The sequence below is a fragment of the Variovorax sp. PBS-H4 genome (genome assembly GCF_901827205.1).
Lineage (GTDB): Bacteria > Pseudomonadota > Gammaproteobacteria > Burkholderiales > Burkholderiaceae_C > Variovorax.
Map to the genome: position 1 here is coordinate 1,057,804 of NZ_LR594675.1, position 111,714 is coordinate 1,169,517.

Consider the following 111,714-nt stretch of genomic DNA (forward strand, 5'->3'; position numbering starts at 1 on the left):
ACGCGTACGTCTCCGTGAAGCCGATTGCGCTTCGCTTCATGGCTATTTGGCATTCGGTATAGAAGGAGGAGAGTTGACTCAAATTCATCTCTTCGTTCTTCAGCAGCAAAAGAGCGTCGCAGAGCCTGATCGTGATCATCTCCAAGCTCGATTGGTCTGCGCGGAACTGGGTTTCATACCAAGTGCCGACAAGGCCGGCCGCAACCTTGTAGGAAAGCTGAGATTTCTTGAGTGTCATGATGAGCATCTCATGGGACAGTTCCGATTCGCCGTCAGCGAGCAACATCGCAGTCAGCACGCCGAGGAACTCCGCTGCGCCCTCTGTTCCGACGGCCACCAGATCGTCGACGACTTGCTGGATGAGGAACGGCTGCTTCTGCAGCTGCATGGACATGGCCGCGGCGTATTCCAGCTTTTTGTCCCAGGCGGGATTCGACGCCATGAGGTCGAGCGCGCCCCGCACATCGCCGGAAACTGACATGAGCACATCCTCACGGCGCTGCTGCTCTTCCTTGCTTTTCTTCTCCTGCGCCCGTGCGGTGTGTGCCGCCTCAAGCTTGGCATATTCCGCCTTGTCCCTTTCCATTTGATCCGGCATGTTGAAGCTGGCTGCGAGTCGGATGTTGGAGACGCGGGATTTGTCGTAGACGCCTTGGAGCCGTTGCTGAAATTGAGGGAGCAACCCTGCCGTCTCCAGTTCCTCCTTGATGGAGGGCTTGATGTACTTCGGGTTGCCGATGTCGCCGCCGACGACAGTTGCCAAGAGCCCGAGCGCCATCCACTGGGGGATCTCCATGCCCGTCATGTCGCCCACCTGCTCGATGGCTTCGACAAGCCTCTCTACATCGCCAGTGGTTCGGCAAGTTCCAACCGCGGAGTTTGCGAGCCACTTCACGAACTTTGCCGGCACGCCTGAAAGCAGCATCGCCGACAAGAAGCCACAAAAGTCAAATAGCTCGTTTCGTTCTTGCGCGCTCTGGATGAGATGTCCCATCAATCCTGCGACGAACTTCGCCTGCGATGTTGTCGTGCGCTCGCCGCGGCATAGGGTGGCGATCAGCGTTTCAAGATCGAATTGCTGCTCGCCCAGGCTCTTCTCCACATTTGCGAACAGTTCAATGACCTTCGGGTCCTGCAAGAAATCAATGACCTTCGTGTTCTTGAAGGCATCGAATTCCTGCCTTCCGACGAGTGCCTCCGCCTCGGCCAGCGCAAAGTTGATGTCCACCACGAGCAAGGCCAGCGCAGTGTCCACTTGGCCCCTCTCCTCGGCGGTCATCTTCTGGAGCCGCGCAACGGCTGCGGCGAGCTCGAAATTTTTTTCACAGGCCTTGGACACCTTTTCGTTCGCGAGAAGCTTGAGGATCTGGCCGCGCGCGCTTGGCGGGCAGCCCTGGATGAGCAGCAACAATTGCGCGCCGTAGGCCTTGGGGTCACCCTTGATCTTGCTTTTCACCTTGTCGATGAAAAGGTCAAGTTCGCGCTTTGCCGCCTTGCGATCGAAAGCAGGTTGAGCCGAAGGAGGCGTCTCAATTAGCCTGTATTCGTCCGTCCTGGCGAGCGAATCCTTGCTTTTCGCGTCGCAAAGGAGATGGAATTGCTGGGCGGCCTTGACATCCAGCTTGACCAGGAGCTTGAAGGTCGAGACCAGGAAGGCGTCTCGACCGGCCAGCTTTTCGCCAAAACGCATCGTCTTCGCCTGCAGCTCGTTGACCATGTCCACGATGACGCCCTCATCTCGAAGGGCATCGCATGCAGCCTCGTCGAGTTTGAGCGCGTGGAGCAGGTTGATGGTGGTCTTGATCGGGGTCTTGAAGTCCCGCACCGGGTAGCGCTCAGAAAGTTCGGTGCAAAGGTTTTTCAGATGCGGCGGCCAGTTCGACTTCAGCTTGGGAGGGTGGAGGTTATTCACTTTCTTGCCACCGCCCTTGTTGGCCTTTTCGTCGCCTGACGAATCGTCGTCCTCCTTGAGGGGCTTGTGGATTTTGGACCGAGCGAATCGACGCGTCAGGGCTTCCATAGGGTTCTTGAACTCAAGAGTTAGCGGAACCACTTAAGTAACAGCCGGCGACGGATCGTTCCGATCTGCGAGAACGTCGTCCCACAGCGCGAAGCGCCAGCGCAGGTTGTCGACGATCCTCGCGAACTCGACATGCCCCACTCGCTCGTGCCCCACGCTGATCCAAAGTGTGTAGCGCCCACTCGACCGGTCCGCGGCCAGAACCCACCTTCCATCTGTGTCATCGCCGAGCTCCAGCTCTTCGAATGACGATTCATCGACCTGCGGCGGATCTTGAGAGACCAGCTGGGGGCCGGGGTGCGCGAAAAACAGCAACTCGTCTTCCGATTCGCTCAGCTGCACACCGAGCAGATGGATCTCGTCGAGCGGAATGGGGTAGACGTTTGCTTCGTCTGGAAGAGGAGGCTCGTCGAACCTGCCTTCACAGGCAAGGAAGTTCGCGACCAGGCAGTCGAGCGGAAGCGTGTTCATCCGGCTTGAGTAACTCGCACCACATCGGAGTTCCCAGGAGGGAGAGCCCGCCCTGGAAGCCGAACTGAACGGGGTCAGACGCAGACCGCGCCTTGCGGCGGCAGCCTCAGATCACCGGATCCCGCTGCAAGGTTACCGCCGCCCTGCCGGTGGCAAGCTGTCCACCACTGGTACGCCCCACTGCTGCGGTGTTCGGCGAGGAGGTCACCACCGCACCCTGCACCACCCGCAGCGCCCAGTCGCACACCACCTCCATGAAGATCCGCTGCGATTCCATCGAGGTCAGGCTGTGGTCGATCTCGCCGATGAATCGGTACTCGAAGTGCTGCGTGAAGGCCTCCTTCGCAAAGGGGCCGAGCTGGTCGCGCTTGCGGTCGGTCACGTGCATGGTTCCGGTGTAGAACAGCAGCACCGCCACGTTGCGCTCCGCGATCTGTGTCATCGAGCGGCGGAACAGCGCGGCCGTGACCTCCGGCGGATCGGGCTCGAAGATGTGCGGTGCGGCGGCGGCGGCGGCGGCGGCGGAGAACTTGCGCTGCAGCCAGCGCATCGCCTTGCCGATCACCGCCGGGTTGGTCAATGCCAGCGCGCGCCACAGGCTGCGCTCCAGCTGCGCGCGCCGGCCCGGGAAGGCATAGCCGTCGAACATCAGCAGGCCCACGACGCGGGAGTCTGCCACCGCCAGCGACAGGCCATTGGTCGCGCCCGAGCACAGGCCGATCACGATGAAGCGGCGCACGCCCAGCATGGTCTGGATCAGGTTCATGGCCGCCTGCAGGTCGAGCACCGCCTGCGTGAGGAAGTGCTCGGCGCCGCTCGCCGGCCCGCTGTCGCCGAGGCCGGCGAGGTCCATGCGGATGCAGCTGATGCCGCGCGCCGCCATCTCCCTCGCCAGCTTGACGTTGATGCGCCGCGGCCCGATCCGGTGGTTGGCGCCCATGTTGAGCATCAGGCAGGCCACCGGCGCCATCGGCCCTTCGGCCGGTGTGGTGATGATGCCGATCAGCGAGCCATCGGGTCCGAACTGAACGGGTGTCTCTTTGTAGTCACTCATGTATTACCGCCAGCAGTCTTTGCAGCGCCTCCGTGGGAACCATCGCGTTGTTGGGGTGCGGATCGGAGGTCCAGACCAGCGGGTGCTGGAAGGGCGAGATCCGCAGCGGCATGTGGCGCGCCGTCTCCCGGTCTGCCCATTGTCGCGTGGCATGGTCCTCGGCGTCGGCCAGGACCACCGTCTCGTGCAGCGCCGTCAGCTGCAGGCTCGACGGCGAGAGCGCGCGCAGTTGCTTGCGCATCAGCGGCGACACGCCGAAGCCGAAGAGCTCCTCGGTGAAGACATCGGGGTTCTGGGCGAGCTGGCGCCGCCAGGCCAGTTTGGGCACGCAGAAGGAACGCTCCAGCGCATCGACGTGGCTCGCGCGCAAGGTGTCCACGTAGCGCGCGCCGTCCACGATCGGGTCCCACAGGATCAGTCGTGCCGGGTCGCAGCGTCCGCTCTTGGCGGCCATCACTGCCAGGCTCGCGCCCAGCCGTGCGCCGAGCCAGACGATGCGCCTGCTGCCGGTGCGCCGCCGCAGCTCCTCGTGCGCGGCGCAGACATCACGGCGCCAGCCCTCGAGATCGCCGTCGGTGTCCTCGCCAGGCGAGTCGCCGCTGCCGTAATAGTCGAAACGCAGCACCGCCACGCCGGCCCGCGCGAGCCGGTCGGCCAGCACGCGGAACAGCCGGTGCCCGCGCACGGCCTCCTGGCCCAGGGGCATGCAGATCACCACCGCGAGCTTGGCATCGCGCTCGGGTGCGTGGAAAAGCCCGAACAGCTGCCGGGAGGCCGGGCCGAAGAGCATCGGAGTCATGCGTACATCTCGTTGTCGACCAGGGGCCGGCACGCTGCGTGGGCCGGCCCGCAGGCCAGCACGCGGGCCACGGCGCACTGCGCTCCCTGGACATCGTTGAAAGAGGATAGCGCGAGCCGCGCGCAGCCGTCCGCGGCGTCGATCTGCACTTCGCAGGCCTCGGGCGAGATGCCCACCTCGAAGCTGCGCGTGTCGACCGACAGCCCCATGCCGGTGGCCTTGAGGCAGGCCTCCTTGCGGGTCCAGCAGCAGAGGAAGGCGCGGTCGCGGTCCTGTGCAGGCAGCGCGGCCAGCGCGTGCCGCTCGGCCGCGCTGAAGTAGGTCTCGGCCAGGGCCTCGGCGTCGGGCATCGGACGCAGCAGCTCGATGTCCACGCCCACCTCGGCATCGTCGCAGACCGCGATCAGTGCCAGCGACTCGCTGTGGCTGAGATTGAAGCGCAGTCCGCCATGCTCGACCAGGCTGGGCTTGCCGACGGGGCCGAGCGCGAACTCCAGCGCCGAGGCCGGGAAGCCGCATTGCGAGGCGAGCGTCTCGCGCAGCGCGGCGTGGGCGGCGATGAAGCGGTTGCGATCGCGCTTGAACACGAAGCGCCGGGCGCGGTCCCATTCCGCTTCCGAGAGGGCGGCCACGGCCTGCGTCGGCGGGGCGGCGTCCAGATCCACTTGCCAGAGACGGCAGTTCATCGAGGAAGGGAGCTGCAGGGTCGTCATGCCGATTTCCTCAGTTCTTGCGAGCCCAGCCCAGCACCCGCCCGAGCAGCCCGCCGCGCTTCGCCGCGCCGTTGGCAGCAGATGCGGATCCAATCTCGAGCGGCGTGCCCGCCGCGGCGGAGGCGAGCTGCCCCAGGCTTTCGAACACATAGCGCCGCGGCTCCACCCGGAAGCCCATCACCTGTTCAGCCTGCTGCACCACGCGCATGGCCAGCAGCGAATCGCCGCCCAGGTCGAAGAAGTTGTCGTTGGCACGGATGTCGTTGACGTCGATGGTGAGCGCGCTGGCCCAGATCTGCGCCAGCTTGGCCTGCTCGGGCAGGAGCAGCACCGGGTGCGCCTGCGCCGGCCGCGCGGCCACGGTCTCGGCCGCGCTGGGTGCCGGTGCCGAGTCGGCGGCCAGGCGCTGCAGGTAGACGGCGCTTTCCGAGCCCTGCGGCGACGAGAGCGCCGCCAGGGTCGTATCCGGCTGCTGGGCCACCCGGCGCAGCAGCTCGATGTAGCGCTCCTTGAAGGCCTCGCCGGTCTCGCGCCGGTAGATGTCGGCGTTGTAGACCACGGCGCCTTCGAGGCCATGGGGCTTGTCCATCAGCCAGATGCCCAGGTCGTCGGTCGCGCCGCGCTGCGGCAGGTGCATCTGCCGATGCGCGAGGCCGCCGATGTCGCGCGGACGCTCGCGTGCATCCTGGAACGAGAACAGGGCCTGGTAGAGGCCCACGCCCTGGGCCCGCTCCACGAACTCCGGCTCGCTCACCAGGCGCTCGAACGGAATCTGCTGATGGCTCATCACCGAGATCAGCTCCTGCCTGACATAGCGCATGAACTCGCCGAAGCGCAGGGAGGTGTCGACCTGGAAGGACAGCGGCAGCACATTGTTGAAGAAGCCCATCACCGGCTCCAGCTCGGGCGCCTCGCGGCCGCGCACCGGCGTCGCGATGACGATGGCGCGGCTGTCGACGATGCTGCTCATCATCAGGATGTAGACGCCCAGCGTCAGCATGTTGAGCGTGACGTCGTTGCGCTGGCCGATCTCGCGCAAGCGCTCGGTGAGCGCCTTGTCGACGGTGATCCAGTGCGCGCCGCCCTGCCCGCTCATCCCGGCCTTGCGCGGCATGTCGGTGCGCGGCGCCTTCGGCGTCGGCGAGTTGGCGAAGCGGTCCTTCCAGTAGCGCAGCTGCGACTCGAACTCGGGCTCGGTCAGCCACTTCGCATACCAGTCGGCGTAGTCCCCATGGGTCACCGCCAGCGAGGGCAGGCCGTGCGGCTCGCCGCGAACCAGGGCGCCGTAGATGGCCGAGAGCTCGCTCTGCAGCACGTCGAAGGACCAGCCGTCCCAGACCAGGTGGTGCGGCACGAACACGAACGCGTGGTCGTCCTCGGCGATGCGGAACAGCGCCGCGTGGAACATCGGCGCCCGGTGGATGTCGATCGGCCGCTCGGCCAGCTCGTGCATGCGCTCGACCAGCTCGGCCTCGCGCTGGTCAGCCGGCAGCGTGCCCAGGTCGATGACCGGCAGCTCGTAGGGCACCTTGTCCGCGATCAGCGCGGCAGGCGCGCCAGTGGCCGGATCGGGGCCGATGGCGGTGCGCAGCGAAGGCTGGCGCTCGATGATCATCGCGAGCGCGGCCTTGAATTTCTCCACGTCCAGCGGCCCGCCCAGGCGGTGCGCGGAGGGCGCGTTGTAGGTCGGCCGGCCCGGATGCAGCTCCTCGACGAAGCGGATGCGCTCCTGCATCGGCGTGAGCGGGGCACTGCGGCGGTCGGCCACGTGCGCGATCGGCGCGCTGCGCGGCGCGTTGCTGCCGTTCAGCCCTTCGATGGCCGCCGCCAGCCGCTCGGCCGTCGGCGCCTCGAACAGCATGCGCAGCGGCACGGTGAGCTCGAATTCGCGGCTCAGCAGGGTGGTCAGCCGCGCCGCCAGCAGCGAGTGGCCGCCCAGCGAGAAAAAGTCGTCGCGGATGCCCAGGCCCGGCAGGTTCAGCACCCGCTCCATGGTCTGCAGCACGATGCGCTCGCGCTCGTTGTGCGGCGCCAGGCGCTCGCCGGCATCCTGGTGCGTGGCGCTGGGCTTGGGCAGCGCCTTGCGGTCCACCTTGCCGTTGGGCAGCAGCGGGATGGCGTCCAGCGGCACCACGTGCTGCGGCACCATGTACTGGGGCAGGCGGCTGCGCAGATGGCGGTCGAGCCCGGCCAGGTCCACGGCGGTACCCGGCGACACGGCCAGGTAGGCGACCAGACGCACATCGCCCGGCTGGTCCTCGCGCGTGATCACCACGCTGCGCGCGACGCCCTCGACCTCGTTGCAGCGGGCCTCGATCTCGCCCAGCTCGATGCGATAGCCGCGCACCTTCACCTGGAAGTCGAAACGGCCCATGTGCTCCAGCAGGCCATCGTTGCGCCAGCGGCCGCGGTCGCCGCTGCGGTAGATCAGGGTCGGCACGCCGTCGATCGCGGTGGTGACGAAGCGCTCGGCCGTCAGCTCCGGGCGATCGAGGTAGCCCAGGGTCACGCCCAGTCCGCTGATGCAGATCTCGCCCGGCACGCCGATGGGGCAGGGCTGCAGGTTGGCGTCCAGGATCCAGACGCCGGTGTTGGCCATCGGCTTGCCGATGGAGACCCCGCGCGCGGCAATGAGCGGACGCTCCATGCGCCAGACGGTGGACCAGACCGTCGTCTCGGTCGGACCGTAGAGGTTCCACAACTCGCTGGTGCGGTCCATCAGTTCGAGCGAGAGGTCCGCCGGCACCGGCTCGGCGCCGATCCAGGCGCGGAAGCCGCGCGGACCCGACCACTGCGCATCGAGCAGCAGCCGCCACATGCCGGGCGTGGCCTGCAGGATGGTGACGGCCTCGGATTCGAGCAGCGCGCGCAGGCGGTTGCCATCCATCGCGACCTCGCGCTGCACGATCACGATCTCGGCACCCGCGGCCAGCGGCAGCATGACTTCGGGCACCGCCATGTCGAAGGACAGGGTGGTGACGGCGGCCAGCCGGTCCTCGCGGCCGATCCCGGGCTCGCGTTGCATCGACTGCATCAGGTTGGCAACCGCGCGGTGCGGCACGCAAACGCCCTTGGGCTTGCCGGTCGACCCGGAGGTGTAGATCACGTAGGCCGTGTCTTCCGCCTGCGCGTCCTGCGAGCCGGGCGGCAACGCGGTGGCGGGCTGGTCGCGCCAGGCGGCATCGCTATCGAGCAGCAGCACGCGCTCGGCCGCGTCATCGCGCCAGGCCCGGGGGGCGGCGGCGATGGTGGAGGAGGTCAACAGCAGGCCGAGCTTCGCGTCTTCCGCGTAGTAGTCCAGGCGAGCCTGCGGAAAGGCCGGGTCCAGCGGTACGTAGGCCGCGCCGCTCTTGAGCACCGCCAGCAGGGCGACGAACATGTCGAAGCCGCGGTCCAGGCACAGGCCGACGCGTTCGCCGCGGCCCATGCCGCGCGCGCGCAGCGCATGCGCCAGCCGGTTGGAGCGCTCGTCGAGCTCGCGGTAGCTCAGCCGCTGGTTGCCGTCGCGCAGGGCAGGGCGCTCGGGCTGGGTTGCCGCATGCGCCAGGAAGCCGGCGTGCATCAGCGGCGCGCCTTCGAGCGGCGTCGGCGCAGGCTGCAGGGCCGCCAGGGCGCGCGCCTGCGCGTCCGACATCAATGCGAGCCGGCCCACGGGCTGAGAGGGCTGGCGCACCACGTCGCGCAGCAGCTGCTCGTACATGTCGAGCCAACTGCGCACGGTCGCATCGTCGTAGAGGTCGGCGTTGTACTGGGCCTCCATCTGCATGCCGCCCGCGACGGGCGTGATGTTCAGGAACAGCTCGAAGTTTTCGTAGCGGCGGCCAATGGTGCTCTGCTCGACCTTGAGCTCGGGGAAGTTGCCGTCGTTGGGCGCCGCATCGCGGTCCACGTTGAACAGCACGTTCACCAGCGGCAGCCGGCTGGGATCGCGCGGCACCGGCAGCTTCTTGAGCAGCGCGCCGTAGCCGAGAGTCTGGTGCTCGAAGGCGTCGAGCAGGGTGCTGGCGGAGGTGCGCGCCAATTGAGCGAAGGGCGCCTGCGCGTCGACGGCCACCCGGATCGGCAGCAGGTTGACGCAGTGGCCCACCAGCGAGGGCATGTCGCTCGGCATCTGGCCGGCGGCGGCGATGCCGATCACCAGGTCGTCCTGCGCGGTCAGGCGGTGCAGCATGGCCGCGAAGGCGCTGAACATGGTGGCGAACAGGCTGGTGCCGGCACCGGCGCCGAACTTGCGCAGGCCATCGATGACCGGCTGCTCCAGCAGGTGTTCGATGCGGTAGGCGTTGAAGGTGCGCACCGGCGGACGCGGGCGGTCCAGCGGCAGCTCCAGCACCGGCAGGCTGCCGCCGGCGAAGCGGGAGAGCCAGTAGCCGATGTGGGCGTCCATCTCGGCGCTGTTCGCCTCCTGGGCTTCCCAGGCGGCGTAGTCGGAGTACTGGGCCGCCGGGTCCAGCGCCGGGCCGGCGCCGACCTGCTCGGCGTAGAGCGCCCCGAGGTCCTGGCTGATCACGCCCCAGGACCAGCCATCGCAGATGGCGTGGTGCGCACTGAGCACCAGCACATGGTCGATGGACGAAAGCCGGTAGAGCGCGGCGCGGAACAACGGGCCCTGTTCCAGGTTGAATCGCTCGAGCACCACGGCCAGGCCGTCGTCCTCCAGGCGGCGCTTCTGCGCCGCCGGGTCGAGCGTGCTCAGGTCATGCTCCGCGACGACCACCGGGGCCGGCTCGCCGACCAGCATTTGCGTGCCGTCCGGCGAGATCGTGGCGCGCAGCGATTCGTGGCGTCCCACCAGGCGGTCCAGCGCCAGGGAAAGCGCGGCGGTGTCCAGCACGCCCTTCAGGCGCAGGCACATCGACTCGTTGTAGGCGAGCGAGGCTTCCGGGCTCAGGCGATCGCCGAGCCAGACCTCGCGCTGGGCTTCGGTGGTGGGGACGATCCGTTCGATCAGGCTCGAGGCGAAGGGATCGAAGTCTTCGGCGGTGTCTTCGGCGGCGAGAGTGGCGACGGCGCTCATCGGATCACCTCCGCCCGGCGGGCTGCGGTGCGATGAGCATTCGGAATGGCGAGGCGGCTCATGCTTGGTACTTCGTGAATTTGCCCTGGGCTTTCGGGTCCGGCACGAACCAGGCGGGCTGCCCGTCTTTGTCGCGTCCAAGGCGGGCGTTGGGGGTAGGAGGATGCGCCGGATCGAGCGCCATCCGGGGGGCCGCGCGGCGCGGCAGCAGCTCGGCTTCCTGCATCTCGGCGATCGATTCCTTGAAGGCCGACTTGATGGTCGCGATGTCCTGCTGCGAGTGAGCGGTGGTCATGAAGCAGGGGAAGTTGTCCAGGATGTGCACGCCGCGGCTGCGCATCATCGCGAACAGCAGGTCCTGCAGCGGATGGTCTTCCAGCCAGCTCACGCGCCACAGCGACGAGAAATAGCGGATCTCGAGCGGTGCACCCACCTCGCGGCAGAACGCCGTGAGCTCGTCGGCCATCGCGGCGGTGTGCAGGTTGAGCTGCGTCTGCAGCTTGTTGTTGTCCTGCTTGAGGTGTTCAAGCGCGGCCTTGGAGGCCGCGAGCGCGAGCGGATGCCGCACGAAGGTGCCGGCGAAGTAGGTCACGCCCACGGTGGGCACCGAGTCGTCGCCGTACTGCCACGGACCGCCGTCCAGCGCATCCATGTAGGTGCGCTTGCCGGCGATCACGCCGACGGGCATGCCGCCGCCCAGGACCTTGCCGTAGGTGGCGAGGTCGGCGCGGATGCCGAACAGCGCCTGCGCCCCGCCCAGGTCGCAGCGGAAACCGGTGATGACCTCGTCGAAGATCAGGCAGGTCTCGGACTTCTCGGTGATTGCACGCACCTCGCGCAGGAACTCGCGCGGCTGGAAGTCGGGCCGGCGGCTCTGCACCGGCTCGACCAGCACCGCGGCCAGGTCGTCGGCATTGGCGCGGATGAATTCGAGCGCCTCGGGCGTGCCGTAGTCCAGCACGCGCACGTCACCGAACATGCCCTGCAGCACGCCCGGCGCGGCCGACATGCCCTTGGCGCTGCGGCCGGCGCGCACCAGCACCTCGTCGAAGGTGCCGTGGTAGGAGCCGGTGAACAGCACCACCGTGCTGCGGCCGGTCACGGTGCGCGCAATGCGCAGCGCCGCCATCACGGCTTCGGAGCCGGTGTTGCACAGGCCTGCGCGGTCGAAGCCGGTGAGCTCGCACAGCAGGCGGGTCACGTCGGCGGCCAGCGGATGCTGCGGGCCGATCTCGTAGCCCAGGTCGAGCTGCTTCTTGATCGCCTCGTTGATGAAGTCGGGCGTCCAGCCGAAGAGATTCATGCCGAAGCCATTGAGCGTGTCGACGTACTCGTTGCCGTCGATGTCCCACATCCGGGAGCCCTTGGAACGCTCGATCACGATCTGGTAGGTGATCTCCTTGGTCGCGGGCCGGAAGCCATTCACCACGCGCGGGTCGGCCATGTGCGAGCGGTTGTGCTCGGTGAAGGCCTTGCTCTTCTGCGTGCGCTCCACGTAGCGGCGCATGAAGGCGGCCAGCCGCGCCTTCTGGCGCTCGGTCGGCTCCTTGCTTTGCGTGTGGATGCGCGCGATCGCACCGAAGGCTTTCTTGACGTCGTACGTCGGCGCCGGGGCCGGTTCCTCGGCAGCCGGCTCGGGGGTGTTGGACGCCGTGGCCGCGGCGGAGGCCATGGGCGTGGGTTGCTCCACCGCCGGCACCGGCAGCGCAGGGCTGACCGGCACCGTCGGCGCCGCCGACAGCAATGCGAGTTGCTGTTGCATCAATAGCATCTGTTGCGCGATGACCTGCTGCACCAGGCTGCCGCTGGCCTGCGCCGTGGCAGGCAGGGGCTGCAGGACCTGGAGCGCCGGCATTGGCGTCGCCGGCACCGCGGCGACCGCCTGTTGCGGTGCAGCCGCGGCCGGCATCGGCGCCGCGGGCGGCATGGCAGGGGCGGCCTCCGGCGGCAGGGTGGCATCGAGGAATTCGGCCAGCGCGTCGAAGCTGCGATAGCTCTCCATCAGCTGGCGGAAGCTCAGGTTGACCTTGAAGGTCTTCTTGACCTGCAGCGCGGCCTGGGTGAGCGTGAGCGAGTCCAGCCCGATCTCGACGAAGGGCGCGGCGCCGTCGACCTCGGCCATGTCGGTGCCGGAGAGGTTCTCGAACAGCTCGCGCAGGCGGGTGACGAGCGAGGCGCGGCGCGCGGGCGGTTGGGAAATGGCGGCTGCGACGGACATGGGTGTCAACTCCGGAATCGAGAGGGCCTGGGGTGCAGGTTCAGGTGTGAAAGAAGAAGCGGGCACGGGCGCTGCCGGTGCCGACGATGCGATGTCGACCCAGAAGCGCTTGCGCTCGAAGGGGGTGGTGGGCAGGCGCACGCGGTGTTTGCGCGCACGGCGGTCCAGCGGCGAGAGATCGATCTCGGCGCCCTGCGCCCACAGCCGGCCTGCGGCAAGCCGCCAGGCGGCGCATTCGCTCGCGGGCTGGTCGGCCAGCAGCGAGACAGCCGGCGCGGGCTGGGCCTTGCCCGCGTGCTGGCGCACCAGCGTGGCCAGGGTGTTGCGCGGGCCGAGCTCGACGAAGAGGGGATGCGCGAGCTGGGCCAGCACCTCGCGCACGGCGGGCGAGAAGCGCACCGTTTCGCGCAGATGGCGAGCCCAGTAGCGCGGGTCGGTCGCTTCCCCGGCCGTCAGCAGCCGGCCGGTGAGCGTGGAATAGATCGGCAGGCGCGGTGCCGAAAGGCTGAGCTCGCCCACCAGGGCCTCGAAGGGCGCGACGGCGGGCTCCATCATTGCCGAGTGGAAGGCATGGGAGGTCTGCAGCGCCCGGGCGACGATGCCCTTGGCCTCGAGCGTGGCGCGCAGCTGCTCGATGGCGTCGGCTGGCCCGGCGGCGACCGAGACCGCGGGACCGTTGTCCGCGGCCAGCGAAATGCCTTCGGGCAGCAGCGGCAGCAGCTCGGCGGCGGCCATTCGCACCGAGAGCATGATGCCCGCCGGTTGCGCCTGCATCAGCGCGCCGCGGCGCGCGACCAGCCGCGCGGCGTCTTCCAGGCGCATCACGCCGGCCAGCACGGCGGCGGCAAACTCGCCCACGCTGTGGCCGATCATCGCGGCCGGCTGCACGCCAAGCGACATCAACTGCCGGGCCAGCGCGACTTCGAGCGCGAAGGTGGCCGGCTGGGTCACCGAGGTGGGCGAGAGCGCGGCGGGATCTTCGGAGGCGATGCGTGCGCGCAGGTCGAAGTCGAGCACGCCCTCGAAAGCCTGCAGGCACTCGTCGAAGGCGGCGCGGAACACCGGCTCGGCGGCGTGCAGCGCCAGGCCCATGCCCGCGTACTGCGCACCCTGGCCCGGGAACATGAACACCGGCTGCGGCACCCATGCCGGAGCGGCGGCGGCGGCGCGTGCGGGCGAATCGGCGGTGCGCAGCGCGGCCACGGCCTCGTCGAGCGTCGAGGCCACGACGCAGGCGCGCTGGGCGAAGGCCTTGCGGCCGACGCGCAGGGTGTGCGCGACGTCGGCCAGCGGCAGTTCGCGGTGGGCGTCGAGATGATCGGCCAGTTGCGCTGCGGCTGTCGCGAGCGCGGCCGGCGAGCGCGCCGACAGCACCAGCAGCTGCGGGCCGGTGGCCGCATCGGAGGGCTCGCGAGGCGGCGCCTCTTCGACGATCACATGCGCGTTGGTGCCGCCCACGCCGAAGGCGCTGACGCCGGCGCGACGGGGCGCGGCCCCGCGCGGCCAAGGGCGCAACTGGCTGTTGACGCTGAAGGGCGTGGCGTCGAAGTCGATGGCCGGGTTCGGGGCCTCGTAATGAAGGCTGGCCGGGATCGCCTCGCAGTGCAGCGCGAGCGCGGTCTTGATCAGCCCCGCGGCGCCGGCGGCCGTGACCATGTGGCCCACGTTGCTCTTGAGCGAGCCGATGGTGCAGAAGCCTTTGTCGGACGTGTGCGCGGCATAGGCGCGCACCAGGCCTTCGACCTCGATCGGGTCGCCCATCGGCGTGGCGGTGCCGTGCGTCTCGACGTAGGAGATGTTGCGCGCTTCGACGCCGGACTGCGCCAGCGCGGCCTCGATCACCGCGGCCTGGCCGTCCACGCTCGGTGCGGTGAAGCTGGCCTTGGCGCCGCCGTCGTTGTTGACGGCCGCGCCGCGCAGCACGGCGTAGATGGTGTCGCCGTCGGCGATCGCGTCGGACAGGCGCTTGAGCAGCACCACCGTCGCGCCGTCGCTGAAGACCGTGCCCTTGGCCTTGGCATCGAAGCTGCGCGTGTGGCCGTCGGGCGAGAGCATCGAGCCCTCGTTGTAGAGATAGCCGCTCCTTGGCGGGCAGGTGACCGAGGCGCCGCCGGCCAGCGCCATGCGGCACTGCCCGGTGCGCAGCGCGTGGAAGGCCTGGGCCACCGCCACCAGCGAGGTCGAGCAGGCGGTGTGCACGCTGACGGCCGGGCCGGTGAGGTTGAGCTTGTTCGCGACGCGGGTGGTGATGTAGTCCTTCTCGTTGCCCAGCATCACCTGGAACTCGCCGACCATCTCGACCAGGTCGGGCCGCGTGGTCACGTGGCGCTGGAAGTAGCTGGCGTTGTACATGCCGGCGTAGACGCCGACCGGCCCCGGCGCCTGGTCGGGCACGTAGCCGCCGCGCTCCAGGCATTCCCAGCAGATCTCGAGGAAGACGCGCTGCTGCGGGTCCATCAGCTCGGCTTCCTTCGGGTTGATGCCGAAGAAGGCCGCGTCGAAGTTCTCGATGCCCTCGAGCACGCCGCGGGCGCGCACGTACAGCGGGTCGGCGCGCAGCGCGGCACTCACGCCGGCATCGAGCGTCGCGTCGTCGAAGAAGCTGATCGACTCGCGCCCGGCCATCAGGTTGTCCCAGAACTGCTCGACATCGGCGGCGCCGGGGAAGCGGCCGGCCATTGCCACGAGGGCCACGGCTTCGCTGTCCGCGCCGGCTGCCGGCCGGGCCGGCGCGCGTTCGGCAGGGGCCGGCACGGCAGCAGGGGTCTGCGTGGCCTGCAGGTCGGCCGCGAGCGCGGCGGGCGTGGGCTGGCGGAAGAACAGGTTGGTGCTGAGGCGGCGCGTGCTGCCCTGCTGCAGGTCCTTGAGGACGCGCAGCACCAGCAGCGAATCGCCCCCCAGGTCGAAGAAGTTGTCGTCTCGCCCGACCAGGTCGATGCCCAGCGCGCGGGCAAAGGCACTGCAGACCTGGCGCTCGGTCTCGTTGCGGGCTTCCGCATAGGGCTGCGCGAGTTCGGGACGCTGGCGTGCCGGCTCGGGCAGGGCGCGGCGGTCGAGCTTGCCGTTGGTCGTGACGGGCAACTGCGCGAGCCACACGGCGGCCGAAGGAATCATCGGCTCGGGCAGACGCTCGGCCAGGTGCTGGCGCAGCGCATTCCAGGGCAGTTCGGTGCCGCGGGCCACCAGATAGGCGACCAGGCGCAAGCGGCCGGCCGCGTCCTTTTGCGGCACCACCGCGCAGGACTTGAGGGCCGGGTGGGCCAGCAACGCGGTCTCGATCTCGCCGGTCTCGATGCGATGGCCGCGGATCTTCACCTGACCGTCGATGCGGCCGATGTATTCGATGGTGCCATCCGGCAGCCAGCGCACCTGGTCGCCGGTGCGATAGAGGCGCTCGCCGTCGGCAAAGGGATCGGCCACGAAGCGCTCCGCGGTGAGCGCCGGGTTCTGCAGGTAGCCACGCGCCAGGCCGCGCCCGCCGATGCACAGCTCGCCGACCAGGCCGGAGGGCAACAGCGCCATGGAGGGGCTCAGCACCCGCAGCACGGTCTCGTTGATGGGACGGCCGATCGGCACCGAGCGCGCATCGGCCGGCAGGTCGCGCGGAATGCGGTGGGTGGCAGCGAAGGTGGTGCACTCGGTCGGGCCGTAGCCGTTGATCAGCGTGGTGCCCGGCAGGGCTTCGAGCGCGTGCCGCACGTGCGGCACCGACAGCGCCTCGCCGCCCGTCAGCAGCTGCCGCAGGCCGGCGAGCTGCGCCGGGTCGTCGTCGATCACGGCGTTGAACAGGCCCGCGGTCAGCCAGGCGGTCTTGACCTGGTGCCGGGCGATCGTGCGCGCCAGGCCTGCACCGCTGGGCACCTTTTCGTCATGCACCACGCAGATGCCACCGTTGAGGAGCGGGCCCCAGATCTCCAGCGTCGACGCGTCGAAGCCGAGTGGCGCCGCATGCAGCATGGCCTCGCCGGCCGGCAGCTCGACGTAGTTCGCATCGACCACCAGCCGCAGGATCGAGCGATGGCAGATCTCGATGCCCTTGGGCGTGCCGGTGGACCCGGACGTGTACATGACGTAGGCAAGGGATTCGCCATTCGCGGCGGCCGGCGCCAAGGGCGCAAGCGTGGCTTCGGCGCCTGTGCCCTGCTCGTCGATCGCCAGCAGCGGCCGCTCGGCGGGCACCAGCGCCTTGTAGGCCGCCTGAGTCACGACCAGCCTCACATCGGCATGCGCCAGCATGAACGCAATGCGCTCGGCCGGGAAGTCGGGTTGCACCGGCACATAGGCCGCGCCGGCCTTCAGGATGCCGAGCAGCGCCACCACGGCAGCGCTCGAGCGGTCGAGCATCACACCCACGGTATGGCCGGCACGCACGCCGCGCGCCTGCAGGCGGCGGGCCAGCGATTCGGCCTGCAGGTCCAGCTCACGATAACTTTGCGCGCCGGTCTCGCCGATCAGCGCGACGGCGTCGCCGCGCGTGGCGACCTGGCGTTCGAACAGGGCGTGGACGCTCAGCGCCGGGTCGAAAGCGCCGGGCCGGGTGTTCCAGGCTTCGAGCTGTTGCTGCCGGTCCGCGGCAGCCAGGGTGCGGATCTCGCGCAGCCGAGCCTCGGGGTGGTCGAGCAGATCGGCGGCTGCTTCTGCCACGGCGAGCAGCAGGCTGGTCTCGGTCCTGCTGTCCAGCAGCGCGCCGGCCCCGGTCAGCCGCAGCGCTGCCGGCCGGCCGGCGGGTGTGTGGACGCCCAGCTCGAGCGTGGCCGTCCCGGTGGATTCTTGGAGCGTGCCTTCGCGCAGCCAGCGCGCGAAAGCGCTGGACGAGGCCTCTGCAGGAGGGGCGTTCCGGCGCGCGCGGTCCACTTCGGCAACCCACTGCCAGGCGGAGCTGTCCGGATTGCAGTGCAGCGTGAACCGCGCCGAGGCACCGTTGTCCAGCGCCTCGTGGAGCTCTACCGATCGCGTGTCCAGCCAGCGGGATTGCAGCAGGAGCCAGGCCGCAGCGAACAGTGTGTCGGCGAGGTAACCGCCCTGTCGGGCTTCCACCGCCCAGTGCGCCGCCAGCGCGGGTAGAACCTCGAGGCTGGAGGTCTGCCGCGCGGCCTGCGCCGGTTTGCCTGCACGCGGAGCGAACAGGTCGGCGAGCGTCAGCCCGCCGGTCTCGGCCGCGGAGGGGGGAAGAGGTTCGTGTTCCATGAACTGTTGACTTCGCATTGAACAGGCCCTTGCTCTTCGTAACCCCGTGTGTGTGTCGATATCGCGACGTCGGTTCTGCGACACACTATTCGCCCCTGCGACCGGTAATTACAAAGCATTCAAACCGCGCAGCGCCGATAGTGCTCCGGGACGGCGGCCGGCGCCACCGTACGAAAGCCATGCCGGCCGCCTATGCCGTTTGGATGCCCTGCAACACTGGACGCATTTGGTTGCGCTTGGCGTGTCAGCCAGAACCTCAGTCAGACACGATTCTGCCCGCGTTTTTACAAATTGAATACAAAGAGGCTACGGCGACTGCCCCGAAATGGGCAAAAACTCATAGAAAAGTTCTATTTAAAACCCGCCCACCCGGGAATGGGTCAAATCGTCGCTTCGTCCAGCGTGCCCTGGTCGAGGTGCCCTACGTCGCCCCAGCCCACGAGCGAGAAGCCCTGAGGGGTCCAGAGGAGCCGGTTGATGGCGGCATTGCCCAGGTGCCAGGTGCGCGGCGCCTGGAGTTCCTGGCGGGTGGCGGCGCGGTAGAGCACGTCCATGACACCGCCGTGCGCCACCAGAACCACCAATTCGCCGGGATGCCGCTGCGCAAGCTGCCCGGCGATGCCCGTCACCCGCTCCCTGAAGGCCAGCAGTGATTCGCCGCCGCCCTCCGGCGCGAACGCCGGGTCGCGGGTGCGCCAGAGGCGGGCCTGCTCGGGCAGCGAGGCGTCGATGTCGGCAAAGGTGCGGCCCTCGAAGTGGCCGAAGGCCCGCTCGCGAAGCCCGGGCTCGGGCTGCACTGGGATGCCGCGTGGTTGCGCGATCTCGAGGGCGGTCTGCCAGGCACGTGCCAGGTCGCTGGCGTAGATGGCGGCGATCGGCTCATCCGCAAGCGCCTTCCCGACGCGCCGGGCCTGCCAGAGGCCGGTCTCGTTCAGGCCGATGTCGAGCTGGCCCTGAATCCGGGTGTCGACGTTCCAGGCAGTTTCGCCGTGACGCACGGCGATGAGTCGAGTGGCCTCCATCGGGAAGATTCTAGGAGGGGCGGGCCCGGAACCTCAGTTCCTTCCGCTGGGGATCTCGAGGTCCACCCGTCGTTCGCCCGCCGGCGGGTCGGGGAATCCCTGCAGCGCGGCCTGGAACATCGCCGCCAGCCTAGCCGCATGCGCGTCGTCGCGATGCAGGCCAACACCTTCGAAGCGGGTGGCGCAGCCTTCGAGGCCAATGCAAGGGCGAGGATGGCAAGCGTGCGTTTCATGCGGGATCTCCTCGCAGGCGCCGGGCTCCCGTGGAGCCCCGCCGTCAGAGCTGCACGACGCGAAGGGGCGAGGGCGGCGGAAAATCCGGCGGATCGAAGGCCTTGTCACCTTCCTCATCAGCGACGCCGGTCGTCCTCAGACCCTTGAAGTCGAAGGCCGTTCCGTCCAGCAGGTGCGAGTGCACCACGTTCTGCAGCGCGTTGAACATGTTCTCGATGCGCCCGGGGTGCTTGCGCTCCCACTCACGCAGCATCTCGCCCACCTGCTTGCGCTGCAGGTTCTCCTGGCTGCCGCAGAGCGTGCACGGAATGATCGGAAAGGCGCGATGCCGTGCCCAGCGCACCAGGTCCTTTTCAGCCACGTAGGCCAGCGGGCGGATCACGATGTGCCGGCCGTCGTCGCTCACCAGCTTCGGCGGCATCGACTTGAGCTTGCCGGCGAAGAACATGTTGAGGAAGAAGGTCTGCAGCATGTCGTCGCGGTGATGGCCCAGCGCGACCTTGGTGGCGCCCAGTTCGTCGGCCACGCGGTAGAGGATGCCGCGGCGCAGCCGGCTGCACAGGCCGCAGGTGGTCTTGCCCTCGGGAATGACGCGCTTGACGATCGAGTAGGTGTCCTGCTCCTCGATGTGGAAGGGCACGCCCAGCGCCTTCAGGTAGGTGGGCAGCACCTCTTCGGGAAAGCCGGGCTGCTTCTGGTCGAGGTTGACCGCGACGATGTCGAAGTGCACCGGCGCGCGGGCACGCAGCTTGAGCAGGATGTCCAGCAGCGCGTAGCTGTCCTTGCCGCCGGAGACGCACACCATGACCTTGTCGCCCGCCTCGATCATGTTGTAGTCGAAGATGGCGCGGCCGACCTCGCGACACAGCCGCTTTTCCAGCTTGTGGGTCTCGCGCTCGATCCTGAGCGATGTGTCGCGAGGCGACTCGGTTTCGACGTCAGTCCAAAGAGCACTCATGGTGCAACGCTTTCAAATACAGCCAACAAGAAATATTCAGGTGAGGGGGTGGGCGGCTACACGAAGTGAGCCACCCTGGGGGGAGCCATTCACTTGCTCCTGAAAACTTCAACTCCGACTGCCGCGCAGTCGGGATACACGTCGGGCTTCGCGGTGGACACGCGCGCGGCCTGCACCTTGGGATGCAAGAGCACTTGCGTGAGGATGTCGTCACACAGCGTTTCCTGCAAGTGGATGTGCCCCTTGGACAGCCGAGTGGCCACCGTGCGGCGGATGAAGTCGTAGTCGACCACCTCGTCGAGCTCATCGGCCTTGGGCGTGGAGACGTCCAGCGGCACGTACAGGTCGACGTTGATCACCACGCGCTGCTCGGCGCGCTTTTCGAACTCGTGCACGCCGATGTTGATCCAGACCTCGTAGTCGCGCAGGAAGAGGCGCCGGCAGGTACTCAGCAGCAGGTCGTTGGAGGTTGAGCTCATGGGGAGGGTGCTTTCAGCAGCTCGTCGACGACGAACATGATGTCGCGCGGCAGCGGCACCAGGTGCTGGCCGTTGTCCACGTCGAGGGTGCTGCCGGTCACGCTGGGCGTGCCGGCGAGGAAGACGCAGGTGCGCGCGACATCGGCCGGATCGATGGGCCGGCGCAGCAGGTTGGCGCGCGCTGCCTGCTGGAAGTTGTCCTCCTCCTGCGGCCCGCTGCGGTAGAGAATGCCCGGCGCCACGCCGCACACGCGCACCGCCGGCGCCAGCGACTGGGCCTGCAGCGCCACCGCGCGCTCGAGTGCCAGCTTGGACACGGTGTACGAGAAGTAGTCGGGGTTCAGGTTGTGGACTTTCTGGTCGAGGATGTGGATCGCGCAGCGGTCGATGCCGTCGCCCCCCGTGGCGCGCTGGGCCAGCAGGCGCGCGAAGTCCAGCGGCGCCATCAGGTTGACTCCGATCTGGCGCAGGGCGGTTGCCTCGTCGAAGTCCAGGCCGGTGTCGGGCTCGAAGGCCGAGGCGTTGTTGACGATGCACCCGAGGGGTCCCTCGAGGCGATCGAGCAGGGTGCGCCGCCCCGCGGCACTGCCGATGTCCGCCTCGACCGCCGTGGCCCGATGCCCTTCGCCGCGCAGCTGGGCGCACAACGCCTCGGCCTCTTGCCGCGAGGCGCGGTACTGGCACCACACCGGCCAGCCTGCGCGCGCGAAGGCCTCGCAGAGCGCGGCGCCGAGCCGTCGGCCGCCGCCGGTCACGAGCACGCCGGGGCGTGGGGTGGATTCGCGCATGCTGATAGATTTCCTGTCTTATGAACGAGGAGCTGGGCGCGGCGCGCGCCAACAACCCCCTGACCCGGATTATCGACGCCGCCTTGCAGCGCGACGGCGGCTGGCTGTCCTTCGACCGCTTCATGGCCCTGGCCTTGTACGCGCCGGGCCTGGGCTACTACGCCAATGCGAGCCGCAAGTTCGGCCGCATGCCCGGCTCGGGCAGCGATTTCGTCACTGCGCCCGAGCTCACGCCGCTCTTCGGCAGGACGCTGGCGCTTCAGTTGGCCGAGGCGCTCGATCGCACCGGCACCGACGAGATCTGGGAGTTCGGCGCCGGCTCGGGCGCGCTGGCGGCGCAGCTGCTTGGGGCACTGGGCGAACGCGTCGCGCGCTACCGCATCGTCGACCTGTCCGGCACCTTGCGCGAGCGCCAGCAGCAGGCGCTCGTGCCCTGGGCCGCCAAGGTCGAATGGCTCTCGGAGCTGCCGGCTCGGATGCGCGGCGTGGTGGTGGGCAACGAAGTGCTCGACGCGATGCCGGTCCAGTTGCTGGCGCGCCGCGGCGGGGCGTGGCTCGAGCGCGGGGTGATCGCGCAGGATGTGGGGTTTGGCTGGCAAGACCGCCCGACCGAACTGCGTCCGCCGGTGGAGATTGCCGGCGTGCACGACTACCTGACCGAGATCCACCCGCAGGCCCGCGCCTTCATCGCGACTTTGGCGGAGCGCCTTGAACAAGGCGCTGCCTTCTTCGTCGACTACGGCTTTCCCGAGGCCGAGTACTACCACCCGCAGCGCCACATGGGCACGGTGATGTGCCACCGTGGCCACCAGGCCGATGCCGATCCGCTGGCCCATGTCGGCGCCAAGGACATCACCGCCCATGTCGATTTCACCGGCATCGCTTTGGCCGGGCAGGACGCCGGCCTGGCGGTACTCGGCTACACCAGCCAGGCAAGGTTCCTGCTCAATGCCGGCCTCCTGCCGATGATGGAAGAGGCTTCGCTTGCCGAGCGCACGCTGGCGGCGCGGCTGATCCATGAGCACGAGATGGGCGAGCTGTTCAAGGTGATCGGCTTCGCGGCCGGCGACGGCTGGGACGCGATCGGCTTTGCCGAAGGCGACCGGAGCCATACGCTGTGATGCGGCCATGAGAAGCACGGCCGCTCCGAAGGCGAATAGCACCGCAGCCAAAGGCGAAGGTGCTCCAGTGAGCTGCCAACCATCCCTGCGTTGGCAACAGCCGGCCTGGCTCCTACAGTAGCGAAATCCACGACGGATCGATCGAATGACTGCTGCCACCTTGACTGCCTCGACCCAGGATTTCGAGATACGCCGCTTCGATGCGCCCGTGGGCGCCGAAGTGATCGGGCTGGACCTTGCCAAGCCGATCGGTACCGCCGACTTCGCCCGCATTCATCGCGCGCACCTGGACCACCATGTGCTGGTCTTCCGCGACCAGCGAATCACGCCCGACCAGCACATCGACTTCAGCCGCCGCTTCGGTCCGCTCGAGATCCACGTGCTGCACCAGTTCCACCTCGCTGGCCATCCCGAAATCCTCATCGTCTCCAACATCAAGAAGCCCGATGGCGAGCCGCTGGGCCTCGGTGATGCCGGCGCCTACTGGCATTCGGACATCTCGTACAAGCCCAAGCCCAGCCTGGGCTCGCTGCTGCATGCGCAGGAGTTGCCGAGCGAAGGCGGCGACACCCTCTTTGCCGACCAGCACCTGGCCTGGGAGGGGCTGAGTCCAGCCATGCAGCAGCGCGTCCTGCCGCTCAGGGCCCAGCACAGCTATCTCGCGAAGTACGAGGAGCTGCGCGCGAAGAATCCCTGGCGCCCCAAGCTCTCGCAGGCCCAGATCGACCAGGTCGCGCCTGCCGTGCAGCCGGTGGTGCGTACCCATCCCGAGACCGGCCGCAAGGCGCTGTTCGTCAGCGAGCACTTCACGACCCGCATCGTCGGGCTGCCGCAGGACGAGAGCGACGCACTGCTGGCCGAGCTATTTGCCCACAGCGTGAAGCCCGAGTACGTCTACCGCCACCGCTGGGCACCGCACGACCTGGTGTTCTGGGACAACCGCTCGCTGATGCATTTTGCGGCGGGCACGCCCGACCACCTGCGGCGCAAGCTCTACCGCACCACCGTCGAGGGCGATGCGCCTTTCTGAGCTTCAAGTGCCGGCCTTTCAAGCGCCGCCGCTCGGGCCCCCCGTCGTGCCGGGCGGATCCTTCTCGCGCGGTTGGTTGCTGCCCGACAACTGCTCGGAGGGTGGCCCGAGTTTGCCGCTGTCGCCGCCCGTCGCCTTCCAGGTTCCGCAGCGGCGTGCGTTGTTACCGGTGTCCGAGGGGGTGCGGCGAAAGAGCCGTTCCAGCATGGTGGACGCCGTTCAGACGTCCGCTGCGGGCGCGTGCAGGCTGCGCCTGTAGGATCGTATTCACCAGCGTGGAACAGGCGGGCACCTGGGCCCGAAGCGCGATTGCAGGATCTCGACACATTCCTTCTGGCCGCCCTGCGCGCCGCGCCGCGCAGGTACCGCATGCCGCCGTTGCCCGCGGACGCCGAGGCGGCCGCGCGGATCGGCGTGGATGCCGCACTTGCCTTTGCGCTCGAGGCCTTGCGCGCCACGCAGGAATGCGGATCGGCGGCGCCGGCTTCCATGAATGATTTTTTTGCGCACGCCCTTGCCGGGTTGATCCGCCGGGCGCTCGCACCGGAAGGCGGCGATCCGGCATTCCAGGCACTCGTGCTCCAGGCGCAGAGCGCGGAGGTTCGCGCGCATGTGCGCTTGGCTGCGCAGCTCGCGAGCGACCGCCGCGCCGTTCGTGCCGCCACGGATGCCATCGGACATCCCGGCAAGCTTCGCGGCATGCCGGCCGGCGCGATGCGCGATGCGCTGGCCCGCTTGCACCGTCTCGCCGCCGACGGTGCCTGGGCCGAGCTTGCCACGGCGACCCAGCAGCCGCTTGCGCCGGACATGACGGCAGGAGAGCAGATGCGTTTGCTGCTGGAGGGGCTCCGATCCAGCCCAGCGCTGCAGCGCCTTGCGCATGGCGGTGCATTGCTGCGCAATGAAGCCGTGCAACGTTACCTGCAGCTGAGCGAACGAAGAGGGCCGCTGGCGGGTAGCGATGCCGCGGCCGCGTCGGGTCGCGCGTCGGCGCGCCTGGGCGAGGCGGCCGAGCACATCACCGTGCAGGCTTTCGGCGCCATCGCCGACCTGCTGAACCGGCATCGGGAACAAGGCGCCGCCTATCGCGTCGTGCGCAGCCTTCGCCCCCCGCGAGGCTTCCCGGGACAGAGGAACAAGGCGAAGGACGAATGGGACGCGGTGATCGTGCGAAGCGGCCAGGATGGCGCCGAAGAGATCGCTCTTCTTGCCGAGATCAAGGCATCGCCCGCCGCTGCGACATCCGACTTCTCGCGACTTCTGCGCGGCTTGCGGCGACTCGCGGATGCCGACCCCGGCCGGACGTATGCCTTTGCTTCGGAAGCCGGCGAAACGCACGTTTCAGGCATGTCCCTGTGCGCGCTCCGGCCCGCCGGGCATTGGCTGCCGCCCCACGTGATCTACTGCTGTTGCGCACCGGCCGGATCGCATGCGCCGTTCTTGAGTGCGGCGACGAGGGCGGTTCTGCTCGGCGAGCCCGCAAGCGTCGCATTCGCATGCAGGCTCGCTGGCGGCGAGGCGCCCGCCGACTCGGATCTTCTTCCGGTGTGGAGCGCCCTGGCGAAAGAACCTCGATTGCGCTCGGCGTTGTACCAGTACGAAACCGCGAAGCGGGTGCGGGAGGCCATGGTGCATCCGCTCGACTTGCTGTCTGCCGTGCGCGACGGCCTGAGTTAGCCTTGGCCAGCCGGACGCCAGCCGAATCGGCCGGGTGTTCAGCGGCGGCCCTGCTGGCGCATCGCGCGCAGCTCCTGCGTGAGGAAGCCGCGCGCCTCGTGCGTCTTGCCGTCCGCGAGCTTGACCATGTAGGGCTTGCCGGTCAGCTCCGAGCGCGAGGCGCAGCGCTCGATGAAGTCTTCGGCCGTCACGATCTCATCGCGGAAGTGCTTGTACTTGGCCTGCATGTGCTCGGCTGCCTCCCCAGCGTCGTGCGGCTCCCCGTTGCGCAGGAATTTCATCGTGGTCATGCCCTGGACGTGCGCGATCAGGGCCATGATCAACTTGTGTTCCTGCTCCGAGGGCGTGGCCGCGGCGAGCGGCGCGAAGGCGGCAAGCAGGGCGAGGGTTGCGATGTGCAGGCACCGGCGACGATCGTGCATGAGGCTTTTCTTGTTCGAGCTGTTCGAAGCCATGCTCGCCCAGCCCGGGCAGCGTGTCAAACCGCCGCCTCGGGTTTAATCGGCTTCTTTGCCTGTTCCTCCATGAGTTCCACTGCCTCGCCCCAGGATGCCCTGCGCATCGCCAACCTCCTTGCCGACGCCGCTGCCGCCCATTCGCTGCGCCTGTTCCGCACGCCGCTGGAGGTGATCGCCAAGGCCGACCAAAGCCCGGTCACGGTGGCGGACCGCGCGGCCGAGGCGGCGATGCGCGAGATCCTGGGCATCGAGCGGCCGGCCGACGGCATCTTCGGTGAGGAGCATGGCGTAGCACGCATGGACGCCGAGGCGGTGTGGGTGCTCGACCCGATTGACGGCACGCGCAGCTTCGTGACCGGCTCGCCGCTCTGGGGAACGCTGATCGCCCTCGTGCGCGGCGGCCGCGTCGAGCTCGGCATGGTCGACATGCCGGTGCTGGGCGAGCGCTGGGTCGGGCAGGCCGGCCTTGGCGCGCAGCGCAACGGGCAGGCCGTGCGCGTGAGCGCCTGCGACAGCGTCGAGGCGGCACGCATCTTCACGACCTCGCCGGACATCTTCGGGCCTGCCGACTGGAACGCCTTCGACCGGCTGAGCCGGCGCTGCGCAATGCGCCGCTTCGGGGGCGACTGCTACAGCTACGCCCAGCTGGCCGGCGGCAGCATCGACCTGGTGGTCGAGACGGGCCTGCAGCCCTACGACTACCTGGGCCCCGCAGGCCTGATCGAGGCCGCGGGCGGCGTGATCACCGACTGGGAGGGCAGCCCGCTGGGCCTGGCCTCCGACGGCCGCGTCGTTGCCGCCGCCACGCCTGAACTGCACCGCGAGGCGCTGGCGATCCTGAACGCGCAAGTCTGAGCGCGGTCGCGGGACGGATGTCCCGCTCGCGCGCCGCCCCATGCACCCCGTCCCGGAAAAGCGGGACAGGCGCCCCGGGACGGAATGCCCCCGGCCGCGAACAATCAATGCTCCCCTTCATGTTTCATGGGAGCGCTCGATGTCCATCCACGCGATCCACGTTGCGCCCGCCAAGCGCTTCCAGGTTGCGCATGCCTGCGCCGCGGCGGCGCTGCCGGGGCAGCACGTGGCCTCGCTGGGTTTGGTCGACGTCGAGGCACTCGGAGGCGGCGTTCACCGGGGGCTGCCCCATGAACTCTTCATGGTCACGGCCTACTGCGACGAGCAGCTGGACTGCCGCAGCGCCGGCGGTGGCCGTGCGCTGCGCGTGATGGTCTCGGCCCTGCGCATCCGCCCCGTGGACTTCGTGACACAGGGCCGCGGCCAGATGGCCGTCGCGATGCTGACGCCGCTGGGCCTGCTGCGCGCCTTTGGCCGGCCCTGGGACAACCTGTGCAACGAACGCCTGCCCTTGCGCGAGATCGTGCCCCCTTACCAGGAGGCGATCCTGCATGGCGCGTTGATCGATGCGGCGGGGCCGGAGCGCTGCGCGGCCTTCGGGCGCTGGCTGGAGACCCGGATCAACGAGCGCCGCCTGCTGGGCTGGCAGGCCGAGCGTGTGGCTGCGGCAGCCATGTCGCTGCTGGAGGCGCCCGGGCTCTCGGTCGACGAGCTCGCCTGCCAGCATCGGGTGAGCCGGCGGCAGCTCGAACGCGACTTCCGCCATTGGCTGGGCGTCGCGCCCGCAGGCTATGCGCGGCTGGTGCGCTTCCAGCGCGCTGCCTGCGGGATCGCCGAGGGCGCGCCGCTGGCCCATGTCGCCGTGGAGCAGGGCTATGCAGACCAGGCCCACATGACCCGCGCCTTCTCCGAAACGGCGGGCGTCACCCCGCGCCAGCTGCGCGAGGGCGGCGGCCCCGCGCGCGCGCTGCGGGCGGCCTTCGCGCAGCGCATGATCATGCTGCCCGCCGCCGGCGAGCCGGAGGCGCTTCGGCTGGCGGCCTGAGCGGCGCGCGCTAGACTGTCTGCATGGTTCGCTGGCTGATCGTCGTCGTGCTCGCGCTGCTCTTGATGAGCGGCTTGACGCAATGGCTGCGGCGCTTCGGCTTCGGGCGCCTGCCCGGCGACTTCGAGTTTCGGGCCTTCGGGCGCGAATGGCAGCTGCCGATCGGGAGCACCGTGGTGCTCAGCATGATCGCGGCCTTGATTGCACGATGGATCTGACCCCATGAGAGCCTGCGTCGATATCGGCGGCACCAAGCTGGCCGTGAGCCTTTCGCCCGACGGCAGCACCGAGCTGATCGGCCGCCGAAGCGAGCCCACGGCCAAGACCGGCAGCAACGATGCGGTGGCGCTGCAGATCCTGAGGCTCATCGACGAGATCTGCGCCGAGCAGGGCATCCCGGCCGCATCGATCGACCGCGTGGGCGTGTCGTCGGCGGGCCCTTTCGTGCTGCGCGACGCTTCGGTCGAGCTGGCCACACCCAACATCTGCGGCGGCATCGCCGGCCCCGCGCGTGGACTGCCCAACGACTGGATGACGGCCGCGCTCGAGGCACCGCTGCGCCAGCGCTTCGGCCAGGTGCGGGTAGAGAACGATGCGGTGGCCGCGCTCGAGGCCGAGCGCACCTGGGGCGCGCTGAAGGGCACGGACCACTGCGCCTATGTCACCTGGAGCACCGGCGTCGGAGTGGGCCTGTGCGTGGACGGCCGCATCCTCCACGGCAAGAACGGCAATGCGGGCCACGCGGGCCACAGCTTCGTGGCAGACGACGACAGTGGCGCGCTGTGCGGCTGCGGCAACGTCGGGGACGTGGAGGCCCTGGTCGCCGGCAACTCCGTTGCGCGCCGCTTCGGGCGGCCGTCGCCCGAGCTGTTCGCCGCCGCCGCCGCCGGCGAGCCGCAGGCCCTGGCCACCACGGCGGCGCTGTGCCGGGTGATGGGACGCATGCTCTACAACCTGATCGCCACGCTCGACCTGGATCGCATCAGCCTCGGCGGCAGCGTGTTCTGGCACAACCGCGATTTCCTGCTGCCGCGCCTGCAGGCCGAGATCGACGGCAAGCTGGTCGCGCTCACCCGCGGGGCGGTGCTGGTGCCCGCCGGGCTGGGCGACAAGGTCGGCGACTACGCCGCCCTTGCCTTGCTTGATTAGGGCCTGTTAACGCTATGCAAGGCGTCGCTTCCCTTCGGGTTGCCCCGCAAAGGGGCCGTCTGCGGCGTTGCCCGCGCTGCAAGGCGACCAGGCTTGCTGCGCGCGGGCGCCTTGCATCCAGCCTCTTTGCGGGGCAACGCGACCCCTTGCATAGCGTTGACAGGCCCTAAAGGAACATCCCGCCCGACACTTCGATGCGCTGCCCGGTGATCCAGCGGTTCTCCGGCTGGAGCAGCGAGGCGATCGCACCCCCGATGTCGTCGGGCTGGCCGGCGCGCCCCAGCGCGGTCTGCGAGGCGATCATGCTGTTCACCTGGGCGTTGTCTCGCACCAGGCCGCCGCCGAAGTCGGTCTCGATCGCGCCCGGCGCGACGACATTGACTGCGATGCCGCGCGCGCCCAGTTCCTTGGCCTGGTAACGCGTCAGCACCTCGATGCCGCCCTTCATCGCGGCGTACGCCGCATGACCGGGGAGAGTAAAGCGCGCGAGCCCGGTCGAAATATTGACGATGCGGCCGCCGTCGGCAATCAGCGGCAGCAGTTTCTGGGTCAGGAAGAACGGGCCCTTGAGCTGGACGTTCATCAGCTGGTCGAACTGTTCTTCGCTGGTTTCTTCGAAACTCACGTGAATGCCGATGCCGGCGTTGTTGACCAGGTAGTCGAAGCGCTCGCGCTGCCAGACCTCGTTCAAGGCCGTCTTCACTTGCGCCGCGAAGGCCACGAAGCCCGCGCTGTCCGCAACGTCCAGCCGCAACGCGAGCGCGCGCCGCCCGAGGGCCTCGATCTGCCGAACCACCTGCTCTGCCTCTTCGGCGCCGCTGCGGTAGGTCAGCAGAATGTCCACGCCGCCCTCGGCCAGCTTCAGCGCCGTGTTCTTGCCCAGGCCGCGGCTGCCGCCGGTGATGAGAGCGATGGGTGCGATGTGTGGAGTGCTCATGTTGATTCCTTTAGAGAGTTGGGCCATGCAGTGAACTCTAGGGAAGAACAGTGAGCGAATAAACTGGGTGAAAAAGATAGAACTGTTCAGGGCAGCAGAACAATCTACCGGTCAACCTTCTCTTGCCATGGACCTGGACGCGCTACGCATCTTTGCCAAAGTGGCCGAACTGGCCAGCTTCACCCGTGCCGCAGAGCAGCTGGGTCATCCCAAGGCGCGCGTCTCTACCGCCGTGCAGCAGCTCGAAGGGCAGCTTGGCACGCGCTTGTTGCACCGGACCACCCGCCGCGTGCGCCTGACCCAGGACGGCGAGCTGTTCCTCGAGCGTGCGAAAGAGCTGGTCGCCGACGCGGAGGAGCTCCAAGCAATGTTCCAGCAGGCGCCCACTGCCCTGCGGGGCCGGCTGCGCGTGGACTTGCCGGTCGGCATCGCGCGCCACATCGTCATCCCGCGCCTGCCCGAGTTTTTTGCCGCGCATCCGCAGCTGGCCCTGGAACTCAGCACCACCGACCGGCGGGTGGACCCGGTGCACGAAGGCTTCGATTGCGTGTTGCGCATCGGGCCGCTGCGCGATTCGGGCCTGGTGGCGCGCCCGCTGGGGCGACTTCGCCTGATCAACTGCGCGAGCCCCGGCTACCTGCGCGCGCACGGCATCCCGCGGGCGCCGGAGGACCTGACCGCGCATTGGCTGGTCCACTACTCGCCCACGCTGGGCGGGCAGTCGCCCGGCTGGGAATACCACGACGGGGAGCGCTATCGCTTCCAGCCCATGGGCGGGCAGATCACCGTGAACAGCTCCGAGGCCTACGAAGCCGCCTGCCTCGCAGGCCTGGGCCTGATCCAGGCACCGGTGCTGGGCCTCCAGGCGCGGATCGACCAGGGGCTGCTCGAGGAGGTCATGCCGCAGGCGACGGCTGAGCCAATGGCCGTGACGTTGCTTTATCCGCACCGCCGGAACCTTTCCCAGCGGGTGCAGGCGATGCTCGATTGGCTGGCCCGGACGGTGGAGCCCATGTTGTGCTAGAGCTCAGGTCGGTGGCGATGGCGCCCAGGCGCCGCAGCGCGGCATCGACCGCTTCGCCATAAGGCCAGCCGCAGTTGATGCGCAGATAGTGGTCGAAGCGCGAGGAGTTCGAGAACAGCGTGCCGGGCGCCACCACGATACGCTCGGCCAGCGCCGCGTCGAAGAGCCGCGTCGAGGACAGGCGCTCCGGCAGCTCCACCCACAGCTGCAGTCCGCCCGGCGGCAGGTTGATGCGCGTACCCGGCGGAAAGCAGCTGGCGATCGTGTCGGCGGTCTGCTCGCGCTGCGTCTTCAGGCACTGGCGCAGATGGCGCAGGTGGCGGTCGTAGCTGCCGGTACCCATGAATTCGCCGGCCGCAGCCTGTGCGAGCGCCTCGTTGTTGCGCGTTTGCGCGAACTTCAGCATCTCCACCCGCGCCTGCCACCGGCCGGCCGCGATCCAGCCCAGCCGCAGGCCGGGCGCGAGGATCTTGTGCAGCGAGGCGCAGTGGATCACGTTGCCGCTGCGGTCGAAGGACTTGAGCGCGCGGGGTGGCACCGGCGCGTCGATGAGCTCGCTGTAGGTGTCGTCCTCGATCAGCGGGATGGCGTGTTGCTCGCACAGCTGCGCAAGCCGGGCCTTGTGGACATCGGGCATCACGCTGCCGAGCGGGTTCTGCAGGTGCGGCACCACCACCACCGCCTTGATGTTGTCGTAGGTGCGAATGGCGAGGTCCAGGGCCTCGATCGAGAGGCCGGTCTGCGGGCTGGTCGGAATCTCGAGCGCCTGCAGCCCCAGGCTCTCGAGCACCTGCAGCAGGCCGTAGAAGGTGGGCGACTCCACCGCCACCGTGTCGCCCGGCTGCGCCACCGCGCGCAGTGCGAGGTTCAGCGCCTCGATGCACCCGTTCGTGACGAGGATGTCGTCCGGCGAAATCGCCATGCCCACGCGCAGGCTGCGCTGCGCGAGCACTTCGCGAAACGGGCGGTGGCCTTTCAGCGGCGCGGCGACCGCGAGCATGCCGGGCCGCTGTCGCAGCGCGCGCGTCATCGCATTGCGCAATCCCTCGACGGGGTAGAGCTCAGGAGCGCCGCGCGCAATGGAGAGGTCGAGCTTCTCGCCCACCTGCCGGCGCCGTGCCACGAAGTCCGAGACCTTGGCATGGATGCCGACGTACTGCGCCGGGTCGGGCGTCCGGTCGGCCATGGGCTCGTCCATGGGCGCCATCGCGAGGCGCGGCGGCCTGCGCACGAAGTAGCCCGAGCGCTCGCGCGCCTCGACCCAGCCTTCGCTTTCCATCGAGCGGCACAGCTGGAGGGCGGTCGACAAGCTGATGCCGTGCTGCCGCATCAGGTGACGCAGCGAGGGCAGCTTGTCTCCCGGCTTGAGTGAGCCGGCGTGGATCGCATCGAGGTAGTGCGCAGCCAGCTGCCGATAAAGCGGGATGGAGTCCATGGGGCGATGCTGCTGGAAGGAAGTTGGGAGCAACAGATGCAGACAGCGGCGAAAACCACCATAACAGATGCCGTCCCGGGCGGCTGTTCTGCCTTCGATGGTCATGTGCTGTGCCTGTTTTCGAAGTGGCTTGCTGCCTACGATTACTGCATCCACCAAGCCAAAAGGCCCGCCATGACTTCCACGGATTTCTCTTCCGCCACCACGGCGCTTCTGCCTGGGCAGTCGCTGCGCGTGGCGCTTGACGCTGGCACCGCGCTGTTGGTGCTTGAAGGTCGCGTGCGGGTCGTCTCACCGCCCTCGTGGTTCGGCGAAACGGCCTTCACCGTGAAGAACGAGTTCGGCGAGGGCGAAGCCTATGTCGCCGAGCGCGGGGGCTGGGTCGAGGTCGACGCGCTCGCCTCGGCGGCAGCACGGATTTGCAGCCTGCCCCGGCCGGTGTCGGAGACGGCGCTTGGCCCCTCGCCCGTGACCCGGCTGCTGCGCCTGCTGCTCGCCTGAGGGCCCGTCTAGCGCACGCTCTCCGCTTCGCGCAGCGCGTCGAGGAAGGTGCGCCGCCACCAGTGCACGTCTTGCGCGCGGATGCGCGACAGAAGCTTCTGGTGGCGCTCGCGCCGCTCTTCCAGCGGCATCTGCAGCGCCTGCTGCACGGTTTCGGCGGTGCCGTGGGTGTCGTAAGGATTGACCAGCAGCGCTTCCTTCAGCTGCTCGGCAGCCCCGGCGAAGCGCGACAGCACCAGCACGCCCGGGTCGGACGGGTCCTGCGCCGCGATGTATTCCTTGGCCACGAGGTTCATGCCGTCGCGCAGCGGCGTCACCAAGCCGACCGCCGCAGCCCGGCACAGGCCCGGCACGCGCTTGCGCGCCACCATGCGGTGGATGTAGCGCACCGGCATCCAGTCGAGCTCGCCGTAGTCGCCGTTGATGGCGCCGCACAGCGACTCGAGCTCGCGCCGGATGTCGGCGTAGGCGTCGACCGTCTCGCGGGTAGGTGAGGCGATCTGGATCAGCGTTGCGCTGCGGCGGTTCTCGGGGTAGTTGGCCAGCAGCTCGCGGAAGGAGCGCACGCGGTTCGGGATGCCCTTGGAATAGTCGAGCCGGTCGATGCCCAGCAGCAGCCGTCGGCTGGAGTACTCGCGCCGCATCGTCTCGTACATGTCGCGCGACTCCTTGCCGTGGGTGAGGGCCGCGAACTCGTCCACGTCGATGCCGATCGGGAAGGCGCCGCAGCGCACCGTCTGGCCGTAGGCGCGGTACAGGTCGCGGCCGAGGGCCTCGCCGCTGGCCTCGTTGCGCACGTACTGCTCGAAGTGCTGCACGTCCTGCTGGGCCTGGAAGCCGATCAGGTCGTAGGCAAAGAGCGAGCGCATCAGCCATTCATGCTGCGGGATCGCGGCCATGATGATGTGCGGCGGCAGCGGGATGTGCAGGAAGAAGCCGATGCGCTGGCGGCAGCCCATGCCGCGCAGCTCGGCGGCCAGCGGGATCAGGTGGTAGTCGTGGATCCAGATGATGTCGTCGCTCTTCAGCATCGGCATCAGCTTGCGCGCGAACAGCTGGTTCACGCGGCGGTAGCCGCCAATGAAGCCGGCGTCGAAGTTGGCCAGGTCGAGCCGGTCGTGAAACACCGGCCACAGCACGTCGTTGGCATAGCCCAGGTAGTAGCTGTCGTGGTCCTCACGGCTCAGGTCGATGGTGGCGAGCGTGACCTTGCCGGCCTGCTGGATGCGCAGCTCGCCTTCGCCCGTGGGGCCATCCTCGACGATGTTGCCGCTCCAGCCGAACCACAGCCCGCCGGTCTGCTGAAGGCTTTCGCCGAGCGCGACGGCCAGTCCCCCGGCAGCGGGCTTGCGCGGATCGGCGATGCGGTTGGAAACGACGACGAGTCGACTCATGGGGTGGACAAGGTCATATGCAGGAGTCCCACGGTGCAGACAGCCGCACGGCCGCGTTGATGATGCCCACCATCGAGTAGGTCTGCGGGAAGTTGCCCCACATCTCGCCGGTGACCGGATGGGTATCTTCCGACAGCAGGCCCAGCGGGTTGCGCGCCGCCAGCATGGTCTCGAAGATCTGCCGGGCCTCGGCCTTGCGGCCGATCTTGGCGAGGGCGTCGATGCGCCAGAAGGTACAGATATTGAAGGCGGTTTCGGGCTTGCCGAAATCGTCGGCCGCTTCATAGCGGCGCATGTAGGGGCCATCGCACAGCGACTTCTCCATGGCCTCGACCGTGGAGATGAAACGCGGGTCCCGCGCATCGATCAGGCCGACCTCGGTCATCAGCAGGATGCTCGCATCGAGCTCGTGGCCGCCGAAGCTCTCGGCGAAGGCCTGGCGCTCCTCGCACCAGGACTTGGCGAGGATCTCCTCGCGCATGCGCGACGAATGGCCGTGCCAGTAGGCCGCGCGCTCCGGCAGGCCCAGCGAGCGTGCCACCTTGGCCAGCCGGTCGCAGGCGGCCCAGCTCATCAGCGCCGAACTGGTGTGCACGCGGGCGCGCGTGCGCAGCTCCCACATGCCGGCGTCGGGCGTGCCGTAGACGCGGATCGCCTGCTCGCCGACCGCTTCGAGGTGCGGGAACTCGGCCACGCCGCCGCGGCTGAGCAGCCGGTGGTCATGGAAGGCTTGCGACGCGCCCAGCACGATGTTGCCGTAGACGTCGTGCTGGAAGTGCTCCTGCGCCTGGTTGCCCACGCGCACCGGGCCCATGCCGCGGTAGCCGCTGAGGCCGTCGACGAAGGACTCGGGCAGCTCGCGCTCCAGGCCGATGCCGTAGAGCGGCTGGATGTGCTCGCCGTGCGAGCCGATCACCACGTTGGCCAGCCAGCGCAGGTAATCCTCCATGGTGCCGACCTCGGACAGGCTGTTGAGCGCCCGCACCACGAAGAAGGCATCGCGCAGCCAGCAGTAACGGTAGTCCCAGTTGCGCTGGCTGTCGGGCGCCTCGGGAATGCTGGTGGTCATCGCGGCCACGATGGCGCCCGTGTCCTCGTAGAGGGACATCTTGAGCGTGATGGCCGCGCGGATCACAGCGTCCTGCCACTCGAAGGGGATCGCGAGCCGCTTGCTCCAGGTGCGCCAGTAGGCGATGGTCTCCTGCTCGAAATGGCGCGCGGTGTCGGCAATGCCATCCATCAGCGTCTCGTCGGCACCGAGCACGAAATTGTGCTCGCGCGACAGCACGAAGGGCTGCTTCGAGAGCACATGGGAGACCGGCGCGTCGGTGTTGAGGCGCAACGCGAAGTCCGGGCCCACGTAGCGGATGTGGTTGCTGCCGCGCGTGATCTGCGGCGGCGTGCTGCCCCACTGGAAGCGCGGCGCCAGCGAGATGCGCACCCGCGGCGTGCCCTGGATCGGCTTCACCCGGCGCACCATGGTGAGCGGCCGGAAGTAGCGCGAGCGGCTGTAGAAGCGTGGCGCGAAGTCCGTGATTTCCACGCCCTGGCCGGCGCTGTCGAAGAGCTGGGTGCGCAGCACGGCCGTGTTCGGCTCGTACCACTGCTTGCTGGAGGCGAAGTCCTCGATCTCGATCGCCCAGGCGCCGGCGTCCTCGCCCGTGTGCAGCAGCGCATTGAAGACCGGTTCGCCATCGAAGCGCGGCAGGCAGCACCAGACCACGCGGCCGCGAGCGTCGACCAGCGCACTGAAGGAACAGTTGCCGATCACGCCGAGATTGAGCGAAGGATCGGCCGGGGGGCCAAAGCCGCCGCGTGCGGCCGGCCGGGTCACGGCTTCGGGGTGCTCTACCGGCTTGTCGCTGGCGCTGGCAGCTCCGGCGATCGAGTCGCCGGCTCGGCTTTGCTTCTGCAGTTCTTCCTCCGGGGTTTCGACCTCTAGCAGGTTTTTCGTCATGCGGATTTTCCTTGGGTGCCGGATGGCGTATCGGCCAGCAGTTTGCGTGCCTCGACCAGCCATTCGAACACGGCGAGCGGGGAATCCAGCCGGTGCAGCGCCAAACTCGGGCCTGATCCGACCTTGATTGCCACGCCGCCTCGCGGCTGCACGACGGCGAAGCCGCTTTCATCGGTGGTGTCGTCGCCCGCGAACACCGGCACCCGGCCCGCAAACGGCGCCTCCCGCAGGAAGGCGTCGATCGCGACGCCCTTGTTGATGCCGGCGGGCTTGACCTCGAATACGAATTTGCCGTGCAACAGCTCCAGCTGCGGCTGGTCGGTGATGGTGCGCAGCAGGGCGTCACGGCACACGGCCTCGAGCTGGGGCGCGAGTCGGTAGTGCAGCGCGACGGCCGCGTGCTTGCGCTCCACCAGCAGGCCCTCGTACACGCGGGCCAGCTCGTTGGCCGTGTCCAGCACGTCCGTCAGATCGGGCGGGCGCTGCTCCTGCATCTCGCCATCGGCAGCGCGGCGCTGCACGCCGTGCTCGCCCGCCGCCGGCAGGCGCAGCGGCGCCAGGAAGCGATCGAGCACGTCGATCTGCCGGCCGGACACCACGGCCAGCGCGCCGCCGAGCAGGTCGCGCAGGTCGCTGAGCAGCGGGACGAGGGCGCTGGGCACCTCGATGGCCTCCGGCGTCTCGGCAATTGCCACCAGGGTGCCGTCGAAGTCGAGGAAGAGCGCAGCGTCGGGGCTGAGGCGGGGGGGCGTCTGCATGGGGAAAACCATAGCAGAGTCGGCAAGCCTGGGGGGTCGGCAAAAATCCAATTCAATTGAAACAACGCGCACGCTGCCGGCTGCACCCTGGCCGAGGGTGCCAAAGCCCTGTCGCGGACTCAGGCGGGCAGCGCCAAGGCCTCCGCCACGGCCGCCACGCGTGCCCGGGCGATTCTTTCCGCGATCTTCGTTCCGGCAGCGCCTTCCGCCTGCGCCTGCGCTGCAATAGGTGCGGTCGCCACCGAGCGCGCGGCCGACAGCGCTGTCAACAGCCGGTCCCGCTGCGGGTAGGGCTGCGCTTCCAGCCCCAGCCGCCCGCGCGCGTCGCATTCGCAGGCCAGCAGCGCCTGCTCGAAACGCGCCGGCTTGCGAAACGCGTCGCACCGCTCGAGCAGCCGAACCAGCGCCGCGGCGCCGAATTCGCCGCTTCGGTGGATGTTGCCGTGCTCGCGCGCGACCACCTCGGCCAGTTCGCGCAGTTCCACCGGTACGCGCCAGCGCTCGCAGACCTCGCGCAGCAGGCCCACGCTGCGTTGTTCGTGGCCGATGTGCCGCGGCAGCACGTCGGCCGGCGTGGTGCCTTTGCCGAGGTCGTGCACCAGGCAGGCGAAGCGCACCGGGAGCGGCGCGTCCAGCCGTGCCGCCATGTCGAGCACCAGCAACAGGTGCCGCCCGGCGTCGACTTCGGGATGGTGGGCCTCCGGCTGGGGCACGCCCCAGAGCCGATCCACCTCAGGCAGCAGCACGCCGAGCGCGCCGCATTCGCGCAGCAGCTCGAACATGCGCGAAGGACTGGCTTCCATGAGACCGCGCGCGAGCTCCTGCCAGACGCGCTCGGCCACCAGCGCGTCGGCCTCGCCTGCGGCGACCATCTCGCGCATCAATGCCATCGTTTCGGGCGCGACGCGAAAGTCGGCGAAGCGGGCGGCGAAGCGAGCGACGCGCAGGATGCGCACCGGGTCCTCGCGGAAGGCATCGGTCACGTGGCGCAGCACCTTGCCGTTCAGGTCACGCCGGCCGCCGAAGGGATCGATCACGTGGGCGAGGTCCAGCGTGGCGCCGGCCTTGCCGGAGGGCAGCGCGATGGCATTGACCGTGAGGTCGCGCCGCGCGAGGTCTTGCTCCAGCGTGACCTCCGGCGAGGCGTGGACGATGAAGCCGCGGTAGCCGGGGCCGCTCTTGCGCTCGGTGCGCGCCAGCGCGTATTCCTCGCGCGTCTCGGGGTGCAGGAAAACGGGGAAATCGCGGCCCACGGGCAGGTAGCCCTGTGCGGTCATTTGCTCGGGCGTGGCGCCCACCACGACCCAGTCGCGGTCGCCGCCCGGACGGCCCAGCAGGGCATCGCGGATGGCGCCGCCGACGAGATAGGTTTGCATGCGCCTCAGTTTAGGCGCTGCCTCGGGCGGCCCGTCGCCCGGAGTCGGCTGTCCGAATTCCTCAGCTCTCGATGCGATAAGGCTCGTCCTTGACCACGAAGCGCTTCTCGACCAAAGCCTCGTCGATCCACGCCTTGACGCCGGGCAGTTGCTGCACGCGTTCGATGTAAGCGGCGATCTCGGCGGGTACCGGCAGGCCGAAGGTCTTGATGCGTACCCCGACCGGTGCGAAGTACGCGTCCGCAATGCCGAACTCGCCGAACAGCATCGGCCCGCCGTGCGTCTCCAGCAGGCCGCTCCACATCTGCACGATGCGGGCGAGGTCGGCGCGCACCTGCGGCTGGTCGCGCAGGATGATCTTGCCCTGCACACGCAGGTCGGCCTCGATGTTCATGCCGCAGTGGGTGCGCAGCGCGGCGAAGCCCGAATGCATCTCGGCGCAGACGCTGCGGGCATGCGCGCGGAGGGCCTTGTCGCGCGGCCAGAGCGCCTTGTCAGGATGGGTTTCGGCGAGGTATTCGCAGATCGCCAGCGTGTCGTAGACCACGATCGGCCCGTCGACCAGCACGGGCACGCGACCGGCCGGGCTCAAGGCCTCGATGGTCTTCTTGAAATGCGAGTCGGCTTCGAAGGAATCGAAGGGAACCATCACCTCCTCGAATGCGATGCCGGCCTGCTTCACGAGCACCCAGGGGCGCATGGACCACGACGAGTAGTTCTTGTTGCCGATGTAGAGCTTGAGCATGCGATCTCCGGTTTTGCAGGGGACCTGGGATGCTAGTGCCCGGCGGGCGCCCGATTGATGCTGAAGGTGCGTGGTATTGATGCTCAGCGCTTGCCCGCGCCGTCGCCATCGTCATGGTCATCGCTGCCAGGTGGGGCGATCGCGCGCTTGCTGCCCCGCTTCGGTTGCGGCCCGGCCGCACCTGCGCCCGACTTCACCATATGCGGCACCAGCGAGAGCACGGCCAGCGCGAGCAGGGCACTGAGCACCGCCGTCAGCTCGCGGCCGAGACCGCAGGCCATGCCGATGGCGGCCGTCAACCAGAGCCCCGCCGCAGTGGTGAGGCCCTCCACATGCCGCTCGTCGCGGCCCTGCTTGAGGATGGTGCCGGCGCAGAGGAAGCCGACACCCGCCACCAGGCCCTGGATCACGCGGCTCATGTCGGCGGGCTCGATCCCGGCCTGCTGGGGAACGAGCACGAAGAGCGCCGAGCCGATGGCGACCAGCATGTGCGTGCGCACGCCGGCCGCCTTGCCTTGCTGCTCGCGCTCGAAGCCCAGCACGAAGCCCAGCACCGAGGCCAGCACCAGGCGCACCGTGATGCGGGTGAGCTGGGTGAGGTCGCCCACGTCCGAAAATTCGGCCACGACCGTGGATGCGACTTCATCCCACCAGGTCATTCGATGCCTCTCCGACGCCTGTCACTCCGCGTACTTCCGGCGGCGCTCAGGGCAGGTCCTTGCTGGGCTCGGGCTCGGCGGCGTCGCGTGGCCCCACGGTGCCCAGGCGGTCCTTGAGCGACTGCGGGCGGCCGGTGATCAGGGCCGCGTAGTTGGTGGTGTTGGCCAACACCTTCTTGACGTAGTCGCGCGTTTCGTTGAAGGGCACGTTCTCGGCCCAGATCGCGGCCTCCACCACCGGGCCGTTGCGCCAGTTGCGCGGCCGGCCCGGGCCAGCGTTGTAGGCCGCGGCGGCCAGCGCCATGGAGCCGTCGAAGTCATCGAGCGCGAGCTTGAGGTAGTTGGTGCCGATGGTGATGTTGGTGTCGCGGTCGTTGATCTGGTTGGGTGTGAAACCGGCGAGGCCGATCTTGCGGGCGGTCCAGCGCGCAGTGGCAGGCATCACCTGCATCAGGCCCGAGGCGCCCACGCCGGAGCGCGCGTCCATGATGAAGCGGCTCTCCTGGCGGATCAGGCCGTAGACATAGGCCGGATCGAGGCCGATCTCCGCGCTCTTGGCGACGACCGTTTCGCGAAAGGGCATGGGATAGCGCTGCTCCACGTCGATCGTGCCCTTGGTGCGCTCGCTGGTGTTGATGCAGCGGTCCCAGACCTCGCGCTGGCAGGCGAGGTCGGCGGCAGCGAGCAGCTCGCGGTCGCCCATGCCGCCCTTGTCGTGCAGGTTGGTGGCGTAGTTCCACTCGCGCACGCCTTCGGAGCGAAGGCCGATCCCGATCGCGTACAGCGCGCGGGCCAGCGCCGGGTTGCCGCGCGCCGACGCCTTCTCCTCGGGCGTGAGCGGCGCAGGGCGGGTCGGCACGTTGGCGCGCTGGCCCAGCTCCTCCAGCGCCAGCAGTTCGTAGAAGCCGCGGGTGCCGGCGATGCTCTCGTACAGCGTGCGCGCCTCGGCCCGCCGCTCGTCCCCGCCCTGCGCCTGCAGCGCGCGAGCCTTCCAGTACACCCAGGTCGGGTCGTCCTGGGCCGATTCGCTCATGCCGGCGATGGCCGCGCGCACTTCCTTCCAGTTGGCGCTGCGCAGGGCGGCCCGGGCCTTCCATGCGAGCATGTCGTCCGACAGGTCGGCGTTCTTGGTGACGTTGGCGAACGCGCCGCCCGCGGCGGGCGAGAGCTTCACCGCGTACTGGCGGCCGATCGCGCCCCAGACCCAATTGCGTTCCTCGGGCGAGAGCATCACGCTCCACTTGCTTTCCAGCTGAGAGGCAGCCATGTCCGGGTCGGCGATGGTCATCTTGATGAGCGCCAGCACGACCAGCTCGCGCCGCGCCTTGCCGGGGGCGACGCCGCGGCCGGCCAGGAACTTCGCCATGCTGGCGTTGAGCTCGTCGAACTGCGGGACGGCATCGGGCGCGGCCAGCAGGATCGCGGCGCGCGCAGCCTGCGGACGATTCGACTCGACGGCGAGCCGCGCTTTCTTCCACGCGTCGTTGGGCGACATCATGCGCGCGGAAATCATGCGGTCGGCTGCGGTCAGGCAGCCGTCGTCGAGCTCGCGCTGGCCCAGCCAGTTGCGGCGCACCTCGGCGGCCTGTTCGGCGGTCGGGCTGCCGGCGCGCAGCGCGGCGACGAGCGCGGCGTAGCAGCGCACCTGGGCGTCGTCGTTCATGCGGTACGCCGGATGCAGCGCGGCGAAATTGTCCCAGTCACGGCGCTGGCCGAGCAGGATGAGCCAGTCGTTGCGCAGGCGGTCCTCCTGGTAGGTGCCGGGATAGCGCGAGAGGAAATCCTGCACCTCCGAGGGACTGGCCTCGTCGAGCCGGGCCTTGAGCTCCCAATAGGCCGCCCACGGCTCGAGCAGGTGGCCCCGGGCCTGCGGCAACAGGGCGGACAGGCGTGCCTTGTCGCCGCGCTGCGCGGCCTGCTTCATCTGCACGATCACGTCGTCGCTTCCGGTCTGCGCGCGTGCCGGCTGCAGCCATGCCGTGGCGGCAATTGCGAGCGAAAGAAGGAGGGTGGGGACGGAGGCGCGAAGACCACTGCGCACAGGTGACAAAATGCTTGCGAACTGCATCGGGGCATTATGGACAAGTCAAAGGGCGCCGACACCTCGGCAACTGCCAACTTTCTCAAGCAACAGCTGCGTTCCGCACTGGTTGCGCAACGGCTTGCCATGCCCGACCGGCTCGCGCGCGCCGACCTGCTGCAGCGCGTGATGCGGATCTGGCTGGTGGGCCGGCCCGACACGGTGATCGGCGCCTACTGGCCGATCAAGGGCGAATTCGATCCGCTGCCGGCGCTGCACCGGTGGAAGGAAGACGGCGAGTTGCAGGGGGAACCGCAGCGCCGCCGCATCGGACTGCCGGTGATGGACAAGGTGCACAAGACCCTGACCTTTCATGCCTGGCATCCGGGCTGCCCGATGGAAGAGGACGCTTTTGGCATTCCGAAGCCCAAGGACACGGAGCTGATCGTGCCCACGCTGCTCTTCGTGCCCTGCGTCGGCTACAGCGCCGGCGGCTACCGGCTCGGCTACGGCGGCGGCTTCTACGACCGGACCCTGGCGGCGCTGGAACCGCGGCCCTTCACGGTCGGGCTGGGCTTCACCCAGGGTTTCCTCGAGGACTTCGAGCCGGAGCCGCATGACCTGCCGCTGGACGCAATCCTCAACGACAACGGAGTGGTCTGGCCGGTGGGTTGAATCGGCGCTTGTCGAGGCGGCCCCGGCCGTTCGGCGACGCCCGTTCATGACTCCTTCAGTCGAGCTGATCCACGGTGTCGGGGTCGGGCACCTCCCCGATGGTCTGCCGCGTGGTGGCCGCCTGGGCCTCGAGCCAGTCGCGAAAGGCCTGGATCTCGGGCCGCTGTGCGCTGCGCGGGCCGACGATCAGCCAATAGGCCATCGGTGAATCCATGCGGTGCTGCGGCAGCACTTCCACCAGGTCGCCGTTGGCCAGGCTCTCGGCGATCAGCGAGCTGCGCGCCAGCACCACGCCCTGCCCGGTGAGCGCGGCCTGCACCATCTGATAGGCATAGTTGAAGTAGAGCCAGCGCTTGGGCTGCGCGCGCTGCAGGTCGTTGACCTCGAACCAGCGCCGCCATGTCAGCCATTCGAGGTGCGTGCGGTGCGCATCACCGGCCTCGATGAGTGCAAACCGCGCAATGTCGGCCGGCGTCCTGATCGGCGGGTTGCTCTTGATCAGCCAGGGGCTGGCCACCGGCGTGAGGTTCTCGCCGAACAGGCGTATCGAGCCCGCCGGCATGTTCTCGCCGGGGCCATAGCGCAGGGCGATATCGATGTCGGCGAGGTCCAGGTCGAGCGCGGAATCGCTGGCGTCGATGCGGATGTCGATCTCCGGGTTGTCGCGCTGGAAGGCTTCCAGCCGAGGGATCAGCCACATCGAGGCGAAGGAGGCAAAGGTCGTGAGCGAGACGCTCTTGCGCCCCGCGCTCTGCCGGATCTGCCGCACGGCGCCGTCGATGCGCGGCAGCGCCTGCTGCACCGCCAGCAGCAGCTGGGCGCCGGCGCTGGTGAGCTCGACGGCGCGCGTATGCCGCAGGAACAAGCCCACACCCACTTCTTCTTCGAGCGACTGGATCTGCCGGCTGACGGCGGACTGGGTCAGCGCCATCTCCTCGGCCGCAGCGCGAAAGTTGAGATGCCGGGCCACGGCCTCGAAGGCCCGCAGGTGGCCAGCCGAGATCGGGCGTGAGCGCAGGTGGGTCTGGGAATGCTGCATGGCGACGGATGCGAGTCCACGGATTGATGCGAAAGCGGAATCATTAGGGTACCGCGTTTTCATTGGACCGCGAACGAGCCAGCGCCGATCATTCATTCCCGAAGCGCGCCATTGCGCTGACGAAGAACCCTCTTCCAGGAGCTCCCTATGTCCGCCGCCTGCACCACCTCCACATTTCCGTCGTCCCCGGCCCTCGCTACCCGTCCGGCTGCTGTTCCGCCGGCCGTTCGTCGCGGTGCGTGGCAACTGGCGGCGGGCGAGGCGACCAGCCTCAGGGCATCGAAGGCGAGCATCCTGCGCATCCGGCAGGGACGCGTCTGGGTCACGCGGGACGCCACCGCCCAATGGGGCAGCGAGGACCTGGTGCTGGCACCGGGCGAGACCTTGCGGGTCGAATCCGGCGAGCGCATCGTCATGGAGCCGTGGGACGGCCAGGGCGCTACCTACAGTTGGGATCTCGCGTCGGCCGCCGATCGGGCCTAGTTTCAGATGTCCAGCCTGGGGCGCAGCGCCAGAAAGCGCGCGAGCGCCTCTTGCCCGTCGAACTGCTCGACGACTGCAATGTCGTCGCTGTCTTCCACTTCGGCGAGCCCCAGATCGAACCTGTGGTAGCGGCGTTGCAAGAGTTCGCCCTCGTACACCACCCGCATCCGCACGTGCCTGGAGTCCGTCTCTAGCCGCTCCATCAGGCGCAGCACGTTGCGGCGCGGGCCTTCGAAGTGTTGGCAGAAGCGCATGCCGTCGAAGACCAGCAGGCCGGTGATGCCCTCCCTTTCATTTCGGGCGCGCGCCTGAGCCACGATCTGGCCTACCACGTCGGTGCGCTGGTCCGGGGCCAGCATGCTGCAGTAGAGGATCTCGTGGAGTTCTGTCATTCGTCGGGGATGGGGGCGCCCGCAGTGTAGGAGCGCCCCGCGGCAAGCGAAATGTGAAAAGACATAGATCGGCGGCCTATAGTCCGAAGGTGACTTTCGACTATCCAGCGCTCAGTCATCCGCCGACCGGTCAGAACCCTTGCGACCGCTGCCTGCTGCGCTCCAATCCCGCCTTCCTGCCCATCACGAGCGAGGAATTGCGCCTCATCGAATCCTTTCGCACCGGTACGCGCATCGTCGAGGCCGGCCGGCCGCTGATCGAGGAGGACCGACCCAGCCCCTCGCTCTACACGATCTACTCCGGCTGGGCCTTCCGATTCAAGACGCTGAGCGACGGCCGCCGGCAGATCCTGGGCTTCCTGCTTCCGGGGGATTTCGTCGGGCTGCAGGACGAGTTCGCCGAAAGCCACACGCATGGCGTCGAAGCGGTGACCGACATCGCAGTCTGTTGCTTCGCCCGCGAGCGCCTGTGGGAGCTGTTCCATGCCCAGCCCAAGCTGGGTTACCACATCACCTGGCTGGCGGCGCGCGAGGAGAAGATCGTGGACGACAACCTCGTGACCGCCGGCCGCCGCAATGCGGGCGAGCGCGTCGCGATGCTGCTGATGCATCTCTACCGGCGCGCCGAGCGAGTCGGCATGGCGCGCGGGGGCTGGGTCCAGTTTCCATTCAACCAGCAGCACATCGCCGATGCGCTCGGGCTGTCGCTGGTGCACACCAACAAGACCTTGAGGCGGCTGCAGCAACTGGGGTTGTACAAGCTCGAAGCCGGATGGCTGCGCATCCTCGAGCCCCATGCGCTGGAGACCCTGGGCGACTACTTCGATCGGCCGCTGCAGGCGACGCCGCTGATCTGAAGCAGGTGTGAACGAATTCGCGCTGCCCGGTCATTCCGCCCCTCGGCGCGCACACTTCAGTGGCCCGAGGCGCCGCGGCGCAAGCGCCATCGCGTATCGTAGGGGCCCTGTCCGCAACGTGGACGAAGCCTGGACCGGCCTGCGCCGGCAACTCCATTGACCGTCGCCCGCTCATCCGTGAAGCTCCTGCCCCGCCTGCGCCAGATCGCCATGGTCGGCAGCGTCGAAACCTTCGGCGTTGCCATCGGCGGCATCGCCGGCCTGCTCATCGTCAACGTGCTGCCCAAGGACCAATATGCGGCCTACACCTTCCTGGTGGCCTGCATGACCCTGATCCTGGGAGTGACCGACCTCGGGTTGGCACACTGCTGCATGCCCATCGTGGGGCAGCGTGCCAACGAGCGGCCCTGGGTCGTGGGCGTGTGCCACCAGGTCTTCCGCAAGCGCTGGTTGCTGCTGGCACTGGGTCTGGCACTGGTCGTGCCTTATTGGTTCTACAGCTCGCAGCAGCACGGCTGGTCCGGCGCCGCTTACCTGGCAGGCTCGGTACTGATGGTGTCGGTCGTCCTGCTCGCGCTCAGGGAGCACTACGCCAGCACGGTGCTGCTCATCCTCAGCCAGATCGGCACCCTCAACCGCATTGCCTTCGCCTCGCACAGCGTTCGTATTGCATTTGTCGGCGCGGTGCTGCTCTTGCCGATCACGTCGTGGTCGATGGTCGGCATCGTGGCTGCGACCGCCGCTGCCAGCTTCGTCAGCGTTCTGCTCTATCGCAAGGCCTTCCGCACGCAGCAGGTGCCCGATGCGGACCTGGACGCCGGCGACTCCAAAAAGGTGGATGCCGAAATCCTGCGCATCGCCAAGCCCCTGGTGCTGCCGGGCGTTTTCTACCAGGTGCAGGGGGTCATCACCGTGTTCCTGGTGTCGCTGTTCGGCACTTCCAGCATGCTGGCCGAGGTCGGTGCCTTTGGCCGGCTCGCCATGGTGCTGATGGTGGTCGATCGCGTGACCAACGTGCTGCTGTTCCCCGCGATCGCGCGTGCGCCCATGGGCCCGCGCCTGGGCACCATCGTGGCGCAGGCCCATGTGGCTTACTTCGCCATGGGGGCAGCCGTGCTGCTGAGCTCCGTGGTCTTTCCGCAGTATTGGATCCTGCTCCTGGGCAAGCAGTACGCGAGCATGACGCCGCTGGTGTGGATGGTCTTTCTGGCATCCATCGTGATGAACGCGTCCGGGTTTGCCTTTCGTACGTTGTCGGTGCGCGGCGCGACGGCGGGCCAGACCTACAGCATCGCCGTGACGCTGATCACGCAGGTGCTCTTCCTGTGGCTGGTGGGCGTGAGCGACTTGCGCTCGGTGCTGTGGTTCGGCATTGCCACGAGCCTCGCCAACTTCGCCTACCAGTACGCGCTGCTGGCGACGCGCTGGCGGGAGTGGCGCAAGGACGACGCTCAGGCGCGCTTGTAGATCCGGCCGATTGCTGCAGCGATCTTCAAGGCGAGCTGGCTCTTGCGCAGCTCTCCGTCCGAATACACGCGGATCGGTGCATTGGCATAGCGCCAGTACCACTTGCTCGCGAGCGACGGAGGCCGACCTCGCAGCGCCTGGCCGATGAAGCCGCCATGCCACGGCTTGACCGAGCCGATCGCATGAGAGAGGTAGTAGCCGCCAGGCGCGAAGTCCATCGCCTCCGGGCCGGCGGTGTTCAAGGGCGCATCGCACACCGTCAGTGCGAAGTTGAGGGCATCCTGGTCCGTCGAATGGAACAGCGCCGCCGACCCGCCCGCCTTGAGCTGCTTCGCGCCCTCGTTGTAGTCCACCACCAGGTCGCACAGCCGGCGCCACAGGTCCAGGAACTCGAAATGCGCGCGCGAAACCGCGATGAAGCCGGCGTTGTAGTAGCGGTCCAGCCCGCGGCGCGGCACGGCCCCATGGGGTGCGAAGAATCGGCCCCACAGCAGGCGCTTGGGATGCCGCGCCGGGAAGCACCAGTTGACGTCCTCCGCAAGGGAGATGCCGTCTTCGGTGAACCAGCCCGCGAGCGACGGCCAGTCGCACTTCACCACGATGTCGGGGTCGATGTAGGCGCAGATCTCCGCCTGCGGGGCATGCTTTTCCAGCATCTCGCGGATGAACGTGGGCTTGTAATAGGTGAAGTGCAGGGGCGTGTCGAGTTCGAGCATGCACAGGGTCAGCTGCGGCGCGACCTGGAGCCGGTTGCTGGCGCGGTCGAAGGCTGGCGCATCGACGATCCAGCCGGGCAGGGCGCCGCGATAGCCTACCCACAGCTCGCCTTCGTAGCCCGCGGCGACCAGCGAGTTCGCCAGCGCCGCAACGCCGAAGTGATAGTTTTTCTCGAAAAGCGTGCAGAGCGTGATGTTCATGAAGCGTAAGGAAGCGTTGCCCTCAAGTGTAAACAAATGTTCTATACATGCGCGTGACGTTCGCCTCATTGGGCGGCAAACAATTCAGCCAGATCGCGCTCGTAGACCTGCAGTCGGCGCACCGCCTGCTCGCGCTGGCCGGCGCTGGTGCTCCTGTGCAGGGCGGCCAGGCTGCGACAGCTTTCCTGGTGAAGCGCGCGTTGGCGATCGTGCCACGGCCCCGGCGGCGGGTCTGCGACGCGGAGCACATAGGCGTGGATGGTCGCCCGCGCTTCGGCCGGCTGCGTCCGCTCGGCGCGAAAGCGGCGCAGCAGCGCCAGCACCTCCCGCTGGCTTCGGCGACGCTCGGCGTCAACAGCTTGCGGGTCGAAGACGGACTGCGCCACCTGCTGTTTCAGCAGTTCGCGCTGCGCCGGCTCGAGACGGCCGTAGAAGTCTTCATGGCGCTCGAGAAGCCGCTCGTAGCGCTTCTCCTGCCAGCGCGCCGGGCCGCCATCGAGCCACTCCTTTCGGTACTCGGCGTTGTTCTTTGCGTACTTGCGCTCCAGCTGCTGCAGTTGCGCTTCCCCAAGGCTCAGCGCCAGATCGGCGCCGGGGCCTTCCGCCCGCACCGCCACCGCGAGCAGCCGCTCGCGGATGCGATCGGCAAATTCGCAGACCTGCTCGGGGGTGACATCTTCGGGCGCCAATGCTTGCGCCCTGCGCAGCAGCTCGGCCAGCCGGGGCAGCTCGTGGCGGCGATGCCACGCAAGCAGCTCGGCCAGGTCATCGCGCACCCGGGGCGTTTGCGTGCCGTCGAAATCCAGGTAGCCGTTCAGCCACCAGTAGCTCAGCTCTGGCAGGTTGTTGTAGGCCAGCTTGAGGGTGCTGCAGGCCGCGATCGTGGCGGCGGCGAGGAGCACGCCGATAATTCGCGCCAGCCAGACCCAACGAATTCGAGAAAGTGGCATGAACAAGACTTCGCAGGACAATCCGGAACCGGTCGATGTCGTCATCATGGCGGCGGGCAAGGGCACGCGCATGAAAAGCAGCCTGCCCAAAGTGTTGCATCGTTTAGGCGGGCGCGCGCTGGTGGCGCACGTCGTGGACACGGCCGCGCGCATCGGCGCGCGCAAGGTGGTGGTGGTCACTGGCCATGGCGCCACCGATGTCGAAGCTGCGCTCGCCGAGGGTGCTGCGGGCGTGCTGCCGCAATTCGCTCGGCAGGTGCCCCAACTGGGCACCGGCCACGCGATGCAACAGGCCGCTCCGCTCCTGCCCGACGATGGCACGGTGGTGGTGCTTTCGGGCGACGTGCCCCTGATTGGCGACGCCACCCTGCGCGCGTTGATTGCACAGAGCGCGGGGCGCCGGCTCGCGCTGCTCACCATCCGCGTGGAAGACCCGACCGGCTATGGCCGCATCGTGCGCGCGCCCGCCGCCGAAGGCGAGGGAGAGGTGCAGGCGATCGTGGAAGAGAAGGACGCGAGCGAGGCGCAGCGCGCCATCCGCGAGACCTACAGCGGTGTGATGGCCGTGCCGGCCCAATTGCTCAAGCCCTGGCTGGCGCGGCTGGACAACAAGAACGCACAGGGCGAGTACTACCTGACCGACGTGGTGGGCTTCGCCACCATCGACGGCGTGCCCGTGCTGGCGCACCGCATCGACGACCCCCTCGAGGTGGCCGGCGTCAATACGCCCGCCCAGCTGGCGGCGCTCGAGCGCGCCTACCAGCGGCGCCAAGCCGATGTGCTGATGGCGCAGGGCGTGCGCCTCGCCGATCCGGCGCGCATCGACGTGCGCGGCACCCTGGCCTGCGAATCCGACGTCGAGATCGACGTCAACTGCGTCTTCGAGGGTGCCGTTTCGCTCGGCGCCGGCGTGCGCGTCGGCGCCAACTGCGTGATCGCCAATGCGCGCATCGAGACCGGCGCCGTGATTCATCCCTTTACCCATATCGACGGGGAGAAGGCCGGTGTGACGGTCGGCGGCGGTTCGCGGGTGGGGCCCTTCGCACGGCTACGGCCCGGCACGAGGCTCGGTGCCGAGGTGCATATCGGCAACTTCGTCGAGGTCAAGAACTCCACGCTCGCCGCCGGCGCCAAGGCCAACCACCTGGCCTATCTGGGTGATGCCAGCGTGGGCGCACGCGTCAACTACGGCGCCGGCAGCATCACTGCCAACTATGACGGCGCCAACAAGCACCGCACGGTGATCGGCGACGACGTCCACGTGGGCAGCAACTGCGTGCTGGTGGCGCCGATCACCATCGGCGCCGGCGGTACGGTGGGGGGTGGCTCGACCATCACCAAGAGCACCGAGCCGGGCGTGCTCACCGTCTCGCGGGGGCGGCAGGTCAGCTTTGCGAACTGGACGCGGCCGCAGAAGGCCCCGAAGAAGTCGTAGGCAGCGGCACGCGGGGATCGAACTTCGCGCGCTTGACGCTGAAGAAGGCCTTGACGTTGCGCACATTGGCATCGGCGGTGAAGAGGCGCTGCGCGAGCGCCTGATAGCCGGGCATGTCGCGCACCGTGGCGATCAGTACGAAATCGGGGCCTGGCGAGACGCGGTAGCACTGCTGCACCGCTTCGTCGGCCACCACGCGCAGCTCGAAGGCTTCCAGGGCGGCTGCATCCTGTCGGTCGAGCGACACCTCGATCACTGCGGTGAGCAACGCACCTAGCCGGTCGGGATCGAGCACCGCGGCCTCACGCACGATCCAGCCGCCCTCGCGCAACCGGCGGACCCTCCGCAAGCAAGTCGCAGTCGAAAGGCCGAAGCGCTCGGCGAGCGATTGGTTGCTCTGGGACGCATCGTCTTGCAATGCGCCGAGGAGTTGCCAGTCTACTGAATCAATGACTTGAGATTTCATATTAGACCGAAAACTGAAATTATCTAACACAGCCGGACCAGGATGAAATTTGATATCGTTGTTTGACGCAAAATGAATGCATATTTCATGAAGTGCTAACTACGATCCCATAACGTTCAATTCGCGGAGTTCTCCATGTGTGGCATCGTCGGCGCCGTTTCAGGCCGCAACATCGTTCCCATCCTTGTCCAGGGTCTGCAGCGCCTCGAATACCGCGGCTACGACTCCTGCGGCGTGGCGGTGCACGCCGGCGGGCTGGCGCGTGCCCGCACCACCTCCCGCGTGGCCGACCTGCTGGCGCAGGTGCGCGACGATCGCATCGAAGGCAGCACTGGCATCGCCCATACGCGCTGGGCGACGCACGGTGCGCCCGCCGTGCACAACGCGCATCCGCATTTCAGCCACGGCCCCGGGGCCGACGCCGAGGCCGGCCGCGCCGGCCGCGTAGCGCTGGTGCACAACGGCATCATCGAGAACCACGAGGCGCTGCGCACCCAGTTGCAAGCCAGAGGCTATGTGTTCGCGAGCCAGACCGATACCGAAGTCATCGCCCACCTGATCGACAGCCATTACGACGGTGACCTGTTCGAGGCGGTGAAGGCCACCGTGCTGCAACTACGGGGCGCCTACGCGATTGCCGCGATCTGCCGCGACGAACCGCACCGCGTCGTCGGTGCGCGTGCCGGCTCTCCACTGATCCTGGGCGTCGGCACGGAAGGAGGCGAGAACTTCCTCGCCAGCGATGCGATGGCGCTGGCCGGGGTGACAGACCAGATCGTCTACCTGGAAGAGGGCGACGTCGTCGACATGCAGCCCGGCCGGTACTGGATCGTCGACCGCGCTCACAAGCCCGTCACGCGGCCGGTGCGGACCGTGCTCGCCCACAGCGGCGCCGCCGAGCTCGGCCCGTACCGTCACTACATGCAAAAGGAGATCTTCGAGCAGCCGCGCGCCATCGCCGACACGCTGGAGGGCATCGAGGGCATCGTGCCCGAGCTCTTCGACGGCGTGGGCCAGGACGGCGCGCCCGGCGCTGCCGCGTGGCGCGTCTTCAAGGAGATCGACAAGGTGCTCATCCTGGCCTGCGGCACCAGCTACTACAGCGGCTGCACCGCCAAGTACTGGCTCGAGAGCATTGCCAAGGTCCCGGCCCAGGTCGAGATAGCGAGCGAGTACCGCTACCGCGATTCCGTCCCCGATCCGAGGACCCTGGTGGTGACCATCAGCCAGTCGGGCGAGACCGCCGATACGCTGGCCGCGCTCAAGCATGCGCGTTCACTGGGCATGGAGCAGACGCTGACCATCTGCAACGTCGCGACGAGCGCGATGGTGCGCGAATGCAAGCTGGCCTACATCACGCGCGCCGGCGTCGAGATCGGCGTGGCTTCGACCAAGGCCTTCACCACGCAGCTGGCGGGCCTGTTCCTGCTCACGCTGGCGCTGGCCCAGGCCAAGGAGCGCCTGAGCGAGGCCGACGAAGCGCGCTACCTGAAGGAGATGCGGCATCTGCCTGTGGCGCTGCAGTCCGTGCTGGCGCTGGAGCCGCAGATCATCAGCTGGGCCGAGGACTTCGCGCGCAAGGAGAACGCGCTCTTCCTGGGCCGCGGCCTGCACTATCCGATCGCGCTCGAGGGCGCGCTCAAGCTCAAGGAGGTTACTTACATCCACGCGGAGGCCTATGCTGCCGGCGAACTCAAGCACGGGCCGCTCGCCTTGGTCACGAGCGCGATGCCGGTGGTCGCCGTGGCGCCCAACGATGCGCTGCTGGAGAAGCTCAAGAGCAACCTGCAGGAAGTGCGCGCCCGCGGCGGCGTGCTCTACGTCCTGGCCGACGGCGACACGCACATCGAGCGCGGCGAGGACCTGCACGTGATCCGCATGCCCGAGCACTACGGTGCACTGTCGCCCATGCTGCACGTGGTGCCGCTGCAGTTGCTGGCGTATCACACCGCGTGCGCGCGGGGGACCGATGTCGACAAGCCGCGCAACCTGGCGAAGAGTGTGACGGTGGAGTGAGTGCGCGGGGTGGGGGCAGCGTGCGCGTGCGGAGCGGAAAGTGAACGTGAGTCTTCGGTTCGTCAACTGATAGGCGAGGAGAGCAAGGGGCGCGTGTTTCGCGACCGGTTCCTCATCGCGGACGTGAAGATGAAACTGGAGCAACCGGCTGAGCGCTGGTTCTGGTTCGACCCGCCATTCCACCGCAATCAAGGCGTGCTGCTCTACATGCAGCCTGACGGTGTCTGGCGCATTGACTTTCAGCTGGGATGGGATGTCGACCCGGACGAAGAAAAGAAGCCGAGAACATTATTCCGCGGTCAAGCAAATGCTTGCACACACCTCGCCTGGCATGGAAGCTGGCCGCCGTATTCGTTCTTGGTATCACCGTCATGGGGTTGACCTCCGCGTTCAGGGGGGACGCATCGACTCCATTTCAGAAGCACTACGAGCTGCAACTCAGCCCCAACACTGTCATCGGTATTCCCTGACAGGAGAGTGGGCGCCGGGCTTCAATGGGGGCGACTAGGCAGGTCGAAGGGACTGGTGCCCAAGGCGACGAGACACCTCCACGCCACATTCCTTCGCTGCCTTGGCCTGCACGCCTGTCCAGTTCGTGTCGAACGAGCGAGACCGGCCCATCAGCGTGATTCCCAACACGATGTTCCCAGAGTAGTCGAACACGGGCGCGGCGAAGGAGCAGACGCCCGGCGTTGGATTGTTCACGGAACGCGACACGCCATGCTTGCGAACTTCGTTGAGCATGCCCTGGAGTTGTTCACGGTCGATGGGCGTGGCGATGTCCGGTCCCAAGCGTCGCTCGTCTTCGAGAAGCGATTCTTCGATGAGTTTGGCGGGCAGATAGGCCGCGAAAAGCCGACCTGTTGCAGTTCCCGCAAGCGACATGACCGTCCCGGTGCGGATGTTGGTGTGGAGCGGGTAAATCGCGTCGAAGAGGAACACGACCGTGGGTCCCTGGTTGCCCCAGACGGATAGAGCAACGCTGTGTCCAGTCTCCCTCACCAGGCTCTCAGCAAAGGGCGTGGCCTCACGTACTGGGTTGAGCATCCTCAGCGTCACGAGGCCCAGTTGCATAGCCGTGGGCCCCAGCCAATAGTGACCGGTCGATGCCTCTTGCGTGACCAGCCCCAACTTGCCGAAGCTGACCAAGTAAGGGTGCGCCTTGCCCGGCGCCATGTCTGCGGCTTTGGCCAGCTCTCTCAGGGGCATGGGTCGACCTTGCGCGCCAAGTGCGAGAAGCAACTGACCACCTGCTTCTATCGACTGAATGCCGCGCCGCTCCTTCTCAGAGCCGGTATCTCCCTCTTCGGGTTCGAGTGCGTTCATGGACGTCTCCTAACGTTTTGATTCTAACTACATCATTAGCTTAGGGTAAACCATTAGCATATATAAGACGCGTTAGCTCAATACTAACGCCATCGGGCCGGCAGATGCGGTCCCTCATCCCAAGGAGTGAAGGTCAATGAGCAAGCAGGAAACGGAATACGACGTGCTGGTAGTTGGTACTGGCGCGTCCGGGATGTCGGCCGCAGTCACCGCCGCCTATGAAGGCCTCAAGGTGCTGGTCGTCGACAAGGCGTCCCTCTACGGCGGCACGACCGCGAGGTCCGGCGGCTGGCTGTGGATTCCCAACACCAAGTTGGCCAAGGCGCAGGGCATCAATGAGCCTGCCGGCGCAGCGCGCAAGTACCTGGAGCACGAGGCGACCACGCACTTCGACCCCGCGCGTGTCGACGTCTTCCTGGAAAACGGCCCCAAGGCCATCGACTTCTTCACCGAGGAGACCTGTGTGCAGTTCGAAATGCCGCCGGTGTTTCCCGACTACCACGCCGAAGCGCCTGGCGGCCAGCCTGGCGGCCGCTCCATGGTCACGGCTCCGTTCGACGCACGAGAGCTCGGCGACCACGTGAAGAAGCTGGCACCACCCGTTCCCGAACTGACGGTGTTCGGGATGATGCTGGGCTCGGGCAAGGAGCTGTGGCACTTCCTCCGCGCATTCAAGTCCCTGGAGTCCTTCTGGTACGTCACGAAGCGCTTCGGCTTCCATCTGCTGGACGTGGTGCGTCACGGTCGCGGCATGACCTTGACCAACGGCAACGCGCTTGCGGGCCGCCTGGCAAAGGCGGGCATGGACCTCAATGTCTCGGTCTGGCTGAACGCTCCAGTCAAGAGCCTCATCGTTGAAAACGACGTCGTCGTCGGCGCGAACGTGGTGCGCGACGGCACGCCTCAAGAAATTCGCGTGCGTAAGGGCGTCGTCCTGGCCTGCGGCGGCTTCCCCTATGACATCGAGCGACGCAAGCAATTGTTCCCGCACGCGCCGACCGGCCACGAGCACTTCACGCCGTCGCCGGCCTTGAACACCGGTGATGGTCTGCGCCTTGGCGAGTCCGTTGGTGGCTGGGTCGACCCCACCATTCCGAACGCCGCCGCCTGGTGCCCGACGTCCGTCACCAAGCGCAAGGACGGTTCGCAAGGCGTCATGCCGCACTTCATCGACCGAGCCAAGCCCGGCGTCATTGCAGTCACCGCTCGCGGCCGCCGCTTCACCAACGAAGCGCTCTCGTACCACGACTTCATTCAAGACCTGGTCAAGGCGTCCACAGGTCTCCCCGATGTGTCCTGCTGGGAAATCTGCGACCACAAGCACCTGCGCGAGTACGGCATGGGCGCAGTTGCACCGTTCCCGCTTCCGATTGGCAAGCACCTGCGAAGCGGTTACCTCAAGACCGGAAAGACCCTGCAGGAACTGGCCGAGACCATTGGCGTGCCGTACGCCGCCCTCCAGGAGGAAGTCCTGCAGTTCAACCGCGATGCCAAAGCGGGCAAGGACACCAAGTTCGACAAGGGAAGTACCGCCTACAACCGCTTCCAAGGCGACTCTCTGGTCAAGCCGAACCCTTGTATGGCGCCTATCGAGACGGGCCCCTTCTACGCAATCAAGGTCGTTGTCGGTGAAATCGGGACTTTTGCCGGTCTCGCCACCAACGAGCACTGCCAAGTGCTGACGAAGGGCCGTCGACCTATCGCGGGCCTCTACGCCGTCGGCAATGACGCGGCCAGCATCATGGGTGGCAACTACCCGGGTGCGGGCATCACCTTGGGCCCGGCCCTGACCTTCGGCTACGTCGTGGGCCAGACCCTTGCCAAGCAGCCCGACCTCTCGACTTTCACCGTCGACCAGCAATTTCGGGAGCGCGAGCGCGCCCACGCCGCTTGATTCCGGCATCTGCAAGCAAGGAAAGGCAAATGGAAATCACTGAACTGATGGCGCCGCAGGTTCTCAGCGGTCGTCTGGCACTCGTTACCGGTGCAGGCCAAGGAAATGGCAAGGCCATTGCGAAGGGCCTGGCCAAGGCCGGTGCGAAGGTAATCGTCACCGACCTTAACGAAGCCAATGCGAAGGCGGCAGCTGCTGAAATCAACGAGGCGGGCGGCAAGGCATATGCGTACAAGCTCGACGTGACGTCACGCGAGGAATGTGATGCTTTGGCGCTCACCACGGCTAGCGAAGTCGGCAACATCGACATCCTGGTCAACAACGCCGGCATCATCATCCGCGAAGATCTGGACAGCGCCAAGGTGACGTCCAACTTGCAAAAGACGCTTGACGTCAACGTGATGGGCACCTTCCACCCGACGCACTCCTGGCTGAGCGCGCTCCGGGAAACCAAGGGCGTCATCATCAACGTGGGCTCCATCGCATCGACCACCGGCATTCCCAATGTTGTCGGCTACTCGCCGTCCAAGGGCGCTGTGAAGATGCTGACGCAGGCCCTCGCCGTCGAACTCGCCAAGGACGGCATCCGCGTCAACGCCATCGCACCTGGCGTCATCGAAACGCCGATGACGTCCTATACCCGCGAGGCACCAGAGCGCCTGGACAAGTTCATGCTGCGCACGCCGATGGCACGCGTTGGCCAACCGGAAGAACTCGTTGGTCCCGTCGTCTTCCTGGCATCGGGCATGGCCACCTACGTCACGGGCGTCACGCTCCCCATCGATGGCGGCTATCTGGCTTCCTAATAAGAACACGTTTTCCCTGGTCCGCAACCCGAACTCAAAGAGTTCAACAACATCTCAACTGGAGACAGCAATGAGTATTCCTTCGTTCTTCAAGCGCGCCATCCTGGCCGCCGGTCTGGTGGCGGCAGCGGCCGCGAGCGCGCAAGTCAAGGTGGGCTACAACGGTGATCTGTCGGCTTCGCCTTCCGCGCAGAGCGGGCAGGCTGCGGTCCTGGGCATGGAGGCTGCGATTGCCGACATCAACGCCGGCGGCGGCCTTTTGGGCAAGAAGCTGGAACTCGTGACTCGTGATGACACGTCGGCGCCGCCGAAGTCGATTCAGAACATGAGCGAACTCATTGACAGCGAGAAGGTCGCGGCCGTCTTCGGTCCGACGAACTCGGGCAATGCGATGGCCTGGAAGCACATCGCCAATCAGAAAAAGGTTCCGGTCATCGGCAACGTCAGCTCGGGCACCGACATCACCAAGCCCATGAGCCCTGGCGCCGACAACTTCATGTTCCGAGTCTCGATGGTTGACCGGGAACAAATCGCGGCGCTGATGGCCTACGTCAAGAAGAACGCCGAGAAGTCGAAAGTGGTTGGCGCAATGGTCGAAACCACGGGCTACGGCCAGGGCGGCCTGAAGGACATCGAGGAAATCGCCAAGCTGCAGGATATCAAGATTGCAGCGATCGAAAAGTTCGGCGTCGGCGATACGGATATGACTTCCCAATTGAGCAAGATGAAGGCCGCAAACGTCGACACCGTCGTCGTCTGGGCCCAGGGCACCCCCATCGCACAGTTGGTGCGCTCCATGGAGAAGATCAACTACTTCCCTTTGGTGCTGAGCTCGTGGGCCGCGGACAACATCACCTTCTATGACGCTGCAGGCAAGACGCTGGCGGAAAAGCCCATCTTCATGCGCACCGTGAGCGAATCGAAAACCCCTGTTCAGCAAAAGCTGTATGACCGCGTCGGCTCCAAGCTGAAGGCTCCCGGTTCGTTCTCATTCGCATTGCATGGCTATGACTCCGTCATGCTGTACGCAGCTGCGGTCAAGCAGGCCAACACGTTTGATGGCAACGCTGTACGCCTGGCCCTCGAAGACCTCAAGACCCCCGTTCAAGGCCTTCTGAAGACCTACGACAAGCCATTCAGCAAGACCAAGCACGAAGCTCTGACGGCTCAAGACCTCGTCTGGATTCGTTGGAACGACGGCAAGCTGCTGCCTTACAAGGACCCCATTGTCAGTTCGCTGGCAACCGTCGACTTCAAGCAATAACGCACCAGGCGTAAGCGGAGCCGCGTCCCGCGGCTCCGGCATTCTTCTCGGAGGCAATCATGGTAGAGGCGCTCTTACAAGCGATTCTCAGCGGCTTGGCCGTGGGCGGAGCCTACGCGTTGGTGGCACTGGGTTTCAGCATTACTTTCACGACGACCAAGACCCTGAACTTCTCGCACGGAGAGTTCGTGTCGGCGGGCGCATTCATTGGTATGAGCGCTCTCTTCCTGGTTCTCGGTCTTCCGGTCAGCTCGACGACTTTTGGCTCTGCTCTTCCTGGCTCTGGCGCGCAGTTGCTGGCCCTCGCCGCAGCACTGGGCATCATGGGGCTGCTTGGATGGGTCCTCTATCTCGTGGGCGTTCGTCCGTTTGCGGGCCGTCCTGGCATGGCCTGGGTCATGAGCACGCTGGGCTTCGGCGTCATCTTGCAGAGTATTGGCTTGGCCATCTGGGGCCCCAAGCCGGTGGTGGTGCCAGGCCCGGTGGGTGACGAGGTCATCCGCATCATGGGCGTCGGCGTTCGGCCTCAAGAACTGCTGACACTCTTTGTGGCGGTCGTCATCATGGTCCTGTTCGACTGGGTCATGAATCGCACGATGGTCGGCAAAGCCATGCGCGCAGTAGCGGCCAATGGCAATGTCGCCAGCCTGATGGGCATCAACACGAACGCAATCATGATTGGTGCGTTCATCGTGAGCTCCGCACTCGCTGGCCTCTCTGGCTTCCTTCTCGCCCCCATTGCCCAAGCATCTCTCTTCATGGGACTCACGGTGGGCCTGAAGGGCTTCTCCGGAGCAATGATTGGTGGGCTGAGCAATCCGCGTGGCTGCGTTATCGGCGGCTTCGCACTTGGGGTCCTCGAATCCCTGGTGAATCTGTGGTCGGCGCAATGGCGTGAAGTCGCAGTGTTCGCACTCGTCATCCTGGTCCTGGCCTTCCGGCCGACCGGCCTCTTCGGCAAGCCCATGGTGGAAAAGGTATGAAGCGCGGTCAACACTTCATCGGCGTAGCGCTAGCCGCTGCGGCCGTCATCGGTGCCACGTCTCTGTTTGGCAACGACTACTACCTGCGCATCATCTTCATGATGTGCGTCTACTACCTCTGCGCTGCCGGCATGAACGTCCTGGTCGGCTTCGCAGGCCAGAAGTCCCTGGGTCAAGCCGGCCTGTTCGCGGCAGGTGCGTACGCGGTGGCACTCCTGACGACCAAGACTGACATGAGCCCTTGGCTTGCCCTGCTGGCAGCTGCCGTGATCTCCGGCATCTGCGGCGTCCTGATTGCACTGCCTTCTTTGCGCGTCAAAGGTCCGTACCTGGCCATGGTGACGCTCGCGTTCGGCATCGTGGTCGAGAAGCTCGTGGGCGAATGGACCGAAGTGTTCGGCGGTGCGCAAGGCATCTATGGCATTCGGCCCATCACCTGGAATGGTCAGCCCCTGAGCTCGCTGCAGTGGGTGTGGTTTGGCGTGGTGCTCTGCGCGCTGACCCATCTGTTGCTGCGCAACCTCCTTCATGGTCGATTCGGGCGCGCGCTGCTTTCGTTGCAGGCGGACGAAATCGCTTCCTCCTCGGTGGGAGTGCGTGTCTACCGCGCCAAGGTCATTGCCTTCGTGGTGGCCGCCGTGACATGTGGAATCGCGGGCGCGCTCGTCGCACAGCAGAACCAATACATCAACTCGGACTTCATCACCTTCCATCTGTCCATCTTCATCCTGCTGCTGGTCCTCTTCGGTGGTTCGGGCTCGATGTACGGGCCGCTGGTTGGCACGGTCATCCTGACCACCATTGACGCGGCCCTGGCGCGCTGGCCTTCGGCGCAGCACTTCCTGTACGGCTTCCTGCTTCTGTTTGCGCTGTATGTGATGCCCGGCGGCGTGACCGGTGTGCTGAACTCGCTCTTCAAGCGCAAGGACAAGGTCGAACCAGTGAAGGCGACGACGCAACCCAAGACCACGCGCATCGGCCCTGACGCCAGCGGTGACCTGCTGGAGGTCGAAGGCGTCACCAAGACCTACGGGGGCGTCAAGCCGGCCCAGAACGTGTCATTCCGTCTGAAGCGTGGTCACATCCATGCACTGATTGGACCGAACGGCGCTGGCAAGAGCACGATGATCAACATGCTGACCGGCGTGGTGAAGCCGACTTCTGGCTCCATCAAGTTCCTGGGCGAGGAGATATCCGCCACGCCGGCCCACGAGATTTGCCGGATGGGAATGGGCCGCACGTTCCAGAACCTGCGACTCTTCTCGGATCTCTCCGTCATGGACAACGTCATGCTCGGGCGCCATACGCGCATGAGCAACGGCTTCTTCGCATCGCTGACCGCGCTGCCGGACGCGACGAAGCAGGAAGGCATCACTCGCCACCGCGCGCTGCAACTGCTTGAACTCGTGGACCTGGCGCACCTGGCTCATCAGCCGGCCGGCAGCCTTCCTTATGGACTGCAGCGGCGCGCCGAGTTGGCACGCGCACTGGCCACGGAACCGCAACTCCTGCTCCTTGACGAACCAGCCGCGGGCCTCAATCCGCAAGAGACTGCCGAGCTCGGTCAGCTCCTGCTGCGAATCGGCAAGTGTGGGGTGAGCATCCTGATGGTCGAGCACCACATGGACCTGGTTATGTCCGTCTCCGACCACGTCATCGTGCTGGACTACGGCATCAAGATTGCGGAGGGCAAGCCCGCTGACGTGCAAGGCAACCCGCGCGTTGTCGAGGCCTACCTAGGCGTTGACGAAGAGACCGAGCCCGCCGAGGCCCTGGTCGCAGCTTGAGGACTAGACCATGTTGAAACTCGATTCAGTCAAGGTGTCCTACGGTGCCATTGAGGCCGTGAAGGGCGTCAGCCTCGAAGTGCGCAAGGGCGAAGTGGTCACCATCATCGGTGCCAACGGCGCCGGGAAGAGCACCCTGCTTAAGAGCATCGTCGGGCTGGAGCCTGTCAAGGCCGGCAAGATTCATATCAACGGCAAGGACTGCACCTACGTCCCGTCCCACAAGCGTGTCGGGCTGGGGGTCGCCATGTCCCCGGAAGGTCGCGGCGTATTCGCGGACCAGACGGTGCGCGAGAACCTCATGCTGGGTGCTTACTCGCGCAGAAGCGACCCTCGCGCCACGGAGGAGGCCATCGAGCGAGAGTTCAAGCGCTTTCCGCGGCTTCGCGAGCGCCAGAACCAGCTGTCCGGAACGCTCTCCGGCGGTGAGCAGCAGATGCTTGCAATCGCCCGTGCCCTGATGAGCGAACCGCGACTGCTCCTGCTTGACGAGCCCTCGCTCGGCCTTGCTCCTCTCATCATCAAAGACATTTTTGAAGCCATCCGCCAGTTGCGCCATTCGGGCTTGACCATCCTGCTTGTGGAACAAATGGCCAAGCAAGCGCTGGGCGTCGCCGACAGGGCGTACGTACTGGAGACAGGGTTTATCACCCTCGAAGGCTCTGGAAAAGAGCTACTCAACGACCCGAAGGTCAAGGCAGCGTACCTCGGTGCCCATTGACCAATCCTCACCCCACCTGATTCCTCAAGGAGGTCCTATGACCCAGACCAAAAAGTTCGCCAGCCAAGCTGACCTGGAAGAAAAGAAAGTCACCTTCAGCCAGATTTCCGAGCACGCTTGGGCGTACACCGCCGAAGGCGACCCGAACACCGGCATCATCATTGGCGATGACGCCGTGCTGGTCGCCGACACCCAAGCGACGCCCGCAATGGCCGCCGACGTCATCCGTCGCATCCGCGAAGTCACCGACAAGCCCATCAAGTACGTGGTGCTCACGCACTACCACGCGGTCCGCGTGCTCGGTGCCAGCGCCTACGAGCCCCAGCAAATCATCGCGAGCCAGGATACCTACGACCTCATCGTCGAGCGTGGTGAGCAGGACAAGGCCAGCGAGATCGGCCGCTTCCCGCGCCTGTTCTCCAACGTCGAGACGGTGCCCCCGGGCATGACCTGGCCGACCATGACCTTCACCGGCAAGATGACCCTGTGGCTGGGCAAGCTGGAGGTGCAGCTGCTGCAAGTTGGCCGCGGTCACACCAAGGGCGACACCATCGTCTGGCTGCCCCAAGAGAAGGCGCTTCTGTCGGGTGACCTTGTGGAGTTCGGCGCGACGCCGTATGCAGGTGATGCCTACTTCAAGGACTGGCCGCAAACGCTCAACAACCTGGCTGCCCTCAAGCCGAAGGCGTTGGTTCCGGGCCGCGGTGCGGCACTGACGACGCCCGAAGACGTCGAGAAGGGTCTGACTGAGACGCGCGATTTCATCGCCGACGTGTACTCAAACGTCCAGAAGGGCGTTGCTGCCGGCAAGGACCTGAACGCTGTCTACAAGGACACGTTCGCGGCGCTCAAGCCCAGGTACGGTCACTGGGTCATCTTCGACCACTGCATGCCGTTCGATGTGACGCGCTGCTACGACGAAGCTACCCAATACGCCGACCCGCGCATCTGGACCGCCGAGCGCGACGTCGAGATGTGGAAGACGCTGGAAGGCTGAGCGTCTAACAACGCCACGACGGCCGCGCCGCCCATTCGTGCGGCCTGTCCCGGCGTTTTTCGACACGGGCTCATGGCCCACCAAAGGGCGGCTCCGTCGGTTGTCGGGGAGCGCTCATCCCGCGCGAGCCTTGACTCACTTGAAACCTCGAGGACATCACCATGCTTATCAAGAAAGTTCACCACGTCGCCTACCGTTGCATCGACGCCAAGCAGACCGTCGAGTGGTATCAGAAGCATCTCGACATGCAGTTCGTGCTGGCCATTGCCGAGGACGAAGTTCCGTCGACAAAGGCGCCTGACCCGTACATGCATATCTTCCTGGACGCTGGGCAGGGCAACGTGCTCGCGTTCTTCGAGTTGCCGAGCCAACCGCCGATGGATCGTGACCGCAACACCCCGGCTTGGGTACAGCACCTTGCGCTCGAGTGCGACTCGGTCGAAACATTGCTGGCCACAAAAGAGCGGCTGACCGCGGCTGGCGTCGAAGTTCTCGGTCCAACGGACCACACCATCTTCAAGTCCATCTACTTCTTCGACCCCAATGGCCATCGGCTGGAGATCGCGGCGAATACCGGTACTCCGGAAATGATGCGCAAGCTGAATGAGGTCAAGTGGGACATGCTAGAGGAGTGGTCCAAGACGAAGCGTGCGCCCAAACACGCGGCCTGGATGCACGACGGCAGCCTCACTCGAGGGACCTAAGGTCTGAAGCTGAGAGTTGCGATGACCACACTGAACGAAACGCACGACCCAGAGCTCAAGAGCTGGGTCACGTCTGCCAACAAGGCAGGCTGCGACTTCCCCATCCAGAACTTGCCCTTCGGGCGCTTCCGGCGAACTGGCATCGAGGACGGATGGAGAATCGGCGTCGCCATCGGCGACCAGGTCTTGGACCTGCGTGCCGCAGGCCTCGTTGACAACGACGACATGAACACCGTCATGGCTGCGTCCCCCGAAGCGCGACAAGCGCTGCGACGCGAGCTGTCCGACGGCCTGCGCGAAGGCAGCACCCAGCGTCCAGCCTGGACGAGAGCTCTAGTGCCGCAGAACGAGTGTGAATATTCAGTACCGTGCCGAATAGGCGACTACACCGACTTCTACACGAGCGTTCACCACGCGACTACCGTCGGCAAGCAGTTTCGCCCTGACAACCCACTGTTGCCAAACTACAAGTGGGTACCTATCGGGTACCACGGCCGCGCCTCTTCCATCGGCGTGAGCGGCGGCACTTTCAAGCGACCGCGCGGCCAAACAAGAGCTCCGGACGCGCAGGCGCCCAGCTTAGGCCCGTCCAAGCGTCTGGACTATGAGTTGGAGTTGGGCTGGTTCGTCGCGTGTGGCAATGAGCAGGGGGAGCCAATCGAAATCGGCAACGCTGAAGCTCATCTCTTTGGTGTGACGCTGTTCAACGATTGGTCGGCACGGGACATCCAGGGTTGGGAATATCAGCCTCTGGGTCCCTTCCTGTCGAAGAACTTCGCCAGCACTGTGTCGCCATGGATGGTGACCATGGAAGCGCTGGCTCCATTCCGCGCGGCGTTTGAGCGACCCGCAGATGACCCGCAGCCTCTTCCATACCTGGACAGCGATGCCAATCGCGCAAGGGGCGCGTTCTCCATTTCGCTCGAGGTCTTGGTTCAGACAGCCAAGATGCGCGAGGCGGGCGAGGCGCCGGTGCGGCTGTCGGCAACCAATACCAGTCGAGCTGCCTACTGGACGCCCGCGCAACTGGTTGCCCACCACACCGTCAACGGCTGCAACTTGCAGGCGGGGGACCTCCTGGGTTCGGGAACGCTCTCGGGGCCAGAACCAAGCGAGGCCGGCTCGCTGATGGAGTTGACGGGCAGCGGCAAGAGCCCGGTCACGCTGCCAAACGGGGAGGTACGCAGCTTCCTGGAGGATGGGGACACCCTCATCCTGCGCGGCTGGTGCGAAGCCGACGGGGCCATACGCATCGGTCTTGGCGAGTGCTCGGGAACAGTGGCGGCGTCATGAAACGGCCCGTCCCGCTCGAGCAGGCGGTAGCCATGGTCCCGGACGGGACGGTAGTGATGGTGGGCGGGTTCATGGGCGTCGGTACTCCGATGCGCTTGATAGATGAACTCGTTCGCCAACGTCGAAGGAATCTCACCCTCATCAGCAACGACACAGCGAGGCCAGGCGTGGGCGTTGGGCGGCTCATTGGTGCGGGTCTTGTGACCGATGCAACCGGCGCAGCGCTAACTCTTGGCGCGGCGCTCCGGTGAAAGGGCAGGAACGCGCCAGGGGAGGAGAGATGCAGAAGTCGGAACTCGTCGCCTCCAGCGATTGGTCAGCAAAGCTCTGGCTCGTGGGTTGCTGTGCGTTCACGAGCATGGCCTCGATGCGAATCTGCGACGCCATGCTTCCGGCTCTCGCCCGGGAGTTCAGTTTGACTGCAGGCCAGGCGGCAAGGGCAATTTCCGCCTTCGCGCTGGCTTACGGCGTCCTGCAGTTGTTCTACGGCCCGCTGGGCGACCGCTACGGCAAGGTCAGGGTCATCGGTCTCGCCACCTTGGCTTGCACGGTCGGCAGCGCCTTGGCGGCTGCATCGCCCAACCTTGAATGGCTGGTCGCGAGTCGCGCCCTCTCCGGCGCCGCAGCAGCCGGAATCATTCCTCTCACCTTGGCCTGGATTGGCGACAGCGTGGCCTATGAAAATAGACAAGCAGTGCTCGCACAAATCCTCGGGGCAACCGTCTTTGGGATGATTGCCGGGCAGTGGGCCGGAGGCCTCCTGGCTGAGGGCTTCGGTTGGCGCTCTGCCTTTTGCGGGTTGGCGGCCATCTTTTTGGTCAGCGGGGGACTCCTCATCGGTCGGGTCATATCCGAGCCGCAAGTGAAGCAGTGCACCCCTGTCGGCGTGTTGCAAGGCATTCGGTCGGTTGTGGGGTCGCGGTGGCCCAAAGTTGTTCTCGTGGTCACGGCGATTGAGGGGGCCCTGGCGTTCAGCGCTCTCGCTTTCATTCCCAGCGACCTTCACCTTCGCTTTGGTCTCTCGATGCCGATGGCCGGAGGCCTGGTCGCTCTCTACGGCATCGGCGGTCTGCTGTATAGCCGCACCGCGCGACGCATGCTTAGACGTTGGGGCGAGCCGGGGCTTGCGCGGATTGGGGGCATTGGGACGGCCATTGCGTTCGGCACGATGGCAGTCGCACCCAGCTGGTACATCGTGCCGCCCGCCTGCTTCCTGGCCGGCTTCGGCTTCTATGCGCTGCACAACACCATGCAAACAAATGCGACGCAGATGGCTCCCTGGGCACGAGGCACTGCGGTCTCTCTCTTTGCTTGCAGCCTCTTCCTGGGGCAGTCGCTGGGAGTTGTCGGTGCAGCTTGGCTGGTGGACCACTACACGGCTCCAGCCGTCTTCTCGGTTTCAGCCATGGGGCTGCTGGTGCTCGGCCTCTCGTTTGCAGTACTGGTCAATCGGCGAGGCCATCCATGAGTGCTCAGGCTTCGAACCCCGCGGGCCGCCAGGCGTTTGCGGTACAGATGACCCTCATCGCTGCCATGGCGATTTGGGGACTGAACGTTGCGGTCGTGAAGCAGCTCACGCATAGCTTCGACACATCGATGTTGGCTGCATTGCGCATGGTCGTGGCGCTCGCAGTGCTGTCTGTCATCTTGGTTTGGAAGCGCTGTGTCGTCTTCGACATAAGCTGGAAGCAGGTTCGGACCTTGTTTGTAGCTGGTGTCCTGATGGTCTACCTGAACCAGTTGCTTTTCGCAGAGGGGCTGCAGCGCTCTACTGCAACGAACGGTGCTCTCATCATGGCGCTCAGCCCGCTGGTCTCGGCAGTGCTCGCCGCGCTCATGTTCCGCGAGACCTTGTCTTTGCAGCGCCTGCTTGGTGTTGCCCTGGGTTTCGTGGGCGTCGCAGCGGTGGTGCTTAGCCATCCCGGGGCCGGACTCTCTCTGGCGAGTACCGGTGACCTGATGCTGGTCGCGGGTGTCGTGAGCTTTGCAGCGGGAGGCGCGCTTGTGCAGCGTCTGGCTCGCTGCATGCACCCGCTGACGATTAGCTGGGCCATCTACCTGGTTGGGGCCTCTATGTTGGTCGTCCAGGTTGTCGCGGGGAGCCCCCCATTGAAACTCGAAGTGCTCTTCCCTGGGTGGTGGCCATGGGCGCTGATTCTGTTCTCCGGCGTGATGGCCACCGCCTTGAGCAACCTGCTGTGGAACCGAGCCATCGCCACTATCGGCGTTGCCCGTACAGCGGTCTTTCTTTACTGGGTCCCGGTCTTCGGTGTTCTCTTTGCTGCAGTTCTGCTTGACGAGCGATTGACTGTTTGGCATTTGGCAGGGTTCGTTGCCGTGATGGCAGGCACCTTTCTTGGCACCAGGCAACCGCTTGCGTCCTCCTCATCCAATTCCTGAGTATTTCGGATTCCCATCATGACCCATCCTGACCCGCTGCTCTTCCAGCCTCTGAAGCTTCGAGAACTGGAGCTGAAGAATCGTGTCGTCATCTCACCCATGTGCCAACACGCCGCAGACGCTGGGCGGGCGACGCCTTGGCACATGGTCCACCTTGGCAAATTCGCGCTGGGTGGCGCGGGCCTCATCCTGACGGAGAGCACGGCGGTTGACCCGCGCGGCCGAATCGGAACTGCCGACCTGGGCTTGTGGGACGACAGTCAAATCGAGCCACTGAAGGCAGTCGTCGACTTCGTGCACGCCAACGACGGTGCAATTGGAGTCCAGTTGGCTCATGCCGGCCGAAAGTCCGGAAGCCAGCCGCTCTGGGAGGGTGGTGCTGCCCTCAGCGATGACGAGATGCGGGGTGATGCAGAGCCCTGGCAGCGACTCGGCCCAAGCTCTCTTGCTGCGGGGCCTGGCTGGACTGCACCTCGCGCAATGGATCCTCGGGAAATCGAAGAGGTCATCCAGCGCTTCGTGGATGCCACCGTGCGCGCGGAGAAGGCGGGATTCGACGCGGTAGAACTGCACTTCGGACACGGCTATCTGATTGCGAGCTTCCTGTCGCCGAACTCGAACCATCGGGACGACGAATGGGGTGGAAGCCTAGAAGGTCGAATGAGACTGGCCTTGCAGGTGGCCTCACGGGTCCGAGATGCGTGGCCTGCAGGCAAGCCTCTGTTCTGCCGGCTGTCCGCGGTCGATGGCAGCGTGGATGGATGGAGTCTCGATGACTCAGTCGTCCTCGCGCGAGAGCTCGCGCAGCTGGGCGTTGACGTCATCGACTGCTCCTCTGGGGGCTTGACCGAGGAGACGCGTGCGCTGCCGGTCCCTCGGGGACTTGGCTTCCAAGTCCCGTTCTCGGAGCGCATCCGCCACGACGCCAATGTTCGAACCCAAGCGGTCGGAATGATTGTGGACGCCAGCCAGGCGGAAGCGGTGCTGCAGGAGGGCAAGGCGGACCTCATCGCCTTGGGACGAGAAGCGCTGTTCGACCCCTACTGGGCGCATCACGCAGCGACGACGCTTGGCGTAGACCCGAAATATCAACGCTGGCCCATCCGTCACGGTGTTTGGCTTGCCAAGCGTGCGCCTGGGTTGGCGCGGGCTCGCGCGCAAGCCGCTGAGCAGCTGATATCTCCCTCATAACTGAAAGGAAGCATCTATGACTGTACGTATGGGCTTGATTCGCAAGAAGGCCGACTGGACGTTCGAGGACTTCGATTCCTACTGGCGTGGCAGCCATGGGGCACTTGCACGCCAAGCACCCAATCTCCGCGAGTACTGGCAGAACCCGGTGGTCGACCGGCTCCAGCGCGGCATTGAGTTCGCGAGAGGGCCTTGGGACTTCGACGGCTTTTCGCAGCTCTGGTTCGACGACGCCGAGCAGTCAAGCCACGCGTTCAATGACAGCGGGCTGGCCGCGGACCTCATCAAGGACGAGCAACACTTCCTCGGTGACTTGCACATCGCTACTGCGGACCAGCAGGTGGTCATTCCGGTGCCGGCCAAGGAGGAGCGTGCCAAGCTGCTGAAGCGGATGTCCATCATCAAGCGTCTGCCCAGCATGAGTGAAGAGGACTTCCGTCGCGAATGGAAGGTCCACGGCGACTTTGTGCGCAAGATGTCAGGCGTCAGCGCCTATCGCCAGAACGTCATCGTGGCGCGCGAATTGGTGAAGGGCCAGCCCGGCTCCTACGAAGAGTTCCCCATCGACGGGATTGTCGAACTGTGGTTCAAGGACGTCCCGACGCTGGAGGCCGCGTTCAACTCTCCCCAAGGCAAGGAGACGATGGCCCACGCGCGGACATTCCTATTTGAAATTACTGCCTTCGTGGTGGCAGAGCGGCAAATACTGTAGCTAGGAGGTCGCCAAGATGATGAAGCGAATGACCCTTCTGGCCAAGAAGGAAGGGCTGTCCACCAGCGACTTCCGGGCCTATTGGGCCGGCCCGCACGCGAAGCTCGCGCTGGGGATGGAGGGTATCTCCAAGTACACCCACAACCGTGTTGACAAGGTGCTATGGGCGAGCGGCGGCGAGCCTGCCTTCAACGTCGACGGAATCGTGGAACTCCTCTTCGCCGACGGGGAGGCCATGCGTCTGGCGCAGTCTTCTGCAGTTGGCAAGAAGTTCATTCCTGCCGACGAACCGCTTTTCCTGAAGGGATGGACCCTTTGTGTGGTGGACGTCCAGGGGGAAGAGGCTCACGGTGAATTCGCGAAGGTGCTCGTTCCCTTTCACGGACAAGCTGAGGCTCGTAACGCGCTGTGGTCGGAACTTGCAAGCGTGGCAGCTGCCACGGGAACCAAGGTTGCGCTCAACTGGACGGCGTCGACCGCGAAGCGAGAGCAACTTTGGACAGAGCCTTTCCCACCTACCGGGTTCGTCGCAGTGTGGTTTGCCAGCGTAGCCATGGCCCATGAAGCCTTCGAGCCCAGGTCAGAACTGCGCCAGGTCATCGAGAGGCACACCACTGATGGCGTCGCCTATCTCATTGACAAACTCTGCATCAGATAGGGCGACAGGAGAGTCGCGTACTGCGGGGCGTCCGGCTGACGCGACGCATGCCGAAGGGCATGCGCCAACGTCGAGCGTCGCAGTCTCACTTAGACACTGATACGTGCCCAAGGCGCTTCGAAATTCGTTCGGCGCAGTCCTAGGCAACGGTCCATGAACTAATTGAGAGCGTGTTTCCTCACCCGACACTCTCAGAGGCGTTGCATGAATCGGTGCTGAATGCGGACGGAGTGGGGTTGCACTACTGATGAGGCGTCTGCACACGAGTCTTGCGTCCGCATTGCCAACAGGGGCGAGCTTGTCGCGAAGACAGCGGCCGAACTTTTCGGTTGGGCGGCTGGTTGGCCAAGTAAAGATTTCCATGAGCAACAGTACTTCGTGGAGCGCCTGGGAGAAACGCCGTCGCACGGGATGCGCCTCAGGCTGCAGCTTGCACGAAACGCGCAACCAACTGGTTGCTTGTCGAGAGCAGGTCCTCTTCGACCGCCTTTTCCTGGGCAGGGTGCGCGGGCTCGAGTTGCTTGCCCGTGTAGTTGAAGTAGGCGCCATTGTGCGAGCCGCGCAAGGTGCCAATCAGCAGGTCGGTGAGAACCGCCGAGGAGCGCTCCGTCGAGCTCGTGCCAGGCAGGAGGCTCGCAAGGCGAGGCAGGACGGTCTTCCAGATCCATTGCATCAGCGGGCCTTGCTCTCGCGCGAGCCCCGTACCGGGCATCAAGCCCGGGTCGAAGGCGAAGTAGGTCCTGGTCGCGCTGCCCGTGCGGGCGAACGCGCGGGCCGTCACGATGTTGCAGAGCTTGGAAGTGGCATACGCATCCTTGCACGCCTGCTCGATCGAGGCATCGTCGTACTCCCCCCTAGCGATGCGCGCCGCCGTGGTGTACCTGGCACCACGAAAGCCCGACAGCCTGGCCGCCGTCTCCGCTGGGTCGTGGGTGCCGCTTGCCGTCCAGCCGACCGTCGCCTGCGCCGAGAGGCAATCCTCGAGTCCGAGCAGGAGCAGGTACTGTGCCAGGTGATTCACGGCGAAAGTGGACTCGATGCCATCGGTGGTCTCCACGAGGCGCTTGGCAGACTGGCTACCTGCGTTTAGCAGCACGCCGTCGAGTCGGTGCGGCATGTCGCGGCGGAAGGTTTCGACGAAGGCGCCGACGCTTTGAAGGGAGGACAGGTCCAGCGCCGGCGTACTTACCTCGGCGGCGCCGAGCCCGAGCAGTTCGGTCCGAAGCGGCTTGGCCTTGACTGCGTCGCGGGCGGGTAGGACCAGGCGGTGCCCGCCCATGCTGGCGATGCGACGCGCGACCTGGCGGCCCAACCCTGAAGTGGCGCCGGTGATGAGGTAGGTGGACATTTGAAAGCTCCTGAAGTTGGTGGGGAAAGTTTATGAAGCTTTCTTCATGTTTTGAATTCGCTTTCTCGCGCGGGCACCAACCTTGCCCTTTTTCCCTCTCCAAGCATGCGCCCGTTGACGTCCCTTGCGTCATGCAGCAAGGGAGATCCTTCAGGTTCTGATTGGCAAGGCGTGGCTGCAACGGTGATACTTGCGCCCAGGTCCACGTCGCGTTGCCCTCAATAATCCACATGCCTCCAACTTCAGTGACGCAGCTCGCATCTCGTCGAACACCGGGACAAGCCAGATCCGTCGTCACAGTGGCATCCATCTTCGAGGCGACCGTCCAGGTGCTCCTGAAGGAGGGCATGCACCGTCTGACGACGACGCGCGTCGCCGAGCGCGCCGGCGTCTCCGTCGGCACGCTCTACCAGTACTACCCGAACAAGCAGGCGCTGCTGCTTGCCGTGCTCGGACGGCACCTCGACGGCGTCGCAGGCGCGGTCGAGGCCGCTGCCCGCCAAGCACAGCAACAGCCGCTTGCGCGCATGGTCGAGGCCGTGGTGGAGGCGTTCGTCGGCGCAAAGGTCCAGCACATCGACGAAGCGCGGGCGCTGTATGCGGTCGCAGAGGAGCCGGCAGGTGCCGAACTGGTGAGGCGGGCAAGCGCCAGGGCCAGCGCCGCCATCCAGACGATGCTGGCCTGCGCACCTGACGCTGCATTCGAAGACCTGGGCGTGACGTCCTATATTTTCGCGTCCGCCATGATCGGGCCCACCAGGGGCGTGGTGGAGCGGCAGGCTCCGCCGAAGCTGGTGAGGGCCCTCCAGCGCCACCTTGTGTCCCTGTGCCTGGGCTACCTCGATCGCGAGAAGCTGCCAGGTTGGCGCGCGAAAACGCCTTCGTAGCAGTTGCGCCTCGACAGCGGAGAGCTTCGACCTAAGTTCCCTAAGGCGGATATGGCTGGCCTTGAGCCAGGCGGCCAGCACACGATGTTCGCAGCGCTCGGCCAGCCAGTGGGCCGTCCCATTCAGATCTTGAGGCGTCGACCTTCAGCTTGATCAAGACGGCTCCTGACGAGCCTCGGATGCTCAAGGCGGACGGGGCGGTCGAATGCCGCCAGAATGCGCTCGGCGCCGCATTCGTCGAGGAAGGCTGATGGAACGCACAGTTGGCGCGCTGGATTCTCTCGCCATCAGGCGCCCGCCACGGACTAGAAAGCGTGTCGGATTCCGAAGTCGTAACCCGTCGAACTGTACGGTGTCATGATCGGATTGCGCAGTGGGGCAGGGGCGCCGAGCACGTTCAGCGCCGCCCCTTGCTTGTTGCGCAGGCGTGCCGCAGTTGCATACAAAGCGGTGCGTCTAGACAGGTGATGAACATAACCGATCGCCCACTGGCTGGCCTCTGGTTCCGACAAGTTGCGAAGGACACTCGTGTCGTACGTCACCTTGGCAAACGATGCTCGGACAAGACCGGCACCAACCGGCACGGTAAAACCCACCAGATACCCCTTGAACCCGCTCCGCTCAGCGGACAGGACCGGCGCCAACGTTGCATTGTCGTACCGGCGAACGCGGGAGAACTCGCCCAACAGTTTCAACGGTCCGAAATCATAGGAGGCACCGACATTGCTCGTCCTTGTGTGAGTCGTGGTACCTGCGTAGAAATTGTCGCCAACGATGCTGTCACCATGGGCCAGCGCAATATCCAACGGCCCCTTGCCGTAGCCGAAACGCGCACCAAGGTAGCGACCTGCCCGCGCATTGTTCACGGGTGTTTCGGGTGTCAGTGTGGCCGGGGTGTACTTGGATTTCTCGTGGAAGGTGTACATCACCTGGCCGTAGAAGCCCCCCAAGTCCGGTGGAAGGAAGTAGCCGATTGAATTGCTCGCACGCACGTAGTTGCTATTAAGAACGGATGGAATGCCAACGGAGGCAGCGGGCACGCCGGCGATCACGTTCGGCGCGACAGACGCTGAAAAGATCAGGTTGGTGCCGACGCCACTGGTGCCGAAGGGGTCGAAGACCGTGTCGTTCCACAGCGATGGGGTGTAGTCACGTCCCAGGCGCACTTCGCCGAAGGGCCCTGACAGGCTGACAGTCGAACGGCGGGAGAACGTGGACAACCCGGTCTGACCATCATCGTTGCTCATCGGTGCCTCGAGCCAGAAGCTGGCGGCCAAGCCGCCGCCCAGGTCCTCAGTTCCCCGGAATCCTAGGCGGCTCTGATTGAAGCCCGAACTCGCCAGCGCCGTCCTTCCGATACGAATGTGGCCTTGATTGGCGAAGTTCGGATCGAACGAGGCTGGCAGTCCCAGAGGACTGTAAGTGACGCCACTCCGTTCGTCACGCGAGCTTGTCGAGTAGCGGCTGACCGATGCGTCCACGACGCCGAACAAGGTCACGTTCGATTGCGCCGACGCTGCACCGGCGGCGCCTAGAACGAGCAGGGAAGTCAGTCGTCTTTTTTTCATCAGAATCTCCTTTACCTATATTCATGGCCCAGCCCAAACACGCACAATTGCGCGGTGCGGAATGCCGAGAAAGTTCAGGACGGGCGTTGCCGCCGGGGCGCCGATCACGCTCCGGGCTCGCACTGCACTTGGGCTTGATCCGTCACCGCCATCGAGAGAGCGAAAGAACTAGAGAATCAAGGCCGTGCGTCGGCGCTCGTTCTCCGGTGAATCAGGGCACTCCATCCCTATGCACCTTCGGTCCGCGGGCCGACATAGCCCTTCTGGCCCTCCTGCGCCCCCAGAGCGACGATGGGTCCATCGAACTTCTCCTGCCATAACAGGGAGCCCATGGCGATGTGCAGGGGATGATCCTGCACCGTCAAGACCTTCCAGCCTTGTTCTCCGGGGTAGTGCGCATGCTCGGACCAGCCTGGCGCCGACAGAAGAAGGTCACCCGCCTTCCAGTTCACGCGAACTCCGTCCACCACGCTGCTGCCAAAGCCCTCGATGTGATAGTTGATGGCAGCGGAGGTGTGGCGGTGGCCGCGTTCTCCCGTGAACGGAGGTGTTCCGGGAGGACATCCACCAATGGTGGCGAAATAGGTGCCCGTCGTTCCGTTGCGACGCTCGGTTGCCGGGTGGTAGAGGAGCCAGATCGTTCGCTTTCCATCGCCGGGGCTTTGAGAAAGATGGGGCGCAACAAGGTGCCACGGCCAATGCATCGCAGGGTTCGGCACGACCGGGATGTCCGTCAGAAACTCATAGCCGCGCAGTCTCGCGCCGCCAGCCGTCAGTGCGAGATCAGGCGCATTCTCCCGCGCGTACTGCGCGCGCTGCCGCTCGGACAGGCCATCCTTCGCCGGCTCAGCCGCTGCGATGTGCTCCGCCTCCTCCTCGAGCCAAACGCCGAGCAACTCAAGCAGGGGCGCGTTGCTGTAGGTCAGGCGCACCCAAGGCTCGCTCCCTGTGTTCAGATGCTTGTAGGTTTGCATGGGTGGAACGGTCCAGACGTCATGAAGGGACACATCCAGGACTGCGCCCGCATTGATCCGACCACCGCCCCGGATGGTGATTTCAAGTTGGTTCGCGTTCGTTCTGGCGGGGTGCGTTGCTTCCCCCGGAAGCAGCACCTGAATGCTGACGGCGGTGCCAGGCGTGAAGCTGTTTGCGGTGCGCGAAGCCGGATGCACGACGACCGAACGTCGCCTCCCGTTCGCAGGAGCGGCCGCGATCAGACGCTCGATCTCCGCATCAATGGCCTCCTTGGTGACAAGCAATGGATCCCAGATCTGCGGCGCGGCAGTTGGCCGGTGGCAGTGATCCACGAAAAGAGGAGCTCCGAGCTCCGTTGGATGACCTTGCATTCTGGGTTCCTTTGAGTTCCTACTGCGGCATCGCCTCATGTTCGACCGAGTTCGTGAGGAGGCCGACCGCTGGTATGTCGACTTGGAAAGCGTGCGCTGCCTGCATGAATCGAGGCGGATGTCGAACGGCGCCGACGCTGCCCATGCCGTCGATGCACTACTCCGCGGTGATGCCGGCTCGCTTGACGACAGCGTGCCAAAGCTCGATCTCCCGCTTGAGCGTGTCGAGGTACTCCGAGGCATTGCCTGCCTGTGGGTAGAGACCCAGGTTCGTGAGCTTGAGCACGACCCGGGGATCCTTGAGCGCCGAGATCGCAGCTTTGCCGACAGAATCGATCGCTTCCGCGGAGAATTCCTGCGGTGCCATCAGACCGAAACGCCCCACCACTTCGAAGTCTTTGATGGTTTCGACACCGAGTGGATACGCCTCGAGGCCAGGCAGCTTTGTGGCCGAAAGCACCGCAATTGGCTTGACCTTGTTCGCACGCACGAATGGCAGCACGACCGAGATGCCATCGATGAAGTACGAGACCTCCGCCGTCGCAACGGCGCCGATGCTGTCCGCAGGCCGCAGGAATGGAATGGCATTGAACTTGGCACCTGTCGTGTCTGACAACCATTGAACCGCCAGACTTCCCAGGGTGCTGGCGCCTGGTGTTCCGAATGCAATTCTTCCTGGTTGCTTCTTCGCTGCATCGACCACCTCGCCCAGGGAAGCTTCCTTGACGTTCGGTGCCGCCACGATCATCAGGGGTGTCTGCGCAAGGCGAACCACCGGCCGCAGGTCCCTGACGTAGTCGAACGAGGAAGCTGCACGAATGGTGACAGGCGCAATGGATGCAGTCGACGTGATGACAAACAGGAGCGCGTGGTCATCCCTCGACGCCTGCAGGGCCTTCATCGCCACGACGCCCCCGGCACCGGGCCGGTTGTCCACGACGACCGGCTGTCCGAGACTTCCCGCCATGCGCTCGGCAACCACGCGCATCGCAACGTCTGGAGCGGTCCCGGCAGCCGCGGGCACGATGACGCGAACCGGTCGTACAGGCCATGCATGCGATGCGGTCACCGCAGATGCAAGAAGGGCCGCGAGAGCTTTGACAAAGATGCTGACTGAGGTCATGGTTCTTCCTGGCTCAAACGAATCGTTCTGTTCGCGCAAGTGCGCTGATGGGATCTATGCGCTCGGGGTGAGGCCACCACCGTCCCAAACTTCTTGCGCTGGCCTTCTCATAGACCATGGAAGCGATCGCAAGATCAGAAAGGCCCATGCCCATGCCTTTGAATATCGACACCCTTTGGCTGCCCGCACGATCGGTCGGCTCGTCTATCAGCTCGGACAGCAAGCGCAGTCCAAGCCACTCTGCCTCATTGGAGAGGTATCGCTGCTGCAGCTCACCGGAGCCGCGGCGTGCGTTCTCCCGATCGTCCACCACAATCAGGTCGGACACGTCGAAGACGTCCTGGTGGAATTCAGCATACGCAGGCAGGATGGCACCGACCGCATTCAGATGCGCTTTCGGCGCCAACATGCTGGCATGAAGAAAGGGCTCCTTGGCGCGGGTGATCAGGGTGACGATGTCAGCGCCCTCCACGGCGTTCTCGACAGACGAGGACTCGATCACGTCGAATGAAAAAAGGGCCCGGGCCTTCTCGATGAATGCCTTTCGCTTCTGAGGTGTCGGACTGAAGACTCGCACCCGTTGGACGTCCCGGACGGCAGCCACGCTCGCGAGTTGCAGCAGTGCCTGCGCCCCGGTTCCGATGAGGGCCATCTCCCGCGAGTCCTTCGCGGCCATCAAGCCCGTCGCGACCCCTGCAATCCCCGATGTGCGAAGCTGGCCCAGCGCCCGGGGCTTCGATCAATGCCAGGAGGTTCCCATTGCTTGCCGCAAAGAGAGCGAACATGGCTGCGCCACCTTGCTTGGTGTTCGCCCACGTCTTAAATCCGAGGTAGCCGTTTTCCGGCATCAGCGACCCCAAAGCGTGCATGGATCCGCCGTCGCCCCAGGAAGCGAAGACTTTCGGCAGGTTGCGCGCTTCTTGCTTCTTCTGGGCCCGCAGCATGTTCTCGAGAGCCTTGATGGCGCTCGTCAGGTCGACCATTTCGACCACGTCTTTTTCGCAAATGTATAGAAACTCGTTCATGTTCTTTCCGCCAAGCGGCAGGCTCGTGATGGTCTGCTGGTCGCTCATTGAAGGGCTTCGCCAAGCTCGGTCACGTATGCTCGGTCTCCATACAAAAGAGGCTTGTGCGCCTGTCCGATCAACACCTGGCTGACGCGACCAATAAAGAGCGAATGACTGGCTTCGTCCACCGTGGCCACAACTTTGCAATCGAATGACGCCAGGCAACCCTTCAGCGCCCTCGACCCGCTTGGCAGGGTCTCGAAGTCGACTCCCACGTACTTGGCGAGACCCTTCTCGCCACCGGCACCGGCGAATTTCTGCGCCAGGAAGGACTGCCCCTGAGCAAGCAAGTTGACGCAGTAGCGGCCCGTTCCATCGATCAAGGGATGAGTCTCAGCCGACTTGTTCACGCAGATGAGAAGCGTGGGTGGGTCCATCGAAAGCGATGAGATCGCTGTGGCCGTCAGGCCTCCAGCGCTTTTGCCATCGCTTGCAGTGACCACGCTCACGCTGGACGTGAACCGCCGCATGGCTTGTCGAAAGATGTGCTGCAGGCCGTCCGGGCTGTTTGTTTGCATGCTTCGCTCCCGATCAGGTTGCCGCTTGGCGCAGGCCGGCATGGACCAGTCGCGGCAGCACCTCCGCGGCCAACCGCTGAATGCCATCCTCGTAGTTCAACCAGCTCAGAAGCATTCCATCCACGCCACACGCCGACAGCATTGAAAGCTTCTGCGTGATCTGATCGGGTGTTCCCATCAGGGGCACTCCGCCGCCGCCCGCCTTGAAGCGGCTTCGCAGCACCTCCAGTTGGCCGGCCGGCAAGATGTGAGCGTGCATGCCCTGGAGCTTCATCCACCCTTCGACGGCCTCCTCGTCTCCCTTCTCGTGCACGTAGTAGTCGAAGAAGCGCTGCGCTTCGGCGAAAGTGTCCCTTTGGATCACGAACCCGTACGACCAGATCTGGATATCTCGCCCATACTCCTTGGCTGCCAGTTCCTTGTAGGCTCGGACTTGCGCGCGAATCTGATCTGGATCTTCGGACGTGAGAATCACGAACGCGAGATCGGCATACTTCGCAGCGAAATGGCGTCCGACCTCCGAGGTGCCGGCGTTCATGATGGGAGGACGAGGGGCTTGCAGGGGCCGGGGCATCGAGATCGCCCGGCTCAGCCGGTAGAACTTGCCCTCGAAATCGAAAGCCTCGCCATGCGTCCAGAGCTTGTCCAGGACCTCAATCCATTCCGCCGCCTGCTCATAGCGTCCTTCGTGTTCACGCATCGAAGCTCCGAACATGTCGAGCTCCGGCTTGTTCCAGCCGGCCACGACATTCAGGCCAAATCTTCCTTCACTGATGTGATCGATGGTGGCGCATTGCTTGGCTGCCATTAGTGGATGGATCGTGGGCACGTGAGAGGTCGCGAAGATTGCGGACCGCTTCGTCATCTGCGCATGCGCCGCTGCCCATGTGTAGCAATCGAAGGCTTGGCCCGAGCGATGGTCGGGATGCTCGGAGACATAGCCTTTCCACCGGGCGAACGGCACCTGCGCCTCGATGCCGCATGCGTCTGCGGCGAGGGCTGCGGATTCGCAATCCGCCCATCGGGCTCTCGCGGCCTCGGGCGCCGTGGTCATTGCAACGCCGCCACCGTTCGTGCCAAACGTCCCGAGCTTCAACCTGTTGGAATTGAAGAGGGGATTGGTCTCGCTGCGAGGATCGTCTCTCCAGCTTTTCATGTCGTCTCCTTGAGGTTGCTCCGCGATCAAAGCCCATCGAGGCGGTTGTCACGCCGGATGGGTGATGAGTGTAGTCACATGACTACAGCGGTTCAAGCCTTGCCCGCTAAGGAAAACCCTGACGAGGAGAACACCAGAAGAGGGCCGGGCGCGAGAACAAGAAGAGATCGAAGAGTGCTTGCCACCCGAGTTGCGTCGCGCAATAAGGGGAGGGCTCGCGCAAGCCAATCAGCCGGTCGGGCGTCGGCCGCGCCTCGGGGGCGCCGATCGCTGGCACCGACGATACTTGCACTCATCTCGAGAGCGGATAAGCCAAGCCCAGGCGGATCCTCGACTCTCTCTATCAATGCAGCCATCGATGATCAAGAAAGTCAAGCGCACGACGATTCCTTCGGCAAGCCCGGTCGGGCGGGAGCAGGTCGTGGCGGCCGTTCTGGACGCGGCCAGCAAGCTCTTCGCCGAACTGCCTGTCGAGCAGGTGACGACTCGCGCGCTCGCGGAAAAGGCGCAGGTCAACCTGGGCCTGATTCACCGGCATTGCGGCAGCAAGGAGGATGTCCTTCATGCCGTGATGGAACGGTATGCCACGACGTTTCGCCGTGATGTTCTCAGTGCTCCCGATCTTGCTTCGGCATTCAGGTTGGTGCTTGAGGATCCGACTCAAGCCGCCTTCGTTCGCACTCTCGCCTTCGTGACGCTTTCGGGAACGAGCCTGGAGAAGGTCATCAGTCAAGCAGGCGCGTTGAGAGAAACCCTTCGGATGGCCGAGCAAGAAGATGGTGGTCCCATCGACGAATCGAAGATCTTCATGGCCTGGTCGGTTGTGCTGGGGTGGTTGCTGTTCAAGCCGTTCTTGCTCAAGGCATCAGGCATGGCGCTGTCGGACGAAAAGATCTCTGCGACCATCACCACGGAGCTGATGGAGATGCTGGCCCGGAGAGGCACCGCTGCGACGACGAGCGCGCGTAGGGCTTCCCGCTCTGGCAAGGGAAAGTAGCGGCGATCCCTTCCGGACGCCGTCAATTTCGAGCCCGGTTGGACGTCCCTCGTGTTGTCTCCAGCCGCCGTGCGTTGCACTGGCGACGCCGGTGCGCTTCGACGCCCAGGAGGCTTTGACGCGGCGGTTCCGATGCGCTCAGCCTGGTGCAGTGCGCAGCCTGTGGATGAGGAAGGCCTCCAGCAACTCCACAGCCCGCCGTCCCGGCAGCGGCACGGCCGCCAACCACACTTCACATTCGGGCATCGCGGGCATGCCTTCCCTGCCGCCCAGTACCTTGAGCCGCTTGGAGATCGTAGCCTCGCGAAACACGCCGACGGCGATGCCCGCGCGCACAGCTGCCTCAAGTCCACTGACCGACGTGCTCGTGTAGGCGACGCGCCACGCAATGCCGGCCCGGTCGAGCGCGTGCGTGGCCCAGTCCCGCAGCATCGCGCCCTGGGGATTGAGCGCGAGCGGCAGCGGCCGCTGCAGATGGGTGGTCGAGCCCGGCGTCGACGCCCACACGACCCGCGACTTTGACAGGCGCAGTCCTTCTCCAGAGCCGGCCGGCCCGATGCCGACCACCAGGTCGTAGTGCGCGCCGAGTTCTGCGTGCATCTGGGCCGAGACGCCGTGATGCAGCTCGATGTGGATCCTCGGATACAGCCGGCAGAACTCGGCGATCAGCACCGGCAACACGCGCGTTGCGTAATGCTCGATCGCGCCAATGCGGATGCTGCCGGAGACTTCTGTCACTTCGATGTCATGGAACAGCTTGTCGTTCAGCCCAAGCATCTGCCTGGCCAGCGGCAGCAGCTGCAGGCCCTCCGGCGTGGGGCCCAGCCGACGCGTGCCACGGTTCACGAGCTGTACCCCGAGCTGTTCCTCGAGCCGCCGCAGCTGCATGCTGACGGCCGACTGCGTGCGCGACAGCGCCTTGCCGGCCGTGGTGAAGCTTCCGACACGAAGCAGCGTGTCGAACACGCGCAGCAGGTCGATGTCGACGGTATGGCTGCGCGGCGTGCGCGGGTCGGCATGTGCGGACATTGGGCTCCTCAGGGGACGACCATCACGAAGCGTGATGCGACGGATCACAAATTATCACGTCCTGAGCTAGTACGGGGCCTAAGAATCGGCACAACGACAGATCGCGGAGACATCCCATGAACCACCGCCCCGCCTTTTCACCACGCCGGCGCCACCTGCTGCAGGGGGCGTTTGCGGCCTCGCTGGCACCGGCGTTCGTCCACGCAAGCACCGGCTGGCCGCAGAAGCCCCTGCGCCTGGTCGTAGGCTTCCCGCCGGGTTCCTCGCCCGACGCACTGGCGCGCGTGGTCGCCGATCCACTCGCCCAGGCGCTGGGGCAACCGGTGGTGGTGGACAACAAGGTCGGCGCGGCCGGCAGCATCGGCGTCACGGCCGTAGCGCGTGCGACCGACGGCTACACCATCGGCCTTACCGGCAACGGCCCGCTCACAACGGCCAAGGCGCTCGCGCCCTCCACGCCCTACGACGTGGCCCGCGACCTGCGGCCGATTTCGCTGGTCGCGAGCAGCGCGTTCGTGCTCGCGGGCAGCAACGCGATGCCGGCGACCGACCTGCGCGGCTTTCTCGACTTCGCCAGGGCCCAGGGCGACAAGCTCAGCTACGGTTCGATCGGACCAGGCTCGGGCTCGCACCTCGCGATGGAACTGCTCAAGACCTACACGGGCATCCGTGCCGTGCACGTGCCATTCCAGGGCTTCCCGCAGGTCGCGACGGCCCTCATGGGCCAACAGCTCGACCTCGCGTTCATGATCCCGTCGATCGCGGTGCCGCAGGCGAAGAACGCCAGGCTGCGGCTCTACGGCGTCAGCACGGCCCAGGCTTCACCGGGCGCGGAGGACGTGCCGCCGATTCAGTCGGCGCTCGACGCCAAGGGCAGCTTCGACGTGACGTCATGGAACGCCATCTTCGGCCCCGCCAGCCTGCCCGCTCCGGTCGTCGATCGCCTGTCCCAGGAGATCGCCCGGATCCTCCAGGCACCTGAGGTGAAGCAGCGCCTGCTCGCGCAGGGCTGGGTCGCCATTGGCAGCGCGCCCGATGTGCTCGCGCACAAGATCGCGGAGGACACCGCCATGTGGGGTCGCGTGATCAAGCTCACGGGCGTTCGCAGCGAATAGGAGCCGACGATGCACCGCAGACATCTCTTCGCGGCAGGCATCGCTGCCGCAAGCCTGGCGCAACCCCTGCGCGCGGCCAGTCCTGCCAGCCAGCCGGCCTTCGTTCTCGTCCACGGCGCCTGGCATGGTGGCTGGTGCTGGACGCGGGTGGCCGCGCAACTCCGTGCCGCCGGCCACCTGGTCTACACGCCCACGCTCACCGGGCTCGGCGAGCGCCGGCACCTGCTGTCGCCGCTGGTCAATCTCGACACCCACATCGAGGACGTCGTCAACCTGCTCGAGTTCGAGGAGCTCGAGAACGTGGTGCTGGTCGGCCACAGCTATGGCGGCATCGTGATCTCGGGTGTGGCCGACCGTGCGCGTGCGCGGCTGCGGCAACTGGTGTATCTCGACGCCCTGCTGCTCGAGTCCGGCAAGAGCCTGTTCTCGGACTTCCCGCAGGAGGTTGTCGACCAGCGCCTCAGGACGATCCGCGAGACCGGCGCCGGCGTCGGCGCGGCACCGGCCCTGCCGCCGACCGCCTTCGGCGTGAAGGACGCCGCCGACGCGGCCTGGGTGCAGCGCCGCATGACGCCGCAGCCCGTGGGCACCTACCTGCAGCCGCTGCGGCTCAAGGCCGCGCTCGGCAACGGCCTGCCCAAGACCTACATCGAGTGCACGATGGACCCGATCGCAACGCTCGAGCCGACCAAGGCACGGGTGCGCGCCGACCCGGGCTGGCGCACGCGCACGCTTGCAACGGGTCATGACGCCATGGTGACCGCGCCAGGGCCGCTCAGCGATTTGCTGCGCGAGCTGCTGCGCGAGCTCCCGACCTGACCCTCTTGACCTTCACATCTCGAAAGCCGTCCGATGGGAACCCTCTCCGCCGAAGACCGACATTTCTTCCGCTCCGAAGTGAACGCGCGCCAGGGCGAACGCAAGCAGCGCAAGCCGCACGGCCACATCAACGAGGCCGCGCGCGAAATCCCCGTGCACGAGCGCTGCGACGTGCTCGTGCTCGGGGGCGGGCCTTCGGGCGTGGCTGCCGCGATCGCGGCCGCGCGCTCCGGTGCGCACGTGGTGCTGCTCGAACGCTACAACCACCTGGGCGGGCTCTCCACGGGCGGGCTCGTCATCTGGATCGACCGCATGACCGACTGGCAGGGCGAGCCCGTGATCCAGGGCCTCGCGGCGGAGTTCATGGGCCGCCTTGGCACCGGCGCCATCGCCGGTCCGCCCCGCGAGGAATGGGGCTCCCGGGATCCGGATGCGGCTGCCCATTGGGGGCTGCGCACGGCCGCCTTCCACGGCGTGGTCACGAACTCGCCGACCATCGACCCCGAGATGCTCAAGGGCGTCTACCACCAGATGGTGCGCGAGGCCGGCGTCGACCTGATCCTGCACGCCTGGATGGTCGCGCCGGTCGTCGAGGCCGGCCGTGTCCAGGGCGCCGTCTTCGAAAGCAAGCAGGGCCGCCGCGCGATCCTGGCCCAGGTCGTCGTCGACACGACCGGTGAAGGCGACCTCTACGCGGCGGCCGGTGCCGCCTTCGACTCCGACATCGACGCGCACGAAATCCATCACTGTGTCAACACATCCTGGCTCTTCGCGGGCGTCGACGTGCAGCGCTGGCTCGATTTCCGAGCGCACGAGCCCGAGGCCTTCTCCGCCTTCATGGCGCGCGGACGCGCCCACGTCGGCAGCTTCGAGAAGCCGATCGTCTCGTGGCGCGATGACGTCGCGACCTTCCTCGGCCCGCGCAAGTCGGGCTTCAGCGCTCTCGACGTCGACGACTTGACACAGGTCGAATGGGAGTCGCGCAGGAGCATGGCCGAGCACCTGGCCTTCTACCGGGCCCACGCACCGGGCTTCGAGAAGGCCTGGCTCATGCTCATGGCTCCGCAGATCGGCACGCGGCACGGGCGGCGACTCGTGGGCGTGAAGCGGGTGCTGCGCAGCGCCTGGGATGCCGGTGCGATCGAGCCCGACGAGATCGGCATCAGCCCGAGCCCGTCGCCGCGCTTCCCCAACATCTCGGTGCCCTACGGTGCGCTCGTGCCGCAGAAGCTCGATGGCGTGCTCGCGGCCGGCAAGCACATCGCCTGCGACGCCAATTCGCATGGCTTCCTGCGCGAGATCCCGCAATGCTGGCTCACGGGGCAAGCCGCCGGCGCGGCCGCGGCGCTCGCGGCCGACAGCGGCGTGCTGCCGCGCGACGTCAACGTCAGGCGCCTGCAGGCCCTGCTGAGTGCGCAGGGGGTGCCGCTGCGCCAGCCGAGCGTCGCGGTCACAGCATGAATTTCAGGCTCTCGCTGGCGCACCTCGGCATGCTCGATGCGCCGCCGCCGCTGCTGGTCGAGGTAGCACATGCAGCCGGCTTCCGCGGCGTCGGAATGCGTCTGCATCCTGCACGACCCGGCGAAGCGCCATTCCCCATGCGGGAGGGCAGCCCGATGCTGCGCGAGACGCTCGCGCGCCTGCGCGATCGGGACATGGCAGTGCACGACATCGAGGTCGTGCGCATCAAGCCCGACTTCGACGCACGCGCGCACGACGGCATGCTGGCATCGGCGCACGCCCTCGACGCCAGCCGCCTTATCGTCAACGTGGACGACGCGAACTTGGCCCGGGCGGCGCAACACCTCGGCGCGCTGGCCGAGCGTGCACGAGCGCACGGCCTGGGCCTCGGGCTCGAGTTCATGGTCTACACGGCGGCGCGCTCGCTACGGGTCGCGCGCGAACTCGCCGAGGCCTCGGGGAGCGACGCGGTGCACGTGGTCATCGATGCGCTGCACTTCTTCCGCGCGGGGAGTACGCCGGAGGAAATGGCTGATGCACGCATCGAGCGCAACTTCATGCAGATCAACGATGCGCCGGGTCGTCGCCATCCAGGCCTGTCGGCAGGCGAAGAGGGGAGGGCGCACCGGCTCTTCCCGGGGGAGGGCGAGTTGCCCGTGCATCGACTGCTGCCCCACCTGACAGCCGGTGCCATCCTCTCCGTCGAGGCGCCGAGCGCGATCCGCATGGCCATGCTCGGCACCCACGAACGCGCAGCGGCGGCCTACCGCGCGACCCACCACTTCCTGCAAGGACATGGCCATGGCCACGACTGAATCATGGGACGGCCTGCGGCTCGACGGCCGCACCGTCGTGCTCGGCATCATCGGCGACCCGGTCGCGCAGGTGAAGGCGCCGCTGCCGTTCACGCGTCTGCTGCAGGCAAGGGGCATCAATGCGGTGCTCGTGCCGCTCCATGTGCAAGGCGACGATGTGGAAAGCCTGCTGCGCGTGTTACACACCGTGCGCAACGTCGCGGGCATCGTCGTCACCGTGCCGCACAAGCAGCGCGTGGCTGCGTTGCCGTTCGAACTGCTGCGCGCCGCGCGCGAGGCACGGGCCGTCAACGTGTTGAGGCGAACCGCCTCGGGGTGGCAGGGCGACCTGCTCGACGGAGCGGGCTTCCTGGCGGGGCTGATGCGCAACGGCTTCGATCTCCAGGGGCGCAGTGTGGGGCTGGCCGGGGCGGGCGGAGCCGGCAACGCCATCGCGCTGGCGCTCGCCGCCGCAGGCGCCGCGTCGATCGACGTGCACGACATCGACGAGGCGAAGCGCGTCGCGCTGGTCGAGCGCTTGCGCGCGCTGGGGCATCGGGCTGGCAACTGGGACGCTGCCACGCCACGGGAGCTCGTCGTCAACGCGACCCCGGCGGGCATGCGGGCGGGGGACGCACTGCCCATTGCCCCGTCGGCCCTCCGGGCCGGCCAGACCGTCGCCGAGGTCATCATGGAGCCGGCCGAAACGCCACTCCTCGTGCTTGCGCGGGAAAGGGGGGCCCGCATCGTGCACGGGCGGCACATGATGACCGAGCAGCTCGAAGCGATGGCCGACTTCTTCTTCACGAAGGGTGCGTCAGCATGAGCGCGCCGTTCTTCCCCGGTTTCGCCGTGCATCGGGTCGAGCTCGGCGACGCGAAGATCCACGCCGAGGTCGGCGGCAGTGGGCCACCCGTGCTGCTGCTGCATGGCTATCCCCAGACCCACGTCGCCTGGCATCGCCTGGCACCCTTGCTCGCGCGCCACTTCACCGTCGTGGCGCCGGACCTGCGCGGCTATGGCGACAGCACCGGACCTGGCGGCGATCCGCTGCACCTCCATCACTGCAAGCGCACGCTCGCAGGCGACCAGATCGGGCTCATGCGGGCACTCGGATTCGAGCGCTTCGCGGTCGTCGGCCATGACCGGGGGGCGCGCGTAGGCTACCGTCTGTGCCTGGACCGGCCCCAGGCCGTCAGCGCCTTCGCTTCGCTGACCGTGGTGCCCACAGAGGTGATGTGGCAGCGCGCCGGCATGGCCTTCGGGCTCAAGGCCTTTCACTGGTACCTCTTCGCCCAGCCCTTTGACCTGCCCGAACGCATGCTGCGCGCCGATCCGGCCTACTTCCTCGACTGGTCGCTGCGCAACGCCGTCCAGAAGTTCGACGCCGTCACGCCCGAGGCACTCGCCGAATACCACCGTGCCTTCGCCAGGGAGTCGGTGCGCCACGCGATGGTCGAGGACTACCGTGCGGCCGCCACGATCGACCTGCAGCACGACCGCGAAGACTTCGCGGGCGGTCGCCGCATCGCCTGTCCGCTGCAGGTGCTGTGGTGTGCCTCGAACAACGCCTCGCCGGACCCGGTGGAGATCTGGAGCGCATGGGCCGACCGGGTCGAGGGCGCGGCGATCGACTGCGGCCACCTGATGGCCGAGGAGGCCCCCGACGAGGTCCTGGCCCGGCTCCTCCCGTTCCTCCAGCGCCATGCCTGACCCGCAACCGAGAAGACAACCCATGCGACTCACCCTGACCCTGGCCGTCCTGCTGCTCGCCGTGCAGGCCCATGCGCAGCCCGCTCCTTTGCGCCTGAGCAACCTGGGCGATACCGCGCCTGCGCGCCAGCAGGAATTCTTTCCCGCGCCGTCATTCGAGCTCGTCCATTCGGGCGGCTGTGGCGTCATGGAGGGCCTCGCGAGTGCCTCCGACGGCAGCATCTACTTCACCGAGATCACGCGCTCGGTCGGCTGCAGCGACGCGGCCGGCGTGCAGGGCGGCAGGATCTGGGTCCTGCCGCCCGGTGGCAGGCCCCGTATCTTCCGCGAACCCAGCAACATGGCCGCCGGCGTGGCCATCGACGCGCAGGATCGGCTCGTGACGGCCGAAGGCGCCGACTTCGGCGGGCGCCGCGTCTCGGTCACCGATCTGCGCAGCGGCAACTATCGCGTGGTGGCCTATTTCCACGAGAACCGCCAGCTCAACGCGCCCAACGACGTGGCCATCGACAGCGCCGGGCGCATCTACTTCTCGGATCTGCGCCTCTTCGGCGCCGAGACGATGGAGCAGCGCATCAACGCCGTCTACAGGATCGATCCGCCCGCGGCTGGCGCCAGGGGCCTGTGGCCGCTCACCCGCATCCTCGGCGACAACTCGAAGATGAACGGGGTCGAGCTGTCGCCCGACGGGCGCACGCTCTACGTAGGCCACTGCGACCCCGGCACCAATGCACTCGGCGAGCAGGGCAGGGCGGCCCTCGACCGCACGGGCGCGGGGGGGCTGGTGGCCTATGCGCTCGACGCGGCCGGCCAGCCCGGGGCTCCCCGCGTGCTGCTCGACCTCGAGAAGGCAGGTTGCGTGGACGGCATGGCGACCGATGTCGAGGGCAACGTTTACCTCGCGTTGCCGAGCGCACCGTCGGGTCCGGGCATCTACGTGATGACGCCTGCAGGTGATCTGGTCGCGCGGCTGCAGCTGCCCAACCGCGAGAGCCCGGTCAACCTCGGCTTCGGCCGCGGACCCGAAGCCAACACGCTCTACGTGGCGACGGTTGGCGTCGGCAAAATCTATCGGCTGCGCGTGAACAAGGGCGGATCGGCGCCCGCGCACTGACGCAATGTCTTGAGACGACCAGGAGCAACGAATGACCAATGAATGGACCGACCGCCTCGCGATCCGCGATCTCGTCGAGAACTGGGCCGTGTGGCGCGATGCCGGCGACTGGGAGCGCTTCGCCACCGTGTGGCACCACGACGGCGTCATGAACGCGACGTGGTTCCAGGGCCCCGCGTCCGAGTTCATCCGCGTGACGAAGGAAGGCTGGGCGCGCGGCGTCAGCATCCTGCACTTCCTCGGCGGGACCTCGATCGACTTGGCCGGCGATCGCGCGATCGCGCAGACCAAGATGACCATCTCCCAGCGCGGCGACGTGCAGGGAGTGGCCTGTGACGTGGTCTGCACCGGCCGCTTCTACGACTTCTTCGAGAGGCGCGACGGCCGTTGGGGCCTCGTCGTTCGTCAGCCGATCTATGAGAAGGACCGCGTCGATCCGATCGACCCGGACGCGAAGCTCGTGCTCGATCAGACCGCGATCTCGCAGTTCCCGGCGGGCTACCGGCACCTGGCCTACATCCAGACGCAGATCGGCTACCAGGTCAAGCTCGATATGCCGCAGCTCGGGGGAGCCGAAGTCGAAGCGCTCTATGCGCGCGGCAAGGGCTGGCTCGCCGGCAAGCCACTCTGAGCCGAATCAGGTGCAAAGACGGCACGGCGCACCGTCTCCGGCGACGGGAGGCATGTCTTTGCGCCAAGCTTGCGAGCGTGCGTTCGCTGCTACAGATCCAGCGTGATACACGCCGAAGATGCCCGCGAGACACAGATCAGCATGAACTGCCCTTCACTCTTCTCGGTCTCCGACAGCAGGCTGTCGCGATGGTCTGGGATCCCCTCGAGGATCCGCGACTCGCAGGTGCCGCACACGCCGGTGCCGCAGGACGAGGCCACGTGGATGCCGGCGTCGGCAATGGCCGCAAGGATCGACTGACCGGGCTCCACGGCCACCGTAACGCCCGAGCGGGCCAGGACGACCGAGAAAGCGCTGCCTGCGGCCTGGCCTTCTCGGGGTATGGCGGCACCGAAACTTTCCATGCGCAACTGGTCTGGCTTCCAGGCACCTGCCCGGCCGGCCCTCTGCACGGCCGCGAGCAGCGGCGCCGGTCCGCAGCTGTAGACCAAGGTGTCGGTGCGGGCCTGGCCCATGAACGCCTCCACGTCCAGGAGGCCACATTCATCCTGTGGGCGGATCTGCACCCGCTCGCCCCAGTGGGCCAACGCGTCAAGAAAGGCCATGGAGCTTCGGCTGCGGCCGCCGTAGAGAAACCTCCAGTCGGCGCCGGCTCGTTCCGCTGCGCACAGCATGGGAAGGATCGGCGTCACGCCGATGCCGCCTGCAATGAACAGGTAGCGGCTTGCAGAGGCGAGTTCAAAATGGTTGCGCGGGCCGCGTACCTGCACCCGGTCACCCGTGCGCAGCAAGTCGTGGACCGCGGCAGATCCGCCGCGCCCGGCGGGCTCGCGCAAAACGGCCAATTCATAGGCGTTGGTGTTCTGTGCATCGCCGCACAGCGAGTACTGGCGCGCCATGCCGCCTGGCAGACTCAGCTCCAGATGCGCGCCCGCTCGCCATGTCGGTAGCGGCCCACGATCCGGGCGTTGCAAGGTCAAGCTCGCAACACCGGATGACAACTCACGCTTGCCGGTGAGTTCAAGCTCCATCATGTTGTCTCCCGTCCGCGGCCGGCGAATTGGAAACGCACGTCGAGCTTGGCCAGCGCAGGGAACTTGAGGGACGGGTAGCGTTCGCCCGCCTTGTCCCCCGGCGCGATCGTCTCCACGTGCTCCAAGATCCCGCGCAAGGTCTCCTGCAACTGGATGCGCGCTATCGGCCCGCCCAGGCAGTGGTGCATGCCGCCGCCAAAGGCTTGGTGCGCGTTGGCGTTGCGCCGCCCCGGATCCATCTCGTCAGGCGCCTCGAACACGGCAGCGTCGCGGTTTGCCGAGGCCAGCATCAGCAACACGTTCGCGCCGGCCGGGATCTGCACGCCATTGGAGGTGGTGTAGTCCGTCGCCAGGAAGCGGTTGCGCACATGGATCGGCGTGCGGTAGCGGAGGAGTTCCTCGACTGCATTGGGTACCCTCTCCGGCTCGGCCCGAAGCCGCGCATAGAGCGCGGGATTGACTGCAAGTACTTCGATCGCATTGGCGATCGAAGTACGGGTCGTCTCGTATCCCGCGTCCAGCACCGTGTGCATGATCGACAGCAACTCTTTGCGCGAGAGCTCGTTACGGGACTCGGCTTCGAGCAGCAGTTCGACGAACTCCGAGCGAGGCGAGCCACTGCCGAGCAGCGACTGGAAATACGCCATATAGAACGCAACGACCGCATCGAGCCGCCGCTGCTCCTCATCGGAGATCCGGAACGAAGAGAAGATCAGCAGGAAGTCATGCTGCTTCGACACCAACGCGCTCCAGTCCTGCGCTGGGATGCCCAGCAGGTGGCAAGTGACGCCCTGCGGCACCTGTGATGCCATCTGCTGCACGACGTCGAATGGCTGGCCGTCTGAAGGCACGGCTTGCAGCGCCCGCTGCACACTTTCGGCCGCGATCGCACGCAGGCTCTCCACCCTGCGCGGCATGAACAAGGGGCTCAGCAGCTTGCGCAGGCGCGTGTGCACTGGCGCGTCGGTCTGAGCGAGGTTGGCCTTCATCCGGTCCATCGCCGGGCCGGGTGCGAGCCAGGCAGGCGTGTCCATGCCGGGCGGCTGCACACGTGCCTCGGGCTGGCGCAGCAGCGCCTGGACGTCGGCGTGCCGAGACACGAGCCAGAACGGCTGGCGCTCTTGGTCGAGCAGTTCCAGCGCGGGCTGTTCTTCGCGCAGTTGCCGATAGACCGGCATGCGGTCGCCCTGCAGGAACACGGGATCGTTGAGCTGTTTGAAATCGATCATGCGCAAGTCCTCCTCAATCGAGCTTGACGCGCAAACGCTCGATCAGAGCGCTGTAGTACTGGCGGTCTTTCTGCAGCCGCAACGCCATGGCCTGGGGTCCGCTCTGCGAAAGCTCCAATCCTTGGTTCAAGACCTGGTGGGTCTGGAAGTCGCGGTCCTGCGCCGCGACACCGATCTCGCGTGCCAGCACGTCGATGGCGGCCGGGGGCGTCCGAGCGGGGGCGAGAAATCCGAACCAAGCCCCTCCGTGGCCAATGGGGACGCCTTGCTCGGCGGCCGATGGAACCTCCGGGAACTGCGGTGCCCGCTTCGGCCGCAGCGGCGCAATCAGCTTGAGCCGGCCTTCGTGGATGTACTGCGTGGCGACGCCGGTCGTGCCGATGACAAACTGGATGTCGTTGACCAGAAGCGCCTGGTAAAGATCGGCCTGACCCTTGTACGGCACGTGGTTCAGTTCGGTTCCCAGGTACTGCTGAAGTTCGGCGCCCGCCAGATGGGCATTGCTGCCGATGCCGAAGGAGCCGTAGTTGACCTTGTTGCCCTCGCGCCTCGCCCAGGCGATGAACTCGGGCAGTGTCGCCGCCGGCACCTTGGGGTGCGCGATCAGGCACTCCACCGTGTTGCACAGCATGGTGACCGGCGCGAAATCGCGCTCGGCGTCGTAGGACATCTTGCGGTACAGGTAGGGGTTGATGGTGATCGACGCGTCTGTGGTCAGCAGCAGCGTATGGCCGTCCGCGGCGGCCTTGGCGACGGCCGCTGCACCGATCATGGTGTTGGCACCCGGCTTGTTGTCCACGATCACAGGCACTTTGAACGAGGCCGAAAGCGAGGTTGCGATCCTGCGCCCGATCGCGTCCATCAGACCGCCTGCCGGATACGGCACGAGGATGGTGATGGTCTTGGCGGGCCTCCAGCCCTGCTGCGCAAGTGCTGGGAGCGCGATGGCTGTGGCCAAGGGCACGTGCAGCAACTGGCGGCGCGTGATCATGCCGGCACCCCTTCGACCAGGGCAGGAGGCACTTCGACGGGTTCATTGTCGCTGGCGATCGCGCAACGGCGCAGGGTACGCGGGGCGCTGGGTGCGAACTTCGACCGGGCGTGCTGCAGCAACGTGTTGTCCCAGACGATAAGGTCTCCTGCGCGCCACACGTGGCGGTAGACGTACGCTTCGTCCGCCACGATGTCCGACACCTGCGCGATCAACTCAGCCGACGTGTCAGCGTCGTAGCCTTCGATCAAGCGCGTGGTGTCCGGGCTCATCATGTGGATGGTCTGCCCCGATGCCTGGTGCACGGCGATGGCCGGATGCGTGGCCTGCGCCACCTGGACTTGCACCTGGCTGCGCAGCTCGTCGCCATAGCGCAAGGCGCCATAGTCCAGGCTGGCCAGTACCGAGCGTCCGGCAAGCTGCTCGCGCAACGTCGACGGCATGCGCTCCACGGCGGCTGCCGAGTTGGAGAACAGCGTCTCGCCCCCTTCCGAGGGGACCTCGATGCCGTACAGCATGATGGCCTTTAACGGATGGTCGAAGTACATCTGGTCCGAGTGGAAATTGAGCTCTACGTCACCGAAGGCGCCGTCGCGCCGCACGTTCGACACATAGGTCGCATCCGGGCTGATGCGCTGGATGGGGCCCTGCTTGGAAATGCGCCCGAAGATGCGGGCGAAGGCCACCTGCTGTTCGTCGCCGAGTTGCTGGTCGCGAAACACGAGCAATCCGCGCGTGGCCAATGCGCCACGCAGCAGTTCCTGCACGCCTGGTGCCAGCGGGCGCGAGGTGTCGAGGCCCTCGACCAGGTAGCCCAGGCAATGGTGCAGAGGGGTGAGTGTGGGGGTCATGGGTTTGTCTCCAGGGGGGTGAACGCAAATTGGGGCGAGGCGCCTCATCCTGGCCACTGGGGGCGGCCGATCTCCATCGTCTGGCCGACAGTGGCATAGGTGAAGCCGCCGAGGCGCACGAGCGGATTCGCCAGCACGGTGTCGAAGCGCTGCTCTGGCCCCAGGTAGCGTTCGTCCACGTGCACCCCGACCACGCGGCCGATGACGAGGCTGCTGCGACGCTCACCCGGCCCTTGGGGCTCGATGTCGACGATGCGCACGAGGCGGCATTCGAGGTGCGCGGGCGCGCCGGCCACTCGGGGTGGGCGCACGCTGTGTGACGGCAGCGCCTGCAGGCCTGCAAGCTCGAATTCGTCATGTTCCGCCGGAACCGTGGCCGAACTCATGTTCATCGCGTCGCGCTGCGCGAAAGACACGAAGTTGACGACAAATTCGGGTACCACGCGCACGTTGGCAACCGTGTCTTTTTCGGTCCGATCGGGTGGCGCATTGCAAGTGAACATCACCATCGGCGGCGCTGGCGAGATGCCGTTGAAGTACGAGAACGGAGCCAAGTTGGCGCGGCCGTGCGCATCGACCGTGCTGATCCAGCCAATCGGGCGTGGCGCCACGATGGCGTTGAACAGCGAGGGCTTGAGCTGCCGCGCATCCTGGGTGTCGATGAAGGTCATGCGTGTGGCTGAAAGGGTGTCCATGGAATCGAACCTGTGGGATTGCGAACGGATGGCGGGTCTGGTTCACACGAATCGGAATGCAATGGAGCCCAAGGCGCCGTAGTCGGCATGGAAGCTGTCTCCCGCAGCCGCATGCACCGGCCGAGTGAACGAGCCGCCCAGCACCACCTCGCCTGCCGCAAGCGACTCGCCCCAAGGCGCCAGCTTGTTGGCGAGCCAGGCCACTCCGGCTGCCGGGTGGTTCAGCACCGCCGCCGCGACGCCGGATTCCTCGATCACACCATTGCGATACAGCAGCGCGCTGACCCAGCGCAAATCAAGGGCATCGGGCCGGACAGGGCGACCGCCGACGACGATGCCGGCGTTGGCGGCGTTGTCGGCGATGGTGTCGAACACCTTGCGCATGGCCCGCGTTTCACGGTCGAGCTGCTCGATGCGCGCATCAATGATCTCGATGGCGGGCACCACGTAGTCGGTTGCAGCCAGCACGTCGCAGATGCTCGTATGGGGGCCGCGCAGGGGCCGGCCCAGGACGAAGGCAAGCTCCACCTCCACGCGTGGCGCGATGAAACGGTCAGCAGGAATGTCGGCGCCCTGTTCGATGAACATGTCATCGAGCAACGTTCCATAGTCGGGTTCGGTGATCTGGCTGGCCTGCTGCATGGCGCGCGAAGTCAGGCCGATCTTGTGGCCACGCACGATGCGCCCGGCGCCGACCTTCATGCGAACCCAGGCGCGCGCCACGGCGTAACCGTCGGCAATCGTCATGTCCGGATATCTTTTGGAGAAGTGCGTCACCTGCACCCGCGAGGTTTCGGCGTGCTGCAGTTCTGCAGCGAGTTCAGCGATCAGACGTTCGTCAAACATGAGGTTGTGGTGCGTCGGGGGCGTGGCAGAAGATGTCAGCGGGAGCCTTGGTGCCGCATCCATGGCGTTGATGTCTTGTGCTGGATCAACCAGGCACCGTCCACCCGTACCAGGGTGTCGCAGCAGTGGCGGATACCGGCCAGCCTGCCAACCGGCACCGCCGCGGCATCTTCGACGGTGGCTTCATAGGCAACCAGCGTGAAGCTCAGCGTGGCTTGACCGTTGTTCCGCGGGAGGAACTGGAAGTTCAACGCCGTGTGCGCCGTTCGGCGGCCAGGGGGGCGGCCCGCCAACGCCTGCGCGATGGCGGCACGGCCACCGACCGGGCCGCTGTCGCGCTCCCAGACACCGTCCAAGGCGAAACAGGCCGCGCCGCCAACACCGTCACCGCGGTCCAGGCAGGCGTAGAAATCGACAACGCACCGGAGCGCCTGGCGTTCGTCGAGCAGATCGGACAGTTGTGCCTGAACCGTCATCTCAATCGCCCTGGGTCCGCGGCGCGGTATAGCCCTTCTGGCCTTCCTCGCTGCCTAGGGCCAGGATGGGGCCGTCGTACTTTTCCTGCCACAGCAAAGAGCCCATGGCGATGTGCAGCGGGTGATCCTGCACGGTCAGCACGCGCCATCCCTCTTCGCCGTGATAGTGCGCATGCTCGGACCAGCCCGGCGCGGACAGCAGCAGGTCGCCGGCTTTCCAATCCACTCGTACGCCGTCCACCACGCTGTGGCCGTGTCCGGAGATGTGGTAGTTGATCGAGGCCGAGGTGTGCCGGTGGCCGTGCGCACCGGTGTAAAGGGGTGTGCCAGCGGGGCAGCCACCGATGGTGGCGAAGTAGGTACCCGTGGTTCCGTTGCGGCGCTCGGTGCCGGGGTGGTAGAGCAGCCAGATCCGTCTCTTGCCGTCGCCGGCCTCATGGGACAGATGCGGCCAGACCTCCTTCCAGGGCCAATGCAGTGCCGGATTCGGCACGACCGAAATGTCGGTCAGGTACTCATAGCCGCGCAGCCGTGCGCCGGCTTGCGTCAGCTGAATGTCAGGTGCATTTTCCCAAGCGTACTTACGCCTGTGCTCTTGGCTGAGGCCGTCATGCGGACGTTCGCGCTCCAGTACGGCCACACCTTCCTCTTCGAAGAGCACGCCGAGCAGTTCCAGCAGCGGGCCGTTGCTATAGGTGAGCCGGACCCAGGGCGTGCTGCCGTTGTTCTCGTGCACATGGCCCCGCATCGAGGGCACGGTCCAGACGTCGTGCAACGCTGTGTCGAAGCTGCCATCAACGGTCACGCGGCCGCTACCGCCGATGCAGATCTCCAGAAGGTTTGCATTGGTCTTGAACGGTGCGGTCCTCTCCCCGGGGAGCAGCACACTGAGGGCCACTTGCGTGCCGGGAGTGAAACTGTTGGCAGTCCGCGAGGCCGGATGCACGATGACCGAGCAGCGCCTGCCGTTGGCAGGTCGTGGAATGCGGCCGAGCCTCTCGATCTCGGCGTCTATGGCCTCCCGGGTGACCAGCATGGGGTCCCAGATCTGCGGTTGGCCAGGTAGGCGCCCTGACCGGTCGAGGAACGGGAGTGCCTGAACTTCGGAGAGACTGGAGTGCATGGTGAATACCCAAAAGAAGGTTGTTGGCTAAGTCAGGCAGGCTCTGCGATGACGGGCAAGCGGAGCGTTCCAAGCGAGGTCACTTCGACCTCGAGCACGTCGCCGGCGGTCATGAACACCGGCGGCTTGCGCAGGGAGCCCACGCCGGCCGGCGTTCCGGTCGCGATCAGATCGCCAGGCGCGAGGGGGGTGAACTCGGACACGTAGGCAACGATCTGGGCAATGGAATAGATCAGATGAGCAACGCTGTCCCGCTGCATTTCCCGACCATTGAGGCGGCTGACGACCTCCAGCCCATTGACATCCGGCACCTCGTCGACGGTGACAAGCCAAGGACCCCATCCCCCGCTGGCGTGGAAGTTCTTGCCGGGTGTGACCTGGCCCGTATGCTTTTGGTAGTCGCGCACAGAGTTCTCGGCGAAGCAGGCATAGCCTGCGATCGCAGCAGAGGCCTCCTCCTGACGAAGGTGCCGCCCGCCACGGCCGATCACCACTGCCAGTTCGGCCTCGTAGTCAAGCTGCGTGGAGCACCGGGGCACATGAATGGGTTGACCATGGCCCACCAGCGTGTCGGCAAAGCGCGTGAACACCGAGGGATGGCGAGGCATCTCGCGCTCGGCCTCACCTGCGTGGGCAGCGTAATTGAGGCCGACGCAAAGGATCTTGCCGGGCTGGGGAATGGGTGGCAGCCAGCGGATGTCGGCGAGCGCGATGTCGTGGCGTGCCTGCGCAACCCTGCGCCGCAGCTCATCGCTGTCCCATGAGCCCAGCGCGGTGCGCAAGTCCGGCACCTCGCCGGTAGCGAGGTTGCTCAGGCGGGCGCCGTCGGCAGACAGTGCACCGAAAGCCGGGCGTCCGTCCGGGGCGATGAAGCTGGCAAGTCTCAAAGCGTCGTCTCCATGGTGTCGGGTGCGGCTTCGTCGTATGCGCGATGCCGTCATGAGCACCAGTATTCGGCGGCTGCCCGGATAAATCCACTGAATAGCGTTAAGAACGAAAATGCATAGAATTAATCGGCCCTGCCTTCCAACCCGTTGCCATGCCCGCCCACACCCTGGACCTCAACCTTCTGAGAGTGTTCGAGTCCATCTACCGGATGCGCAATCTGAGCGAAGTGGCGCGCCATGTGCATCTGACGCAACCCGCCGTCAGTCATGCCTTGCGTCGCCTGCGTGACAGCCTGGGCGACCCTCTGTTTGTGCGAAGCGTGAACGGCTTGCAGCCCACCCCGCGCAGCGAACAACTGATCGAGCCGGTGCGCCAAGCCCTGCGTCTGATCGAGGACTCGGTCAGCAGCTCCGGTGTGTTTGAGCCAGCAAAGTGCACGCGCGAGTTCCAGCTGCTGCTGTCCGACGTCGGGGAGTTGGTATTCCTGCCGCGCCTGCTGCGTCATTTGCGCCAGCACACGCCGGCTGCGTCGGCGGTCGTGGTGCAGGCCTCACGCGTGCAATACGAAGCCATGCTGCGCGAACGCGTTGCCGACATTGCCATCGGCCACTTGCCGAACATGCCTGCGACGCTCAAGCAAAGGTCCTTGTTCCGGGACGACTATGTCGTGCTGCGCACACGCCCTGCGCGTAAACGGCGCCGCGCACTCACGCTCGAGGAATACGTCCGCTCCGTGCACATCGAGGTCGATCCTCCGGGTTCGCTGCAACGGCCCGTCCAGATGGTCATGGAGTCACTCGGCCTGCAGCATCGCGTGGTCCTGCGTGTGCCGCACTTCTTCGCGGTGCCCAGCATATTGCTGCAGACGGACCTGCTCGTCACAGTTCCGCGCTCGGTGGCGCGCAACATCCGAAATGCCGATGATCTGGAGATCTGCGACGTCCCCTTTGCGATGCCACCACTGGACATCAGGATGTACTGGCATCTGCGCCAGGACGCTGATCCGGCGCATCGCTGGCTGCGAAACGCCATGGTCGCGCTTTTCAGCAGTTCGTCGACGGCCGGATCTTAGTTTTTCGCGGGACGCTGCCCTGTCATGCACGCTCGGAAGCCGACAGCATCGTGTCGGCGATATCCAGCATCGCCCGCAGGCGATCCATGTGCCGCAGGTCTTGATGGTAGCCAACCCAAATATCCCGCGTCGGAGGGTGATCCGGCGTGTCGATGCGCTGCAATCCGGAGACTGCATCGCCGAGCGGCCTTGGCAGTACCGCGATACCCACGCCCCTCAGGCACATCTGTGCCTGGACCGACCGGCTGGTGCTCGTGAAGACACGCCTGGAACGTGGAAACCTGTCCAGCACCCAGGCTACATCGGGGAAATGCGACTGCGCGGTATTCATGAGAATGACCCCGGCTGATGCCGGATCGTCATGCAACGCCCGTACGGTCTCGGCCGAAGCATAGACACCGTATGAAATGCGCATCAGGCGGCGCTGGACAATATCGGGTTCGCTGAAGGGCACGATGCGAAAGGCGACGTCGGCGTCGCGACGCGAAAGATCGAGCAATCGATAGCTTGCAATCACCTCCGGCACGACAGCGGGATGAAGGCGCGTCAACTCGGCCAGGACCGGCGCCAGGACATAGCCGGCGAACCAGTCCGCTGACGAGATCCGCAGGATGCCTTCGAGCCGCTGGTCATTGCCGGTCAGCCGCCTTTCCATGGACATCGCGGAATCCTCCATGGACTCCGCCAGCGCCAGCACGGCGTCGCCGGCGTCCGTAAGCACCAGTCCGTCCTTGGTCCGACGAAAAAGCGGCTGCCGGGCTTCGTCCTCGAGCACTTTTATTCGCCGCCCGACGGTCGGATGGCTCACGTCCAGACGCCGGGCGGCCTCGCCGAAAGACCTACCGCGTGCAACCTCCAGAAAGATGCGGACGTCATTCCATTCCATGTCAAGCGGTTGTTCAAAAACGTACGGGAAATGTACAGGAGTGTCAGTTCAAAAACATTTCCTTTGATATCAACATAACGGCCTTGTCACGCTGACCTTCGGATCAGCCTCATCTGGAATCTCATGGCATGAACAAGTTGAATGACACGGCCGCCCTTGGAGCGGGCGCTTCCAAACTGAAACTTCGCCCGTCGTTGTCTACGCGACGCCGTTTGCCTCACCTGAACTCTCAGCGGCGATGGTCGACGTGCCTCGCTTTACCACCATCGCGCCGCAGCGTGTTCGAGCGGCTGCACCTTGAGACTCGCACACCATGACTACGTTGACTCCAACTGCCGAGGCAGCAGCCCCTGATTCGCGCCGCTGGCTCGCCTTGACCGTCCTGCTGACCGGCACTCTCTTGCCACCATTGGATTTCTTCATCGTGAACGTGGCCCTGCCCGCCATTCGCGCGGGCATGCAAGCATCTTCGGACGTCTCGCAGCTGGTCATCTCGGTGTATGCCACAGCCTATGCCGTCACCCTGATCCTGGGCGGGCGTTTAGGTGACCTCTATGGTCGAAAGCGCGTATTCGTTGGGGGCATGCTCGGCTTTGGCGTCGCCTCGGCATTGTGTGGTCTGGCGCCATCGCCCGGCATGCTTGTCGTCGGTCGGCTGCTGCAAGGGATATGTGCGGCGATCATGGCGCCACAATCATTGGCGTCGATTCACGCGATCTTCCCGGCAAGCGAGAAAAACGGCGCGCTCAGTCTCTATGGCGCGACATTCGGCCTGGCTTCAGTGGGAGGCCAGTTGTTGGGGGGCGTGCTCGTTTCGACCAGCCCGTGGGGGCTGGGATGGCGCACCGTCTTCCTGATCAACCTCCCCATTATCGTGTTTGCTGTTCCAGCTGCATTGGTGCTGCTGCGTGAAAGCCGTGCCGAGCGTTCGGCTCGCCTGGACGTGCCGGGGGCGTTGCTGCTGGCGGCTGGCTTGCTGGCCTTCGTGGTACCGCTGATCGAAGGGCGGGAGCACAACTGGCCATGGTGGTGCATGGCGCTGCTGATTCTGAGCGTGCCGTTGTTACGGTCTTTCTGGCGATACGAAAAGGAACAGGAACTCGCCGGCAGGACGCCCTTGCTTCTACCTTCGCTTTTGGCCGTGCGCGGGCTGCGACGCAGCTTGGCGTCGACCTTCTTCTTCTATTGGCTCGCCGCGTTCTTCCTGGTGTTCGCGGTGTACGAACAGGTCGGTCTGGGTCACGACGCAATGGCCACCGGCCTGGCCGTCCTGCCACTCGGCGTTGGCTTCTTCCTCGGCCCACTGTGCGGCCCGCGCATTGCGCGGAAGATGGGCTCGCGCACGGCTGCGTTTGGCATGATCTTGGAGGTACTCGGTCTGGTCATGGTCGCGGTGCTGGCCTTTGCCGATGTGCCGTCCTGGCTCGCGTTTCCCCTGTTCCTGATCGGTGTCGGGCAAGGCGTTGCGCTTCCTGCGCTGGTGCGCTTGAACGTGGACCAGGTCGGAACACGTTGGGCGGGGCTGGCTTCGGGCCTGGTAAACGCCACCTTGCAGATCAGCGCTGCAGTAAGCGTTGCAATGATCGGAGGACTGTTCATCGTGATCGCGCCCGATGGTGCGAGCGCTCAAGCCGCGCGGCTCGGCTTTTCTGCAGCCTCATTGGCCATAGCCGCGGCACTCGCGCTGGCAGCCGGACTGAGCTGGAGTGGCGATTGACCGGCCAGGTCATGGTCGGTCGCCCGTTCCATTTGCATACGCTTGTGAACATTGGGCCTTCGTTCTCGTAAGAGAGCGCCGCGCAACTCGATGACGCATGGCCTGGCAGCTTCTTCGAGTACACACGGTACACGAGAGAACCCGCCGCTCACGCCTTCCCGCCCACCATCCGCTGCGCCGCATCCGGTGATGGTCAGTGGGGCGCTGGCATCGGAGAAACTGGTGGCGCGGCATCGACTTAGACCTCTACCGGGACGACCCGACGTTCGAAACAGCGCCCAGCTCACCATAATTCGAGCATGAGCCTGTTCCAGTTTGCCGCAAGGGTTCGCAGCTCAATTGCTGCGGCCGGGAAATCCTCTTTTCACCAGCACGGACCCATCACCCTTTGTGTGTTGTTGCTGGCAGCGGGGCAGTCCGTGCGCGCCCAATCGCCCACACTGGGCTTCATGCAGTTGCCGCAGCCCGGCGGTGGACTCGTCACCGTTTTCTATCCGTCCTCGGACCCAGAGATCCCGGCCTCCCAGGGTCCATTCACGTTGTCATGGGCCGCCAAAGGCCGCGTTTCGAAGGGCAATGGACGCATGGTTGTGATCTCACATGGTTCGGGCGGAAGCCCTTGGGTGCACGCGGATCTGGCGCGAGCTTTGGTGCAACGAGGATTTACGGTCGCCTTGCCTCAGCACGCAGGGGACAATTACCTCGACCCGTCTGAGCCGGGGCCTGCGAGTTGGATCAAGCGGCCGATCGAAGTTTCTCAGGCGATTGACGTCGTCTCCAGCAGCCCATCGCTGGCGGCTGATTTGCGCCTTGATTCGGTCGGCCTGTTCGGAGGGTCTGCAGGTGGACACACTGCTTTGTCGATGGCCGGGGCAAATGGTCGAAGGCGCGCTTCAGGAACCACTGCGAAGCGCACATCAGCGAAGATTTTTCGTCCTGCGTAGGTTTCTTCACACTGCTCAATGGCGACTGGCTGGACGCGCCCAAGATATGGCTGGCGAAGGCCGTTATTGCAGCGCGGTTCTCCGACAGTGCCATGCAAGGTGGCTTCGACGCACGCGTCAAGGCCGTGGTGGCCATGGTCCCATTCGCCGCGGACTTTGATCCGGCAAGCTTGAAGCAGCCCGTAACTGCGCTGGGACTGGTCATTGCAGAAAAGGACATCAACCAAGTGCCCCGCTTTCATGTGGGAGCCATCCTCGCTGCGTGTGAACCCCGATGCGAGGTCGTCATGCGCATCCCGGAAGGCGGCCACGGTTCGATGCTTTCTCCAATGCCACCGTTGGAGACTGGGAGCGTGGCGCAGCGTCTGCTGAGTGACCCGCCGAGTTTCGACCGAGGGCAGGTAGTACCCTTACTCAATTCTCGAATTGCCGAATTTTTCCTAAAGAACTTGGTTTCTGCGCCATAGCTTTGAGCCGACGAGACGCGCTTGCCTGCGCCCGAGCGGCCGCTTTACCGTTCCTCGTCGGGGCGGTTGGCGACGATCTTCATTCCAAGACTTCACTTCGAAGACGTGCCCCGAAGGACTAGTCCTGCTTCTCCATCTTCTCGTGGGCATCCACGAGCTGAGCCAGCAGCTTCATGAAGACGGCACGATCGTCGGGAGACAGCGGCTCGATCAATAGCTCCTGTGATCGGTGAATGCTTTCTTGCAAGTCGTTGATCAGGTTCAGGCCGTCTGTGGTGATCACCGAAAGTCTTGATCGACGATCGTCCGGATTGACGCGAGTTTCAACCAGCCCCTTGTCAGCCAGGCGTTTGAGCACTTCTGCTGTCGTCGTTCGATCCAGGGAAAGCTCCCGACCGATCGCCTTCTGATCGAGCCAGGGGTTCATCGAAAGCGCCGTCAACATGCCGACCTGCAGCGGCGTGATGCTTTCAGACTTGCACAGGTCGAAAAAGATCGCTTGGCCAATCTGAGTCAGCCGACGAATCAGGAAGCCCGGACGACGCCACATCACTTCTCGCAATGGATTGAAAGGCTCGGGGGCCGGGGGCTTTGCCACCTCTGTCACGCCACCTGTCTTCTTCTGAGCCGGAGAACGCTTCGTCATCATCTGGAGTCGCCGATAGTGTCAGCCGGCAAGTGTATCGGCTCCCCTGCATGTGAATAGAAAGCCGGCCGCGCCTCCAGCCTCGCTACAACAGGTCGACCTCGAGGTACTCGCCCAGCAGGCGATGGAAGTCGACCTCATCGTCCCAGGGGATCATGTGGCCGGCGCCCGAAGCCGTGCACTGCAGCAGGCCCGGCGCAAGTGTCTTGATTTCCGCCAGGTCTTCTTCAAGCACCACACCACCTCGCCCCGCGGTCATGAGAAGCCCGGCCGTCTGCAACTTGGCCAGATCGGCGTGGATGTCGTCGCTGTGAAAACCGGCATGCGCCTGAATGACGGCCTCCTCGCTGCACGTATGGAGCCACTCGGCCCGCAGTTGCAGCTGTTCGTCCGTCCAGGTCGGCGCGTAAGGACGAAGCTCGTCGGCCGTGATCCCCTTGACGGCCTTCTGGATGGATTCCACGTACCAAGGCAGCGGCACGGGATAAGCGCGGCGGCCGGGGCCGGACACCGGCGGGTCGACCAGCAGCAACCTGCCGATGCGGGGAGCGTCGCGCGCAGCGGCACGAATCGCCACGCGGGCACCCATGGAATGACCCAGCAGCGTGACGGAAGACCATCCCTGGACCTCCATCAGATGGAGCACGTCGGCCGCCATGGCATCGAGGCTTGCGTCCATCCCGGGCACGCTGGAGGATAAGCCGCGCCCCCGGAAGTCCAGGACATGAACATCGAAGTGGCGAGCCAATCGCTCGGCGACGAAACCCCACGTGATCGCCGGGCTCGTGATGCCAGGCAAAAGAAGCATGCATGGGCCCTGTCCGCCATAGCGCAGGAGGTGCAGCCGCACCCCGTTGGCGCGTACGTGATAGCCATGAAGAAGGGAACTCATTTCGACTCCGGGATGTTCCACGCGCCCAGTCGCTCTCGCCCCGGGCCGGTGCTGGAACTTGCATCAACAAAAACTCATTTGCACACCGCTGAGGGTGCTCGCCGCACCCGGCATGAGGTGTCTCAGGTTTGCGGAGGCCTTCCGAACCAGCCACGGACGCGGTTCCAGAGCACGCTCCACATCATTGCGGCAATGGAGACCGTGGGTTGCGGCTCGTTGGCCGACCCTCCTTGCCCGCCCAGTCTGCGGGAGACCTGCTTGCCGAAGTCCGCCACCATCCGGCGCACGAAATCCTTCACGAGCCCCGAGCGGGAAAATTGCGCGAGCGGGCCCTGCAGCGCGTAGATCATGTCCACGTGGACCCGGGTGTTGTCCGCCGACAGTGCTTCGAGCCGGTAGGTAATGTCGCCCTGCGTGCGCGACTTGCTCAGGCTGTCCTGGCCCGCCCCACGAAGGACGGCACGCCTGGCGGCATCGTCACGTTCCAGCCGTGCCGCGCCGACGAAGGCTGCCGACATCGGGCCGAACTTGATGGCGAGGGTGCCCTTGACTCTTTCCCCCTCGTGCGAGTCGATGGTCGCGCCGGGCAGGCAGGACGCGACCGCAGGCAGGTCGCCCATGAACGCCCACACCTGATCGACGGGATGAGGCACATCGAAATGGACTTCGATCACGTTGCCTTTGGCCTTGGCCTTGGCCATCGCCACCGGATCGACTTCCGCCAGGTCCGCAGCAGCAGCCGAACTGGGTGCAGTCGGCTTGCCTGGTGACGGAATGGGCGATTCGGCCTGCATCGCTGCCGTGACACGCTTCACCGCGATGGTTCGCGGCGCGCCCATTCTTTGCCGCAGCTTCTCGAACTGCACGTCGGGGCTGTCGCGCTGCTGCTGCAGCACGTCCAGGATCGCATCCACGATGCCCTGGTATCCCGTGCACCGGCACAGGTTCCCTGATAGCTCGACCCGTACGCGCGCTTCGTCGGCTTCGGGCAAGCGAAGCACGATGTCGCGTGCCGTGGTGAGCATCCCCGGTGTGCAGAAGCCGCACTGCAGCGCATGGTGGCGCGTGAACGCCTGCCGCAAGCGGTGCATGACCGCATCATCGTCGTAGCCCTCGATGGTGGTGACCTCGCGGCCTTCGCATGCCACGGCGAACGTGATGCACGAGCGCGTGGGCTGCCCGTCGACGAGCACCGTGCAGGCGCCGCAGACGCCGTGTTCGCAGCCGAGGTGCGTGCCTGTCAGGCGGAGTTCGTCGCGCAGGAAGTCGCCAAGGTGCATCCTCGGCTCGGCCTGCCGGCTGAAACTGCGGCCGTTCACTTGAATGGAAATCGGGTCCAAGTCTTCTACTCCGCTTGATTGGGGCCGGCAAAGATGCCGGACTGCTCGAGTGCGCGCTCCACGCAGGCCGTGAAGAGCTTCAGGTCGATGGCGTCGCGTTCGGGAAGCGCGGCGCGTACAGCCCCTCGCAGTGATTCGCGCCCTGCCGCAGCGGCACCCTTGCCCGCGATCTCTGCCGCGAGCGCGGGCAGAGGAATGGGGGGGCCATCAGCGGCCCCCAGGACGATTCGCGCGCGTTTGCGCGACGCATCGAAATAGACCGCCGAACTGGCTTCTGCAAACTCACCTGGCTTGCGGCAGACCTTGTGGTATCCCCAACGCGTGGCTGGCGTCTCCGAGGGCACAACGATGGAGACGATCAATTCATCGGACTCGAGCACGGTCGTGTAGGCACCGAGCATGAAGGCGTCGGCCTCGATCGTGCGCTCACCTCGGGGTGACCTGACCACCACGCGTGCGCCGAGTGCAGCGAACGTCACCACCCAGTCGGCCGCAGGATCGGCATGCGCCAGGCTGCCTCCGACGGTACCTCGGGTACGGATCGCGCGGTAGGCGATCCCGCGTGCGACTTGGCGCATGGGATGCTCAGCCAGCGGCGGGTGCACACCATCCTCGATCTCGGCATGGGTGACGGCGGCACCGATCTCGACCCAGTCGGCCTTGCGGCTGACGGTGCGCAGACTGGGAATGTGTGCGACATCGACCACCTGTGCGGGGCGGGCCAGTCTCAAGTTCAGCATGGGGCCGAGAGACTGGCTCCCGCTCATGGTTTTCGCGGCGCCACCGCCAGCCGCCAGCGCCGCGATGGCCTCATCCACTTCGAGAACGCGCGTGTAGGCGAACTTTGGCGCTTTCATCGGGCGTGCTCCTCTTGGCGCTTCCCACTTTCGAGGGCCGTGAGCAGGCGGCGCGGCGTCAAGGGCGTCATCAGCACCTCGGCAGCACCGGTACCGCGCAAGGCGTCGTTCACGGCATTGAAGATCACAGCCGGCGGCGCGATCGCGCCGCCTTCGCCCACACCCTTGGCACCGAATTCGGTGTGCGGCGAAGGTGTCTCGAAGTGCTCGATGCGAATGCGCGGCACTTCCGTGGCGCCCGGCAGGATGTAGTCCGCCAGGGTGGAGGCCAGCGGCTGGCCCTGATCGTCGTACGGGCTCTCCTCGTACATCGCAGTGCCAATGCCCTGCGCAATGCCGCCAATGGTCTGCCCCTCCACGATCATCGGATTGACCATGGTTCCGCAGTCTTCGACGACAACGTAGTCGAGGATTTCGACCTCGCCCGTCTCGGCGTCGACGGCCACCACCACGGCGTGTGTCGCATACGTGAAGGTGCCGGTATCGACCTTGGGCTTGTACGCACGGGACACCTCCAGGCCGCCGAGATGAACGTTTGCAGGCAAGTCCTGCGGTGTGAGGTACCACGCAGCCCCGACTTTCGATAGCGGAATCGACTTGTCGCCGGCCACGGCGTGCCCTTCGATCAATGCGACGGTTTGAGCATCCACCCCCATGAGGTAGCCGGCGATCGACTGGATGCGAGGCAGAAGCTCCTTGCATGCGACCGAGATGGCCCCCCCTGACATCACCGTGGCGCGCGAGGCGTAGGTACCCGAAGAAAACGGAGTGAGCGCCGTATCGCCATGCACCACCCGAATTCTTGCCACCGGAATGCCGAGCACGTCATTGGCGATCTGCGCAAAGCTGGTCTCCATGCCCTGGCCGTGCGAGTGAACGCCGACACGCACTTCGAGTCCACCATCCGCAGTCATCCTGACAACCGCCTGGTCGAAGCCGGGCACCACTGGCAAGCCCCAGTTCGCGAATACGGTGGTGCCGTGGGCAGACTGCTCGGTATAGGTGGCCGTGCCGAAGCCGATCAGGCGTCCGTCCGGCTCTCCGCGCGCCTGGCGCTCGCGGACGGCGTCCAGCCCGATCATCTCCACGGCGCGCCGCAGGCTTGCCGGAAAGTCACCGCTGTCGAAGTGCTTGTTGGCCACATTGACATAAGGCATGGCAGCAGCCGGAACCAAGTTCTCCATCCGGACTTCCCAGGGTTCGCGACCCACCTCCCTTGCCACGGCATCCATGAGGAGTTCGATTGCGAAGCAGACGCCGGTGCGCGCGACACCGCGATAGGCCATGAACCCCGGCTTGTTGGTTGCAACACAGAGGGTCTCGCATCGATAGCCGCGAAAGCTGTAGGGACCCGGCAGGTTGCCGATCGCCTGGCCAGGCTCCAGGCCGACAAAGAAGGGATAGTACGAATAGGCGCCGCCGTCGATGGTGATGACGGCATCGAGCGCCAGGAGCTTTCCTGTCCGGTCCGCGTAGGCCGTGAGCCGATAGTGATGCTGCCGCGTATTGGCACCGACGATCAGGTGCTCGCGTCGATCTTCGAGGTAGCGAAACGGCGTGCGATATGTCTTGGCCAGCCAGGCAATGCACAGGTCTTCGGGATAGAGCTGCCCCTTATAGCCGAAGGCACCGCCGACGTCCGGCGACACCACGCGCACGGCTTCTTCGTTCATCGAGAGATGCTGGGCGATTCCCACGCGCAGCAGATGCGGGACCTGGGTCGCACTGACCACCACCAGTTGATCGGCCTGGAAATCCCAGTAGGCCAGGACGGACTTGCCCTCGAGCGGCACGATGCATTGGCGCGACAGCTCGACCGTGCGGCTGACCTTCACCTCGGCCTTCGCGGCAAGCTCTTCGAAGTCGCGATTGGCCCGCAGCGTCAGAAACACGTTGTCCTTCCACTCGGGGTGCATGAACTCGTCCTTGGCCGCGAGGGCGGACTCGGCGCTGTGATAGACGGGCAGTTCGTCATACGAGACTTGCACTTCCTCCAGCAGGTCTTCCGCCACGGCACGCGTCGGAGCAACTGCCATCGCGATGGCCTCCCCGACGTGACGGACCTTGCCGGAGGCCAACGGCGGCAATGCCGAGTACTGGTAAGTGGGGAGGGAAGACGGCGAGCCGATGTCTGCCGCATCCGACATCATCCCGCGCAGGAACACCTTCCCGGCAAGCGCCTCGGGAATGTCGACGCCGGTGATGACGGCATGCGCCAGGGGGCTGCGCAGGAACGCGACCTCCTGGAGGCCCGGCAGCACGAAGTCGCCCACGAAGTTGCCCTTTCCGACGAGATGGCGCGCGTCTTCCTTTCGAGGCATCCGGGCGCCGATGCCCTCGCGCTTGAACAGCCTCGCCGGAATGTCTGCTTGGTCCATACGTTTCTCTTTCCTTGCGTCAGCGGCAAGATATGACAGTTCACTGGCACAAGTATAAGGCTGACGATCGTGCGGGAAAAGCCAGACCCTGTCGAGGCAAACCCTAGTGACACATCAAGTCTTCATCTGGTGCATATCCCAAGCTAAATTGGTCTTCTATCGCCTCATTTTCGGGAATCCAGACGCCAATCTGGTGCAGCATCAAAGAGTACAAACCCGTACTTGAAGTCGTTGATCGATTTCATTAATATGACAGTTCACTGAGTAGTTTCTGCGGTCTGCAACCACAGGATGGAGTCATGAACTGGATCAAGGTCGCCTCGGCGCAAGAGCTGAGCAACGATGAAGCGAAGACCGTCAATGTCGCTGGCCACGGCGTCGCGCTGTTCCGTATCGACGACGAGTTCTTCGCCACGGACAGCATGTGCACGCATGCCACGGCCCTGCTGTCGGAGGGCTATATCGAGGACGGCTGTGTTGAATGCCCCTTGCACCAGGGTCGCTTCGACGTTCGTACGGGCAGGGCGATGTGCGCGCCGGTCACCGTGGACCTGCGCACCCACACCGTCAAGCGGGAGGGCGATGACATCTATGTGTTGTCGCCTGCCAGCCCATGACCTCACCTGGCGTTGTCATCGTTGGTGCCGGCCAGGCCGCGGCCGTCGCGGCACGCGCGCTACGCGAACAGGGCTACCGCGGCCGCATCACGATGCTGGGGCGGGAGCGCCACAAGCCGTACGAGCGGCCGCCTTTGTCCAAGGCCGTTCTGGTGGCAGCCGAAGAGCCCAGCCTCGACGTGCTCGCGCCAGAGGCCTGGGCGCTCGGCGACATCGATCTGCTGAGCAACAGCGATGCGACTGCCCTGGATCTTTCGAAGCGGCAGGTCCGCCTTGCCGGCGGCCAGGTGCTCCCGTACGACATGTGTCTTGTCGCCACCGGCGGGGAGGCCAACACACTGGCATCCGCTCCAGCAGGCCATCCGCAAGTGCACTACGTCCGCACCCTCGACGACGCCCGGAGGCTGCGTGCCGCACTCCAGGGCAAGCCGAAAATCGCCATTCTGGGCGGTGGCTTCCTCGGCCTGGAAATTGCGAATTCCGCATTGTCGGCCGGCGCGGCAGTGACCGTGCTCGAACGCGCGACGTGCCTGCTCGATCGCTTTCTGCCGCCCGAGGCGTCGGCGTGGCTTGCATCCGGGCTGCGAGAGGCAGGTGCACGGCTCCTGCTCGGGGCCTCCCTCCACGGCGTCCGATCCCTGCCCGGTGGTCGGATGCGCGTGGCCACCGATACCGGCGATCTGGAGGTGGACGAGGTCGTCGTCGCCATTGGCCTCTCGCCCAACGACGCCCTGGCCCGTGGTGCCGGCCTGGAGATCGCGGCAGGCGGCGGCATCCTGGTCGACGCTTCTTGCCGCACCAGCAACGAACACGTGTTCGCATGCGGCGACTGCACCAGCCAGCAGCGCCCGGGCCAGGCTGCGCCAACGCGCCTGGAATCCTGGCAGAACGCGAACGAGCAGGCACGTACCGCCGCAGCCGCCATGCTCGGCGCCCCCCTTCCGGCACCGGTGGTGCCGTGGTTCTGGACCGACCAGGGAAAGCACAACATCCAGGTGCTTGGCCTGCCGGCTCCGGATCTCGAGTATGTGCGCCGAGGCGACCCGGCCTCCGGCAAGGTGTTGTGGATTGGCCATCGGGACGCCATTCCGCTGCACGGCGTGGCCATCAATGCAGGCGCCGATCTGCGTGCCATTCGCCCTCTGTTCGAGCAGAGGCGGACAGTGCAGTTCGACGACTTCCGGGACGACGCCACCCATTTGCGCGCTTGGGCCAAGCAGATGCAGGCCGGCGCCGTCTCCACCGTTTAACAAGAGCCCAAGGAGCTTTCATGTATCAATCGCAGGCGGTCATCGGCATCACGAATGCCCGAAAGAATCCGCCCTTGGAGCAGTGTGTCTGGCCCGCGGACGCCCTGAACAACATCCCGGACTGGGTCTATACCAGCCAGGCTATCTATGACCAGGAGATCGAGCGCATCTTTCGGGGAGACACCTGGAACTTTGTCGCTCTGGAAGCGGAAATTCCGCACCCCGGCGACTACAAGCGTGGTTACGTGGGCGCGACGGCCGTGGTGATCGTTCGCGCAGAAGACAACACGATTTCCGTCTTCGAAAACCGCTGCGCCCATCGCGGCGCCGAGTTCTGCCGCTCCAGCCAGGGCAACGCCAAGGAATTCGTCTGCCCCTATCACCAATGGTCATACGACCTCAAGGGCAATCTGCAAGGCGTTCCATTCAAGCGCGGCATCAGCAAGGTGGGCGGCATGCCGCCCGACTTCAAGAACGCCGAGCACGGCACCCGTCAACTGCGCGTAGCCACGCGCAATGGCGTGGTGTTCGCCACTTACTCCGACAAGACCCCGCCGCTGGACGAATACCTGACCAAGGAGATCCTCGAGGAGTTCGACGTTCCCTTTTCGGGCAAGAAGCTCAAGATCCTGGGCTATTGCCGCAATGAGCTTCCGTGCAACTGGAAGATGTATCACGAGAACCTCAAGGATCCGTACCACGCGACGCTGCTGCATTCGTTCCTCGTCGTATTCGGCCTGCTCGTGCCCGGCATCAAGTCGATCGTCTTCGCGGACAAGCAACATGGCCGCCACGGCTACATGGCATCGTCCAAGCCGGACGAGATCTATGCCACGGTAGCCGCCGACGACAAGGCGGAGATGCGATCGTTCAGCGAAACCCTCAGGCTGCGCGACGAACGGTTCCTGGACTACGTTCGGGAGTTCAAGTCGCCGTGGTCCGCCAACATGATGACCGTTTGGCCGAACCTGATCGTTCAGCGGCAGATGAACACGATGGGCGTACGCCAGATCATCCCGAACGGCCCGAACAGCATGGTGATGCAGTGGACCATGTTCGGCTACGAGGATGACACCCCCGAGATGACTCGGCACCGCCTGCGCCAGGGCAATTTGATGGGTCCGTCCGGCTTCCTCGGCCTCGAAGACAACGAGGCATTGAAGTTCGTGCAGGAAGGCATCCGCAATTCGTCCACGGACAACAACGTCGTCAAGCTCGACGCTGGCCACCAGGGCACGGCACGCAACCTGATCTCGGAGTCGTGCATCCGATCGCTCTACCAGTACTACCGGGATGTCATGGGCATCCGTGTCGCGGAGAAGGCAGCATGAAGGAGCGACTCGCCTACACCAGGTCCACGATCGCGCCGCATCGCGCGGCCGAGTTGCGCGCCGAGATCGATTCCTTTCATGTCGAGTACTGCGCCGCCCTCGACGCCAACGACGTCGAGCGCTGGCCCGACTTCTTCAGCAAGGAAGCGACGTACCGGATCACCTCGCGCCAGAACGCGCTGCTCAACATGCCCGTGGGACTCGTCTACTGCGAGGGCCTGGACATGATCACCGATCGTGCCCTCGCCGTGGCGCACTCCCAGATGTTCGCGCCCCGCCACATGCTGCATGTCCTGGGGATCACGCGCGTGCTGCAGGAGACCGACCACACGATCAGCTCGCAAACACCTTTCATCCTGATGCAGACCCTGGTGGAGGGGCCTTCCACCGTGCACCTGGCGGGCATCTACCACGACCATTTCGTACGCGAAGGCGAACGGCTGCTCATTGCCAGCCGCGAAGTGGTGCACGACACCGAAATTCTTGACACAGCCCTGGCTTACCCAGTCTGAATCCATTGAGGAAGACGATGAACCAAACCCCCAAGATCGCGCTCGAAGAGCACTTCTCCGCCCCCGGTTTCGACGAGTACTCGGCCAAGTACACACGCGTGCTGCCGGCCGACTTCGTCGCCAGGCTCGACGCCAGGCTGAGCGACTTCGACGACCAGCGCCTGGCCGAGATGGATGCAGGCAACATCGAGTACGCCGTGCTGTCGCAAACGATGCCCGGCGTACAGGCCGAGGTGGATCGGGCCGCCGCCGTCCGCCGCGCGCGCGAGAACAACGAGTTCCTCATGGAACGCGTGGCGCGCCACCCGCAACGCTTCGGCGCCTTTGCCCACGTGGCGCTTCAGGACCCCGCGGCCGCAGCCAAGGAACTGGAGCGCACCGTCGTCGAATGCGGCTTCAAGGGCGCGATGGTCAACGGCCACACCCTGGGTCGCTACTACGAAGGCAGCGAATTCGATGTGTTCTGGGAGCGCGCGCAGGCGCTCGGCGTGCCCATCTACCTGCACCCCAATGCGTTCAGCCAGCCACCGGCGCTGCTGGAAGGGATGCCGGTACTCCAGGGAGCCGCCTGGGGATGGGGCGTGGAGACGGCCGGGCACGCATTGCGCCTGCTGTTCGGCGGGGTGTTCGACCGCTTCCCGCAGCTGACCCTGCTGCTCGGCCACATGGGCGAGGCCCTGCCGTACCAACGTTGGCGCATCGACAGCCGCTTCGCCGCGTATCCCTCGGGCATCAAGCTGGCACGCAAGCCCAGCGAATACATCGGCAGCAACATCCTGATCACCACGTCTGGCGTGTGCTCGGCACCGGCATTGCTGGGCGCGATTGGCGAGCTGGGCGCGCAAGCCGTGCTCTTCTCGGTGGACTACCCGTATGAGTCCACCGCCGAAGCCTGCACCTTCATCGAGCAGGCACCGCTCGACGAGCGCACCCGTGCGCAGGTGTGCCACGGCAATGCTCGCCGGCTCTTCAAGCTGGGCAGCCCGCAGGAGCTTGCGCTCCTGCAGTTCTGACCCTCACACGAAAGGACGAAAAATGCCAGTCAGCGATTACCAAATGATCAAGGCCTGGGACGAGGTTCTGAAGCTCAGCAAGGTGGAGCGCGGACAGAAAGTCTCGATCCTGTGCGGCCCCCATACGCATCCGCAGACGCTGCAGACTGCGACGATTGCAGCCCAGGCCGCCGGCGCGGTCGTCACCAAGATCGAACTGCAGCCCATCAACGCGGAGAAAGCCCCCAGCCGCGACCTGATGAACTACCTGGGCGAAACGCCGCTCACCAACAACCCGGTCGCACTCGCGGCGATGAAGAACAGCGACCTCGTGCTGGACTTGATGCTGCTGCTGTTCTCTCCCGAACAGATGGAGATCCTCGAATCTGGAACGAAGATTCTCCTGGCGGTGGAGCCGCCCGAGGTACTGGTGCGGGCCATCCCCACCGAGGGCGACCGC

At 65.9% G+C, this 111,714-nt stretch carries 99 protein-coding genes and 3 pseudogenes (2 of these 102 cut by a window edge); 51 read left to right on the plus strand and 51 right to left on the minus strand.

What is annotated here, in order from left to right:
- The 11 genes from E5CHR_RS05025 to E5CHR_RS05075 all read right to left on the minus strand — a co-directional run.
- On the minus strand, positions 1 to 2,020 hold the 5' portion of the coding sequence (locus E5CHR_RS05025) for a hypothetical protein (RefSeq protein ID WP_162578666.1). Its footprint begins 53 nt before the window's first position; the window shows 2,020 of its 2,073 coding nt (coding positions 1-2,020); its start codon is at positions 2,018 to 2,020; the stop codon falls past the left edge of the window.
- A gap of 33 nt (positions 2,021 to 2,053) precedes the next feature.
- Positions 2,054 to 2,491 (minus strand): type III secretion system chaperone, encoded by a 438-nt coding sequence (locus E5CHR_RS05030; protein ID WP_162578667.1) that lies wholly within the window; start codon positions 2,489 to 2,491, stop codon positions 2,054 to 2,056.
- A gap of 106 nt (positions 2,492 to 2,597) precedes the next feature.
- A complete protein-coding gene (locus tag E5CHR_RS05035) occupies positions 2,598 to 3,545 on the minus strand; it encodes an alpha/beta hydrolase (protein WP_162578668.1) in 948 nt (315 codons plus the stop codon).
- Positions 3,538 to 4,344 carry an alpha/beta hydrolase family protein gene (locus E5CHR_RS05040; RefSeq protein WP_162578669.1) on the minus strand — a complete coding sequence of 269 codons (807 nt, stop codon included), beginning with the start codon at positions 4,342 to 4,344 and terminating at the stop codon, positions 3,538 to 3,540. Before E5CHR_RS05040 ends, E5CHR_RS05035 begins: the two co-directional genes overlap by 8 nt.
- Entirely contained in the window at positions 4,341 to 5,057 is a 717-nt protein-coding gene (locus E5CHR_RS05045) for a 4'-phosphopantetheinyl transferase family protein (RefSeq protein WP_162578670.1), read from the minus strand. The genes E5CHR_RS05040 and E5CHR_RS05045 overlap by 4 nt, the downstream gene beginning before the upstream one ends.
- A 10-nt stretch (positions 5,058 to 5,067) precedes the next feature.
- The gene (locus E5CHR_RS05050) at positions 5,068 to 10,074 is read right to left on the minus strand and encodes a non-ribosomal peptide synthetase (RefSeq protein WP_162578671.1); all 5,007 of its coding nucleotides are present in this window, start codon (positions 10,072 to 10,074) and stop codon (positions 5,068 to 5,070) included.
- A gap of 58 nt (positions 10,075 to 10,132) precedes the next feature.
- Positions 10,133 to 17,479: a polyketide synthase gene (locus tag E5CHR_RS05055; protein WP_162578672.1), complete on the minus strand. Its 7,347-nt coding sequence runs from the start codon at positions 17,477 to 17,479 to the stop codon at positions 10,133 to 10,135.
- A 380-nt stretch (positions 17,480 to 17,859) separates the two neighbouring features.
- Positions 17,860 to 18,501: a histidine phosphatase family protein gene (locus E5CHR_RS05060; RefSeq protein ID WP_162578673.1), complete on the minus strand. Its 642-nt coding sequence runs from the start codon at positions 18,499 to 18,501 to the stop codon at positions 17,860 to 17,862.
- A 277-nt stretch (positions 18,502 to 18,778) separates the two neighbouring features.
- Positions 18,779 to 19,693 carry a tRNA 2-thiocytidine(32) synthetase TtcA gene (ttcA, locus tag E5CHR_RS05065; RefSeq protein ID WP_162578674.1) on the minus strand — a complete coding sequence of 305 codons (915 nt, stop codon included), beginning with the start codon at positions 19,691 to 19,693 and terminating at the stop codon, positions 18,779 to 18,781.
- Positions 19,694 to 19,782: 89 nt separating this feature from the next.
- A complete protein-coding gene (locus tag E5CHR_RS05070; RefSeq protein ID WP_162578675.1) occupies positions 19,783 to 20,172 on the minus strand; it encodes a dihydroneopterin aldolase in 390 nt (129 codons plus the stop codon).
- Entirely contained in the window at positions 20,169 to 20,960 is a 792-nt protein-coding gene (locus E5CHR_RS05075; RefSeq protein ID WP_162578676.1) for an SDR family oxidoreductase, read from the minus strand. Before E5CHR_RS05075 ends, E5CHR_RS05070 begins: the two co-directional genes overlap by 4 nt.
- A gap of 20 nt (positions 20,961 to 20,980) precedes the next feature.
- Here E5CHR_RS05075 and E5CHR_RS05080 point away from each other — a divergent pair, with 20 nt between their 5' ends.
- Entirely contained in the window at positions 20,981 to 22,081 is a 1,101-nt protein-coding gene (locus E5CHR_RS05080) for a class I SAM-dependent methyltransferase (protein WP_162578677.1), read from the plus strand.
- 145 nt (positions 22,082 to 22,226) lie between these two features.
- Positions 22,227 to 23,111 (plus strand): TauD/TfdA dioxygenase family protein, encoded by an 885-nt coding sequence (locus E5CHR_RS05085; protein WP_162578678.1) that lies wholly within the window; start codon positions 22,227 to 22,229, stop codon positions 23,109 to 23,111.
- 18 nt (positions 23,112 to 23,129) lie between these two features.
- Here E5CHR_RS05085 and E5CHR_RS05090 read toward each other — a convergent pair whose 3' ends face one another.
- A complete protein-coding gene (locus E5CHR_RS05090) occupies positions 23,130 to 23,318 on the minus strand; it encodes a hypothetical protein (RefSeq protein ID WP_162577768.1) in 189 nt (62 codons plus the stop codon).
- Between the two features lie 240 nt (positions 23,319 to 23,558).
- On the opposite strand from E5CHR_RS05090, the gene E5CHR_RS05095 reads away from it, so the two are divergent.
- Complete coding sequence (locus tag E5CHR_RS05095) at positions 23,559 to 24,788, plus strand: hypothetical protein (RefSeq protein ID WP_232061959.1); 1,230 nt, start codon at positions 23,559 to 23,561, stop codon at positions 24,786 to 24,788.
- A 38-nt stretch (positions 24,789 to 24,826) separates the two neighbouring features.
- Here the strand turns inward: E5CHR_RS05095 and E5CHR_RS05100 are convergent, their stop codons facing one another.
- Entirely contained in the window at positions 24,827 to 25,210 is a 384-nt protein-coding gene (locus tag E5CHR_RS05100) for a DUF5329 family protein (RefSeq protein WP_162578679.1), read from the minus strand.
- Between the two features lie 102 nt (positions 25,211 to 25,312).
- On the opposite strand from E5CHR_RS05100, the gene hisN reads away from it, so the two are divergent.
- From hisN to E5CHR_RS05120, 4 genes are all read left to right on the plus strand, one after another.
- Positions 25,313 to 26,101, plus strand: coding sequence for a histidinol-phosphatase (gene hisN / locus E5CHR_RS05105; protein WP_162578680.1), 789 nt, complete (start codon positions 25,313 to 25,315; stop codon positions 26,099 to 26,101).
- A 139-nt stretch (positions 26,102 to 26,240) separates the two neighbouring features.
- The gene (locus E5CHR_RS05110) at positions 26,241 to 27,146 is read left to right on the plus strand and encodes a helix-turn-helix transcriptional regulator (RefSeq protein WP_162578681.1); all 906 of its coding nucleotides are present in this window, start codon (positions 26,241 to 26,243) and stop codon (positions 27,144 to 27,146) included.
- Between the two features lie 23 nt (positions 27,147 to 27,169).
- Complete coding sequence (locus E5CHR_RS05115) at positions 27,170 to 27,364, plus strand: DUF2905 domain-containing protein (protein WP_162578682.1); 195 nt, start codon at positions 27,170 to 27,172, stop codon at positions 27,362 to 27,364.
- Between the two features lie 4 nt (positions 27,365 to 27,368).
- On the plus strand, positions 27,369 to 28,295 hold the full coding sequence (locus E5CHR_RS05120; protein WP_162578683.1) for an ROK family protein: 927 nt from the start codon (positions 27,369 to 27,371) through the stop codon (positions 28,293 to 28,295).
- Between the two features lie 166 nt (positions 28,296 to 28,461).
- On the opposite strand, the gene E5CHR_RS05125 is transcribed toward E5CHR_RS05120, so the two are convergent.
- Positions 28,462 to 29,232 carry an SDR family NAD(P)-dependent oxidoreductase gene (locus E5CHR_RS05125; RefSeq protein WP_162578684.1) on the minus strand — a complete coding sequence of 257 codons (771 nt, stop codon included), beginning with the start codon at positions 29,230 to 29,232 and terminating at the stop codon, positions 28,462 to 28,464.
- Positions 29,233 to 29,359: 127 nt separating this feature from the next.
- On the opposite strand from E5CHR_RS05125, the gene E5CHR_RS05130 reads away from it, so the two are divergent.
- A complete protein-coding gene (locus tag E5CHR_RS05130; protein ID WP_232061960.1) occupies positions 29,360 to 30,256 on the plus strand; it encodes a LysR substrate-binding domain-containing protein in 897 nt (298 codons plus the stop codon).
- Here the strand turns inward: E5CHR_RS05130 and E5CHR_RS05135 are convergent.
- Positions 30,252 to 31,691, minus strand: a pseudogene (locus tag E5CHR_RS05135) (aminotransferase-like domain-containing protein); the annotation flags it as partial. The gene E5CHR_RS05130 and the pseudogene E5CHR_RS05135 overlap by 5 nt on opposite strands.
- Before the next feature lie 6 nt (positions 31,692 to 31,697).
- Here E5CHR_RS05135 and E5CHR_RS05140 point away from each other — a divergent pair.
- On the plus strand, positions 31,698 to 32,192 hold the full coding sequence (locus tag E5CHR_RS05140) for a hypothetical protein (RefSeq protein ID WP_162578686.1): 495 nt from the start codon (positions 31,698 to 31,700) through the stop codon (positions 32,190 to 32,192).
- A gap of 8 nt (positions 32,193 to 32,200) precedes the next feature.
- On the opposite strand, the gene otsA is transcribed toward E5CHR_RS05140, so the two are convergent.
- The 7 genes from otsA to E5CHR_RS05175 all read right to left on the minus strand — a co-directional run bounded on the left by otsA (position 32,201) and on the right by E5CHR_RS05175 (position 41,149).
- Positions 32,201 to 33,586, minus strand: a complete 1,386-nt coding sequence (gene otsA / locus E5CHR_RS05145) for an alpha,alpha-trehalose-phosphate synthase (UDP-forming) (RefSeq protein WP_162578687.1) — start codon at positions 33,584 to 33,586, stop codon at positions 32,201 to 32,203.
- Positions 33,587 to 33,599: 13 nt separating this feature from the next.
- Positions 33,600 to 35,543: a glycoside hydrolase family 15 protein gene (locus E5CHR_RS05150; protein ID WP_162578688.1), complete on the minus strand. Its 1,944-nt coding sequence runs from the start codon at positions 35,541 to 35,543 to the stop codon at positions 33,600 to 33,602.
- On the minus strand, positions 35,540 to 36,301 hold the full coding sequence (otsB, locus tag E5CHR_RS05155; RefSeq protein ID WP_162578689.1) for a trehalose-phosphatase: 762 nt from the start codon (positions 36,299 to 36,301) through the stop codon (positions 35,540 to 35,542). The genes E5CHR_RS05150 and otsB overlap by 4 nt, the downstream gene beginning before the upstream one ends.
- Before the next feature lie 119 nt (positions 36,302 to 36,420).
- Entirely contained in the window at positions 36,421 to 37,677 is a 1,257-nt protein-coding gene (locus E5CHR_RS05160; RefSeq protein ID WP_162578690.1) for a multifunctional CCA addition/repair protein, read from the minus strand.
- Between the two features lie 61 nt (positions 37,678 to 37,738).
- Positions 37,739 to 38,422: a glutathione S-transferase family protein gene (locus tag E5CHR_RS05165; RefSeq protein ID WP_162578691.1), complete on the minus strand. Its 684-nt coding sequence runs from the start codon at positions 38,420 to 38,422 to the stop codon at positions 37,739 to 37,741.
- Between the two features lie 83 nt (positions 38,423 to 38,505).
- Positions 38,506 to 39,081, minus strand: coding sequence for an MgtC/SapB family protein (locus E5CHR_RS05170; RefSeq protein ID WP_162578692.1), 576 nt, complete (start codon positions 39,079 to 39,081; stop codon positions 38,506 to 38,508).
- Positions 39,082 to 39,127: 46 nt separating this feature from the next.
- Positions 39,128 to 41,149, minus strand: a complete 2,022-nt coding sequence (locus tag E5CHR_RS05175) for a lytic transglycosylase domain-containing protein (protein ID WP_162578693.1) — start codon at positions 41,147 to 41,149, stop codon at positions 39,128 to 39,130.
- A gap of 9 nt (positions 41,150 to 41,158) precedes the next feature.
- Between E5CHR_RS05175 and E5CHR_RS05180 the strand changes: the two genes are divergently transcribed.
- On the plus strand, positions 41,159 to 41,776 hold the full coding sequence (locus tag E5CHR_RS05180; RefSeq protein ID WP_162578694.1) for a 5-formyltetrahydrofolate cyclo-ligase: 618 nt from the start codon (positions 41,159 to 41,161) through the stop codon (positions 41,774 to 41,776).
- 55 nt (positions 41,777 to 41,831) lie between these two features.
- On the opposite strand, the gene E5CHR_RS05185 is transcribed toward E5CHR_RS05180, so the two are convergent.
- Positions 41,832 to 42,815 carry a LysR substrate-binding domain-containing protein gene (locus E5CHR_RS05185; RefSeq protein WP_162578695.1) on the minus strand — a complete coding sequence of 328 codons (984 nt, stop codon included), beginning with the start codon at positions 42,813 to 42,815 and terminating at the stop codon, positions 41,832 to 41,834.
- 147 nt (positions 42,816 to 42,962) lie between these two features.
- Here E5CHR_RS05185 and E5CHR_RS05190 point away from each other — a divergent pair, with 147 nt between their 5' ends.
- Positions 42,963 to 43,298: a DUF2917 domain-containing protein gene (locus tag E5CHR_RS05190; RefSeq protein WP_162578696.1), complete on the plus strand. Its 336-nt coding sequence runs from the start codon at positions 42,963 to 42,965 to the stop codon at positions 43,296 to 43,298.
- A gap of 2 nt (positions 43,299 to 43,300) precedes the next feature.
- On the opposite strand, the gene E5CHR_RS05195 is transcribed toward E5CHR_RS05190, so the two are convergent.
- Positions 43,301 to 43,690, minus strand: a complete 390-nt coding sequence (locus tag E5CHR_RS05195) for a BLUF domain-containing protein (protein WP_162578697.1) — start codon at positions 43,688 to 43,690, stop codon at positions 43,301 to 43,303.
- An 89-nt stretch (positions 43,691 to 43,779) separates the two neighbouring features.
- Between E5CHR_RS05195 and E5CHR_RS05200 the strand changes: the two genes are divergently transcribed.
- Together E5CHR_RS05200 and E5CHR_RS05205 are read left to right on the plus strand one after the other, a co-directional pair.
- Positions 43,780 to 44,547 (plus strand): Crp/Fnr family transcriptional regulator, encoded by a 768-nt coding sequence (locus E5CHR_RS05200; protein WP_162578698.1) that lies wholly within the window; start codon positions 43,780 to 43,782, stop codon positions 44,545 to 44,547.
- 177 nt (positions 44,548 to 44,724) lie between these two features.
- The gene (locus E5CHR_RS05205; RefSeq protein ID WP_162578699.1) at positions 44,725 to 46,014 is read left to right on the plus strand and encodes a hypothetical protein; all 1,290 of its coding nucleotides are present in this window, start codon (positions 44,725 to 44,727) and stop codon (positions 46,012 to 46,014) included.
- On the opposite strand, the gene E5CHR_RS05210 is transcribed toward E5CHR_RS05205, so the two are convergent.
- Both E5CHR_RS05210 and E5CHR_RS05215 read right to left on the minus strand, forming a co-directional pair.
- Positions 45,999 to 46,931 (minus strand): hypothetical protein, encoded by a 933-nt coding sequence (locus E5CHR_RS05210; RefSeq protein ID WP_162578700.1) that lies wholly within the window; start codon positions 46,929 to 46,931, stop codon positions 45,999 to 46,001. The genes E5CHR_RS05205 and E5CHR_RS05210 overlap by 16 nt on opposite strands.
- A 65-nt stretch (positions 46,932 to 46,996) precedes the next feature.
- Entirely contained in the window at positions 46,997 to 47,881 is an 885-nt protein-coding gene (locus E5CHR_RS05215) for a DUF6279 family lipoprotein (protein WP_232062266.1), read from the minus strand.
- Here E5CHR_RS05215 and glmU point away from each other — a divergent pair.
- Positions 47,880 to 49,316 (plus strand): bifunctional UDP-N-acetylglucosamine diphosphorylase/glucosamine-1-phosphate N-acetyltransferase GlmU, encoded by a 1,437-nt coding sequence (gene glmU / locus E5CHR_RS05220; RefSeq protein WP_162578701.1) that lies wholly within the window; start codon positions 47,880 to 47,882, stop codon positions 49,314 to 49,316. The two genes, E5CHR_RS05215 and glmU, sit on opposite strands and share 2 nt — an antisense overlap.
- Here the strand turns inward: glmU and E5CHR_RS05225 are convergent.
- Entirely contained in the window at positions 49,267 to 49,782 is a 516-nt protein-coding gene (locus tag E5CHR_RS05225; protein WP_162578702.1) for an Lrp/AsnC family transcriptional regulator, read from the minus strand. The genes glmU and E5CHR_RS05225 overlap by 50 nt on opposite strands.
- 135 nt (positions 49,783 to 49,917) lie before the next feature.
- On the opposite strand from E5CHR_RS05225, the gene glmS reads away from it, so the two are divergent.
- Both glmS and E5CHR_RS05235 read left to right on the plus strand, forming a co-directional pair.
- Complete coding sequence (glmS, locus tag E5CHR_RS05230) at positions 49,918 to 51,798, plus strand: glutamine--fructose-6-phosphate transaminase (isomerizing) (RefSeq protein WP_162578703.1); 1,881 nt, start codon at positions 49,918 to 49,920, stop codon at positions 51,796 to 51,798.
- Positions 51,799 to 51,849: 51 nt separating this feature from the next.
- Positions 51,850 to 52,089, plus strand: a pseudogene (locus tag E5CHR_RS05235) (FAD-dependent oxidoreductase); the annotation flags it as partial.
- A gap of 213 nt (positions 52,090 to 52,302) precedes the next feature.
- Here E5CHR_RS05235 and E5CHR_RS05240 read toward each other — a convergent pair.
- Positions 52,303 to 53,124, minus strand: coding sequence for an IclR family transcriptional regulator (locus E5CHR_RS05240; RefSeq protein WP_162578704.1), 822 nt, complete (start codon positions 53,122 to 53,124; stop codon positions 52,303 to 52,305).
- A 136-nt stretch (positions 53,125 to 53,260) separates the two neighbouring features.
- Between E5CHR_RS05240 and E5CHR_RS05245 the strand changes: the two genes are divergently transcribed.
- The 16 genes and pseudogenes from E5CHR_RS05245 to E5CHR_RS31640 form a co-directional block, all read left to right on the plus strand.
- Positions 53,261 to 55,018, plus strand: coding sequence for an FAD-dependent oxidoreductase (locus E5CHR_RS05245; protein WP_162578705.1), 1,758 nt, complete (start codon positions 53,261 to 53,263; stop codon positions 55,016 to 55,018).
- A 29-nt stretch (positions 55,019 to 55,047) separates the two neighbouring features.
- Positions 55,048 to 55,824, plus strand: coding sequence for an SDR family NAD(P)-dependent oxidoreductase (locus tag E5CHR_RS05250; RefSeq protein ID WP_232061961.1), 777 nt, complete (start codon positions 55,048 to 55,050; stop codon positions 55,822 to 55,824).
- Positions 55,802 to 57,088, plus strand: a complete 1,287-nt coding sequence (locus E5CHR_RS05255) for an ABC transporter substrate-binding protein (RefSeq protein ID WP_232061962.1) — start codon at positions 55,802 to 55,804, stop codon at positions 57,086 to 57,088. The genes E5CHR_RS05250 and E5CHR_RS05255 overlap by 23 nt, the downstream gene beginning before the upstream one ends.
- Positions 57,089 to 57,147: 59 nt before the next feature.
- On the plus strand, positions 57,148 to 58,071 hold the full coding sequence (locus tag E5CHR_RS05260) for a branched-chain amino acid ABC transporter permease (RefSeq protein WP_162578706.1): 924 nt from the start codon (positions 57,148 to 57,150) through the stop codon (positions 58,069 to 58,071).
- Positions 58,068 to 59,858, plus strand: a complete 1,791-nt coding sequence (locus tag E5CHR_RS05265; protein WP_162578707.1) for a branched-chain amino acid ABC transporter ATP-binding protein/permease — start codon at positions 58,068 to 58,070, stop codon at positions 59,856 to 59,858. The genes E5CHR_RS05260 and E5CHR_RS05265 overlap by 4 nt, the downstream gene beginning before the upstream one ends.
- A 10-nt stretch (positions 59,859 to 59,868) precedes the next feature.
- On the plus strand, positions 59,869 to 60,579 hold the full coding sequence (locus E5CHR_RS05270; RefSeq protein WP_162578708.1) for an ABC transporter ATP-binding protein: 711 nt from the start codon (positions 59,869 to 59,871) through the stop codon (positions 60,577 to 60,579).
- 37 nt (positions 60,580 to 60,616) lie between these two features.
- Positions 60,617 to 61,576, plus strand: a complete 960-nt coding sequence (locus E5CHR_RS05275; RefSeq protein WP_162578709.1) for an MBL fold metallo-hydrolase — start codon at positions 60,617 to 60,619, stop codon at positions 61,574 to 61,576.
- Between the two features lie 161 nt (positions 61,577 to 61,737).
- A complete protein-coding gene (locus E5CHR_RS05280; RefSeq protein ID WP_162578710.1) occupies positions 61,738 to 62,280 on the plus strand; it encodes a VOC family protein in 543 nt (180 codons plus the stop codon).
- Between the two features lie 21 nt (positions 62,281 to 62,301).
- Complete coding sequence (gene fahA / locus E5CHR_RS05285; protein WP_162578711.1) at positions 62,302 to 63,573, plus strand: fumarylacetoacetase; 1,272 nt, start codon at positions 62,302 to 62,304, stop codon at positions 63,571 to 63,573.
- Entirely contained in the window at positions 63,570 to 63,824 is a 255-nt protein-coding gene (locus E5CHR_RS05290; protein ID WP_162578712.1) for a CoA-transferase, read from the plus strand. Before fahA ends, E5CHR_RS05290 begins: the two co-directional genes overlap by 4 nt.
- A 29-nt stretch (positions 63,825 to 63,853) precedes the next feature.
- Complete coding sequence (locus tag E5CHR_RS05295; RefSeq protein WP_162578713.1) at positions 63,854 to 65,041, plus strand: MFS transporter; 1,188 nt, start codon at positions 63,854 to 63,856, stop codon at positions 65,039 to 65,041.
- Positions 65,042 to 65,088: 47 nt separating this feature from the next.
- A complete protein-coding gene (locus E5CHR_RS05300) occupies positions 65,089 to 65,973 on the plus strand; it encodes a DMT family transporter (protein WP_232061963.1) in 885 nt (294 codons plus the stop codon).
- A gap of 18 nt (positions 65,974 to 65,991) precedes the next feature.
- Positions 65,992 to 67,164 (plus strand): NADH:flavin oxidoreductase/NADH oxidase, encoded by a 1,173-nt coding sequence (locus E5CHR_RS05305; RefSeq protein WP_162578715.1) that lies wholly within the window; start codon positions 65,992 to 65,994, stop codon positions 67,162 to 67,164.
- A gap of 16 nt (positions 67,165 to 67,180) precedes the next feature.
- A complete protein-coding gene (locus tag E5CHR_RS05310) occupies positions 67,181 to 67,876 on the plus strand; it encodes an EthD domain-containing protein (RefSeq protein ID WP_162578716.1) in 696 nt (231 codons plus the stop codon).
- A gap of 16 nt (positions 67,877 to 67,892) precedes the next feature.
- Positions 67,893 to 68,534, plus strand: coding sequence for an EthD domain-containing protein (locus E5CHR_RS05315; RefSeq protein WP_162578717.1), 642 nt, complete (start codon positions 67,893 to 67,895; stop codon positions 68,532 to 68,534).
- Between the two features lie 143 nt (positions 68,535 to 68,677).
- Positions 68,678 to 68,782 (plus strand): annotated as a pseudogene (locus tag E5CHR_RS31640) (pyridine nucleotide-disulfide oxidoreductase, dimerization domain protein); the annotation flags it as partial.
- A gap of 170 nt (positions 68,783 to 68,952) precedes the next feature.
- On the opposite strand, the gene E5CHR_RS05320 reads toward E5CHR_RS31640, so the two are convergent.
- The gene (locus E5CHR_RS05320) at positions 68,953 to 69,882 is read right to left on the minus strand and encodes an SDR family NAD(P)-dependent oxidoreductase (RefSeq protein WP_162578718.1); all 930 of its coding nucleotides are present in this window, start codon (positions 69,880 to 69,882) and stop codon (positions 68,953 to 68,955) included.
- A gap of 347 nt (positions 69,883 to 70,229) precedes the next feature.
- On the opposite strand from E5CHR_RS05320, the gene E5CHR_RS05325 reads away from it, so the two are divergent.
- Positions 70,230 to 70,769, plus strand: coding sequence for a TetR/AcrR family transcriptional regulator (locus E5CHR_RS05325; RefSeq protein ID WP_232061964.1), 540 nt, complete (start codon positions 70,230 to 70,232; stop codon positions 70,767 to 70,769).
- A 305-nt stretch (positions 70,770 to 71,074) separates the two neighbouring features.
- On the opposite strand, the gene E5CHR_RS05330 is transcribed toward E5CHR_RS05325, so the two are convergent.
- The 6 genes from E5CHR_RS05330 to E5CHR_RS05355 form a co-directional block, all read right to left on the minus strand.
- Entirely contained in the window at positions 71,075 to 72,337 is a 1,263-nt protein-coding gene (locus tag E5CHR_RS05330) for a porin (RefSeq protein WP_162578720.1), read from the minus strand.
- A gap of 227 nt (positions 72,338 to 72,564) precedes the next feature.
- Entirely contained in the window at positions 72,565 to 73,683 is a 1,119-nt protein-coding gene (locus E5CHR_RS05335; protein WP_232061965.1) for a hypothetical protein, read from the minus strand.
- Between the two features lie 157 nt (positions 73,684 to 73,840).
- Positions 73,841 to 74,806 (minus strand): Bug family tripartite tricarboxylate transporter substrate binding protein, encoded by a 966-nt coding sequence (locus E5CHR_RS05340; protein WP_162578721.1) that lies wholly within the window; start codon positions 74,804 to 74,806, stop codon positions 73,841 to 73,843.
- Positions 74,807 to 74,819: 13 nt separating this feature from the next.
- Positions 74,820 to 75,482, minus strand: a complete 663-nt coding sequence (locus tag E5CHR_RS05345; RefSeq protein ID WP_232061966.1) for a hypothetical protein — start codon at positions 75,480 to 75,482, stop codon at positions 74,820 to 74,822.
- Between the two features lie 393 nt (positions 75,483 to 75,875).
- The gene (locus E5CHR_RS05350; RefSeq protein ID WP_162578722.1) at positions 75,876 to 76,391 is read right to left on the minus strand and encodes a flavin reductase family protein; all 516 of its coding nucleotides are present in this window, start codon (positions 76,389 to 76,391) and stop codon (positions 75,876 to 75,878) included.
- A 13-nt stretch (positions 76,392 to 76,404) separates the two neighbouring features.
- Positions 76,405 to 77,577 carry an LLM class flavin-dependent oxidoreductase gene (locus E5CHR_RS05355; protein ID WP_197893840.1) on the minus strand — a complete coding sequence of 391 codons (1,173 nt, stop codon included), beginning with the start codon at positions 77,575 to 77,577 and terminating at the stop codon, positions 76,405 to 76,407.
- Positions 77,578 to 77,905: 328 nt separating this feature from the next.
- Between E5CHR_RS05355 and E5CHR_RS05360 the strand changes: the two genes are divergently transcribed.
- Complete coding sequence (locus E5CHR_RS05360) at positions 77,906 to 78,544, plus strand: TetR/AcrR family transcriptional regulator (protein WP_162578723.1); 639 nt, start codon at positions 77,906 to 77,908, stop codon at positions 78,542 to 78,544.
- Positions 78,545 to 78,682: 138 nt separating this feature from the next.
- Here the strand turns inward: E5CHR_RS05360 and E5CHR_RS05365 are convergent, their stop codons facing one another.
- A complete protein-coding gene (locus E5CHR_RS05365) occupies positions 78,683 to 79,573 on the minus strand; it encodes a LysR substrate-binding domain-containing protein (RefSeq protein ID WP_162578724.1) in 891 nt (296 codons plus the stop codon).
- A gap of 116 nt (positions 79,574 to 79,689) precedes the next feature.
- On the opposite strand from E5CHR_RS05365, the gene E5CHR_RS05370 reads away from it, so the two are divergent.
- From E5CHR_RS05370 to E5CHR_RS05405, 8 genes are read left to right on the plus strand one after another with little or no spacing between them, the layout of a single operon-like run.
- Positions 79,690 to 80,688 (plus strand): Bug family tripartite tricarboxylate transporter substrate binding protein, encoded by a 999-nt coding sequence (locus E5CHR_RS05370; RefSeq protein WP_162578725.1) that lies wholly within the window; start codon positions 79,690 to 79,692, stop codon positions 80,686 to 80,688.
- A gap of 9 nt (positions 80,689 to 80,697) precedes the next feature.
- Positions 80,698 to 81,507 carry an alpha/beta fold hydrolase gene (locus E5CHR_RS05375; protein WP_162578726.1) on the plus strand — a complete coding sequence of 270 codons (810 nt, stop codon included), beginning with the start codon at positions 80,698 to 80,700 and terminating at the stop codon, positions 81,505 to 81,507.
- 33 nt (positions 81,508 to 81,540) lie between these two features.
- Positions 81,541 to 82,968, plus strand: a complete 1,428-nt coding sequence (locus E5CHR_RS05380; protein ID WP_162578727.1) for an FAD-dependent oxidoreductase — start codon at positions 81,541 to 81,543, stop codon at positions 82,966 to 82,968.
- Positions 82,965 to 83,783 carry a sugar phosphate isomerase/epimerase family protein gene (locus tag E5CHR_RS05385; RefSeq protein ID WP_162578728.1) on the plus strand — a complete coding sequence of 273 codons (819 nt, stop codon included), beginning with the start codon at positions 82,965 to 82,967 and terminating at the stop codon, positions 83,781 to 83,783. Before E5CHR_RS05380 ends, E5CHR_RS05385 begins: the two co-directional genes overlap by 4 nt.
- The gene (locus E5CHR_RS05390) at positions 83,770 to 84,588 is read left to right on the plus strand and encodes a shikimate dehydrogenase family protein (protein ID WP_162578729.1); all 819 of its coding nucleotides are present in this window, start codon (positions 83,770 to 83,772) and stop codon (positions 84,586 to 84,588) included. The genes E5CHR_RS05385 and E5CHR_RS05390 overlap by 14 nt, the downstream gene beginning before the upstream one ends.
- Entirely contained in the window at positions 84,585 to 85,475 is an 891-nt protein-coding gene (locus E5CHR_RS05395; RefSeq protein ID WP_162578730.1) for an alpha/beta fold hydrolase, read from the plus strand. The genes E5CHR_RS05390 and E5CHR_RS05395 overlap by 4 nt, the downstream gene beginning before the upstream one ends.
- Before the next feature lie 22 nt (positions 85,476 to 85,497).
- Positions 85,498 to 86,589: an SMP-30/gluconolactonase/LRE family protein gene (locus E5CHR_RS05400; protein ID WP_162578731.1), complete on the plus strand. Its 1,092-nt coding sequence runs from the start codon at positions 85,498 to 85,500 to the stop codon at positions 86,587 to 86,589.
- A gap of 31 nt (positions 86,590 to 86,620) precedes the next feature.
- Positions 86,621 to 87,220: a nuclear transport factor 2 family protein gene (locus E5CHR_RS05405; protein WP_162578732.1), complete on the plus strand. Its 600-nt coding sequence runs from the start codon at positions 86,621 to 86,623 to the stop codon at positions 87,218 to 87,220.
- Positions 87,221 to 87,309: 89 nt separating this feature from the next.
- Here E5CHR_RS05405 and E5CHR_RS05410 read toward each other — a convergent pair whose 3' ends face one another.
- The 9 genes from E5CHR_RS05410 to E5CHR_RS05450 form a co-directional block, all read right to left on the minus strand.
- Positions 87,310 to 88,251 carry a PDR/VanB family oxidoreductase gene (locus E5CHR_RS05410; protein WP_162578733.1) on the minus strand — a complete coding sequence of 314 codons (942 nt, stop codon included), beginning with the start codon at positions 88,249 to 88,251 and terminating at the stop codon, positions 87,310 to 87,312.
- Positions 88,251 to 89,483: a cytochrome P450 gene (locus tag E5CHR_RS05415; protein WP_162578734.1), complete on the minus strand. Its 1,233-nt coding sequence runs from the start codon at positions 89,481 to 89,483 to the stop codon at positions 88,251 to 88,253. The genes E5CHR_RS05410 and E5CHR_RS05415 overlap by 1 nt, the downstream gene beginning before the upstream one ends.
- A gap of 13 nt (positions 89,484 to 89,496) precedes the next feature.
- The gene (locus E5CHR_RS05420) at positions 89,497 to 90,474 is read right to left on the minus strand and encodes a Bug family tripartite tricarboxylate transporter substrate binding protein (RefSeq protein WP_162578735.1); all 978 of its coding nucleotides are present in this window, start codon (positions 90,472 to 90,474) and stop codon (positions 89,497 to 89,499) included.
- Positions 90,471 to 91,325 carry a TauD/TfdA dioxygenase family protein gene (locus tag E5CHR_RS05425; protein ID WP_162578736.1) on the minus strand — a complete coding sequence of 285 codons (855 nt, stop codon included), beginning with the start codon at positions 91,323 to 91,325 and terminating at the stop codon, positions 90,471 to 90,473. Before E5CHR_RS05425 ends, E5CHR_RS05420 begins: the two co-directional genes overlap by 4 nt.
- Positions 91,326 to 91,369: 44 nt before the next feature.
- The gene (locus E5CHR_RS05430) at positions 91,370 to 92,020 is read right to left on the minus strand and encodes a flavin reductase family protein (protein ID WP_232061967.1); all 651 of its coding nucleotides are present in this window, start codon (positions 92,018 to 92,020) and stop codon (positions 91,370 to 91,372) included.
- Positions 92,021 to 92,062: 42 nt separating this feature from the next.
- Complete coding sequence (gene hpaH / locus E5CHR_RS05435) at positions 92,063 to 92,866, minus strand: 2-oxo-hept-4-ene-1,7-dioate hydratase (RefSeq protein WP_162578737.1); 804 nt, start codon at positions 92,864 to 92,866, stop codon at positions 92,063 to 92,065.
- A 35-nt stretch (positions 92,867 to 92,901) separates the two neighbouring features.
- Complete coding sequence (locus E5CHR_RS05440; RefSeq protein WP_162578738.1) at positions 92,902 to 93,342, minus strand: nuclear transport factor 2 family protein; 441 nt, start codon at positions 93,340 to 93,342, stop codon at positions 92,902 to 92,904.
- A 1-nt stretch (position 93,343) separates the two neighbouring features.
- Positions 93,344 to 94,378, minus strand: a complete 1,035-nt coding sequence (locus E5CHR_RS05445) for a hypothetical protein (RefSeq protein WP_162578739.1) — start codon at positions 94,376 to 94,378, stop codon at positions 93,344 to 93,346.
- Positions 94,379 to 94,497: 119 nt separating this feature from the next.
- Positions 94,498 to 95,352, minus strand: coding sequence for a fumarylacetoacetate hydrolase family protein (locus E5CHR_RS05450; RefSeq protein ID WP_162578740.1), 855 nt, complete (start codon positions 95,350 to 95,352; stop codon positions 94,498 to 94,500).
- 152 nt (positions 95,353 to 95,504) lie between these two features.
- Between E5CHR_RS05450 and E5CHR_RS05455 the strand changes: the two genes are divergently transcribed.
- Positions 95,505 to 96,425 (plus strand): LysR family transcriptional regulator, encoded by a 921-nt coding sequence (locus E5CHR_RS05455; protein ID WP_162578741.1) that lies wholly within the window; start codon positions 95,505 to 95,507, stop codon positions 96,423 to 96,425.
- 22 nt (positions 96,426 to 96,447) lie between these two features.
- Here the strand turns inward: E5CHR_RS05455 and E5CHR_RS05460 are convergent, their stop codons facing one another.
- The gene (locus E5CHR_RS05460; RefSeq protein ID WP_162578742.1) at positions 96,448 to 97,311 is read right to left on the minus strand and encodes a LysR family transcriptional regulator; all 864 of its coding nucleotides are present in this window, start codon (positions 97,309 to 97,311) and stop codon (positions 96,448 to 96,450) included.
- A gap of 313 nt (positions 97,312 to 97,624) precedes the next feature.
- Between E5CHR_RS05460 and E5CHR_RS05465 the strand changes: the two genes are divergently transcribed.
- Positions 97,625 to 99,028, plus strand: coding sequence for an MFS transporter (locus tag E5CHR_RS05465; protein ID WP_162578743.1), 1,404 nt, complete (start codon positions 97,625 to 97,627; stop codon positions 99,026 to 99,028).
- Positions 99,029 to 99,327: 299 nt separating this feature from the next.
- A complete protein-coding gene (locus E5CHR_RS31645) occupies positions 99,328 to 99,972 on the plus strand; it encodes an alpha/beta hydrolase family protein (RefSeq protein ID WP_232061968.1) in 645 nt (214 codons plus the stop codon).
- A gap of 585 nt (positions 99,973 to 100,557) precedes the next feature.
- Here the strand turns inward: E5CHR_RS31645 and E5CHR_RS05475 are convergent.
- The 5 genes from E5CHR_RS05475 to E5CHR_RS05495 form a co-directional block, all read right to left on the minus strand.
- The gene (locus tag E5CHR_RS05475; RefSeq protein ID WP_162578744.1) at positions 100,558 to 101,088 is read right to left on the minus strand and encodes a MarR family winged helix-turn-helix transcriptional regulator; all 531 of its coding nucleotides are present in this window, start codon (positions 101,086 to 101,088) and stop codon (positions 100,558 to 100,560) included.
- An 82-nt stretch (positions 101,089 to 101,170) separates the two neighbouring features.
- On the minus strand, positions 101,171 to 101,977 hold the full coding sequence (locus tag E5CHR_RS05480) for an alpha/beta fold hydrolase (RefSeq protein WP_162578745.1): 807 nt from the start codon (positions 101,975 to 101,977) through the stop codon (positions 101,171 to 101,173).
- A gap of 122 nt (positions 101,978 to 102,099) precedes the next feature.
- Positions 102,100 to 103,257, minus strand: a complete 1,158-nt coding sequence (locus E5CHR_RS05485) for a xanthine dehydrogenase family Fe-S subunit (protein WP_232062268.1) — start codon at positions 103,255 to 103,257, stop codon at positions 102,100 to 102,102.
- 65 nt (positions 103,258 to 103,322) lie between these two features.
- A complete protein-coding gene (locus E5CHR_RS05490; protein WP_162578747.1) occupies positions 103,323 to 104,174 on the minus strand; it encodes an FAD binding domain-containing protein in 852 nt (283 codons plus the stop codon).
- Positions 104,171 to 106,552 (minus strand): xanthine dehydrogenase family protein molybdopterin-binding subunit, encoded by a 2,382-nt coding sequence (locus E5CHR_RS05495; RefSeq protein ID WP_162578748.1) that lies wholly within the window; start codon positions 106,550 to 106,552, stop codon positions 104,171 to 104,173. Before E5CHR_RS05495 ends, E5CHR_RS05490 begins: the two co-directional genes overlap by 4 nt.
- Positions 106,553 to 106,851: 299 nt before the next feature.
- Between E5CHR_RS05495 and E5CHR_RS05500 the strand changes: the two genes are divergently transcribed.
- The 6 genes in view from E5CHR_RS05500 to E5CHR_RS05525 are tightly spaced (at most 22 nt apart) and all read left to right on the plus strand, a layout consistent with a single transcriptional unit that may run on beyond the window.
- Positions 106,852 to 107,169, plus strand: coding sequence for a non-heme iron oxygenase ferredoxin subunit (locus tag E5CHR_RS05500; RefSeq protein WP_162578749.1), 318 nt, complete (start codon positions 106,852 to 106,854; stop codon positions 107,167 to 107,169).
- Complete coding sequence (locus E5CHR_RS05505) at positions 107,166 to 108,419, plus strand: NAD(P)/FAD-dependent oxidoreductase (protein ID WP_162578750.1); 1,254 nt, start codon at positions 107,166 to 107,168, stop codon at positions 108,417 to 108,419. The genes E5CHR_RS05500 and E5CHR_RS05505 overlap by 4 nt, the downstream gene beginning before the upstream one ends.
- 20 nt (positions 108,420 to 108,439) lie before the next feature.
- The gene (locus E5CHR_RS05510) at positions 108,440 to 109,750 is read left to right on the plus strand and encodes an aromatic ring-hydroxylating oxygenase subunit alpha (RefSeq protein ID WP_162578751.1); all 1,311 of its coding nucleotides are present in this window, start codon (positions 108,440 to 108,442) and stop codon (positions 109,748 to 109,750) included.
- Entirely contained in the window at positions 109,747 to 110,262 is a 516-nt protein-coding gene (locus E5CHR_RS05515) for an aromatic-ring-hydroxylating dioxygenase subunit beta (protein WP_162578752.1), read from the plus strand. The genes E5CHR_RS05510 and E5CHR_RS05515 overlap by 4 nt, the downstream gene beginning before the upstream one ends.
- A gap of 17 nt (positions 110,263 to 110,279) precedes the next feature.
- Entirely contained in the window at positions 110,280 to 111,275 is a 996-nt protein-coding gene (locus E5CHR_RS05520; protein ID WP_162578753.1) for an amidohydrolase family protein, read from the plus strand.
- 22 nt (positions 111,276 to 111,297) lie between these two features.
- Positions 111,298 to 111,714 carry the start of a 2,5-dihydroxypyridine 5,6-dioxygenase gene (locus E5CHR_RS05525; protein WP_162578754.1) on the plus strand. It continues 627 nt past the right edge of the window, so 417 of the gene's 1,044 nt are visible here — the first part of the coding sequence; the start codon lies at positions 111,298 to 111,300; the stop codon falls past the right edge of the window.

What these genes read in the sequence shown, in the direction of transcription:
- E5CHR_RS05030 (WP_162578667.1), bottom strand. Translation starts at nt 2,491, where the DNA reads ATGAACACGCTTCCGCTCGACTGCCTGGTCGCGAACTTCCTTGCCTGT.
- E5CHR_RS05035 (WP_162578668.1), bottom strand. Translation starts at nt 3,545, where the DNA reads ATGAGTGACTACAAAGAGACACCCGTTCAGTTCGGACCCGATGGCTCG.
- E5CHR_RS05040 (WP_162578669.1), bottom strand. Translation starts at nt 4,344, where the DNA reads ATGACTCCGATGCTCTTCGGCCCGGCCTCCCGGCAGCTGTTCGGGCTT.
- E5CHR_RS05045 (WP_162578670.1), bottom strand. Translation starts at nt 5,057, where the DNA reads ATGACGACCCTGCAGCTCCCTTCCTCGATGAACTGCCGTCTCTGGCAA.
- E5CHR_RS05050 (WP_162578671.1), bottom strand. Translation starts at nt 10,074, where the DNA reads ATGAGCGCCGTCGCCACTCTCGCCGCCGAAGACACCGCCGAAGACTTC.
- E5CHR_RS05055 (WP_162578672.1), bottom strand. Translation starts at nt 17,479, where the DNA reads ATGGAACACGAACCTCTTCCCCCCTCCGCGGCCGAGACCGGCGGGCTG.
- E5CHR_RS05060 (WP_162578673.1), bottom strand. Translation starts at nt 18,501, where the DNA reads ATGGAGGCCACTCGACTCATCGCCGTGCGTCACGGCGAAACTGCCTGG.
- ttcA (WP_162578674.1), bottom strand. Translation starts at nt 19,693, where the DNA reads ATGAGTGCTCTTTGGACTGACGTCGAAACCGAGTCGCCTCGCGACACA.
- E5CHR_RS05070 (WP_162578675.1), bottom strand. Translation starts at nt 20,172, where the DNA reads ATGAGCTCAACCTCCAACGACCTGCTGCTGAGTACCTGCCGGCGCCTC.
- E5CHR_RS05075 (WP_162578676.1), bottom strand. Translation starts at nt 20,960, where the DNA reads ATGCGCGAATCCACCCCACGCCCCGGCGTGCTCGTGACCGGCGGCGGC.
- E5CHR_RS05080 (WP_162578677.1), top strand. Translation starts at nt 20,981, where the DNA reads ATGAACGAGGAGCTGGGCGCGGCGCGCGCCAACAACCCCCTGACCCGG.
- E5CHR_RS05085 (WP_162578678.1), top strand. Translation starts at nt 22,227, where the DNA reads ATGACTGCTGCCACCTTGACTGCCTCGACCCAGGATTTCGAGATACGC.
- E5CHR_RS05090 (WP_162577768.1), bottom strand. Translation starts at nt 23,318, where the DNA reads ATGCTGGAACGGCTCTTTCGCCGCACCCCCTCGGACACCGGTAACAAC.
- E5CHR_RS05100 (WP_162578679.1), bottom strand. Translation starts at nt 25,210, where the DNA reads ATGCACGATCGTCGCCGGTGCCTGCACATCGCAACCCTCGCCCTGCTT.
- hisN (WP_162578680.1), top strand. Translation starts at nt 25,313, where the DNA reads ATGAGTTCCACTGCCTCGCCCCAGGATGCCCTGCGCATCGCCAACCTC.
- E5CHR_RS05110 (WP_162578681.1), top strand. Translation starts at nt 26,241, where the DNA reads ATGTCCATCCACGCGATCCACGTTGCGCCCGCCAAGCGCTTCCAGGTT.
- E5CHR_RS05115 (WP_162578682.1), top strand. Translation starts at nt 27,170, where the DNA reads ATGGTTCGCTGGCTGATCGTCGTCGTGCTCGCGCTGCTCTTGATGAGC.
- E5CHR_RS05120 (WP_162578683.1), top strand. Translation starts at nt 27,369, where the DNA reads ATGAGAGCCTGCGTCGATATCGGCGGCACCAAGCTGGCCGTGAGCCTT.
- E5CHR_RS05125 (WP_162578684.1), bottom strand. Translation starts at nt 29,232, where the DNA reads ATGAGCACTCCACACATCGCACCCATCGCTCTCATCACCGGCGGCAGC.
- E5CHR_RS05130 (WP_232061960.1), top strand. Translation starts at nt 29,360, where the DNA reads ATGGACCTGGACGCGCTACGCATCTTTGCCAAAGTGGCCGAACTGGCC.
- E5CHR_RS05140 (WP_162578686.1), top strand. Translation starts at nt 31,698, where the DNA reads ATGCTGCTGGAAGGAAGTTGGGAGCAACAGATGCAGACAGCGGCGAAA.
- otsA (WP_162578687.1), bottom strand. Translation starts at nt 33,586, where the DNA reads ATGAGTCGACTCGTCGTCGTTTCCAACCGCATCGCCGATCCGCGCAAG.
- E5CHR_RS05150 (WP_162578688.1), bottom strand. Translation starts at nt 35,543, where the DNA reads ATGACGAAAAACCTGCTAGAGGTCGAAACCCCGGAGGAAGAACTGCAG.
- otsB (WP_162578689.1), bottom strand. Translation starts at nt 36,301, where the DNA reads ATGCAGACGCCCCCCCGCCTCAGCCCCGACGCTGCGCTCTTCCTCGAC.
- E5CHR_RS05160 (WP_162578690.1), bottom strand. Translation starts at nt 37,677, where the DNA reads ATGCAAACCTATCTCGTCGGCGGCGCCATCCGCGATGCCCTGCTGGGC.
- E5CHR_RS05165 (WP_162578691.1), bottom strand. Translation starts at nt 38,422, where the DNA reads ATGCTCAAGCTCTACATCGGCAACAAGAACTACTCGTCGTGGTCCATG.
- E5CHR_RS05170 (WP_162578692.1), bottom strand. Translation starts at nt 39,081, where the DNA reads ATGACCTGGTGGGATGAAGTCGCATCCACGGTCGTGGCCGAATTTTCG.
- E5CHR_RS05175 (WP_162578693.1), bottom strand. Translation starts at nt 41,149, where the DNA reads ATGCAGTTCGCAAGCATTTTGTCACCTGTGCGCAGTGGTCTTCGCGCC.
- E5CHR_RS05180 (WP_162578694.1), top strand. Translation starts at nt 41,159, where the DNA reads ATGGACAAGTCAAAGGGCGCCGACACCTCGGCAACTGCCAACTTTCTC.
- E5CHR_RS05185 (WP_162578695.1), bottom strand. Translation starts at nt 42,815, where the DNA reads ATGCAGCATTCCCAGACCCACCTGCGCTCACGCCCGATCTCGGCTGGC.
- E5CHR_RS05190 (WP_162578696.1), top strand. Translation starts at nt 42,963, where the DNA reads ATGTCCGCCGCCTGCACCACCTCCACATTTCCGTCGTCCCCGGCCCTC.
- E5CHR_RS05195 (WP_162578697.1), bottom strand. Translation starts at nt 43,690, where the DNA reads ATGACAGAACTCCACGAGATCCTCTACTGCAGCATGCTGGCCCCGGAC.
- E5CHR_RS05210 (WP_162578700.1), bottom strand. Translation starts at nt 46,931, where the DNA reads ATGAACATCACGCTCTGCACGCTTTTCGAGAAAAACTATCACTTCGGC.
- glmU (WP_162578701.1), top strand. Translation starts at nt 47,880, where the DNA reads ATGAACAAGACTTCGCAGGACAATCCGGAACCGGTCGATGTCGTCATC.
- E5CHR_RS05215 (WP_232062266.1), bottom strand. Translation starts at nt 47,881, where the DNA reads ATGCCACTTTCTCGAATTCGTTGGGTCTGGCTGGCGCGAATTATCGGC.
- E5CHR_RS05225 (WP_162578702.1), bottom strand. Translation starts at nt 49,782, where the DNA reads ATGAAATCTCAAGTCATTGATTCAGTAGACTGGCAACTCCTCGGCGCA.
- glmS (WP_162578703.1), top strand. Translation starts at nt 49,918, where the DNA reads ATGTGTGGCATCGTCGGCGCCGTTTCAGGCCGCAACATCGTTCCCATC.
- E5CHR_RS05240 (WP_162578704.1), bottom strand. Translation starts at nt 53,124, where the DNA reads ATGAACGCACTCGAACCCGAAGAGGGAGATACCGGCTCTGAGAAGGAG.
- E5CHR_RS05245 (WP_162578705.1), top strand. Translation starts at nt 53,261, where the DNA reads ATGAGCAAGCAGGAAACGGAATACGACGTGCTGGTAGTTGGTACTGGC.
- E5CHR_RS05250 (WP_232061961.1), top strand. Translation starts at nt 55,048, where the DNA reads ATGGAAATCACTGAACTGATGGCGCCGCAGGTTCTCAGCGGTCGTCTG.
- E5CHR_RS05255 (WP_232061962.1), top strand. Translation starts at nt 55,802, where the DNA reads ATGGCGGCTATCTGGCTTCCTAATAAGAACACGTTTTCCCTGGTCCGC.
- E5CHR_RS05260 (WP_162578706.1), top strand. Translation starts at nt 57,148, where the DNA reads ATGGTAGAGGCGCTCTTACAAGCGATTCTCAGCGGCTTGGCCGTGGGC.
- E5CHR_RS05265 (WP_162578707.1), top strand. Translation starts at nt 58,068, where the DNA reads ATGAAGCGCGGTCAACACTTCATCGGCGTAGCGCTAGCCGCTGCGGCC.
- E5CHR_RS05270 (WP_162578708.1), top strand. Translation starts at nt 59,869, where the DNA reads ATGTTGAAACTCGATTCAGTCAAGGTGTCCTACGGTGCCATTGAGGCC.
- E5CHR_RS05275 (WP_162578709.1), top strand. Translation starts at nt 60,617, where the DNA reads ATGACCCAGACCAAAAAGTTCGCCAGCCAAGCTGACCTGGAAGAAAAG.
- E5CHR_RS05280 (WP_162578710.1), top strand. Translation starts at nt 61,738, where the DNA reads ATGCTTATCAAGAAAGTTCACCACGTCGCCTACCGTTGCATCGACGCC.
- fahA (WP_162578711.1), top strand. Translation starts at nt 62,302, where the DNA reads ATGACCACACTGAACGAAACGCACGACCCAGAGCTCAAGAGCTGGGTC.
- E5CHR_RS05290 (WP_162578712.1), top strand. Translation starts at nt 63,570, where the DNA reads ATGAAACGGCCCGTCCCGCTCGAGCAGGCGGTAGCCATGGTCCCGGAC.
- E5CHR_RS05295 (WP_162578713.1), top strand. Translation starts at nt 63,854, where the DNA reads ATGCAGAAGTCGGAACTCGTCGCCTCCAGCGATTGGTCAGCAAAGCTC.
- E5CHR_RS05300 (WP_232061963.1), top strand. Translation starts at nt 65,089, where the DNA reads ATGACCCTCATCGCTGCCATGGCGATTTGGGGACTGAACGTTGCGGTC.
- E5CHR_RS05305 (WP_162578715.1), top strand. Translation starts at nt 65,992, where the DNA reads ATGACCCATCCTGACCCGCTGCTCTTCCAGCCTCTGAAGCTTCGAGAA.
- E5CHR_RS05310 (WP_162578716.1), top strand. Translation starts at nt 67,181, where the DNA reads ATGACTGTACGTATGGGCTTGATTCGCAAGAAGGCCGACTGGACGTTC.
- E5CHR_RS05315 (WP_162578717.1), top strand. Translation starts at nt 67,893, where the DNA reads ATGATGAAGCGAATGACCCTTCTGGCCAAGAAGGAAGGGCTGTCCACC.
- E5CHR_RS05320 (WP_162578718.1), bottom strand. Translation starts at nt 69,882, where the DNA reads ATGTCCACCTACCTCATCACCGGCGCCACTTCAGGGTTGGGCCGCCAG.
- E5CHR_RS05325 (WP_232061964.1), top strand. Translation starts at nt 70,230, where the DNA reads ATGCACCGTCTGACGACGACGCGCGTCGCCGAGCGCGCCGGCGTCTCC.
- E5CHR_RS05330 (WP_162578720.1), bottom strand. Translation starts at nt 72,337, where the DNA reads ATGAAAAAAAGACGACTGACTTCCCTGCTCGTTCTAGGCGCCGCCGGT.
- E5CHR_RS05335 (WP_232061965.1), bottom strand. Translation starts at nt 73,683, where the DNA reads ATGCAAGGTCATCCAACGGAGCTCGGAGCTCCTCTTTTCGTGGATCAC.
- E5CHR_RS05340 (WP_162578721.1), bottom strand. Translation starts at nt 74,806, where the DNA reads ATGACCTCAGTCAGCATCTTTGTCAAAGCTCTCGCGGCCCTTCTTGCA.
- E5CHR_RS05345 (WP_232061966.1), bottom strand. Translation starts at nt 75,482, where the DNA reads ATGGCCGCGAAGGACTCGCGGGAGATGGCCCTCATCGGAACCGGGGCG.
- E5CHR_RS05350 (WP_162578722.1), bottom strand. Translation starts at nt 76,391, where the DNA reads ATGCAAACAAACAGCCCGGACGGCCTGCAGCACATCTTTCGACAAGCC.
- E5CHR_RS05360 (WP_162578723.1), top strand. Translation starts at nt 77,906, where the DNA reads ATGATCAAGAAAGTCAAGCGCACGACGATTCCTTCGGCAAGCCCGGTC.
- E5CHR_RS05365 (WP_162578724.1), bottom strand. Translation starts at nt 79,573, where the DNA reads ATGTCCGCACATGCCGACCCGCGCACGCCGCGCAGCCATACCGTCGAC.
- E5CHR_RS05370 (WP_162578725.1), top strand. Translation starts at nt 79,690, where the DNA reads ATGAACCACCGCCCCGCCTTTTCACCACGCCGGCGCCACCTGCTGCAG.
- E5CHR_RS05375 (WP_162578726.1), top strand. Translation starts at nt 80,698, where the DNA reads ATGCACCGCAGACATCTCTTCGCGGCAGGCATCGCTGCCGCAAGCCTG.
- E5CHR_RS05380 (WP_162578727.1), top strand. Translation starts at nt 81,541, where the DNA reads ATGGGAACCCTCTCCGCCGAAGACCGACATTTCTTCCGCTCCGAAGTG.
- E5CHR_RS05385 (WP_162578728.1), top strand. Translation starts at nt 82,965, where the DNA reads ATGAATTTCAGGCTCTCGCTGGCGCACCTCGGCATGCTCGATGCGCCG.
- E5CHR_RS05390 (WP_162578729.1), top strand. Translation starts at nt 83,770, where the DNA reads ATGGCCACGACTGAATCATGGGACGGCCTGCGGCTCGACGGCCGCACC.
- E5CHR_RS05395 (WP_162578730.1), top strand. Translation starts at nt 84,585, where the DNA reads ATGAGCGCGCCGTTCTTCCCCGGTTTCGCCGTGCATCGGGTCGAGCTC.
- E5CHR_RS05400 (WP_162578731.1), top strand. Translation starts at nt 85,498, where the DNA reads ATGCGACTCACCCTGACCCTGGCCGTCCTGCTGCTCGCCGTGCAGGCC.
- E5CHR_RS05405 (WP_162578732.1), top strand. Translation starts at nt 86,621, where the DNA reads ATGACCAATGAATGGACCGACCGCCTCGCGATCCGCGATCTCGTCGAG.
- E5CHR_RS05410 (WP_162578733.1), bottom strand. Translation starts at nt 88,251, where the DNA reads ATGGAGCTTGAACTCACCGGCAAGCGTGAGTTGTCATCCGGTGTTGCG.
- E5CHR_RS05415 (WP_162578734.1), bottom strand. Translation starts at nt 89,483, where the DNA reads ATGATCGATTTCAAACAGCTCAACGATCCCGTGTTCCTGCAGGGCGAC.
- E5CHR_RS05420 (WP_162578735.1), bottom strand. Translation starts at nt 90,474, where the DNA reads ATGATCACGCGCCGCCAGTTGCTGCACGTGCCCTTGGCCACAGCCATC.
- E5CHR_RS05425 (WP_162578736.1), bottom strand. Translation starts at nt 91,325, where the DNA reads ATGACCCCCACACTCACCCCTCTGCACCATTGCCTGGGCTACCTGGTC.
- E5CHR_RS05430 (WP_232061967.1), bottom strand. Translation starts at nt 92,020, where the DNA reads ATGGACACCCTTTCAGCCACACGCATGACCTTCATCGACACCCAGGAT.
- hpaH (WP_162578737.1), bottom strand. Translation starts at nt 92,866, where the DNA reads ATGTTTGACGAACGTCTGATCGCTGAACTCGCTGCAGAACTGCAGCAC.
- E5CHR_RS05440 (WP_162578738.1), bottom strand. Translation starts at nt 93,342, where the DNA reads ATGACGGTTCAGGCACAACTGTCCGATCTGCTCGACGAACGCCAGGCG.
- E5CHR_RS05445 (WP_162578739.1), bottom strand. Translation starts at nt 94,378, where the DNA reads ATGCTGGTCACCCGGGAGGCCATAGACGCCGAGATCGAGAGGCTCGGC.
- E5CHR_RS05455 (WP_162578741.1), top strand. Translation starts at nt 95,505, where the DNA reads ATGCCCGCCCACACCCTGGACCTCAACCTTCTGAGAGTGTTCGAGTCC.
- E5CHR_RS05460 (WP_162578742.1), bottom strand. Translation starts at nt 97,311, where the DNA reads ATGGAATGGAATGACGTCCGCATCTTTCTGGAGGTTGCACGCGGTAGG.
- E5CHR_RS05465 (WP_162578743.1), top strand. Translation starts at nt 97,625, where the DNA reads ATGACTACGTTGACTCCAACTGCCGAGGCAGCAGCCCCTGATTCGCGC.
- E5CHR_RS31645 (WP_232061968.1), top strand. Translation starts at nt 99,328, where the DNA reads ATGAGCCTGTTCCAGTTTGCCGCAAGGGTTCGCAGCTCAATTGCTGCG.
- E5CHR_RS05475 (WP_162578744.1), bottom strand. Translation starts at nt 101,088, where the DNA reads ATGATGACGAAGCGTTCTCCGGCTCAGAAGAAGACAGGTGGCGTGACA.
- E5CHR_RS05480 (WP_162578745.1), bottom strand. Translation starts at nt 101,977, where the DNA reads ATGAGTTCCCTTCTTCATGGCTATCACGTACGCGCCAACGGGGTGCGG.
- E5CHR_RS05485 (WP_232062268.1), bottom strand. Translation starts at nt 103,257, where the DNA reads ATGCACCTTGGCGACTTCCTGCGCGACGAACTCCGCCTGACAGGCACG.
- E5CHR_RS05490 (WP_162578747.1), bottom strand. Translation starts at nt 104,174, where the DNA reads ATGAAAGCGCCAAAGTTCGCCTACACGCGCGTTCTCGAAGTGGATGAG.
- E5CHR_RS05495 (WP_162578748.1), bottom strand. Translation starts at nt 106,552, where the DNA reads ATGGACCAAGCAGACATTCCGGCGAGGCTGTTCAAGCGCGAGGGCATC.
- E5CHR_RS05500 (WP_162578749.1), top strand. Translation starts at nt 106,852, where the DNA reads ATGAACTGGATCAAGGTCGCCTCGGCGCAAGAGCTGAGCAACGATGAA.
- E5CHR_RS05505 (WP_162578750.1), top strand. Translation starts at nt 107,166, where the DNA reads ATGACCTCACCTGGCGTTGTCATCGTTGGTGCCGGCCAGGCCGCGGCC.
- E5CHR_RS05510 (WP_162578751.1), top strand. Translation starts at nt 108,440, where the DNA reads ATGTATCAATCGCAGGCGGTCATCGGCATCACGAATGCCCGAAAGAAT.
- E5CHR_RS05515 (WP_162578752.1), top strand. Translation starts at nt 109,747, where the DNA reads ATGAAGGAGCGACTCGCCTACACCAGGTCCACGATCGCGCCGCATCGC.
- E5CHR_RS05520 (WP_162578753.1), top strand. Translation starts at nt 110,280, where the DNA reads ATGAACCAAACCCCCAAGATCGCGCTCGAAGAGCACTTCTCCGCCCCC.